The organism is Bradyrhizobium sp. AUGA SZCCT0105 (assembly GCF_018129565.1).
Taxonomy (GTDB): domain Bacteria; phylum Pseudomonadota; class Alphaproteobacteria; order Rhizobiales; family Xanthobacteraceae; genus Bradyrhizobium.
This window is the reverse complement of record NZ_JAFCMK010000003.1, coordinates 504664-612948: the sequence shown is the minus strand read 5'-3', so window position 1 is coordinate 612948 and position 108285 is coordinate 504664. Positions and strand designations below refer to the sequence as shown.

The following is a 108285-nucleotide window of genomic DNA, read 5'->3' as shown; positions in this document are numbered from 1 at the left end:
GGCGAGCCGCTGAAGATCCCGAGCGGAGGCGTCGTCTGTGCCGACGACCTGCCGCCCTCGCGCTTCCTGGAGATCGACTGGTCCGGCGGCGGCGGCCTGGCGTTGCTGCATGGCAGTCCGACCAGCCACGTCGCGATGCTGGCGCGTGCGCGCGGCATCCCGATGGTCGTGCAACTCGGTGCTATTCCGAATGCCGGCGTCACGGCGCTGCTCGACGGCGAAGGCGCGACGCTGGAGCTCGATCCCAGCGCCGAGCAGGTGCGGATCTTCGAGAAGCGGCGCGAGAGCCATCGCAAGAGCAGGGCATCCGCGCGCGCGATCCTGCGGCGGCCGACGGCCTCGTGGCGCGGCGAACACATCAAGCTCCTGATCAATATCCAGCGCGTCGACGACCTCGATGATGCGGATGCGCAATATGCCGACGGCATCGGCCTGATGCGGACCGAATTCCTGCTCGCCGGGCGGAGCGACCTGCCGGATGAGGAGACCCAATTCCAGGCCTATGACGCGGTATTGCGCTGGGCCGGAGCGCGGCCGGTCACGATCCGCACGTTCGATGCCGGCGGCGACAAGCCGGTGCCCGGCTTTACATTCGACGGCGAAGCCAACCCGTTCCTCGGCGTGCGCGGCTTGCGGCTTTGCCTGGCCCGGCCCGAGATTTTTGCCGTCCAGCTCCGTGCGCTGGCACGCGCCGCGGTGCGCGGAAATCTCAAGGTCATGTTCCCGATGGTGACGTCGGCGGACGAGCTCGAGGCGGGACGGAAGCTGTTCGCCGACATCGTGCAGCGCTTGCAGGCGGACGGCATTGCCGCGATGCTCCCGGAGCTTGGAATCATGGTCGAGGTTCCGGCGGCGGCCCTGGCGGTCTCGAGCTTCAAGGCGTCGTTCTTCTCGATCGGCTCGAACGATCTCGCGCAATATGTGCTGGCCTGCGATCGTTCCAACGGAGCTCTCGCCCCCCTGATGGACCCCTTGCATCCCGCAGTGCTCGAACTGATCGCGCGGACCGCCGAGCACGGCCGCCGCGCCGGCATCGGCGTCAGCCTGTGCGGCGACATGGCGGGTGATCCGCGCTGTGTTCCCGCGCTTCTGAACTGCGGCCTGCGCGAATTGTCCGTGAACGCATCGGCGCTGGCGCAGATCAAGCAGACCATCGACCGGCTGAGCAGCGGAGGCAGCGTTGGCTGACACGGCGGCCGATGAAGCGCCCGAAGCCGGCGCGGTCGCGGCCTACAAGCGCATCTTCAAGGAGGTGCTGGAGAGCCGCCCGTCCGGCATGCGGCTGCGCCTCGCCCATGCCATGGGCAAGAACCGCAGCTTCGTCAGCCAGATCAGTAACCCGGCCTATCCGGTGCCGATCCCGGTGCAGCATCTTAACACGATCTTCGATGTCTGCCACTTTCCGCCGCAGGCGAAGACCGCCTTCTTGCGCGCCTATGCGCGTGCGCATCCGCGCCGCGTCGGCCGGCTGAGCGAAGGCTCGCACGAGCGGACGCTGACATTGCATCTGCCGGATCTCGGCAGCGCCAAGCGCAATGCCGAGCTCGACGCGCTGCTGCAGGAATTCACGCGGCGCCTGATCGGTATCATGCGGGAAAAATAGGCGAAAACGCCAACCAAAGCGTTTTCGAGCGAAGTGGCTACCGGTTCGCGTGAAGAAAACGCGTCAAAACAACAACCTGGAGCTTCGTTCCGATTGATCGGAACGAAGCTTTGGACGAAGCGGGGAGGAGACCATGAAGAAGTTCATCAATGCCGTCGACAATGTGCTCGGCGAAAGCCTCGACGGCTTTGCCGCTGCGCATGCCGATCTGGTCGTGCTGGGCGCCGAGCGCAAATTCGTGCGTCGCCGCGAGTTGAACGGCAAGAAGGTCGCGCTGGTCTCGGGCGGCGGCAGCGGGCATGAGCCGCTGCATGCCGGTTTCGTCGGCTACGGCATGCTCGATGCGGCCTGTCCCGGACAGGTGTTCACCTCGCCAACGCCGGACCAGATCGTCGAAGCCGCGCATGCAGTCGCGGGCGATGCCGGCGTGCTGTTCATCGTCAAGAACTATGCGGGCGACCGCATGAACTTCGAGATGGCGGCCGAGATCGCCGAAGGCCGCACCGCCACCATCGTGACCGACGACGATGTCGCGGTGGAGAAATCGACCTACAGCATCGGCCGCCGCGGCGTCGCCGGCACATTGATCGTCGAGAAGATCGTCGGCGCCGCCGCCGAGAAGGGCGCCGATCTCAAGACCTGCGTGGCGCTCGGCGAGCGTGTCAACGCGCGGACGCGTTCGATGGGCGTGGCGCTGACCAGCTGCACGGTCCCGGCCGCGGGCACGCCGACCTTCACGCTCGGCGAGGACGAGATGGAGATGGGCGTCGGCATCCACGGCGAGCCGGGCCGTCGCCGCGTCAAGCTCGCGGAGGCCGACGCGATCGCATCGGAAATGACGACCGCCATTGCGGACGATCTCGCAGCGCCCGCCGGCTCCGAGGCGCTGCTGCTGGTCAACGGCTTCGGCGGCACACCAACGATCGAGCTCTATCTGATGTACAACGCCGCGCGCCGCATGCTCGAGCAGCGCGGCTTGCGCATCGCGCGCTCGCTGGTGGGCAGCTACGTCACCTCGCTGGATATGGCCGGCTGCTCGCTGACCGTGAGCCTGCTCGATGCCGAGACGTCGGCGCTGTGGGACGCCCCGGTGCGCACGGCCGCATTGAAATGGTGATCGCCGCTGCTGTCGGCCGCAGGTATGTCGGCGCAGCTCAAAAGGACTGATATTGGAATCCGCGGGCCCATACCCGAAATGAGGCCGTCCGTCTTCGCTCTCGCGTCGCTCGAGCTTCGCCGGACACGCTTCGCCCTTGCAGTCTTGGCGCGGCTGCGCCACGCGAAGCCCGCAAGGGCGAAGCGTGGTGCCCCTGGCCGGAATCGAACCAGCACTCCTTGCGGAACTCGATTTTGAGTCGAGCGCGTCTACCAGTTCCGCCACAGGGGCATTCGCGGTGGTCCAGACCGAGACGGGCCCAGGGTCGCGAAGCGCGGCGGACTATAGCGGGCGGCCCGTCACGGTCAACCCGCGCGGATGTGATTGTCCCGCGCCTCGACAGCGGTATTTTCACGCGATACGACCCGGGCTGAGCATGGAGCAGGGGCCATGACCCTGCCGAACGATGCTCGCAGGAGGACTGCCGTGACGCTCGCCACCGCCCATCCGTCGGATGCTTCCGCCAGCGGCAATCCGGCGCTGACCTCGGCCCTGGCGATTGCCGTGATCGCGGCGGCGACGCTGGCCGGCGCCTGGTTCTTCCAGCTGGTGCTGGAGATCATGCCCTGTCCGCTCTGCCTCGAGCAGCGCTATGCCTATTACCTCGCGGTCCCGCTCGGCGCCGTGGTGGCGCTCGCGGCCGCCCGTCGCGCGGCGCGTCCGGTGCTGATCGCGGGCCTTGTGATCCTCGGCCTCGCCGCGCTCGCCAATGCCGGGCTCGGCGCCTATCACGCCGGGGTCGAATGGGGGTTTTGGCAGGGACCGACCGACTGCACCGGCCCGATGGTGGATTTCGGCAAGGCCGGCTCGCTGCTGGATCAGCTCGACAAGGTGAAGGTGGTCCGCTGCGACGAGGTGCAGTGGCGCTTCCTCGGCATCTCGCTTGCCGGCTACAACGTGCTGATCTCGCTGCTGATGGCCGCGGTCGCCGGCTGGGGCGTGGCGAAGGCAGCCAAGGTCTGACTGAGTGGGCTGATTTACAGGCCTTGTCTCAATCGATCTATTTCTTCTTCCCCGGCGTGAAGCTCGGCTGTCCGCCCTTCAGGCTGGGAGCCGCGGCGATCACCTTGATCTTCTCCTTCTTGGGCTTCTTGACCTCGCGGTTGCCGTGTCGCTCGCCTTTGGACATGTCGGTCTCCCTCTGTTTATCGAGATCATCGACTCGGTCAGAGCCTGCTTCCGGAGCAGTCCCGAACGTCGACGTGGATTTGCTTTGCCGGAAGTGATGGTGATCGACCGTAGGCCGATCGCACCCGAATAGCGAGCGCCAAAGCGGTTTGCGGCGCCCTGCGGCAACAACGCGCAGCATGCTGTGAGGAGCGGTCTTTGCCCCTCGTTCGGCGAGAAAGCCAGGAACACCAGGAAAACCAACAAGAAAGCATTGGCTATTGCCGCCGAAGCGGCGCATGCTGCCAACGGGGCCACGCACCGGCGCAAGGCGTTTCGCAAAAGGCTGGCCCATGACCATGCGCTCCCGACGTGAAGTCGTCACCTTCCAGCATCCATTCCGGATCAGAGGCATCGATCGTGAATTGCCCGCAGGCGCCTATGAGGTCATTACCGACGAAGAGGCGATCGAAGGGCTCTCGTTCGCGGTGTTCCGCCGTGTCGCCACGATGATCATCGTCCCGGCACAAGGCTCGCGCGGATTGACGACGGAGATGGTGTCGATCGGCTCGGTCGATCTGGCGGACGCCCAGCGTATCGACGCGAGCGCATCCAATGGCTGACGAACCGCTCGACCTCGATCGCCGTCGCGGTATGGCAGCCCAGAAAGCCACCGATATCCGCCGTGCGCTGGCGGAAATCGAGACCCATGCGAGGGATCTGCGCGAACGGCAGGTCTCGCTCGAAACCGGACTGCTGGCGGTACCCGCGACGTCGTGGCCGGAGGTGGCCGCCAAGGCGCGCTACGTTCTGAACCTGTACGCCGCGAGCCTGCCGCCGGAGGATACAAGGCATCGCGATCTGGTCACGGCAATTCTCGAGGACTTTGTCCGGCTCACCGAGCCGCGATGAACCAGAACCACTTCGCGGCTTTGAAGGAGCTGGTCACATGACGCTTACCCAGGGTCGCTTCATCAGCTACGAATACGACCGGATGGTCGTGCTGTTTTCGATGCATGACGACGAGAAGGAGATCCATTGCGCGATCTCGACCTCCGCCATGGATGAATTGGAAGGCGGGGCGCTCGGGCGCGCGGGCCACCGCGAGACTCAATTCATGCGGCTGCGCGAGCGCATCGAGGCCTGCGCCGATGGCAAGTACCAGGCGAAGGAGTTCGAGGGGGCGCCGCCCCGGATCATCCTGCGCAGCATCGATTTCCGGAAGCCAAGGTAGAGGATTCCCTGTGCGAAGGTCCTGACGCGCGTGTCAGGTGTTACAAGGTGGAGGCTATCCCGCCGTCACCGTTCCGATCATGCGCGACAGACGAGCTCATGCTGATCATCGTGCACCGCGTCCCCGTCGAGTTGTTGCTGTTGGCCAATGAGACGTTGTTGCGCCTCAAGAGCCGACGCAATCTCGTCGCCACGCTGATGAGCGAGCAGCGCCCGAGATATACCATCTCCGAAATCCATGGTGCGAGCAGCCGGCTGACCGCGCTATGGCGCGCAGTGGCCAGAGAGCGGCTCGAGGAATGGAGCGAAGCACAGCCCGATTCGGTCTATGCCCGGATCACCGGGCCGTTGTGGCACGCTGCAGCCGTCGCGAAACTGCAAATGGACCGGGACGAGGAGCTATGGTTCGATCCCGGCGAACTGACAGCGTTGGCGCGATCGTTTCGCGATCAGCCGGAGCAGTCGACGGCCGAGGCATGATCGGGATTGGAACTGCAGGGTAGGTAGAGCCAACGGGTCCGCGCAAAGCGCGGCCCGATGACAGGCTCAGCGAAACCCACCACGCTGCCACGGTTAAGGTCCGTCCGCCTCTCAATCCGTCATGCTGAGGAGGCCGCGCTTGCGGCCGTCTCGAAGCATGCACGGCCCACCAGCCGGGCCGTTCATCCTTCGAGGCTCGCCCCGCTCGCACCTCCAGCGAAAAAGGCGAAGCCTTTGCGCGGGGGTGACGGAATTAGCAGGTGAGCCTTGGCCTAATCGTCGACGTCGTCCTGCGGCCGTCCGAACAGATGGATGATGCCCGGCGTCGAGATGGTGACGAACAGGAAGCGCGACAGATGATGCGCGCCGACGAAGATCGGGTCGATGTGCAGCGTCAGCGCCAGCGCCAGCATCGCGTCCATCGCGCCGGGCGCGAAGGCGACCACGACGTCGGCAAGCCGCACATGGGTGGTGAAGCCGATCACCGCGACGAACACGGCGGAGATTGCGATCGCGATCGCGAATGAGCCGAGCCCGGCATTGACGTGGCTCAGCAGGGTCGAGGTCTTCATCCGCGCAAACCGGGTGCCGATCAGCGCGCCGATGCCAACCAGCGCGATGTTGCGCAGCCAGGGCGGCAGGCCGCCATCGACCAGGCCTGAGCCGTGCAGCAGGCTGGAGGCGAGCATCGCGCCGAACATCCAGCTGGCGGGGAATTTGATCCAGCGCAGCAGCAGCGAGACGCCGATCGATCCGGCGACCAGGGCGAGGAGGCCGAACGGCGAGGCGACCGTCGTCGGCAATGGCGGCGGCGCCGCGTGAGTCACGCCGGTCAGCGCCAGCACCAGCGGCAGGGCCGCGGTCAGGATGATGACGCGCATGGTCTGCACCACGGCGATCGCCGCGACGTCGGCGCCTTTTTCCGCGGCGAGGATCGTGATCTGCGAGAGCGCGCCCGGGCTGCCGGCGAGGAAGGCCGAGGTCTGGTCCCAACCATGGATGCGCTGCAGATAGACGCTCGAGCCGAAGGTCGAGCAGAACGTCGCCAGCGCCAGCAGGGCGATGGTGAGCGGATAGGAGCTCATATGCTGCAGCAATTGCTGCGACATCAGCGAGCCCAGCGAGATGCCGAGCAGCAGCAGCACCGATTGCGTCAGCACCGGCGGCACCGCGAGCGGCCGTCCAGCCAATGCTGCGATCGCGACCGCGCACATCGCACCCGAGATCAGACCGCCCGGCAATCCCGCCCATAAAAACAGCAGGCCGCCGCCGGCGCCGATGACGAGAGTCTCGAGCCCGTTCAGAACTATGCTGCGGTCGGGAATGGCGGTCGCCATCGAAGCGCGGATCAGGGTCACGCCGCCTTATGGCAAATTCGCAACCACGGGACAATTGCATCTCGTGATTGCAGCATTGCGCCCCGGCTCGCCCGACGCACAGGTTTTCACCCTCCCCGGCGGGGAGGGTGAAGGATGTCAGATACGTCTACGCGTTACTTCGCGGCCGGCGCGGCGGCGGCACCGCCCGCCTTCTTGCACTCGGAGCGGAATTTCTTGCGCTCCTTGCCGTGCAGGCCCTTGGCGTCGGCCTCCTTCGAGCATTCCAGCGACTCGGCGGTGCGCGGCTTGGCTTCCTTGGCCATCTTGCCGTCGGCCTTCGGAGCGGCCTCCTTGGCGGCGGGGGCGGCGGTTTGCGCGAAAGCTCCGCCCATCAGCAGCAGGGAGGCAAGGGCGGTTGCGGTCGCGAGCGCGGAAATCTTCTTCATGGGGCACCTCGTGAGGGAAGGAGCCGAAACGTTGCGCGGCGATCATGAACCGTGGATGAATATGCGGTGGTCCAGCCGCCACAATATTTTAACGGCCAAGGGCGTCCGCACGTTGTCGCAAGTCGGGGTTGCGCTAGGATAATGGTCTTACGCCAATGCCCCCCAGGGGAAACCCCACGGGAAACCAGGGATGACGGGAGACCAGGGATGACCATTCAGACCAGATTGTTGTGTGTGATTGCGGTGTCGGGCTTTGCAGCCTTTGCGGCGAGCGCGCCGGCGCAGGCCCTGACCGCGCAGGAATGCAGCGCCAAGTACCAGGCGGCCAAGACGGCCGGCACCCTCAGCGGCCAGAAGTGGAATGATTTCCGCAAGGCGCAATGCGGCGCCGACGCGACCCCGGCCGCGACGCCCGCCGCTCCACCGCCCGCTGCCGCCGCGCCTGCTCCGGCCGCGCCGAAGGAAGCCAAGCGGGAAGCCGCTCCCGCCGCGGCACCGGCCGCACCGGCAGGGCCCGCCGTGTTTCCGAACGCGGTCGATCCCAAATACGCCAAGGAGTCCGAAGGCAAGCAGCGCATGCACACCTGCGTTGACCAGTACAATGCCAACAAGACCACGGGCGGCAATGGCGGCCTGAAGTGGATCCAGAAGGGCGGCGGCTATTACAGCGAGTGCAACAAGCGCCTGAAGGGCGCCTGAGCCGGCTGAAGCGAGTTTGACGGGCGGCCGGCGTAAGTCGGCCGCTTTTCTTTCGGCTGAAGCGCTACGGGCTTTCCGTGAGCAGCTTGTCCGCCGATTGCACCAGCAGTTGCGCGCGCTTGCGCGGGCCGTGTTCGAGAAACAAGAGGCTCTGGCCGAAGATGAAGCAGTAGAACAGGAAGGCCTGCGCATCGGCTTCGTCGGCCGGGAGCCCGGTGGCGCGATAGAGCTGGCCGACATTCTTCAGCCGCGCGGCATCGACGCTCGCGGCGGCGGTGGCCGCGGCTTCGTCGGTGCGCGCCCATTGCCGGATCGCGAGCTCCACCGCCATCGCCTCGGTGTTCATGCGCTCCGAATAGAGCGTGATGATCGCCTTCAGCCGCTCACGCGCGCTGGCGCCGTCGAGCGCGGTCTGCTTCTCGATCGCGGCGATGCGGCCGTCGCGCCAGCGCGTCAGCATCGCCTCGAGCAGCGCGGCGCGATCCCTGAAGCGGCGGTAGAAGCCGCCCTTGGTGACGCCCAGATTCTTCGCCAGCACCTCGACCCGCACGCCGTCGACGCCGGTATGCGCGAGTTCGGCAAAGCCGGCCGCGACCCAGACGTCGCCCTTGCTTTCAGTCATGTGATCTCCGCGGAGCGGTCACGATACGGTGCCGTATTGCTAGCCCGCTTCGTGCCTGATACGCTACCGTATCGGAACGCAAAGGAGGGAAGCATGGAGGGCGAGGCGACCTATCGCGGCACGGTCTATCCCTGGCATTGCGACCACATCGGCCACATGAACGTCATGTGGTATGTCGGCAAGTTCGACGAAGCGAGCTGGAATATGTTCGCGCGGCTCGGGCTGACGCCGAGCTATCTGCGCGAGTCCGGCCGCGGCATGGCCGCCGTGCAGCAGAACATCTCCTACCAGCGCGAACTGCTTGCCGGCGACCTCGTCGAGGTCAAGAGCCGGCTGGTCGAGTTCCGCGACAGGTCGGTCCGCATCCTGCATGAGATGCGCAACGCGGAGACCGGCGACATCGCCGCGACCTGCGAGATCGCGGCCGTGCATATCGATCGCGCCGCGCGCAAATCGGCGCCGTTCGCGCCGGCGATCCGCTACGCCGCGATGCCGCACCTCGTGCCGTCAGAACCCGTGACTGCGTGACCGCCATGCCCCGCTTTGAGCCGAAGAATCCCGACTTCCGCGCGGTTGCCACCGCCACATTCGCGCGCCAGCGCGCAATGCAGACGCTTGGTATCTCGATCGCGCGCATGGAGCCGGGCGAGGTCGATCTCGCGATGCCCTATGCGCCGGAGTTCTGCCAGCAGAACGGATTCGTGCATGCCGGAATCATCACCGCGGGGCTCGACAATGCCTGCGGGATCGCCGCCTTCACGCTGATGCCCGAAGGCTCCGACATCCTCACGGTGGAGTTCAAGACTAACCTGCTGGCGCCGGCCCGCGGCGAGCGGTTCGTGTTCCGCGGCGTCGTGGTCAAGCCAGGCCGCACGCTGACGGTCTGCGATGGCCGCGCCTATGCGGTGCAGGACGGCATCGAGACGCTGGTCGCGACCATGAGCGGCACGCTGATGGCGCTGGCGCGGTGGGCGTCGCCAACGACGAGCGGAGCTTTATCCCCGTCACCCTGAGGTGCGAGCGGAGCGAGCCTCGAAGGGTCGACGGCCCCCGCTCTCGCCAGCGGAGAAGCAATGCGCGGAAACATCTGGGCCGTGCATCCTTCGAGGCGCGCAAGCGCGCGCACCTCAGGATGACGGGCCTGTGAAGTCGGCGTGCCTAGTATCTGCGCATCCTCCTGAGATCGCCGCATTGACAACCTTTCCCCACACCGACCTGATACGCGGATGCTTCGCGTGAGCGCCTTGTCATGATCGCCAGCCTCAGCCTGATCCTGCTCTGTCAGTTGGTCGGCGAGGTTGCCGTGCGGGCGCTGGCCGTGCCGGTGCCGGGACCGGTGGTCGGGCTGGTGCTGCTGCTGTTGCTGCTTCTGGCGCGCGACCGCTTTCCGGTGCTCGCGCGCGGGCCGCTCGGCAATGACGGGGTCGAGAGCGCGAGCCGCGGCATGCTTGCCAATCTTTCGCTGCTGTTCATTCCGGCCGGCGTCGGCGTGGTGCAGAAGCTCGACCTGCTCGCCGAGCACGGCATCGCGATCCTGGTGATCCTCGCGGTCTCGGTCATCGTCACGCTGCTGGCGACGGTCGCGACCTTCGTCGCGGCGACCAGTATGTTTGCGCGCGAGGAGGAGAACCCGTGAGCGACAATCCGTTTTCGCTCTGGGTCTATCTCTCGCAGTCGCCGCTGCTCTGGCTGACGGTGACGCTATTGACCTATGCCGCGACCGATGCGGTGTCGTTGAAGACAAGGCGTCATCCGCTCGCCAATCCCGTGCTGCATTCGCTGTGGATCATCGGCGCGTTCCTGCTGCTGACCGGGACCTCCTACACCACCTATTTTGCCGGGGCGCAGTTCGTGCACTTCCTGCTCGGGCCGGCGACGGTGGCACTCGCGGTGCCGCTCTACGAGAACCGCAGGCGGGTCGCGGCCGCGGTCCTGCCGATGCTGGTCGCGCTCGCGGTCGGCTCGCTCACCGCGATCGTCTCGGTGGTGCTGCTGGCGCGGGCCTTCGGCCTGCCGCGTGACATCATCCTGTCGCTGGCGCCCAAATCAGTCACGGCCGGGGTCGCGATGGGCATCAGCGAGTCCCTGCATGCCGATCCCTCGCTGACGGCGGTCTCCGTGATCCTCACCGGCATCATGGGGGCGATCATCGTCACGCCCTTGATGAACTTCACCGGCATCACCGACTTCCGTGGCCGCGGCTTTGCCGCGGGCATCGCCGCCCATGGCATCGGCACCGCGCGCGCCTTCCAGGTCGACGAGGTCGCAGGCGTCTTCGCCGGGATCGCGATGAGCCTGAATGCGCTGGTCACCTCGCTGCTGGTGCCGCTGGCCGTGACTTATCTGCTGCGCTGACATTCGGCTGCAGGGCAGTTTTGTGCTATTGCTATGGCGCCACGCAGCAAATCCTTCTAGGGTTGCGGCCTCAAACGCGAGTCTGTTCCCCTTGATCTTCTCCGCAACTCAGAGCGTGCTTGGGCTGGCATCCGGCATGCTGGTCGGTTTTTCGCTGGGCCTGGTCGGCGGCGGCGGGTCGATCCTTGCCGTGCCGCTGATGGTCTATGTGGTCGGGGTGCCCCAGCCGCATGTCGCGATCGGCACCTCGGCGATTGCGGTCGCCGCCAACGCCGCGATCAACCTCTCCAACCACGCCCGCGGCGGCACCGTGATCTGGTCCTGCGCACTGGTGTTCGCGCTGTCAGGCATGTTCGGCGCTTTCGGCGGCTCGATCCTCGGCAAGATGCTGGACGGGCAGAAGCTGCTGGCGCTGTTCTCGATCGTGATGCTGGTGATCGCGGGCCTGATGCTGAAGACCCGCGCGCGGGTCGGGCTGACCGACGTCAAGATCTCGATGGCCAACACGCCCGCGATCGTAGGTCTCGGGCTTGTGACGGGAACCATGTCCGGCTTCTTCGGCATCGGCGGCGGCTTCCTGATCGTGCCGGCCTTGATGCTGGCGACCGGGATGCCGATCATGAACGCGGTCAGTTCGTCGCTGGTGGCGGTTACCGCCTTCGGCGTGACCACGGCCTTGAGCTATGCGTGGTCCGGGCTGGTGTCGTGGGGCCTGGCGGGGCTATTCGTCGCCGGCGGCATCGCGGGCGGCCTGCTGGGCACACGGAGCGCCCGGCACCTGTCGGAACGGCGCGGCGCCCTCAATATCGTGTTTGCGACTGTGATTATCGTCGTGGCGATCTATATGCTGCTGCGTAACATCAATGTGTCCTGAACGTAGAAGGGCGAGGAGCCCTTCCGGAAACGAGCTATGAACCATCTGACGAAATCACCCCTCGACAACGCAGGCGCCACCCGCCGCGGCGCGCTCGGCTTCATCAGTGCCGGCATTGCGCTGCTGGCCGCCAGAGGCGCGCGCGCCGAGGACGACAATGTCCTGACCGAGGAACAGGTGCTGCGCGATCCGGATATTCCGGTGATTGGCAATCCCAAGGGCGACATCACGATCGTCGAATGGTTCGACTACAACTGCCCGTATTGCCGCAAGCTCGCGCCGGAGCTCCGCCAGGTGGTGCAGGACGACGGCAAGGTTCGCCTGGTGCTGAAGGATTGGCCGATCCTCGGGCCGGTGTCGAAGGTCGCGGCGCGGATGGCGCTGGCGGCGAAGTACCAGGACAAGTTCGAAGCCGCGCATGAGGCGATGATTTCGGTCAATTCGCGCATTACCGAGCCACGCATTGCCGAGCTGCTGTCGGGCGCCGGCCTCGACATGGACCGCTTGAAGAAGGATCTCGACGCCAACGCCAAGGCGATCGACGCAGTTTTGGCGCGCAACAACGAGCAGGCGCAGGCATTCGGCTTCAACGGCACGCCGTCATTCATCGTCGGCAAGTATCGCGTGCCGGGCGTGCTCAGCATCGATCAGTTCGAGCAGGTGATCGCGGACGCCCGCAAGGCCAACATGGGCCGGAAGACCGAGCAGAACTAAACCCCCTGGCGTTCACTCACGCGGAGCCCTTGCGCTTGGCATAGGCGCGCCGCGCGCGCTCGCGATTGCCGCACACTTCGCTCGAGCACCATCTGCGAGTCCGGTTCGGGCTCTCGTCGACAAAGAACCAGCCGCAGCCGTCAGCCTCGCAGCATCCGATGCGGCTCGCGTCGTCGGACGCCAGCAGGGCCGTCAGCGACCACAGCACCGGCCACAACGGCTCCGTCACGTCGGTCCCCGCCAGCGCATGGCGATAGCCTCGATCCTGCCGCACAAGGTCGGGCTGCCGGGGAGCCGCCGACAGCATCCGATTGACGAGACGGAGGTCCACGCTGCGGCCACCGCGGAGCGCGTCGGAAATCGCCCAGATGTCGCGACGCAAATCATGCGCCTTCTGCATCGCGGCCACGGCAGCGCTGCTCGCCGAATGCGCTTTCAGCTTCCTGATTGCCGCGAGCGGCAAGGTCCCGCGGCGTTCGCTCCAGGACAATAGCGCAGGGTAATCCGGGATCAGCTCCTGTGGATCGTTCGACGTCCGCCAGTCGAGCGTGTTCGCGAAGTCGAGGCAGACCCGTCCGCCGAAGAACTGTGTCGCTGCCCGCGCGGGATCCCTTGACATCACGGCCTCTCACCAAGTTTAATCTAACGGTCATGACCATTACAAGCGCCCAGCCGTCTCGACGCCTCCCAACGATGACGGCCGCCGGATTCAGGCGGGGCCTGGTTGCGGCCTTGCCGTTCCTGCTCAGCAACTGCGCCGCCGGCCTCGTGATGGGACTGACCTACAAGGGGCTTGGGCTGGGGGCGCCGCACGCGATTCTGTTCAGCCTGCTCGTCTACTCCGCCACCGCCCAGGCGATCACGCTGAGCATGTGGGCAAGCCCACTGCCGGTTGCCGCCATGGTCGTTGCCTGCATCGCCACCAATTCTCGGTACTTACTGATGGGCGCCCACCTGCGCCAGCTGTTTGGCGCATTCGCCCCCCGGAAGATCCTGCTGAGCCTGTTTCTGCTCGCGGATGCGTCGTGGCTGATGACGAGTTCGGATGCAGACCGCAACGGACCCGATGCCGGCTATCTGTTCGGATCGAGCATCCCGATGGCGATCGGCTGGGTCGGCGGCACCGCACTTGCCTATGCCGCCCCGCTCGCAACCAACGGACCGCTGAGGCTCGCCGCCGCACTGCTGCCGACGATGTTCATTGCGACCCTGCTTCCCAGCCAGTGGAAGAACGCGACGTCTCCGCGGCCGTGGCTGACCTCAGCGGTCGTCGCGCTCCTGGTCAGCCGATTCGTGGATCCGAGCTGGTCCATGCTGATCGGGGGCGGATGCGGCACCGTCGTCAGCATGATGGAGCGGACCGATGCGTGACCTGATGAAGAACCTGGACGTTCTCGGCGTGATCTTGATCCTCGGGCTGACATGCTATGCCATGCGCGCCGGTGGATACGTCCTCGCCGCGTCGATGCGCGACGACGGCATCGCCGCCCGGTTTCTCCGGCTCGCGCCCGGCAATCTGTTCATCGCATTCATCGTTGGCGGCTGCCTGTCCGGCGGGCTGGCAGGTCTCGTCGGAACGATGGTCGCGCTCGTGACGATGGCCGTCACGGCGAGGGAATGGGCCGCGTTAGGTGCCGGCTTCGGTGCGGCCTTGGCGGCGTCTACGATCGGGCTGTGACGTCAGCGGTTACTTCGACGCGATCTTGTCCCACTGCTCGCGGGTGCGCGTTTTCAGCAGGTTCCAGTCATGGGCTGCAACATCCCAATTCACGATGGTGCGGGTATCCTGCGCCACTTCGCCATTGGCGACGCTCGACGTCCGCATCGAATCGTAGACGTAGACGCCGCAAACCAGCAGCAGCGCGCCCAAAATCATGCCGAAAAACGTCCGCATCGCTCAATCCCTCCAGTGTCGGTGGAATAACGTCGCGAGGTTCGCTGTGGTTCCGGCGATCGATCAACTGCGCGCGAACACCCGCATCACATAGTCGATGAACACGCGCACGCGTGGCGACAGTTGGCGGTTGCGCGGATAGAGCAGCGATACCGGCACCGACGGCGGCGGGCATTGCTGCAGCACCGGGATCAGCGTGCCGTTGGCGAGGTCGGTTTCGGCATGGAAACGTGGCACCTGCACGAGGCCGAGGCCGAGCCTGGCGCTTGCGAGATAACTTTCGGGGCCGGTCACCGACATCGGCGCGGGCAACGGAAATTGTTTGAGCGCGCCGTCGATCACGAACTCCATCGGGCGCAAGCGGCCGGTCGTCAGCGAGCGAATCCCGATCATGCGATGGCCGTCGAGCGCGAGCGGATCGGTCGGCATGCCGAAGTGCGCAAAATAGTCCGGCGTGGCGCAGGTCAATCGCTCCAGCATCGTGACCTGCCGCGCGATCATGTCGCTGTCGGGCAATCGGCCGAAGCGCAGCACGCAGTCGACGCCTTCGCGGATCAGATCGACCCAGCGATCGCTTTCGCTCATATTGATTTCGATATCGGGATATTGGGCGAGGAAGCCCGGCAGGTTCGGCAGCAGGAAGTGCCGCGCCAGGGTGCCCTGCACTTCGAGCCGCAGCAGGCCCTTCGGCCGCGCTCCGCCGAACGCGCCCTCGGCGTCTTCGAGGTCGGCGATCAGCGATAGACAACGGCGGTAATGCGCCTCGCCGTCGAGTGTCGGGCGCACCGTGCGCGTCGTGCGCTCGAGCAGCCGCACGCCGAGCCGCGCCTCCAGCCCCTTCACCGCGTCCGTCACTGTCGAACGGGGCAAAGCGAGATCGTCGGCGGCCAGCGAAAAACTGCGCCGCTCGACCACCCGGGTGAACACGCGCATCGCGTCGAAGCGGTCCATTTATTATCCGAAAATTGCGAATAGCGATGCCGTAAGATGCATGATTATCCGGTTGATGCCAAGGCCTAGTGTCCTCCCATCGAACGCGGCCTTTGCCGCCAACCTGATGGGAGACTGAAAATGACCAACCAAACCAACAAGGTAGCTCTGGTGACGGGTGCCTCGCGCGGGATCGGTGCGGCGGTTGCCGAGCGCCTCGCCAAGGACGGCTTCACCGTCGTCATCAACTACTCCGGCGACGCCAAGCCGGGCCAGGCGGTGGCCGACCGGATCGAGGCCGCCGGCGGCCGGGCGCTGACGGCGAAGGCCGATGTCAGCGACGCCAATGCGGTGCGCGGCCTGTTCGACGCGGCGGAAGCGGCGTTCGGCGGCGTCGATGTGCTGGTCAACAATGCCGGCATCATGAAGCTCGGCAAGATTGCCGACAGCGACGATGCGGCCTTCGACCAGCAGGTCGCGGTCAACCTGAAGGGCAGCTTCAACACCATGCGCGAGGCGGCACGCCGGCTGCGCAACGGCGGACGCATCGTCAATTTCTCGACCAGCGTCGTCGGCACCAAGCTGGAGACCTACGGCATCTATGTCGCGACCAAGGCCGCGATCGAGTCATTGACCGCGATCCTGTCCAAGGAATTGCGCGGCCGCGGCATCACCGTGAATGCGGTCGCGCCCGGCCCGACCGCGACCGATCTGTTCCTCAACGGCAAGTCGGACGAACTGATCGATCGCTTCGCCAAGATGGTCCCGCTGGAGCGGCTCGGCACGCCTGACGACATCGCGAACGCCGTGTCGTTCCTCGTCGGTCCCGACGGCTCCTGGATCAACGGCCAGACCCTGCGCGCCAATGGCGGCCTGGTCTGACGTCCCAACACTTCAACCCAGCTCTCATTCAACCCGCCATCACAAGGATACGTGTCATGAAACAGGTCATCGTCATCACCGGCGCTTCCAGCGGCTTCGGCCGCCTCACCGCCAACGCGCTCGCCAGGGCCGGCCACACCGTCTACGCCTCGATGCGCCACACCACCGGCCGCAACGCCGCCGCGGTCGCCGACATCGAGGAGTTCGCCCGCGACAACAAGGTCGATCTGCGCTCGCTCGAACTCGACGTCGGCTCGCAGGCGTCGGTCGATAAAGCCATCGCCCAGATCGTCGCCGAGGAGGGCCGCCTCGACGTCGTCATCCACAATGCCGGCCACATGGTGTTCGGGCCGGCGGAGGCTTTCACGCCCGAGCAGCTTGCCGAGCTCTACGACGTCAACGTGCTCTCGACCCAGCGCGTCAATCGCGTAGCGCTGCCGCAGCTGCGCAAGCAGGGCAGGGGACTCGTGGTCTGGGTATCGAGCTCTAGCTCGGCCGGCGGCACGCCGCCCTATCTCGCGCCGTATTTCGCGGCGAAGGCCGGCATGGATGCGATGGCCGTGATCTATGCCCGCGAGCTCACGCGCTGGGGCATCGAGACCTCGATCATCGTGCCCGGCGCCTTCACCGGCGGCACCAACCACTTCGCGCATTCCGGCCGCCCCGCCGACCAGGCGCGCGTCGCAGAATATGAAGCCGGTCCCTATGCTGGCTTCGGCGAAGAGATCATGAAGGCGTTTTCGGCGATCGTGCCCGAGGATGCCGACGCCGGCTCGGTTGCCGACGCGATCGTCAACGTCGTCGACACGCCGTTCGGCAAGCGGCCGTTCCGCGTCCATATCGATCCGACCCAGGATGGTGCCGAGGTCGCCTTCGGCGTGATCGACCGCGTCCGCAACGAGATGCTGCACCGGGTCGGCCTCTCCGACCTCCTCAAGCCGCGGGTGAATGAGTAGTTCGGCACGCGCTCTGTCCACGTCAACGATAAGGATAGTGCCACGCGCATCATCCGTCCCCGTCATCCTGAGGTGCGAGCCTTGCGGCGCACTTGCGCCGCTGGGCGAGCCTCGAAGGGTGCACGGCCTCGATGCAGCCGCGGGGCCGTCGACCCTTCGAGACGCGCTTCGCGCTCCTCAGGGTGACGGGGAGAGAAGTCCCTGTGACGGGGGCATACTTCAAGTGCCGTCAGTTCGTTCACCGTTCAGCCACCGAAAAATCTCCGCATTGATCTCGCGCGGATAGGTGTGGCTGAGATCGTCGATCTCGCGATAGATCACCCTGGCGCCGGCAGCCGACAGCAAGCCTTGCGTCTGCCGCGCGGTCTGCACCGGGAACATCCAGTCGAGCCGGCCATGGGTGATGAAGATCGGCAAACCGCGCAGCCGCTCGGCATCGGCCATCTCGGCCATCAGCGGATGGAAAGTCGCGGCCACCGGCGCCAGATGCGTGAAGCGCGAGGCGCCGTCGAGCCCGCTCACATAGCTGAACGTGCCGCCGTCGCTCATGCCGGTCAGCAGCATGCGGGTTTCGTCGATGCGCCAGCGCGCGCGCACCTGGTCGATGATGCGGTTGAGGTTCGGCGTATCGGTGTCGTCGCCCATCAGCGCCCAGGTCTGGCCGGTTGCAGTCGGCGCCACCAGGATGGCGCCGCGGCTGCGCGCATCGCGCAACCAGCTCCACAGGAAACCGCGGCCGTTGCCGCTGCCGCCATGCAGCGCCATCACCAGCGGCCAGGTGCGATCAGGCGTGTAATACTCAGGCACATACATCGAGAAGCCGCCGCGGCTGCCCGGTTCGTTGCGCTCGTGGAAGATGCCGGTGTCGGAGTTGGGCGCCGCCGCGAGCTTCGCCTGCAGGTCGGCGTCCTCGCGCAAGTCGGGCGCGATAAAGAAGCCGCTGACCGGGGGCAGCTCGGTCAGCGGATAGAGCGCCTCCTGTGCGCGCGGCAGATAGCGCAGCGCGCGGAACACGCTGACCAGATCGCCTTCGCCATTCTGCACCGCGCGCAGGCCCGCATAGCCGGCCAGTGCCGGTTCGATCGCAGCTTCCAGTGCGGTCTGGATGTGCGCGAATTTCTCCGGCCAATCGGCAAGCCGCGGCCGCACCGCCTGCAGGGCCTTCTCGGGCTCGCCCGCGATCTGCATCACGCGATCGAAGTCCGGTGGGTTGAGGTTGCGCGCGACAAAGGACAGCGATTCCAGCGTCTGCAACAGCGGCGGCAGCACGGCCACGATGTCGTCAACCACGGCCTCGCTCATCGTGCTGCCTCTTTTCTGTCTCTTAATGCAGCCGCGGCGCCTTCAACAGCTTCATGCGGTCGATCGAGGTCAGCGTCACGTCGAAGGTGACGCCCTCGTGGTAGATGGTCAACGGCACGTCGACGCCGGCCGCGCCGAGCGACCAGAGCTTGCGGTAGAAGCCGGTCTGGCTCGTCACCTTGTCGCCGTCGACCGCGAGGACCACGTCCCCGGTCTTCAATTCGGCGCGCGCCGCCGGTCCCTTGCTGGCGACGCCGACCACCACGAGGCGGTTGTCGATCTCGGTCGTGTACATGCCGAGCCACGGCCGCGCCGGCCTGTCGACGCGGCCGAATTTGCGCAGGTCGCCGAGCACCGGATTGAGCAGATCGATCGGCACGATCATGTTGACATGCTCGGCGCGGCCCGAGCGTTCGCGTTCGAGCTGCAGCGAGCCGATGCCGATCAGCTCGCCGGCATTGTTGATCAGTCCGGTGCCGCCCCAGTTCGGATGCGACGGATAGGTGAAGATCGCCTCGTCGAGCAGATATTCCCAGTAGCCGGCGAACTCCTGCTTCGCCGCGATCTGGCTCGCGACCGAGCGCGTGCGGCCGCCGGCGCCGCCGAGTACGACATTGTCGCCGACCTGCGTCGCCGCCGACGAGCCGATCGGCAGCGGCTTGATGTCGAGCTGTCCCAGCGCCTGCACCAGGCCGAAGCCGGATTCGAAATCGAAGCCGAGTGCGTGGCCCTCGACCGCGCGGCCGTCGCCGAGATGCAGCCACACCGTGGCGGCTTCGGTGATCAGATAACCGATCGTCAGCACCAGCCCGTCGTCGATCAAGACGCCGTTGCCGGCGCGCTCGGTGCCGAGCGTCTCGGCGCTGAAGGCGTCAGGCGGAATGATCGAATGCAGCCCGATCACGCTCGTCAGCGCACGATCGAGGTCGTAGCGGTAATCTTCGGGGCGGGGCTGAAAGGCCGCCGGCACTTTCCATTCGGTGGTGGAGGGCATCAAGGATCTCCTGGCGTGCAGGGCGCTGGAACCTCATGGTAGTCCGAGGTTCTGCCGGCAGGGAAGATGGAATGATATACCTTGCGCGGCGGCCTGCACAGCTCATCTGGCATGCAGAGCTGCCCCTCGCAAGATGAACTGAACCTAGTCGCTTTTTGCTGCCGCGCGCGCCGGCATGATGCGGAAGGCGCGATCCTCCTTGATCCACGCGGCGCGCTCGTCGCGCAGCATGGTGCGGCGAACCTTTCCGGAATCATCGCGCGGCGCGGTGCCGACCCGCTCGAAACTTTCCGGATGTTTGTAGCGGCTGAGCCGGTCCTTCAGGAAGTCGCCCATGCCGTCGGCGATCTTCTGCGCATCGGCGCTGTCGGCGAGTTCGAGGATCGCATGCACGCGCTGGCCGAATTCCGGATCGGGCAATCCGACCACGACGCAGGAGCGCACCTCGGGATGTTCGCTGACCGCGGCCTCGACCTCGGCCGGATAGATGTTGGCGCCGCCGCGCAGCACCATGTCGGCGAGCCGGTCGCCGAGATAGAGATAGCCTTCCTCGTCGAGCCGGCCGATATCGCCGAGCGATTCCCAACCATCAGGTCGGCGCTTCGGCGATGCGCCGAGATAGTGATAGGTGGAGCCGGCGCCGTCATTGGGCAGGAAGTAGATCTCACCGGTCTCGCCCGGCGCGACGTCGTTGCCGTCCTCACCGATGATGCGCAAGCGCGCGGTCTCGCCGATCTTGCCGACCGAGCCCTTGTGCGCCATCCATTCGACGCCCGAGATCACGCAGGCGCCCTGCCGCTCCGTGCCGCCATAGAGCTCCCAGACCCGCTCCGGCCCGAGCCATTCGATCCACTTCTCCTTCAGCCAGGGCGGCATCGGCGCCGCCATATGAAACACGATTTGCAGGCTGGAGACGTCGTAGCGGTTGCGCACCTCCTCGGGCAGCGCCCAGATCCGGTGCATCATGGTCGGCACGAAGTTGACCCATTGCACGCGCTCGCGCGCGATCAGCCGCAGCGTCTCCTCGGCGTCGAACTTCACCATGCCGGTCAGCCGTCCGCCGCCGAACAGCGCCGCGTGCGACAAGATGAACGGCGCGTTGTGATAGAGCGGGCCCGGGTTGAGCACCGACGCATCATGTGGCATGCCGAGCAGCAGCGGTGTCGTGATTTCGATCACTGCGGGGTTGTGATCGAGGATCACCTTCGGCCGCCCGGTCGAGCCGCCGCTCGTCATCGCCTTCCAGTAGCGCGCGACCGGTGCATCGAGCGGCTCCTCGGAAAATCCTTCCGGCACGAATTCCACCGGCAGCGAATTCGGCGCATTCCAGTCGGCCTCGCCGCCGACCACCAGTGACGGTTTCAGGATCGCGAGCACCGCGGCGGCCTCGCCGCGCGGCAGCCGCCATGACAGCGAGGTCGGCGTCGCGCCGCATTTCCACACCGCGAAAGTGGTCTCGAAGAACGCGTTGCTGTTGGGCAGCCCGATCGCGACGAAGTCGCCGGGCTTGACGCCCTTGGCGGCAAACGCGCGCGCCCGCGCATTGGCGCGGCGCTCGAGCTCGAGCCAGGTCAGCGTATCGGCGCCGTGACTGACGGCGATCGCGTCGGCGCGCTTGCGTTCGGCATACCAGCGCGGCACGTCGGCGAGGGGGATCAGCATGGGGCGTTTCCGGAAGACAGAGGCGGCTTGAAGCGCTCTTGTTGCAGGGATGTGGCCAGCGCCACGGCCGCTACTTCACCAACTATGCGGTCCCCGTGTCAAGCCAACGACTGCCCATGCGGCCGGTATCCCGCTGATGGAGTTGCGGAATCCTCGTTCGATAAAAGCCGGGGCAAGATTCCGGTAAAGTTCAAGCGATCGCGCTAAGCCGGACTTTACGGGGCGACGGCATTGTGGCCCCTGCGATTGTGTGCCGGGCGCGTCGATCGACGTGCGCGGCCTCCAATGTTTTTCAAGGACCAATGTCTTCAAGGACGACGACGATGGCGAGCAATGGAGCACGGATCAAAATCAGTCGCGAGCCGCGGCGCCAGCTCAACAATCGTGCGGCGTGGATCACGGTGGATGACGGCGTAACCGAGAATGCCTGTGCTGTGGTCGACATCTCGCCCGGCGGCGCCAAGATCACGACCGAGGTCGAGTTCGACGTGAAGGATCGCCTTGCGCTGACGCTGCTCGCCGATCACGCCAAGCGCTACCCTTGCGAAGTGGTCTGGCGTCGCGGCAAGACCTACGGGCTCAAATTCGTCACCGCCGATGCCGAGCCGGACGAACCGGCCGCCGAGCCGGCCGGCGCGATCTAGCGCTGCGCCTCAGCGCCCCTGCGCGCTGTTGGCATTGCCGGTCGTGTTCGCCGAACCGCCGGGAGCGGCCGGCGCCGCACTGAAATTGCCGCCGGAGGACGGTGCATAGCGCTGACCGCTCTGGGCTGGAAGCGCAGTGCCGCCGACGCCGCCCGACGAAGCGGCGCGATCTCCGGGCCTCGGCGGGGGTGGGGAGCCCCCCGTGCTTTGCGCGAGAAGCTGGGCCGGGGCGAGGGTGAGGCCGGCGGCGAGGATGATGGCGAATTTGTTTCTGAACATGGGGTTAGTCCGGATGGTGCGGTGAGGCTCGCGCGGTGGCGAGGTCCGCCAAGCCGCTCGATTGCGTCTGCAATAACGTAAGCGGTGCTGGTCCCGTTCCCAGAGGCTTCCGCCAAATCGCGAAGCAAATATCCGTGTGGTGGATGCGGGCGCCGCGTCGGCTCCGCTAGCCCCGATAGCGCAGTGCATCGACCAACAGCGCGAACGCCGGCGAGGATTGCCGACGGCTCGGGTAATAGAGGTGATAGCCGGGAAACGGCGCGCACCAGTCGTCGAGCACCTGGACCAGTTGGCCCTTGTCCAATTGCGCCTGCACCTGATCCTCGGCGACATAGGCAAGCCCGAGCCCGGCCAGCGCCGCCTTGATCCGCAGCGCGGTGCTGTTGAACACCAATTGTCCGTCGACGCGGACCTTGATCGGGCGTCCGCGCTTCTCGAATTCCCAGGCATAGATGCCGCCAAAGGTCGGCAAGCGGATGTTGATGCAGGCGTGCTGGGTCAGGTCCTGCGGCCGCTTCGGACGGTCGCGCCGCTTGAAGTAGGACGGCGCCCCGACCACCACCATGCGGAAATCCGGCGCGATCCGCACCGCGATCATGTCCTTCGCCAGCTGCTCGCCGAGGCGAACGCCGGCGTCAAAGCGTTCCGCGACGATGTTGGCAAGCCCGTTGTCGACGGTCAGCTCCACCTTGATGTCGGGATAGCGCGGCAGGAACTTTTCCAGCGCCGGCCACAGGATGGTCTCGGCCGCGTGCTCGCCGGCGTTGATGCGGATGGTGCCGGCCGGCTTCTCGCGCAGTGCGTTGAGCGCGGCAAGTTCGGCCTCGATCTCCTCGAAGCGCGGTCCGACACCTTGCAGCAGCCGCTCGCCGGCCTCGGTCGGCGCGACGCTGCGGGTGGTGCGGGTCAGGAGCCGCACGCCCAGCCGTTCCTCCAGCGCGCGCATGGTGTGGCTGAGCGCCGATTGCGACACGCCGAGCTGCGCCGCCGCGCGGGTGAAGCTGCGCTCGCGCGCCACCGCGAGGAAGGCGATCAGGTCATTGACGTCATGCCGCGGCATTGATGAATCCTGCTCATAAGTCCATCCCGATTTTTACGTCTAATGGGACGCCTGTGCACGTCCTAAATCCCGCAGCGGCAGGTTCCAGTCCTTTGATGCGGAGAGACATCATGCAGAAGCGTAAACTCGGTAACAGCAATCTGGAGGTATCGGCGATCGGCCTGGGCTGCATGGGCCTGAGCTTCGCCTATGGCCCGGCGGTCGAGAAGGCCGCAGGCATCGCGCTGCTGCGCGGCGCCGTCGAGCGCGGCGTCACCTTCTTCGATACCGCGGAGGTCTACGGTCCCTTCGTCAACGAGGAGCTGGTCGGCGAGGCGCTGGCGCCGGTCCGCAACGACGTGGTGATCGCCACTAAGTTCGGCTTCGATATCGGCTCCATGGCCGAGCGCCACCGCTCGCTGAACAGCCGGCCCGAGCACATCAAGGCGGTCGCGGACGCTTCGCTGAAGCGGCTGAACATCGATGTGATTGATCTGTTCTATCAGCATCGGGTCGATCCCGCGGTGCCGATCGAGGATGTCGCCGGTGCCGTGAAGGACCTGATCGCCGCCGGCAAGGTCCGCCATTTCGGCCTGTCGGAGGCCGGCGTGCAGACCATCCGCCGTGCCCACGCGGTGCAGAAGGTCACGGCATTGCAGAGCGAATATTCGCTGTGGGAGCGCGGGCCGGAAGCGGAGATCCTGCCGGTGCTGCAAGAGCTCGGCATCGGCTTCGTGCCGTACAGTCCGCTCGGCCGCGGTTTTCTCACGGGGGCGATCAGCGCGTCGACGACGTTCGCCAGCGACGACTTCCGCAACCTCGTGCCGCGTTTTTCGCCGGAAGCCCGCCGCGCCAATCAGGCGCTGGTCGATCAGCTCGGCCGCATCGCGGCCGGCAAGGGCGCAACGCCGGCCCAGATCGCACTGGCCTGGCTGTTGGCGCAAAAGCCGTGGATCGTGCCGATCCCGGGCACCACGAAGCTCAATCGGCTCGAGGAAAACATCGGCGCCGCGCGGATCGAATTGAGCTCCGCTGATCTCGCCGACATCGGCAAGGCCGTCGCCGCCGTCGAGGTGCAGGGCGCGCGCTATCCGGAGCAATTGCTCGGGATGGTTGGACGCTGAGTCGAGCCACACATTCAGTGTCGTCCCAGGCTTGACCCGGGACCCATAACCACAAATGGCAATTGTTGTGCGACGCTGGGGCCACAGCCCTCTTCAACACCACAACCCTGTGGTTATGGGTCCCTGCTTTCGCAGGGACGACGATTGTGGAAGCAGGCCCCGCCACACACTCGATGTCGTCCTGGCGAAAGCGGAGCGCGAAGGCGTGTGCCACCTAGCGTTCCGTCAGCTTCAGCTCGATGCGGCGGTTGCGCTTGTAGGCGTCTTCGGTCTGCGCGGTGTCGAGCGGCTGGAATTCGGCGAAGCCGGCGGCGACCAGGCGCTGCGCCGGCACGCCGAGCGACACCAGATATTGCACCACCGAGATCGCGCGCGCGGAGGACAACTCCCAGTTCGACTTGAACAGCGGGCTGTTGATCGGCCGCACGTCGGTGTGGCCGTCGACCCGCAGCACCCAGGCGATTTCGGGGGGGATCTGCTTGTCGAGATCGATCAGCGCATTCGCCACGGTGTCGAGCTCGGTCTTGCCTTCAGGCAGCAGCGTTGCCTGGCCGGTATCGAAGAACACTTCGGACTGGAACACGAAGCGGTCGCCGACGATGCGGATATCGGGACGGTTGCCGAGGATGGCGCGTAGCCGGCCGAAGAATTCCGAGCGGTATTTCGACAATTCCTGCACCCGCTGCGCCAGCGCGACGTTGAGGCGCGAGCCGAGATCGGCGATCCGGCTCTGCGATTCCTTGTCGCGCTTCTCGGAGGCGTCGAGCGCCTCCTCGAGCGCCGCGAGCTGGCGGCGCAGCGCGCTGATCTGTTGGTTCAGCACCTCGATCTGCGCCAGCGCGCGCGACGACACGCTCTTCTCGGACTCCAGCGCCTTGTTGAGTTCGTTGGCGCGACCCTGCGCGTCATTGCCGGAATTGGCGAGCCCCTCATAGAGCCCCTTCATGCGGTCGCGCTCGCCCTCGGCAGAGGCGAGGCCGGCGCGCAGCTGCGACACCTGGTCGTCGAGCGTCAGCTTGGAGAGCTTCTCCAGCGACAACAGGTCGTTGAGCTGGGCGATCTTGGCGTTGAGCTGCTCCAGCGCCTTGTCCTTGCCGGTGACCTCCTGCGACAGGAAGAACTGCACGACGAGGAACACCGACAACAGGAACACGATCGACAGCACCAGCGTCGACAGTGCGTCGACAAAGCCTGGCCAGTAGTTGAAGCCGGATTCGCTGCGGCGCGAGCGGGCGAGGGCCATTCGGTTTCCCTTTATCTGTTGCCGTCAGTCCTGCGGCGCGTGGCAGACGGCTTCGATATTGTGACCGTCGGGATCGAGGACGAACGCGCCGTAGTAGTTTGCATGATAGTGCGGTCGAATTCCGGGGCGCCCGTTGTCCCGGCCGCCGGCCTTGATCGCGTCGTCATAGAAGCGATCGACGGTGGCACGATCGTTTGCCGTGAAGGCAATGTGGGCGCCGGTCTGCGGTGTAGCGCGCCGACCGATCCAGAAGAAAGCTTTTGGACGCACGCCATAGCCTGCAAACTCTGCACCCTCGGCATACAGGCGGGTGATGCCGAGAGGACGCAAGGCCGCATCGTAGAAGGTCTTGGACCGCTCGATATCGCTGATGCCGATGGTCACGTGGTCCAGCACGTTGGCCTCCGTGGCTCAGCTCTTTTCGGGCTGGCGGGCGAGGCGCTCGAGCAGCCGCTTGATCTCGCGGTTCTGCTCGCCCTGGCCGTCGGCCCATTCGCGGATCATCTGCTGCTCGGTGCGCATATGTGCAACCAGCCCCTGGATCGCCTCGGCAAGATTGGCCATCGCGGCCGTGGTGCTGCGGCCGCCGCCGCCGGCACCACCTTCCTCGAAGGTCGCACGCAGCCGGTCGATCGCGCCCTGCAGGTCGGCACCGCCGGCGCCGACACCGTCGCCGGAAATGCCGCGCACGGTGGTGGCGAGCCAGTCCTCGAGGTCGGTGTAGAAGCGGTTCTGGGCCTGGCTCGATTGCAGGTCGAGGAAGCCGAGGATCAGCGAGCCGGCGAGGCCGAACAGCGAGGACGAAAACGAGATGCCCATGCCGCCGAGCGGCGCGGCGAGGCCCTCCTTCAGCGTATCGAACAGCGCGCCGGCGTCGCCGCCGACCTTGAGCCCGTCGATCACCTTGCCGACCGAGCCGACCGTCTCGATCAGGCCCCAAAAGGTGCCGAGCAGGCCGAGGAACACCAGCAGGCCGGTCATGTAGCGCGAGATGTCGCGGGCTTCATCCAGGCGGGTTGCGATCGAATCGAGCAGATGCCGCATGGTCTGCTGCGAGATCGACATCCGGCCGGTGCGCTCGCCGCCGAGGATCGCGGCCATTGGGGCAAGCAGGGTCGGGCGGCGCTCGATCGCAAGGCCGGGATCGGCGATGCGGAAATTATTGACCCAGGCAACTTCGGGATAGAGCCGGATCACCTGGCGGAACGCCAGGATGACGCCGATCAGCAGCACGGCGCCGATCAGGGCGTTCAGCCCGGGATTGGCGAAGAAGGCGGTGACGATCTGCTTGTAGAGCACCACTCCGACCAGGCCGCAGAGCACCAGGAACACCAGCATCCGCACCAGGAAGATCCTGGGCGAGGACAGCTTGCTCAGTTCGATCTCCATCTCGGAGCGGGAAGGGGGCATTGCCGGGTCATCCGTTCGCGAAGGCCGCATCTGCCAGCAATATGGCACAGCGGCGGAGTGAGGAAAGCCGAATCCAAGGGCGGATGGCAGAACCTTGGGTTGAGACCGGGCGGAGTGTTGCCGCTTTGCGCAGCATTCCGGCGCTTCGGCGCATCAGCCTGTTCGGGAGGTGCCAATCCCGCGCGCGGGTCGCGAGACGAACTCGGGTTGCACGCATCGCTGGGCGAGGCGCGCCACGATCGGCGATTCGCGCGCCGCGCATTACGACTTTGCAATCTGCGGCATTCCCGCACAGGGAAAAGGCGCGTTCCCGCTCACGCAGTCCTTAACGCATTCCCACAGCCTGCGATGGAACCCGCTCACAATGCAGTGACCTGATAAAACTTGCCGCGAAATCAGAGCGATAGCGTTCTGTGACAATGAGCCGCCAAGAAACGCATTGCGTCGCAGCAACGAGATTTTATTTTCATTGCAGCAACGCGAGCGCTGTCGCCGTGACACCGCCGTTCGTTTGTTCAAACCTCTCAGGGGCAATCATCTCAATGTCTGGACTTCGCGCGCAATCGGCATGCATTGCTCTGATGCTGGCCGTGACGGCGCCACTGCTTGCTGGCTGCGACGAACCGAATTCGGCAACCGCCGCCGTACAAGCACCCGAGCCGGACGTCAGTGTCGTCACTGTGAAGCAGCAGGCGCGCGCGATGGTGCGCGAGCTGCCGGGCCGCATCGCGCCGACCCGCGTCTCCGAGGTGCGCCCGCGCGTCTCGGGCATCGTCGTCAACCGCATGTTCCATCAGGGCAGCGAGGTGAAGGTCGGCGATCCGCTGTACCAGATCGATCCGCGCCCGTTCGAGGTCGAATTGCAGTCGACCGAGGCGGCGCTGGCGCGCGCCAAGGCGGTGCTGGAGCAGACCTCGCTGCAGGCCCGCCGTATCGCCACTCTCACCAACCAGCGCGCGACCTCGGAGGCCGAGAACGAGAAGGCGATCGCCAACCTGAAGCAGGCCGAAGCCGACGTGCAGGGCCGCGAGGCCGACGTCGCGCGTGCCAAGCTCAATCTGGATTACGCCACCATTCGCGCGCCGATCGACGGCATCATCGGTGCTGCGGTCATCAGCGAAGGCGCGCTCGTCGTGCAGAACGACGCCGCGAGCCTTGCGACCATCCAGCAGCTCGATCCGATCTATGCCGACTTCCAGCAGTCGGTCACCGAGATGAACCAGCTGCGTCGCGCCTTCGAGAGCGGCGATCTCGACCGCATCGAGGCCGACGCGATGAAGGTGCGTCTCGTGCTCGACGACGGCTCGATCTATCCGCTGCCGGGCAAGCTGCTGTTCTCCGACGCCAAGGTCGACGCCCATACCGGGCAGGTCACCCTGCGCGGTGAGTTCCCGAATCCGAATCGAGTCCTGCTGCCGGGCATGTATGTCCGCGTGCAGATCGAGCAGGGCATCGACACCGATGCGATCGCCGTGCCGCAGCAGGCGATCCAGCGCAATGGCGGCGGCGGCAGCGAGGTGTTCGTCGTCAAGGACGACAATCATGTCGCGGTGCAGCCGGTGCGCACCGGCTCGCTGCAGGGCGGTTCCTGGTTCGTGACCGAAGGCCTCAAGGCCGGCGACAAGGTCGTCGTCGAGGGTTTCCAGAAATTCGCCGCCGGCGACAAGGTTCGGCCGCTGGCCTGGCGTGACATCGACGCTGCTGCGGCACCGGATTCGCAGCAGACCGCGCACGCGGTGAAGTGATCCGATATGCCCAACTTCTTCATCGACAGGCCGATCTTCGCCTGGGTCGTCGCGCTATTCATCTGTCTGGTCGGCGCGATCTCGATTCCGCTCCTCGCGGTCGCGCAGTACCCGATCATCGCGCCGCCCTCGATCTCGATCTCGACGAGCTATCCCGGCGCGTCGCCTGAAAACCTCTACAACAGCGTCACGCGGCTGATCGAGGAGGAGCTCAACGGCGCCGCCAACATCCTGAACTTCGAATCGACGTCCGACTCGCTCGGCCAGGTCGAGATTATCGCCAATTTCAAGCCGGGCACCGACACCAGCCAGGCCTCGGTCGAGGTGCAGAACCGCCTCAAGCGCGTCGAGGCGCGGTTGCCGCGCGCCGTGATCCAGCAGGGCATCCTGGTCGAGGAGGCCTCGTCCGCCGTGCTGCAGATCATCACGCTGAACTCGACTGACGGCTCGCTGGATGAAGTCGGCCTCGGCGACTTCATGATCCGCAACGTGCTGGGCGAGGTGCGCCGCATTCCGGGCGTCGGCCGCGCTACGCTGTATTCGACCGAGCGGTCCTTGCGCATCTGGATCGATCCGGCCAAGCTGGTCGGCTACGGCCTGTCCGCCGACGACGTCAACAAGGCGATCACGGCGCAGAACGCCCAGGTCGCCTCCGGCAGCATCGGCGCCGAGCCGAGCACCGACACGCAGAAGATCTCCGCGCAGGTCCTGGTGAAGGGCCAGCTCTCCTCGCCCGACGAGTTCGGCGCGATCATCCTGCGCGCCAATCCCGACGGCTCGACGGTCCGCCTGCGCGACGTCGCGCGGATCGAGATCGGCGGCCTCAGCTACCAGTTCAACACCCGCCTCGACGGCAAGCCGACCGCCGGCCTCTCGGTGCTGCTGTCGCCGAAGGGCAATGCGCTGGCGACCGCGAGCGCGGTCGAAGCCAAGATGAAGGAGCTGTCGCGCTTCTTCCCGGCCAATATCTCCTACGAGATTCCCTACAACATCACGCCCGTCGTGAAGGCCTCGATCGAGAAGGTCCTGATGACGCTGGTCGAGGCGGTGGTGCTGGTGTTCATCGTGATGTTCCTGTTCCTGCAGAACATCCGCTACACCATCATTCCGACCATCGTGGTTCCGGTGGCGCTGCTGGGCGCCTGCGCCACGCTGATGATCGCGGGCTTCTCGATCAACATGCTGACCATGTTCGGCATGGTGCTGGCGGTCGGCATCCTGGTCGACGACGCCATCGTCGTGGTCGAGAACGTCGAGCGCATCATGGCCGAAGAGGGCCTGCCGCCGAAGGAAGCCACCAAGAAGGCGATGTCGCAAATCACCGGCGCCATCATCGGCATCACGCTGGTGCTGATGGCGGTGTTCGTGCCGATGGCGTTCTTCCCGGGCTCGGTCGGCATCATCTATCGCCAGTTCTCGGTCACCATGGTGGCGGCGATCGCGTTCTCGGCGCTGCTCGCGCTGTCGCTGACGCCGGCGCTGTGCGCGACCTTGCTCAAGCCGGTCGAGAAAGGTCACGGCCATGCCCGCAAGGGCGTGTTCGGCGCCTTCAATCGCGTGCTCGACCGAAGCCGAGCCGGCTATGTCACCACCGTGCAGGCCGGGCTGAAGCGCACCGGTCGCCTGATGCTGATCTATCTCGTGCTGTTTGCCGGCGTCGCCTATGGCTTCGTGCGGCTGCCCGGTGGCTTCCTGCCGGTCGACGATCAGGGCTTCATCACGACCGACGTGCAGACGCCGTCGGAGTCGTCTTATGCGCGGACCGAAGCTGCGGTCGAGCAGGTCGAGAAGTACCTGAAGAATCGCGCCGGCATCGAGAACGTCACGTTCCTCACCGGCTTCAGCTTCCTCGGCCAGGGCATGAACACTGCACAGGCCTTCATCACGCTGAAGGACTGGTCGGAGCGCGGCGCGAAGGATTCCGCCGCCGCCATCGTTGCCGATATCAACCGCGACCTGTCGTCGACGATCCGCGATGCCAGGATCTCGGCGCTGCAGCCGCCGCCGATCGACAACCTCGGCAATTCCTCGGGCTTCTCGTTCCGCCTGCAGGACCGCGGCCAGAAGGGCTATGCTGCGTTGATCGCGGCGTCCGACCGCCTGATCGCGGAGGCCAATGCCAGTCCTGTGCTGCAGAAGGTCTATGTCGAAGGCCTGCCGCCGGCGCCGCAGGTCAATCTGATGATCGACCGCGAGAAGGCCGGCGCGTTCGGCCTCACCTTCGAGGACATCAACAACACGATCTCGACCAACCTCGGCTCGAACTACATCAACGACTTCCCGAACCGCGGGCGCATGCAGCGCGTCATCGTGCAGGCCGACAAGACCAGCCGCATGAACGCGGACGACATCCTCAATTACAATGTGAAGAACAGCCGCGGCCAGCTGGTGCCGTTCTCGGCCTTCGCCACCATCGAATGGTCGAAGGGGCCCACTCAAATCGCGGGCTTCAACTATTATCCGGCGGTGCGTATCTCCGGCGAGGCGAAGCCCGGCTTCACTTCGGGTGATGCGATCGCGGAGATGGAGCGGCTTGCCGACAAGTTGCCGCGCGGCTTCGGCTATGAGTGGACCGGCCAGTCGTTGCAGGAGAAGCTGTCGGGCTCGCAGGCGCCGTTCCTGCTCGCGCTGTCGGTGCTGGTGGTGTTCCTGCTGCTGGCCGCGCTCTATGAGAGCTGGACTATTCCGCTCGCGGTGCTGCTCACGATCCCGCTCGGCATTCTCGGCGCCGTGGTGGCCGCGACGATGCGCGGGCTGTCGAACGATGTCTACTTCACCGTCGGCCTGATCACCATCATCGGTCTCGCCGCCAAGGACGCGATCCTGATCATCGAGTTCGCCAAGGACCTGCGCGCGCAGGGCAAGCCGCTGGTCGAGGCGACCATCGAGGCGTGCAGCTTGCGCTTCCGCCCGATCCTGATGACCGGTCTCGCCTTCGTTTGCGGCGTGCTGCCGATGTCGATCGCCACCGGCGCCGGCGGCGCCAGCCAGCAGGCGCTCGGCACCTCGGTGATGGGCGGCATGATCGCCGTCGTGATCCTGGCACTGCTCTTGGTGCCGGTGTTCTTCGTCAGCGTGCAGCGCGTGCTGGCGGGAGATCGCGAGAAGGCCCCCGCGAACGCCGAGGTCTATGGCCCGCCCGCGCCGGCCAGGATTGGTCATTGATGTCCGAGATCGGGGGCGCCTTGCTTTCGCAGGCCGGCCAATCCAGATTGCATCTCTGGATTGAACGGGGGGCGTGGAGGCAACCCGGGAATTGAGGGCATGTGATGCGGCCGACCGATATTGCGATCTCGAATTATCGCTCCATTCGGCGGCTCACCATGCCCATTCAGCCGCTGTCGGTCTTCGTCGGCGAGAACGGCGTCGGCAAATCCAATCTCTACAAGTCCCTGTCGCTGCTGCGCGACGCGGCGACCGGCCGGATCACGCGCACCATCGCCGATGAAGGTGGATTGAACTCGGTCGGCTGGTCCGGCATCCGCAGGCGGGGCGAGGATGGACGGCTGCGCCTGGAGGTCAAATTCGATCACGTCAAATACGCGATCGAGCTCGGACATCCCGGCCCGCTCGAGGCGGCATTTCCCGGCGAGCCGATGATCAAGTCCGAACGCATCGAGGCGATCCACGGCAAGCGAAAAGTCCTGATGATGGAGCGGACCAATTCGCACGTGAGTGTCCGCGGCGAGAGCGGCGCCTGGAGCGAGCACAAGGATGCGGTGCTGCCGTCGGAAACCGCGCTCGCGGATTTCCTCGACGGCAGGGCGTGCCCCGAGATCGACCTGATCCGAAGCGCGCTGCAGAGCTGGCGCTTCTACCACGATTTTCGCACCGATCCGGCATCGCCGATCCGAAAGCCGTGTCTGGCGATCACGACGCCGTCGCTGAGCGCCGATGGCAGCGATCTGCCTGCCGCTTTGGCAACGCTCAGCGCGATCAGGCAGGATGCGGTCGACTTGCAGGATGCGATCGAGGATGCGTTCCCGGGCGCCGAGCTCCGGGCATGGGCGGAAAACGGGCGGTGCGAGTTCGAGCTGCAGCAGGCGGACGTGCCACGTCCGTTCAAGGCGCACGAGCTATCCGACGGCACGCTGAAATATATTTGCCTGCTCGCCGTGTTCATGGGCTATCGGCTGCCGCCGTTCATCGCGCTGAACGAACCCGAAACCAGCCTGCATCCATCGCTGCTGGCGCCGTTGGCGAGGCTGATCGCCAAGGCGTCGCGCCGCGCCGACATCTGGATCGTCACCCATTCGGAACATCTGATGGAGGCGCTGCGAACCGAGAGCGCGGTCCCGCTTCGCCGGGTGATCAAGGCAAAGGGCGCCACCACCATCGAGGGCCTGACCCTCGGCGGTGAATTTCGTGACGGCGAAGACGACGAAGATGACGACGACGACGACTAGATTGCGCTGTCGCGTTACTGCCCGAGCGGCTTGAGGATCTTGATCAGCTCGCCGTGCACGAACTCGTTGCCGCAGACGACGTGGCCGGTTTGCAGCGGGTCGTCACTGCCCTGGATGCCGGAGACGGTGCCGCCGGCTTCGCGGACCATCAGCAGGCCCGCTGCGACGTCCCAGGATTGCAGATTGCGTTCCCAATAGCCGTCGAGGCGGCCGGCGGCGACGAAGGCGAGGTCGAGCGAGGCGGCGCCGAAGCGGCGGAAGCCTGCGACCTTGCTCTGCAACGCTGCCATCTCCTGCAGCGCCAGCTGGTGATTGCCGCGGCCGATATGCGGCAGGCCGCAGGCGACCACGCATTCGTTGAGCTGGCGGCGGCCGGCGACGCGCAGCCGCTGGTCGTTGAGGAACGCGCCCTTGCCGCGCTCGGCGATGTAGAGCTCGTCATTGGCGGGATTGTAGATCACGCCGGCGATGATCGTGTCTTCGCGCTGAAGCCCGATCGAGATCGCGAATTGCGGGATGCCGTGCAGGAAGTTGGTGGTGCCGTCCAAGGGATCGACGATCCAGGTGTGGCTCTTGTCGCCACCTTCGCGCTTGCCGCCTTCCTCGCCGAGGAACCCGTAACCGGGCCGGGCCTTTTCGAGGTCGGTGTAGAGCATCTCCTCGGCGCGCTTGTCGGCGAGCGAGACGAAGTTCGCCGGCCCCTTCAGCGACACCTGGAGGTGTTCGATCTCGCCGAGGTCGCGCTTGAGGCTGCGGCCGGCGCGGCGCGCGGCCTTGACCATGACATTGATGAGGGCGGAGTAGAGCATGATGAACGGTTTCTTTGCGATTGTGCTGGAGGGCCGGCCCAAACGTGGTCCCGTCATCCTGAGGAGCGGGGAACGCGCGTCTCGAAGGATGAACGGCCACCAGCCGGGCCGTTCATCCTTCGAGGCTCGCTCCGCTCGCACCTCAGGATGACGGGGCGGGAGGGGAACTGCCTTGGATTGCCGGACTGGGTGCCCTCTGGAGGCCGCCCCGTCAAGGCGTCATTTGACGTTGTTTCCGATCCATTTTCGCGCGGCTGCTTCGCCCTTGGCGCGGTCTTCCTGGCTCATATCGGCGAGGATGTCGTCGAGATCGGGGTCGCCCTTGCCGGCCGTCTTGGCGACCGTGTGCCATTTCAGCGCCTCGACCTTGTCCACCGGGGCGCCGGCGCCGGTCGCCAGCACGTGGGCGAGGCGGTTTTGCGCGATCGCGCTGTTCTGCCGGGCCGCCTTGCGCAGCATCGCCACTGCCGCCGGCACGTTCCGCGGCGTGCCGGCCCCGTTGTAGAGCGCGATGGCATATTCGACCTCGGCATCGACATTGTCGGCCAGCGACGCGGCCTGCAGCAGCCGGGCCGCCTTTTCGAGGTCCTTCGGCACGCCGGTGCCTTCCTTGTAGAAGGTCGCGAGCGCGTATTGCGCCTCGGGGCTGCCGGCGTCCGCGGCCATCCGCAACAGTTCGGCGGAGCGCTTGAGGTCCTGCGGCAGGGTCTGGCCGTCGAGATAGAGCAGCGCGAGGTTATAGGCCGCCTTCGGCTCGCCGAGCTTGGCCGACGAGGCCAGCAGCTTGACCGCGGAATCCTTGTCCACCGTGCCGCCACGGCCCGCGATCCGCATCATCGCGAGCGCGAACATCGCCTCACGATCGCCGGCATCGGATGCGCGCTTGTACCAATCGTCCGCCTTGACGTAGTCGCGCTTGACGCCGAGCCCGTTGGCATAGAGCTCGCCCAGCATCGTCATTGCCTTGGCATCGTTGCTGTTCTGCGCGCGCACCATCGCCAGATCGAATGCGGTCTTGTACATGCCGCGCTGATAGGCGCCGTAGACGAGATCGACATTGGGATCATCAGGCGTCGGGGTCGGCGAGGGCGTCGGGGTGGCCGTTGGTGTGGCGGCGGGCTTCGGCGCGGGCTTCTTCGCGGCGGGCGCATGCACCTTCGGCTTCTCTTTCGGCGCCTCCTTCTTCGCGGGCGGCGGCGTCTGTGCCGGCGGCGTGATCGAGAGCTGCGCCATCGCACCGCTCGCCAGCATCATGCAGCCGAGCGCAACACCTATCGGACGCAGGCGGTTCATTCCGGCGTCATCCCTCGGCCTTGGCCTGGCCCAACGTGCCGGCATGCGCCTCTGCAATCGCTGCGCCGATCTCGGCGAGTGCCGCCTTGGCGCCGCGCGGATCGGACCAGAGGAGGTCTCCGACCAGCACGAAATCCGCGCCGGCCGCGGCGAATGCCTCGGCTTCCTCGCGCGAGGTCGCAAAGCCGACGCAGGGCGGCTCGAACAATTCGTCCCACCATTCCAGCCGCTCGGCGATCGCCTCAAGCGAGGGCCGCTGTCCGTTGGCGTCGGGCTCGCCGAACAGCACATAATCGGCACCGGCTTCGCCCGCGGCCATGGAATCGTGGCGCGTCGCGAGCCCGCCGACGCCTGCGATGCGGTCGGGTTTCAGCGAGGGCATCGCCTCTTCCATCGCGGCGACGCCGGTCAGATGCGCGCCGTCGGCGCCGGCGCGGGCCACGATGTCGGGATGGCCGTCGATCAGCAGTGCCGCGCCCGCGTTCTGGATCGCAGGCGCCAGCGCCTTGATGGTGGAGATCATGCTGCGCGGATCGGTCTCGCGTAGCCGCACCAAGACGGCCGCGACGTCGGCCGCTGCGAGCAGGTCGGCAAGCTCGGCCGCTAGCCGCGCGGGCTCGTCGACCGGCGGGGTTGCCAGGTAGAGGCGCGGCGCCGGCCGCGGCGGAACGGGCTTGGTCGCCAACTATGCCGCCTGTTTCTCGAGGCCGGCTTCCCAATTGCCGGTGCTCGCGAGCCCGTTCATCCGGGCGCGATGCGAGAACGCGCGCTGGCCCGCCGGGACGTTGTCGGGCTTGCCGGACCACGCCTTTTGCGGCGCCGCCTGCAGCGCACGGCCATAGGAGAAGGTCAGCCGCCAGGGCAGGTGGCCGATCTTGTTCATGGCGTCGAGATGCGCGGTCGCCTCCTCGTCGCTCTGTCCGCCGGAGAGGAAAGCGATGCCCGGCACCGCGGCCGGCACGCAACTCTTGAGCAGGCGGATGGTCTTCTCGGCGACTTCCTGCACCGACGCCTGCTTCGGGCATTTCTTGCCCGAGATCGCCATGTTGGGCTTCAGGATCATGCCTTCCAGCGCGACGCGCTGCACCCGCAATTCCTGGAAGGTGCGGTTCAGCACGCGCTGCGTCACCTCATAGCAGCGGTCGATGTCGTGATCGCCGTCCATCAGCACCTCAGGCTCGACGATCGGGACGATCTGCGCGGCCTGGCACAGCGCCGCGTAGCGCGCCAGCGCGTGCGCATTGACGCGGACTGCGGTCTGGGTCGGGATTCGCGGCCCGATATCGATCACGGCGCGCCATTTCGCAAAGCGCGCACCGCGCTCGTAATATTTCTTCAAGCGCTCGGCGAGCTTGTCGAGACCGACGGTGACGAGTTCGCCCGGGCAGTTCGGCAGCGCCTGGGTGCCTTCATCGACCTTGATGCCAGGGATTGCGCCGGCCTGTTCGATCAGCTTGACCAGCGGCGTACCATCCTTGGCATTCTGCCAGATCGTCTCGTCGTAGAGGATGACGCCGGAGATGTACTTGCTCATCGCATCCTGCGAGCGGAACAGCATCTCGCGGTAGTCGCGGCGACTGTCTTCGGTCGAATCGACCTTGATGGCGTCGAAACGCTTCTTGATGGTGCCGGAGGATTCGTCGGCGGCGAGGATGCCCTTGCCCGGGGTGACCATGGCGAGTGCAATTTTGTTGAGGTCAGCGAGGTTCATCGGGGGCGTCCTCCGGAGCCATTGCCTTTGCAAACCAAAATAGGCGGTTCTCGGGCAAATGCCTAGAAAACGTTCGTCGCGGCCGATGTTTGTCGCAGCCGGCGATCAAGCTCCGGGACACCGTTTCCAACTGCGTCAGAGCCGGTGTCCCGCCTTAATGATTCAGGCGAGAAGTTGTCAGGCGATCTCTCAGGCGACCTTGTCAGGCGACTTTGGGATCGAGCGCGCCCGAAGCGTAGCGCTTGGCCATTTCCGCCGTGGTCAGCACCTTCTTGATCTTGCTGGCCTGGCCCGCGGTATTGAACTCCTGCAGGCGCTGCTTGCACAGCTTGGTCATCGCCTCCATCGCGGGCTTCAGGTACTTGCGCGGATCGAACTCTTCCGGATTGTCCTTCAGCACCTTGCGGATCTGGCCGGTCATCGCCATCCGGTTGTCGGTGTCGATGTTGATCTTGCGCACGCCGTTCTTGATGCCGCGCTGAATCTCGGCGACCGGCACGCCCCAGGTCGGCTTCATCTCGCCGCCATTGGCGTTGATGATCTCCTGCAGCTCCTGCGGCACCGACGAGGAGCCGTGCATCACGAGATGCGTGTTCGGCAGCTTGCGATGGATTTCCTCGATCACGTTCATGGCGAGGATGTCGCCGTCGGGCTTGCGGGTGAACTTGTAGGCGCCGTGCGAGGTGCCCATCGCGATCGCCAGCGCGTCGACCTTGGTTTCCTTGACGAACTTCACGGCCTCGTCGGGATTGGTCAGCAGCTGGTCATGCGACAGCTTGCCCTCGGCGCCGTGGCCGTCTTCCTTGTCGCCCATGCCGGTCTCGAGTGAGCCGAGCACGCCGAGCTCGCCCTCCACCGAGATGCCGCCGAGATGGGCCATGCCGGTCACGGTCCTCGTGACGCCGACATTGTAGTCCCAGTCGCCGGGGGTCTTGCCGTCGGCCTTCAGCGAGCCGTCCATCATGACGGAGGTGAAGCCGGCCTGGATCGCGGTCATGCAGGTGGCGGGCTCGTTGCCGTGGTCGAGATGCACGCAGACCGGGATCTGCGGGTAGATCTCGGTGACGGCGTCCATCATGTGCTTGAGCATGACGTCGTTGGCGTAGGACCGCGCGCCGCGCGAGGCCTGGATGATGACGGGTGCGTCGACCTCGGAGGCCGCGGCCATGATCGCCAGCGCCTGCTCCATGTTGTTGATGTTGAAGGCAGGTACGCCGTAATCATGCTCGGCCGCGTGATCGAGCAGTTGCCGCAATGTTATGCGAGCCATTCCATTTCTCCCTGTAATGCGCGTTCGCGGATTGACCTAAATCAACGGTTTTTCAAAACTTCGACGCCCGGCAGCGGCTTGCCTTCCATCCATTCAAGAAACGCGCCGCCCGCGGTCGAGACGTAGGAAAAATCACCGGCGACGCCCGCCTGGTTGAGCGCCGCGACGGTATCGCCGCCGCCGGCGACCGAGACCAGCTTTTTGGCCCGGGTGCGCTCGGCGGCATGCTTGGCCGACACCACGGTGCCGCGGTCGAACGGCGTCAATTCGAAGGCGCCGAGCGGTCCGTTCCAGACCAGCGTCGCGGCGTCGTCGATCGCGGCATGGATGCGCGCGATCGATTGCGGGCCGACGTCCAGGATCATGCCGTCGGCCGGGATCGCGTCGAGGCCATAGGCATGCGACGGCGCGTTGGCGGCGAACTGGTTGGCGACGACCGCGTCAACGGGCAGGATGATCGCGCAATTGGCCGCATTGGCCTTCTCCATGATCCGCAGCGCGGTCGCGGCGAGGTCCTTTTCGGCGAGCGACTTGCCGACGGCGATGCCCTGCGCGTGCAGGAAGGTGTTGGCCATGCCGCCGCCGATCACCAGCGCATCGACCTTGCTCACGAGGTTTTCCAATAGATCGATCTTGGTCGAGACCTTGGCGCCGCCGATGATCGCGATCACGGGCTTGGTCGGGGCTTCCAGCGCCTTGCCGAGTGCGTCGAGCTCGGCCTGCATGGTGCGGCCGGCATAGGCTGGCAGCTTGTGGCCGAGGCCTTCGGTCGAGGCGTGGGCGCGGTGTGCGGCGGAAAAGGCGTCGTTGACCCAGATGTCGCCGAGCTTGGCGAGTTCAGCGACGAAGCCCGCGTCGTTCTTTTCCTCTTCCTTGTGGAAGCGGGTGTTCTCCAGGCAGAGGATGTCGCCGTCGTTGAGGGCCGCAACCGCCTTGGCCGCGGGCTCGCCGATGCAATCCTCGGCGAAGGCGACCGGGCGCTTGATTACCTTCGACAGCGCCTCGGCGACCGGCTTCAGCGACTCCTTGGGATCGCGGCCCTTGGGCCGGCCGAAATGGGCGAGCAGGATCACCTTGCCGCCCTTGTCGGAGATCTCGGTGATGGTGGGAGCAACGCGCTCGAGCCGGGTGGCGTCGGTGACGCGGCCGCCTTCCATGGGAACGTTGAGGTCGACGCGCAGCAGCACGCGCTTGCCCTTCACGTTGACGTCGTCGAGGGTGCGGAACGATTTGGTCATGGGCGTTTCCTGTGCGGCCGGACACAGCCGTCCAGTGGACGGCGTCGCTTTCGCTTGCCGATGTCGCGGCCGTTGAGGTCGCGAATGCGGGGGCAAACACGCAGATGCCCGGCGCTCGGCCGGGCATCACGAACAGTCGAATTTAGATCAGCTTGCCGATCGCAACGGCGGTGTCCGCCATGCGGTTCGAGAAGCCCCACTCATTGTCGTACCAGGCCATCACGCGCACCAGCGTGCCGTTCTGCACCTTGGTCTGGTCCATGTGGAAGGTGGCCGAGTGCGGATCGTGGTTGAAGTCGATCGAGACGTTCGGCGCGGTGGTGAAGCCGAGGATGCCCTTGAGTTGCTGCTCGGAGGCGCGCTTCATCGCCTCGTTGATTTCCTTGGCGTCGGTGGCACGCTTGGCGACGATCTTCAGATCGATCACCGAGACGTTCGGGGTCGGCACGCGGATCGAGACGCCGTCGAGCTTGCCCTTCAGTTCCGGCAGCACCAGGCCGATAGCTTTCGCGGCACCGGTCGAGGTCGGGATCATCGACATCGCCGCGGCGCGACCGCGATAGAGATCCTTGTGCAGGGTGTCGAGCGTCGGCTGGTCGCCGGTATAGGCGTGGATCGTGGTCATGAAGCCGGTCTCGATGCCGACCGTCTCGTTCAACACCTTGGCAACCGGCGCGAGGCAGTTGGTGGTGCAGGAGCCGTTGGAGACGACGAGCTGATCCTTGTTCAGCGTGTCGTGGTTGACGCCGTAGACGATGGTGGCGTCAGCGCCATCGGCCGGGGCCGAGACCAGCACGCGCTTGGCGCCGGCGGTGAGGTGCGCAGAGGCCTTGTCCTTGGCGGTGAAGATGCCGGTGCATTCCAGCGCGATGTCGACGCCGAGGGCCTTCCACGGCAGCTTGGAGGGATCGCGCTCGGCCGAGACCTTGATCTTGTTGTCGCCGACGCTGATCGAGTCGCCGTCGACGGTCACGGTGCCCGGGAAGCGGCCGTGCACGGAATCGAAGCGCAGCAGGTGCGCGTTGGTCTCGACCGGGCCGAGGTCGTTGATACCGACCACCTCGATGTCCTTGCGGCCGGACTCGGCGATGGCGCGCAACACATTGCGGCCGATACGCCCAAACCCGTTGATCGCGACGCGGATTGCCATGCTGTGTCTCCTCTAAAAGCTGCTGCCGGCCCCGCGGGAGGTGTCCCACGAGGGTTTTACGGCGGAACGCCCGGTTCAGCCGGACGCGAGCGGAAAAGATGGAGCTTTGGTAATCCTTTTTCGCGGCAAGCTCAACCTTTGACCGGCGGTCTCAGGCCAGCGTCAGACGCGCTTCAGGGCAGCGTTAACGACGGCCTCCGCAGTAATGCCGAAATGCGGGAAAAGGTCCTTCGCCGGGGCACTGGCGCCGAAACCGTGCATGCCGACGAATTCGCCGTCGCGGCCGATCACGGCATCCCAGCCCCAGCGCACCGCGGCCTCGATCGCGATCTTGACCGGGGCGTTGCCGATCACGGCATTTTGCCGCTCGGCGGGCTGCGCCAGCAGCAATTCCAGCGACGGGACCGAGACCACCCGCGTCGCGATGCCGCGCCCGGCGAGCTGCTTCTGCGCCTCGACCGCGATCTGGACCTCGGAACCGGAGGCGAACAATGACACTTTTGCGTCACCCTGCGCCGAGACCAGCTCGTAGGCGCCGTGGCTGCACGGATTGTCGTTCGGCGCCGTGGTGCGGAGCTGCGGCAGGTTCTGGCGGGTCAGCGCCAGCACGGTCGGCCCGTCGATCCGGTTGAGCGCCAGTTCCCAGCACTCGGCGGTCTCGACCGCGTCGCAGGGACGGAACACGCGCATGTTGGGCATCGCGCGCAGCGCGGAGAGATGCTCGACCGGCTGGTGCGTCGGGCCGTCCTCGCCGAGGCCGATCGAATCGTGGGTCATCACATAGACCACGCCAGTGCCCATCAGCGCCGACAGCCGCATCGCACCGCGCGCATAGTCGGTGAACACCAGGAAGGTGGCGCCGTTCGGCGCGAAGCCGCCATGCAGGAAGATGCCGTTGAGGCACGCCGCCATGCCGTGCTCGCGGATGCCGTAATGGATGAAGCGGCCCTTCGGGGTCTTGGCGGCGAACCCCACTGCCGACTTCGCCTTGTTGTTGTTGGAGCCGGTGAGGTCGGCGGAGCCGGCCACGAATTCCATCGGCATCGCGGCGGCGATCACTTCGATCGCGGCTTCCGACGACTTGCGGGTCGCGACGTTGAGCGGATTTTCCAGCAGGCCCTTCTTGAAGGCGCGCAGCCCCTTGGCGAGCGATTGCGGCCGTTCGTGACGCAGGCGGCGCTCGAACTCGGCGCGCTTGCGGTTGCCGAGCTGCGCGAACTGCTCGTCCCACGCCTTGTGCTCGGCGGCGCCGCGGGCGCCCGCCTCACGCCAGGCCTTCAGCACGTCGTCGGGCACCGAGAACGGCTCGAGCGAGATGCCGAGCTTCTCCTTGGCGCCCTTGAGCTCGGCGGCGCCGAGCGCCTCGCCATGCGCCTTGGCGGTGCCGGCCCTGGTCGGTGCGCCGAAGCCGATCGTGGTCTTGCAGGCGATCATCGAAGGCTTGCTGGATTTCTGCGCACGGGTGATCGCAGCGGCGATCGCCTGCGGATCATGGCCATCGATCAATTCGGCGGCCCAGCCGGCGGACTTGAAGCGCTTCACCTGGTCGACGGAATCGGAGATCGAGGTCGGGCCGTCGATCGAGATGCCGTTGTCGTCGTACAGCACGATCATCTTGTTGAGGCGCCAGTGGCCGGCCAGCGCGATCGCCTCCTGCGAGATGCCTTCCATCAGGTCGCCGTCGGAGGCGAGCACATAGGTGTGGTGGTTGACGATCTTCTTGCCGAACTCTGCGGCGAGCATCTTCTCGGCGAGCGCCATGCCGACTGCGGTGGCAATGCCCTGGCCGAGCGGGCCGGTGGTGGTCTCGATGCCTTTGGTGTGGAAGTTCTCCGGGTGTCCCGGCGTCAGCGATCCGAGCTGGCGGAAATGCTTGAGCTGGTCGAGCGTCATGTCCTTGTTGCCGGTCAGGTACAGCAACGCATAGAGCAGCATCGAGCCGTGGCCGGCCGACAGCACGAAGCGGTCGCGATCGGGCCACGCCGTGTCGCCGGCATCGAATTTCAGGAATTTGGTGAACAGGACGGTCGCGATGTCGGCGGCGCCCATCGGCAGGCCGGGATGGCCGGAATTCGCCTTCTCGACGGCGTCCATGGCAAGGCCACGGATCGCATTGGCCATACGGGTGTGATCGACCTGCGTCATGATGAAAAGTCCGCCTGGAATGAGGAGCTGAATGCTGGACGCATCGGGGCGGGCAGCCGCGATACGCGCGTGGATGGCCTTACGGGTTGGAGGGTGGATTAGCACCTCAATTCCGCAAGTCCAAGGCGATGAAACGCCCCAAAACGGGGAAAAGTTGCTCAAAATGGCCCAATTTCATTGAACGGTGCATAGTTTGGCGCCGCCGTTGCACTCGGCTCGCTTGCCACGTAAATTTCGTCCGCTAACCGCTTGCCGAACCGCCAGTTTTGCCGTGCGGCAGGCTTGTTTCCGGCAGGCTACTCCAGCCGACCAATTTGAAGGGTCCACACCGCGTGTCATGAGTGATCGTCTCGCCAACGGCTCTGGCAATACCGAGGCACCGCTCGCCGATATCGATGCTGCGACAAAGCGGCTGATGGCAGCGCTCGATGCGCTGGAGAGCTCGGTGGAGCGGCGCCGCGAGGCCGACCGCGACGAAAACGAATTGGCGAGCCGGATCCAGGCGCTCGGCGCCGATCGCTCCAGGCTTGCCGACGAACTCGACGGATCGCTGGTGAAGACGCGCAAGCTCGAGCGCGTCAATCGCGACATCGCAGAAAAGCTCGATGCAGCGATCGGCACCATTCGCGCCGTGCTCGAGGGCGGAGAAGGCAGATGAGCCACATCAACGTCACCATCAACGGCCGGCAATACCGGATGGCCTGCGAGGAGGGCCAGGAGGTGCGGCTCCTGAAGCTCGCAGAAAACCTCCAGCAGCGCGTCGAGTCGCTGCGCGGCAAGTTCGGCGAGATCGGCGATGCGCGGCTCACCGTGATGGCGGCGCTCACCGCCTGCGACGAACTGGTCGATGCGGGTGCACGCATCCGCAGCCTCGAGGAAGAGGTCGAGCAGCTACGCAATGCCCGCACAGCCGCCACCGACCGCGCCCGCGCGACCCAGACCGCGGTCTCCAACGCGCTCAACGCCGCCGCCGAGCGGATCGAGCGCACCACGCAGGTGCTCAACCGCACCATCGGCGGCGGCATCGCGATCGGCTGAAGTTCGCGGCAGCTTCACCTGCGGGCCGGACTGAAATGATCGGACGCCACCGGATGCGATCTATTTGCCCGCATCGGCCAACGATCGTTTGCCGGACCGAATGATTGGCACATGGCGCGTTAGCGCTCCGGCCGCACCGCGACCCGATATGTCGACGTGATATGGGCGCAAGGGTCTGGTTCGCCGTCGCAAGTCAGCCAGCATTCGAGATAATGCAGGCGGCGGCCGCGGCGCACGATGCGCGCCTCCGCGATCAGATCCGAAGCCCTGGCTGGCCGCAGGAAGGTGATGTTGAAGCCTGCCATCACCGGGATAACGTTGGCTCCGAGGGCCGCCAGGACGCAGCCGTACATCGTGGTGTCGGCAAGGCCCATCACCGTCGGTCCCGAAAACACGCCGCCGCTGCCGTCTTGCCACAACTCGGCTCCCATGAACGCCTGCCGATACGGAAGCCGGACGCGGATCGCGTTCGGTCCGACGTTCTCGACGATCTCGCCGTGGTGGTCGATGCTCGGCAGGTTTCGGATGATCGCCCGCCGCACTTGCTCGGCATCCAGCAGAGGCTCAATGGAGCGTGCCGTCTCGTGTTCACGCATGGTGCTCTCCGGGAGAGATTCTGAACTGCGTCTGGGGTCGGAAGTCCCTGGGGCCGCCGCGCCAACCTGCGCTTGTCCAAGCCGAATAACAATGTTATTCATTAGGAACGATGTTACAAAACCGGCAAGGAGTCAATGTCTGCCGCTGCGCAAACCTATCAGGCGACCCTCGACCTTCATCGTCGTCGCGTGATCGTTGACGCCGCGCGTCGTGTATTTGAGGCCAGCGGCCTCGAAGGCGCGTCGATCAGGGCGATCGCGCAAATGGCCGGGTGCACGACCGGCGCGATCTACCCGCTGTTTCGATCGAAGGAGGAAGTATTCGCGGCGGTGCTGGGTGAATCGTTGTTGGCAGTCACTGAAGAAGTCAGGGCAGCGATGGACGGCATCGCTGTTCCCGCGAAATCCCTTCGACGCGGCACCCTTGCAATATACAAATATTACGACGCGCATCCGTCCGAGCTGACGCTGTCGCTCGTGCTGTTCAATGGGGAGCGCAAGAAGAAGCTCGGGTCCGGATTGGACGAGGCCCTCAAGCGGCAACTGGACGCTCTGCTCGCTCTGCTCGCGGAGCAGGTCCGCAAGGCCACCGCGAAGCCGTTTCTGCCGATGGTCCGGATCGAGGCCACCGCGCTCATCACGCATCTGGTCGGGCTGCTCGTGCTCAAGCACGGGGGAAGGATCGATGTGCTCGGCAACAACGCGCCGGTTCTGCTGGCGCACTACACCAAGAACATGGTTGCGCGGCTGAGCGGCAGAGGCTGATTGAGGGGCCAGCTCGGTCGGCGATCGGGCGGCGGGGCCGGCTTTGGCTCGCCCGCTTCCCCTGGCGCCGCGACGGAGCGCACGCCAGGCACCGGATGTTTTGCACTCCGGCGGAAGCCGAGCACGGCGCCGGCGCCTGATTTGCGGAAGTCCGCCCCTTGTTTGCGGAAGTCCGCCCCTTGCCGCTGGCGGAACCGCGACTTCGTCGCTACATTGGCCCTGCGAAGCTGCGTCGTGCGTCAGGAGCCATATATCCCCGGGGCCTTATCGATCCTTTAGGGAACTGTCCCTGGCCGGGTCCGTGGACCCGGACATATGGTGCCCACCTACTTTCGTAGGGAACTCCGGGATCGAGCGCTCCAACGGCCTCTGCGGCTTCGCACTGATTTTTGCTGTTGCCTTGTCGTCGCGCTGCGGCGGTTTGATTAGCAGTTTCCCCGCAATGGGTCTCGTCATCGGCTCGCCCGCTGGCAGGCTCCTCGCGGGGTGTCCAGTACGCCGCGGCCTGGTCAAACGAATGCTAGCGTTTCTGAGTGCCGGCTCGTTCGCGTTTTGCGGACGATGACAGCGGAAGATGGATCATGCACGCAGCTCCATCGAAGGCCGAGCTTCGGGCGCTTGCCCTCGCCAAGCGCGACGCGCTGAGCGATGAGCAGCGCGCGGCGGCCGCCGAAGCCCTCGCCAAGCGCGGCGCGCCGTTCGAGATCACGCAAGGCATGATCGTCTCGGGCTATGCGCCGATCCGCAGCGAGCTCGATCCGGCGCCGCTGATGAAGAAGCTTGCCGAAAAGGGTGCGCGGCTTGCGCTGCCCTGCATCAATGCGCGCGGCCAGTCGCTGACCTTCCGCAGCTGGTCGCCGCAAGACCGGCTGATGCTCGGGCCGCTCGGCATTCCCGAGCCGTCGCCGGCCGCCGCCGAGGTGCATCCCGACGTGATGCTGGTGCCACTCGCGGCATTCGACCGGCTCGGCCACCGCATCGGCTATGGCGCCGGCTATTACGACTATACCTTTGCACATCTGCGCAAGGCCAAGCATGTGATCGGGGTCGGGATCGCCTTTGCTGCACAGGAAACCAAGGCCATTCCGGCGCTGTCGCACGACGTCCCGCTCGATTATGTGCTAACGGAGCGCAAGACGTTCGATTTCCGGAGTAGCTAGCCTTGCGTATTCTGTTCGTTGGTGACGTCGTAGGCAGGACCGGCCGCACCGCCATATCAGACCACCTTCCCGGCATGATCAAGGACTGGTCGCTCGATCTCGTCGTCGTCAACGGCGAGAACGCCGCCGGCGGCTTCGGGATCACCGAGGCGATCTATCAGGAGCTGCTGGATGCCGGCGCCGATGCGATCACGCTCGGCAACCACGCCTGGAATCAGAAAGAGGCGCTGGTCTTCATCGAGCGCGCGCCGCGCCTGATCCGGCCGCTGAATTTCCCGCGCCATTCGCCGGGACGCGGCGCCACGCTGGTCGACACCAAGAGCGGCAAGCGCGCGTTGATCCTCAACGCGATCGGCCGCGTCTTCATGGAGCCGTCCTCGAACGATCCGTTCAGCGCGATCGAGCGCGAACTCGAGGCCTGCCCGTTGCGCGAGGGCTGTGACGCCATCGTGCTCGATTTCCATGCCGAGGCGACCTCCGAGAAGCAGGGCGTCGGCTTCTTCTGCGACGGCCGCATCAGCCTCGTGGTCGGGACCCATACCCATGTGCCGACCGCCGATCATCAGGTGCTGCCCGGCGGCACCGCCTATATGAGCGATGCAGGGATGACCGGCGACTATGATTCGGTGATCGGCATGCAGAAGGAGGAGCCGCTGCAGCGCTTCCTCACCGGCATTCCCTCCGGTCGTTTCGAGCCGGCCGGAGGCGTTGCGACGCTGAGCGGCGTCGCGGTCGAGACCGACGATGCGACCGGGCTTGCGGTGAGGGTCGCGCCGGTGCGCGCCGGCGGGCGGCTCGAGCCCGCGGTGCCGAGCTTCTGGACGTAGCGTGTAGCCCGGATGAAGCGAAGCGAAATCCGGGGGCCCTCGCAAGTTGAGAGACTGCTCCCGGATTGCGCTTCGCTCCATCCGGGCTACGCGTATCCGTATCCGTCATTGCGAGCGAAGCGAAGCAATCCACAGTTTCGGCATGCGCAGAGCGATGGATTGCTTCGTCGCTATCGCTCCTCGCAATGACGACTTGCCGTCAGCCCTGCCGAAAACCCATCCGGAACGCGCCCCAGTGGCGGCCGTTCACGAAGATCGGCGACGACACGTCCTTCATCAGCACGAAATTACCGCCGCCCATGTCGCGGCGATAGGTCTGTAGCAGGAACGGCTTGGTATTGGCCGCGACCTTGCTCACCGCGCGGTCGTTGAACAGCCGGCGGTTGCGGCAATTGGCGTTGTTCCACACCGGGTCCGGTCCCTGCGGCAGCCGGTAGTTCGGATTGTGGGTCGGCAGATAGCCGCTCCGCGCCCAGGCGACGCAGAACACGATGCGCGGATCGCTCTTCTGGATCGGGTCCTGGATCGCAGGCAGCACGCGGTCGGTGAAGCTGACATAGTCGGTCAGATATTGCTTCGGATTGGTGCCCGCGATCTCGCGATAATTCTCGTCCATCAATTGCGCAAGCGTGATCTCGCCGCCTGCGACGGCCTTCTCGAACAGCTCCGAGACCTGTTTCGCGGTGTCGATCACGACGCGGATCAGCGGCGCATCGCTGGTCTCGACGCCGCTGTCGGCGATGGTCACGATCAGGCTCTCGGACAGCTCGAGCAGCTTCGCGACGCGGCCGTCGGCGTGCTTGAGGTCGCGCGAGGAGAGATCGACGCCCTTGGCGAGTTCGTTCAGCTCCGCGATCACGGTGTCGCAGTGACCGAGATTGGAGGTCGCGGCGCGCGCCACGCTGCCGATCTCGGCGCCGACGGATGAGAAGCCCTCCTGCACGCGCATGATGATGCCGGAGATTTGCCGGGCGCCTTCGCCGGCGCTCTTGGCGCGCAGCGAGGCGTCGCTGCTCTCGCCGATCAGGCTGCCGATCTGGCCGTCGAGATCGCGCACGGTGTCGGAAATCTGATGCGTCGCCTGGCGGGTCGCCTCGGCAAGGTTCTTCACCTCGCTCGCGACCACGGCAAAGCCGCGGCCGGCATTGCCGGCACGCGCGGCCTCGATCGTGGCGTTGAGCGCCAGCAGATTGGTCTGCTTGGCGATCGCCTCGATCGAACCGGAGACCTTGGCGACCTGGCTCAGCGCGGAGCCGACCGCGGCGAGCCGCGCCTCGATCCGTCCGACCGCCGCGACGAGCTCCGCGATATGGCTGACCGCCGTCTCAACCGCGTTGCGCGATTCCGCGATCTGGCCGACCGCGGCGGATGCGGTCGTCTGCACCGCCTGCGATGCATTGGCGATGTCGTGATTGGCCGAGACCATGATCTCGGCGGTCTCCTGCAAATGATGGAACCGCTCCGACTGGTTGGTAACGCGGTTCGCGACCTCCTGGACGTTGCCGGCGATGTCGGCAAGCTCGACCCCGAGGCCGCCGATGCGGTCGGCAAGCTGGTCGACCAGCCGTTCGGCCAGCGTCCGGTTCGATGACGTATCCAGCACTGCAAGCTGCGCCGCCGACATGTGTTTCCTCCGTTACAGCAGCCCGTCGCGCCGCCGCAGCATTCCCCATTCCAGTCTAAAGCTTGATTCGGTCCGCCGGTCTTGCCTGAGCGTGCACTGCGTAGCCCGGATGCGGCGCAGTGCGTGTCGCCGCGTAGCCCGGATGCAGCGAAGCGCAATCCGGGGTTCTCGTCCGACGGTACATTGGTCCCGGATTACGCTTCGCTGCATCCGGGCTACCTGAGCGTTCAAAGCTTGTACGCGGTGCGGAACGCGCCCCAGTGCCGGCCCCGCACGCGGATCGGCACGTCGATCTCGCGCATCATCACGGTGGTGCCGTTGCCCATGTCACGCGCGTAGCTTTGAACCAGATAGGCGCGCTCATTATGCGCGGCGGCGAGGCCCGCGGGATCGTTGAAGATACGGCGATTGCGGCAATTGGCGGTGTTGTAGGCCACGTCGCCCGGCCGCTGCGGCTGCGAGTAGATCTTGTTATGGACCGGCAGGTAGCCGTTCCGGTCGACCGTCGCGCAGAACGCCAGGCGCTTGTCCTTGGCGAGGAACGCCTCGAGCAGAGCGGGCAGCGCGCGATCCGCCCAATCCAGCATCCTGGTGCGATACTGCACCGGGTTGGTGCCTGCGATCTCGACATAGTCGGTGTCGAACATGTCAGCGATCGTGATCGCGCCGCTTGCCAGTCCGTCCTCGAAGAGCTTGCTCAGCGTGCGACCCGCTTCCATCGCCCGGGTGACGAGTTCGGCGTTCTCCTCGTGGATCGCCCACATCCGGTCTTCGATCTTCTCGCGCAGCGCGGCGGACGCCGCCTCGAAGCGCGCCTGGCTGCCTGCCTTGGAGCGGTCGCCGATCCTGATCCGGCAGCCGCCGACGTCCTGCAAGGTAGCGGTCAGCGTCTCATGGGTCGGCAGCTTCTCGGCATCGGGCCCGCCGATCAGGATGCCGTCCATCGCGATCTCGTAGACCGGCGCGGTGATCATGCCGCGCGCGGTCGTGATCTCGATTGTGAGACTGCAGGGCAGGCGCTCGTTCTTGCGCGGATCGCCGCGCTCGTCCTGGCGCAGCAGCACCGCGCAGCGCGCCTTCAGCTTCTGGGCGAAGCCGGTCACCGCCTTGCCGGCCTTGGCGACATTGTCGCCATGCGCGGCAGCTTCGCGCGTTGCCGAGTCGATCTCGCCGGCGCTGGTGCCGACCGAGACGATGAAGTGGGAGGCGGAGGCCGCGTTCTGGCCCATCTCGCCGGTGATCTGGTTCTGCTCGGCGACCGCGCCGTTGACGTTCTCGAACACCGGCCGGATTTTTTCGATCGCCTGCGAGATGCGGTGGACGGCGTCCGCCGATCCGGTGGCGTCCTTCTGCAACGCCTCGATCTTGCGCGTGATCTCTTCGGTTGCGCTCTGGGTCTGCACTGCGAGCGCCTTGACCTCGGTGGCGACCACCGCGAAGCCCTTGCCGGCCGCGCCGGCGCGCGCCGCCTCGATGGTCGAGTTGAGCGCCAGCAGCGTGGTCTGCCGCGCGATCTGCGCGATCAGGTTGACGACATTGCCGATCGCGGCCGAGGATTCGCGCAGGCGATCGACATTGGCGGTGGCCTCGCGCGCCGCGGCCGCGGCATCGTCGGCGAGCTGGCTCGCGCTGCGCACCTGCGCGCCGATGCCTTGGGCGGAATGGGTGAACCGGTCGGCGGCCTCCGAGAACGTCGTCGCGGTGCTCTGCGCATCGCTGCTGCGGCCGGTCAGCGCGTCGGTGCGGGCGCGGATGGTCGCGAGCTTGGCGGCCGTCGCCTCGGCGCCGTCGGCCACCGAGCCTGCGGCGCGCTCAAGCTGGCGGATCATCGCGCCGAGCTCGAGTTCCAGCAATTCCAGGATCTCCCTGGACGAATCCTTGGCCGAATCAGTCTCGGTCGAGGCTTCAGCCGCGGCAGCCGCGGTTGGAACCTGCTGCGCGGCCGGCTCCGGCACTTGCTTTCGAAACAAACCGAACGCCATGGGGGCTCTGTGGGGCTGTTGGAAGTTGCCTTGGAAAGTTGCGGCGGGACGGGGCGATCCTCGCATCCGGGCATGAAATCATGGTTAACAAGTGCCTCATATTCCGGCTTGCGGTAGTATTCCCGGACCAGATGGCCCCCGCCGACCTTTGATTTTGACCGCCAGGGGCCTATAAGGCCGCGTTTTCCACCCCTGTTCAGACCCTACGCTCGAAGAGACGTCGCATGGCCGGCCATTCCCAATTCAAGAACATCATGCACCGCAAGGGCCGGCAGGATGCCCAGAGGTCGAAGCTTTTCGGCAAACTGGCCCGCGAAATCACCGTGGCGGCCAAGCTCGGCACCCCGGACCCGGCGATGAACCCGCGGCTGCGCGCCGCCGTGGTCGCCGCCCGCGCCGAGAACATGCCCAAGGACAATATCGACCGCGCCATCAAGAAGGCCCTTGGCAATGAGGGCGAGAACTATGACGAGATCCGCTACGAGGGCTATGGCCCCGGCGGCGTCGCCGTGATCGTCGAGGCACTGACCGACAACCGCAACCGCGCCGCCTCCGACATCCGCTCCTTCTTTACCAAGTCGGGCGGCAATCTCGGCGAAACCGGTTCGGTCGCCTTCATGTTCGATCACACCGGCATCATCGAATACGACGCCAAGGTCGCCTCCGACGACGCCATGCTGGACGCCGCGATCGAGGCCGGCGCCGACGACGTGGTCTCCAGCGAAGCCGGTCACGAGGTCTACGCCTCGCAGGAAACCTTCCGCGAGGTCGCAAAGGCGCTGGAAACGAAGTTCGGCGAGCCGCGCAAGGCGGCGCTGACCTGGAAGCCGCAGAACACCGTCGCGGTCGACGACGAGACCGGCGAAAAGCTGTTGAAGCTGATGGACCTGCTCAACGAGCACGACGACGTGCAGAACGTGTACGCCAATTTCGAGGTGTCCGACGCGCTGCTCGCGAAGATGGGCGGTTAAGAGCCTCGCTCATCGCCCCAAACTCCGCTGTCATCGCCCGACTTGATCGGGCGATCCAGTATTCCAGAGACCGTCGTTTGATCCGAGAGGCCGCAGCGCACTGGATCCCCGCTTTCGCGGGGATGACGAGCCAGGGCTGGATGACAAGCACGTTGCGATGCCACGCCGAGCAGGGGACGAACCTCCGTTTGTGTTTCGTTCTCCCGGCTCAGGCGGTATCACTACCCCATGACATCGCAGCCGATTCGCTCTCCCGTCCGCATCATCGGTATCGATCCGGGTCTCCGCCGCACCGGCTGGGGCGTGATCGAGACCGAGGGCAACCGTCTGGTCTATGTCGCCTGCGGTTCGGTCGAGCCGCCGGACGATCTGCCGCTGGCGAGCCGGCTGCTTGCGATCCATGAGGGACTCGCCGCGGTGCTCGGCGACTACCGACCGGCGGAGGCCGCGGTCGAGCAGACCTTCGTCAACAAGGACGGCGTTGCCACGCTGAAACTCGGCCAGGCCCGCGGCGTCGCCATGCTGGCGCCCGCAATGTTCGGTATCTCGGTCGCCGAGTACGCGCCGAACCAGGTCAAGAAGACCGTGGTCGGCGCCGGACATGCCGAGAAGAACCAGATCCAGGTGATGCTGAAGATCCTGCTGCCGAAAGCCGAGCCGCCGTCCGCCGACGCCGCCGACGCGCTCGCGGTCGCGATCACCCACGCCCATCACCGCCAGAGCACCGCGCTGCGCCTCAGGGTGGCGAACCTATGATCGGCAAGCTGAAGGGCCTGATCGATTCCTATGGCGAGGATTACGTGATCCTCGATGTCGGCGGCGTCGGTTATCAGGTGCATTGCGCGAGCCGCACGCTGCAGGCGCTGCCACAGCCGGGCGGCGCCGCCGTGCTCTCGATCGAGACCTATGTCCGCGAGGATCAAATAAAACTGTTCGGTTTCCGCTCGGATATCGAGCGCGAGTGGTTTCGCCTGTTGCAGACAGTGCAGGGCGTCGGCGCCAAGGTTGCGCTCGCGGTGCTCAGCACGTTGCCGCCGACCGATCTCGCCAATGCCATCGCGCTGCGCGACAAGGCGGCGGTGGCGCGCACGCCGGGCGTCGGACCCAAAGTGGCCGAGCGCATCGTCAGCGAATTGAAGGACAAGGCGCCGGGCTTTGCCGATGTCGATCCCGCGGTGGTGCAGCTCTCGGGCGCGATCGACAACAACCGTGCGCCGCGCCCGGTCACCGACGCGATCTCCGCGCTGGTCAATCTCGGCTACGGCCAGCCGCAGGCCGCCGCCGCGATCGCGGCCGCCTCGCGCAGCGCCGGTGAGAAGGCCGAGACCGCGCAACTGATCCGGCTGGGGCTTAAGGAATTGTCGAAGTGAGCGTTGCGCAAGGCTCCGCCGGATTCAACGTTGCACGGCTCGGTTATGTCACGGTCGCGATTTTTATAGGAACCTTCATCACCGGGACTGCTGCCATGCTTGGTCTGTCAGTTTCGGCATGCTTCCTAAGTCATGTCATTCGATGTTTTTCGTTTTCTCGGGACTTTGCTGGGTTCTTTATCAATATGATCCAACTATGGTCCTTTCCCGCGCTCATCGTCGGCCTTTTGGTAGCGGTCATCGCCGAGATTCGTGGTTTGGTCACCTGGTGGAATATTCTTCCGGTCGTGGTGCTGGTTTGCACTGCTGAGTTTGTTCTGTCGAAGTTCAGCGATGCTGCTTTGCTCTTTCTGGCCCACGGTCTGGTGCTATTTGTCGGAGTTCAACTGTCTCGTGTGACCAGCAGGTTGGTTGGAAAATATCGTATATGAACACGCCCTCGCGCATCGTCACGCCCGAACGCCGCTCCGACGATGTCGGCGACACCGCGCTGCGTCCGCAGTCGCTGACGGAGTTCGTCGGCCAAGCCCAGGCGCGCAAGAATCTCTCGATCTTCATCGAGGCGGCGAAGAAGCGCGGCGAGGCGCTCGATCACGTGCTGTTCGTCGGTCCCCCGGGCCTCGGTAAGACCACGCTGGCGCAGATCGTCGCGCGCGAGCTCGGTGTCGGCTTCCGTGCCACCTCCGGCCCGGTCATCGCCAAGGCCGGCGACCTTGCGGCGCTGCTCACCAATCTGGAAGAGCGTGACGTGCTGTTCATCGACGAGATCCATCGCCTGAGCCCGGCGGTCGAGGAAGTGCTCTATCCCGCGATGGAGGATTTCCAGCTCGATCTGATCATCGGCGAAGGCCCCGCGGCGCGCTCGGTGAAGATCGAGCTGTCGAAATTCACTCTCGTCGGCGCGACGACGCGCGCGGGCCTGCTCACCAATCCGCTGCGCGATCGCTTCGGCATTCCGATCCGGCTCAATTTCTACACCGTGGAAGAGCTCGAGAAGATCGTCACCCGCGGCGCCCGCGTGCTGAACATCGGCATGAGCCCTGATGGCGCCAACGAGATCGCGCGCCGCGCCCGCGGCACGCCGCGCATCGCCGGCCGCCTCTTGCGCCGCGTGCGCGACTTTGCCTCCGCAGCGGATGCCGACGCCATCGATCGCGGCATCGCCGACCGTGCGCTGAGCGCGCTCGAGGTCGACAGCGCAGGCCTCGATGCGATGGACCGGCGCTATCTCACCACCATCGCCTTGAACTATGGCGGCGGTCCGGTCGGTGTCGAGACCATGGCGGCCGCGCTATCCGAGCCACGCGATGCGATCGAGGACATCATCGAGCCCTATCTGATCCAGTGCGGCTATTTGCAGCGCACCCCGCGCGGAAGACTGCTCACCTCACATGCCTTTCGCCATCTCGGTCTTGCCGAGCCGAACCGCGATCCCTCGCAGTTCGGCCTGTTCGGCGGCAATGGCGATGAAGACTGAGCCTCCTCGCTCTCGAAGACGTGAACAGACGTGTTGACGCAGCGCATCGCGCTGCACGGTAACCTTGCCCGCTAACCATTGCGACGTCTCTGCAGGCCGTCTGCACAAACGCGGCCCAATTTCGCTCCAATCAAAGGGCCTATCATGGACCAGGCATCACCGATCAAGCGTCCATGATTTCACGTCGACATTTTCTGCGCACCGCCGGCGGATTGACCGCTGCCACCGCTTCGACCGCGGCCTATGGCTTGAGCGAGCCGGTCGTCCGCCTCACGCTGACGCGCTACGATCTGTCGCCGCGGCAATGGCCTTCGGACTTTCCGCTCAAGATCGCCGCGATCGCCGACATTCACGCCTGCGATCCATGGATGTCGCTCGATCGCATCGCTGAGATCGTCGAGCGGACCAACGCGCTGAACCCCGACATCATCGTGCTGCTCGGCGACTATGTCGCGGGGCTGCGCCACGTCACCCGCTTCATTCCGGCCTCGGAGTGGGCCGCGGTGCTGAAAGACCTGAAGGCGCCGCTCGGCGTCCATGCCGTGCTCGGCAACCACGATTACTGGGAAGACAAGACGGTGCAGCGCCTGGGGCAGGGCACGCCCGTCGCGCGCCGTGCGCTGGAGCGCGCCGGCATCCCGGTCTACGAGAACGATGCGGTGCGGCTCACCAAGGATAACCGCCCGTTCTGGCTCGCCGGTCTCGGCGACCAGCTCGCCTATCTGCCGGCGCGGCGCTATCGCGAGGTCCGGCGCATCGGCGTCGACGATCTCAACGCGACGCTCGAAAAAGTCACCGACGACGCGCCGGTGATCCTGCTCGCGCACGAGCCTGACGTGGCGCTCCGCATGCCCTCGCGCGTCGCGCTGCAGCTGTCCGGCCACACCCATGGCGGCCAGATCCGGCTGCTCGGCTGGTCGCCGGCGGTGCCGGTGAAGCGCGGCATGCGGCTCGCCTATGGTCATTTCAAGCTGAAATGCGACGTCGTCGTCTCCGGCGGTCTTGGCTGCAGCATCATGCCGTTCCGCCTCGGCGTGCCACCCGAGATCGTGCAGGTCACGCTCGGTGCAAAGGGGCCGGTGGTGTCCTGATCGCGCTTGCGTGATCGGGCAATTTGCGCAAAACGATTGTTCTCACGAGGGCAATCGAGGGGCTGCAATTGACCTTACCCCATATCGACGGTGCGATCCGCGATGGCCGACACCATATGCAGGTCCGTGTCTACTACGAAGACACCGATTTTTCCGGCATCGTTTACCACGCCAATTACCTGCGCTTCATGGAGCGCGGCCGCACCAATCATCTCCGATTGATGGGCGCCGAGCAGAACGCGCTGTTCGAGGAGGCGCAGGAGGAGACCGGCGGCTTCGCGTTCGTGGTGCGCTCGATGACGCTGGACTTCCTCAAGCCCGCGCGGATGGACGACATGCTCGACGTCGTGACCTGGCCGATCGCGGTGAAGGGCGCCTCCATCATGCTCGCGCAGGAGGTCAGGCGCGGCGATGACGTGCTTGTGAAGGCGCAGGTGCGCGTCGCCTTCGTCAGTCAGGGCCGGGCACAGCCGATTCCGAAGTCCATCCGTGCGTTGATGAAGGCCGATCTGGCCTAGCTATCGGGCGATAGGAAACGCCCCATCGACTCTGCGCGGCGTGGCGATAGATTTGTGTGCGACCAACCAACCGCGAGGGATCGCCGATGTCACGCCCGCCGCTGCCGCCCTTTACCCGCGAGACCGCCGCGCAGAAGGCGCGCATGGCGGAAGATGCCTGGAATTCGCGCGACCCGGTTCGGGTTGCCGGCGCCTATACCGAGGACAGCCGTTGGCGCAATCGCGCAGAGGTGTTTGCCGGCCGCGAGGCGATCGTGGCCTTCCTGACCCGCAAATGGGAAAAGGAGCGGGAGTATCGCCTGATCAAGGATCTCTGGGCGTTCGACGGCAACCGCATCGCGGTGCGCTTCCAGTATGAATGGCACGATGCCGGCGGCAACTGGTTTCGCTCCTACGGCAACGAGCAGTGGGAGTTCGACGAGCATGGCCTGATGCGCCGCCGTGAGGCCTCGATCAACGACATCGCGATTGCGGAGAAGGACCGCCGCTTCCACTGGCCCGCGCCGGGCCCGCGTCCGGCCGATGTGCCCGGGTTGGGGCAGGAGCCGTTCTAGTCTGGCGGCAACAGTTGGGCCGTCGTGCTTCGAGGCTCGCTGCGCTCGCACCTCAGCATGACGGTGACAGACTCTCGCGCCTGGCTCGAGTTACCTCCGTCATCCTGAGGTGCGAGCGTAGCGAGCCTCGAAGGATGAACGGCCCCCGTTCGGGAGCCGCCACCTTGCGCGCTAATCCTTACGCCGCCGCCTTGTGCCGGGCGATCTCGGCCTTGTAGAGCTCGAACTCTTCCGCGACCGCCTTGGCAACCGACGGCCTCGTGCGCAGGCGCTCGTAGTAGGCCTTCAGCGCGGGCCATTTCGCGAGCTCGATCGGAGGCGTCGCCATGGTCCAGTTGATGACCGTGACGAGATAGGCGTCGGCGACGCTGAAATGATCCAGCAAATACTCGCGGCCCTTCAGGTGGTCCTCGACATAGTCGAGCCGCGAGACGTATTTCTCCAGCGCGTAGGACTTGGCGTCCGGCGGCGCCTTCTTGTCGAGCAGCGGCAGGAACAGGCCCTTGTGCAACTCGGTGCCGATGAAGCACAGCCATTGATGCAGCTTTGAGCGCTCGGCGTTCGACGCGGGGCCGAGGCCGGCGCGCGGGAACTGGTCAGCGACATATTGCAGGATCGCGGCGTTCTCGGTCAGCACCACGCCGTCGTCGGTGCGCAGCGTCGGCACGAGGCCGAGCGGGTTGACCTTGTTGAAGTCGGAGCCGTCGTTGCGTACCTGCTTGGTCTTCGGATCGACCTCGAGATAGTTGGCCGGCTGGCCCGCTTCATAGAGCGCGACGCGGGTCGCCATCGAGCAGGCGAGCGGCGAGAAATAAAGGTCCATAGGTGCCTCCTTGGGGCGTCTGGCGCGGATGTCCCGGCCGTTGTTGATTTTTGTACTGTCTTGGATAATATTGAAGGCGTCAAGGAATTAAATGCGAAATGGTACAAAAAAGTAAGAGGCCGCCATCTGCTGCCAAAATCGAGGGGCCCGTCGCACCGAAGCGGCGGGGGCGGCCGCGCGCCTATGAGCCCGAGGTCGCGCTCGGCAAGGCGCTCGATCTGTTCCGCCGCGACGGCTTCGCCGCGACCTCGCTCGATGATCTGAGTGCTGCGACCGGCATGAACCGGCCGAGCCTCTATGGCGCGTTCGGCGACAAGCGCGAGCTCTATATCAAGAGCTACCAGCGCTACCGCGACGACGCGCGCGCGGCGATGGTCGACATCTTCCGTGCCGAAGCGCCGCTGCGCGAGCGGCTGGAGCGCATCTATCGCATTGCGCTCGACATCTATCTCTCCGGCGAGTCCGGCCCGCGCGGCTGCTTCACGGTGATGACCGCAGCATCCGAGGCGGTGTCGGATCCTGGTATCCGCACTATGGTGGTGGAGGGACTGACCGAGCTCGACAAGGCGTTCGGCATCTGCTTCCGCGATGCCAAGGAGCGCGGCGAACTGCCTGAAGGCGCCGATCCGGCGGCACTGGCGCATCTTGCCTCCGCCACCATCCACACCATTGCGATCCGTGCCCGCGCCCGCGTGCCGCGCAAGGAGCTCGAGGCGATCGTGAAGGGCGCCCTCGACGTGCTGTGCGCGGCCAAATAGAGGCGGCGAAGTTTCTTCGGCAGCAAATGTCGGGCGCTGTTTTTCCCGCCCGTCTTCCGTAAGATCTCTCAACCTACGGAAGTGGAATATCATGGGAAAAGTCAGGACTTCGGCATTCTCGGTCTCGATCGACGGATTTGGCGCGGCACCGCGTCAGAGCCTCGAAAATCCATTCGGCGAAGGCGGCATGGTGTTGCCCGGCTGGTTCCTCCAGACGCGAACATTTCGCCAGACCTTCGGCCAGGACGGCGGCAGCACCGGGCTCGATGACGAGATCGCGCGCAAAGCGATGGAAAATATCGGTGCCTGGATTCTGGGCCGCAACATGTTCGGCCCGATCCGCGGGCCGTGGCCGGATCATGCCTGGAAGGGCTGGTGGGGCGCCAATCCGCCGTATCACACGCCGGTGTTCGTGCTGACCCATCACGCGCGGCCTGACATCGAGATGGAAGGCGGCACCACGTTTCATTTCGTGACCGACGGCATTCACGCCGCGCTCGAGCGGGCGCGCGCCGTTGCGGGGGACAAGGACATCCGGGTCGGCGGCGGCGTGTCGCTGGTGCGCCAATTCCTTCAGGCACGCCTGCTCGACGAGGTGCAACTGGCGCTGTCGCCGGTGCTGCTCGGGGCCGGCGAGAATCTGTTCGCTGGCATTGATCTGCCCGCGCTCGGCTATGCCGTCGTCTCGCATGTCGCGAGCACGAACGCCACCCACGTCACCTTCGCGCGCAAGACATCCTGAACGGTTCACACCTGCGTCAACGGCCAAAAATTGGCCGTTGACGCGACCGCCGTTCGGTCGTATTTAACCCATAGGTTATTTAACCGATGAGCTAAGTGCATGCCGATCGATCCCCTCAGTTCGACCTTCGCGGCGCTGGCCGATCCGACCCGGCGCGCGATCCTGGCGCGGCTCGCGCTGGGTGAGACCTCGGTGATGGAGCTGGCAAAGCCGTTCGACATGAGCCTGCCGGCGATCTCCAAGCACCTGAAGGTGCTGGAGCATGCCGGGTTGATCTCGCGCGGGCGCGAGGCGCAGTGGCGCCCGTGCCGCATCGCCCCCGACTCGTTCAAGCAGGTCGATGGCTGGCTCGGGAATTTCCGCCGCTTCTGGGACGAGAGCTTCAACCGCCTCGACGGCCTGCTCGAGGAGATGAAGGCGGAGGAGGCCGCGAAGGCCCCACCGCGCAGCAACCGTAAAGTCAGAGTAAAGAAGGAGAAGCAACGTGGACGCACGCGTGGATAAGACGCTGAGGATCACCACCCCGTCGGATTTCGAGTTCGCCATGACGCGCCAGTTCGACGCGCCGCGGCGCTTCGTGTTCGACGCCATGACGAAGCCCGAATACGTCGTGCGTTGGCTCGGCTACGAGCAGCTCGCAATGCCGGTGTGCGAGATCGACCTGCGCGTCGGCGGCGCCTATCGGTTCGTGTTCCGGTCGTCCGACGGCATCGAGCACATCCTCACCGGCACCTATCGCGAAGTGGTGCGCCCGGAGCGGCTGGCATTCGGCGAGATCTTTGCGATGCCGGGCTTCACCAGCGACGAATATCTGGTCACCTCGACCTTCGTCGAGGAAGCCGGAACGACCACGCTGACGACCACCATTCGCCATCCCACCAAGGAGGCGCGTGACGGTCATCTCAATTCCGGCATCGACAAGGGCGTCGAGCCCGCCTACGACCGGCTCGCGGAGATTGTTGCCGAGATGGGCTGAGGCTGCGGCCTCTCCACTTGTCGTCCCGGCCGAGTGCGCGCTTGCGCACGGAGCCGGGACCCATAACCACAGGACATCGTTGTTGTGCAGGATGGTTCCCCGCGCGTGCCCTGGTGAGGGGCCGCGGAGTATGGGTCCCGGCCTTCGCCGGGACGACACCGAATTTAGTACCCCCGCTTGCGATCGACGAGATTTTCGAGCGCGCCGCCTTGCTCGAAGCGCGCGATCTGCTGCGCGACGTATTTCGAGATCTCGTCGGCGTCGGTGTCGGCGGCGTTGTGTGGGGTCAGCACCACCTTCGGGTGGCTCCAGAACGGGCTGTCTTGCGGCAGCGGCTCGGTCTCGAAGACGTCGAGCGAGGCCGCGCCCAGCGTGCCGTCGTCGAGCGCGCGCAGGATGTCTTCCTCGTTCTGCAAGCCGCCGCGGCCGGCATTGATGATGACGGGCGCGCCGAGCGGGCTGCTACGATTGAGCTTCGCGAACACGTCGCGGTTCAGCACGTGGCGGGTATCCGGCGTCAGCGGAAGCAGGCAGACCAGGATGTTGGTTTCGCGCAGGAACGCTTCCAGCCCTTCGGTGCCATGGTGGCAGGCGACACCGTCGATCCGCTTCTCGCTGCGGCTCCAGCCGACGACGCGGAAGCCGAGTGCGCGGAGCGCTTGCGCCGAGGCCGCGCCGAGCGTGCCGAGCCCCATCACGCCGACGGTGATCGCGCTTGCGGCCCATTGATAGTCCGGGGCCCAGCGCTTCGCTCGCTGCGACTCCCGCAGGTAAAGCTCCTGGCGGTGATGCATCAGCACATGCAGCACGACATATTCGGTCATGCGGTCGGTGAGGTCGCCGACCGCGACCCGCACCAGTGGCACATCGGGCAGCGAACGGTCGGCCATCAGCGCGTCGACGCCGGCGCCGAGATTGAAGATGACGCGGAGGTTCTTGAACGCCGCGAGCTCGCCCGGCTTCGGCTTCCACACCGCGGCATAGTGCACCTCGGCGGGATCGAGCGCGCCGTCCGGCAGCAGCACCACGGGGCGGTCCGGGCAGACCGTGTCGAACCGCGCCTTCCAGCGCGCCGACGACCAGTTTTCCGAGCCGCCATTGATCAGCAGCGCCAGTGCGCCCTTACCCATCTGGATACCTCCAATTTCAATGTGATATGTATCACAGAGCGAGCCTGGCCCGCTCCCTAGTCTCCTGCCATCAACCGGGGAGAACTTCCATGCGCAAGCTGATCCTGATCGCGGCTTTCATCGCAGCCACCGCCGCCACCGCTCACGCCGGCCAGAGCCGCGGCCTCGTGCTCGCAAACGCCGATGCACCCGCGCAGGCGCAACCGGCCGTTGCGCCGGCGCAGGCCGAGACCCAGCCGGCGCCGTCGCAGGCGCAGCCGGCGGAGCCTTCGAGGCAGCAAGCCTCCCGGCCAACGAACAGGAGCCACGCCAACCGCCGGGAGAGCGAAGAAGCCAAGGCGCGCCGGATCGCCGCCCGCTACGGCGTCTACTGGTAGTCGCACCATGAACGTCGTGGTGACGGCATGACGCGCCATCGCCGTGGCCCAAGACGTAGTCAGTCGCGGCGCGCCATGAACGTCGGCCAAATCCATCGCCGATATCCGGAACTTAAATTTCTTTCGCTCCGCCTGTCGGCAGCGGGCATAATCGTTCGTTCTTGCAATGAACGGAGATGCCTTTTCGATGCTGTACGCCATCCTCTGCTATCATGACGAAGACATGGTCGGTTCCTGGAGCAAGGAACACGACGCCTCGGTCATGCAGAAATTGTCGGTCGTGCAGGACAAGCTCGCCAAGCAGGGCCGGCTCGGTCCGGTGGCGCGGCTGCTGCCGACCACCGCGGCAACCACGCTGCGCAAGGAAAACCCGCCGCTGGTGCTCGACGGCCCGTTTGCCGAAACCAAGGAGCAACTGCTGGGCTTCTATCTGGTCGAGGGCAAGAACCTCGACGAGGTGCTCGACATCGCGCGCGACCTCGGCGAGGCCAATCCCGGCGGCACCTATGAGATCCGCCCGGTCGGCTATTTCACTCCGGGGAGCGCAAAGGCGTGAGCATGACCGACACCGCCTGGATCGATGCCGCGCTGACGTCGGCGCGTCCCCAGGCGGTTGGCGCACTGCTGCGCTACTTCCGCAATCTCGATACCGCCGAGGAGGCCTTCCAGAACGCCTGCCTGCGGGCGCTGAAGAGCTGGCCGCAGAACGGCCCGCCGCGCGATCCGGCGGCGTGGCTGATCATGGTCGGCCGCAATGTCGCGATCGACGACATCCGGCGCGGCAAGAAGCAGGAGCCGTTGCCCGACGATGACCAGGCGATCTCCGACCTCGGCGATGCCGAGGAAGAGCTCGCCGAGCGCCTCGACGGTTCGCATTACCGCGACGATATCCTGCGGCTCTTGTTCATCTGCTGCCACAAGGACCTGCCGGCGACGCAGCAGATCGCGCTCGCGCTGCGCATCGTCTCCGGCCTGTCGGTGAAGCAGATCGCGCGCGCCTTCCTGGTCTCGGAGGCGGCGATGGAGCAGCGCATCACGCGGGCCAAGACGCGCGTCGCCGACGCCAATGTGCCGTTCGAGACACCGGGCGCGGTCGAGCGCAGCGAGCGGCTCGTCTCGGTCGCCGCGATGATCTATTTGATCTTCAACGAGGGCTATTCGGCGAGCGGCGATACCGCTCAAATCCGCTCGCCGCTGTGCGAGGAGGCGATCCGGCTGGCCCGCCTGCTGCTGCGGCTGTTCCAGAGCGAGCCGGAGATCATGGGGTTGACCGCGCTGTTGCTGTTGCAGCACGCCCGCGCCGCCGCGAGGTTCGACGCCGACGGCCAGGTCATCCTGCTCGACGACCAGGACCGCAGCCTGTGGAACCAGAAGCTGATCGCCGAAGGCCTCGCGCTGATCGACAAGGCGATGCGCCATCGCCGCAGCGGGCCCTATCAGGTGCAGGCCGCGATCGCCGCACTCCACGCCCGCGCGGAAAAGCCCGAGGATACCGACTGGACCCAGATCGACCTGCTCTATGGCGCGCTCGAGATCATGCAGCCATCGCCGGTGATCACGCTCAACCGGGCTGTTGCGGTCTCCAAGGTGAAGGGGCCTGAAGCCGCGCTCGAGATGATCGAGCCCTTAGCGCCGCGGCTCTCCAATTACTTCCATTATTTCGGCGTGCGCGGCGCCTTCCTGATGCAGCTCGGCCGCAACGAGGAGGCCCGCGTCACCTTCGACCGCGCCATCGCGCTCGCCAACACCACCGCCGAAGCCGCCCATATCCGTATGCATATCGACCGCCTGATGCGCGACAGCCAGCCGCGCAATGTGAAGGCGAAGTAGTCCCCCAACATTGTGCTCGTCATGCCCGGCCTTGTGCCGGGCATCCGCGTCTTTGGATGCCGCGAAGAAGGAAGACGTGGATGGCCGGGACGAGCCTGGCCATGACGAATCTCAAAAATCTTCACCGTCCTTGTCGGCCCCGTTCCCCGTCGTTCGTCATGAAGGCAGAGCATCACCAAGCGTTACGGAGCCCGCCATGCCGACGATCGTCGACACCGAAGTCTCAAAGCCCGCCCGCATCACCGGCCGCGTCGTGAGCGGCGTGGTTATCCTTTTCCTGCTGTTCGATGGCGCGATCAAGCTGTTGCCATTGCCTGTCGTCACCGAGACCATGGACAAGATGGGCTTTGGTGCGAGCGACACGCTGGCGCGCAGCCTCGGCATCATCACCATCGTCTGCACGCTGCTGTACTCGGTGCCGCCGACCTCGATCCTCGGCGCCATCCTGCTCACCGGCTATCTCGGCGGCGCGATCGCGTCCCATGTGCGGATCGGCAGCCCGCTGTTCAGCCACACGCTGTTCGGGCTCTATCTCGGCCTGATGGTGTGGGGCGGGCTCTATCTGCGCGACGGCAATCTGCGCGCGCTGCTTCCGTTCCGCCGCTGAGCTATCCTCTTCATTCATCTACCTGGAGACCATCATGTTCGAGACCATTGCCATCATCGCTGTCATCCTCGCGGTCGCGATCGCCGTCATCCTCGTCCTCGCGGCGACCAAGCCGAGCACATTCCGCGTCACGCGTGCGACCAGCATCAATGCGCCGGCGGAACGGATCTTTCCATTGATCGACGATTTCCGGCAGTGGACGGTCTGGTCACCCTACGAGAACCGGGATCCGGCCATGAAGCGCACCTATGACGGCGCCGGGCGCGGGCAGGGGGCGGTCTATGCCTGGGACGGCAACAAGAATGTCGGCACCGGCCGCATGGAGATCCTGCAATCGTCCGCGCCGTCGAAGATCGTCATCAAGCTCGACTTCCTCAAGCCGTTCGAGGGCCACAACACCGCCGAGTTCACAATGCTGCCGCAGGGAGATGCGACCAGCGTCACATGGACCATGTATGGTCCGGCCGTCTTCATGTCGAAAGTGATGCAGGTGTTCATGAACCTGGATCACATGATCGGCAAGGATTTCGAGGCCGGTCTCGCCAATCTGAAGAAGCTGACTGAAAAATAGCGAGCGTTTTCGAGCGAAGTGGTTTCCGGTTCGCGTGAAGAAAACGCGTCAAAACGAGAATCTAGCCCAGGGAGCATGTGATGCAGGTCAACCCCTATCTCTCCTACGACGGCAATTGCGGCGCCGCGCTGAACTTCTACCAGAAGGTTCTCGGTGCGCGGATCGAGGAAACCTATCCTTACGGCGAGGGCAATCCGGAGATGCAGACGCCGCCCGGCTGGAAGGACAAGATCATGCACGCCAGGGTCTCGATCGACGGCGAGATCATCATGGCCTCCGACGCCCCGCCCGGCCACTTCCAGAAGCCGCAGGGGTTTCACGTCTCGCTGCAGGTCGAGGATCCCAGGGAGGCCGAGAGCCGCTTCAAGGCGCTGTCCGAAGGCGGCACGGTCACCATGCCGTTCGGCAAGACCTTCTTCTCCAACGGCTTCGGCATGTGCGTCGATCAGTTCGGCATCCCCTGGATGGTGAACTGCCCGCAGCAGATGTAGGCCGCACGCCCGGTCGGGACCGTCATCCTGAGGTGGCCGCTTTTTCAGCGGTCCTCGAAGGATCGACGGCCCGGCTGTTGCGACTGCGGGCTGAGCCATCCGGGCCGTGCATCGTTCGAGGCTCGCCCAGCGGCGCAATTGCGCCGCAAGGCTCGCACCTCAGCGATGACGGGTTTGGGATCGCAGCGTGGGCATGGCGTCGACGTGCCTTTGCCCACATTACAAGCTGCAATTCTCACCTGCACCGCGGATAGATCGCCGCGAGCTCGCGGCCGCGCAGCAGCAGCAGGCGTGAGGTCAGGCCGCCGCGGCGCACGATCCAGCCGCGCACCGGCGCCGGATAGGCCTCCAGCACCGCCTCGGATGCTTCCGGCTCCGCATAGGTTCGGCCGCGCCGGTCGATCGAACGCGCGGCGTGGAAGCCGAGCACGGCGCGCCGCGTCACGCAGATGCGGTCGCCCGGCACCATCGAGAGCACCAGCGTGCAGGCCGACAGGCACGGCCCGTCGATCACCACGCGCTCACCTGACTCGCGCACCTTGTCGAACAGTTCGATAAACGGGCCGACCTGCCCGCCGGGGCTGGCGAGGATGCGGACGTCGGCCTGCGCGCAGCCAATCGTTGCGCAGAGGGCTGCCGCCGCGACAAACATTTTCATCAGCGCAATCCCTGCCGACGATGCGGTCGAGGTCCCGCCGCATCCGAAGCCGCAAGGCTCGCGCCCGAATGGGGCATCGTCAAGACCGATGCCCCATTCGCGATGACAGGCGGGCTCAGGCTGCCCGGTTCTTGAGCGCGCCCACGATCGCCGTGAGCACTGCGCCGGCGACGCCGCCGCCGGCGACCTGTCCGATGATGCTGCCGATGTCAGGCGTCGCGCCGGAATTGGCGAGCAGCGGAATCAGCATACCCAGAAGCTGTCCGCCCGCGCCGCCGCCGATGGCGCCCGCGATGGTGTTTCCGAGCGTGCCGAGATCGATGTTCTTGGCCGCTCCGGCGGCGACATTGCCGCCGACGGCTCCGCTGATGACTTGAATGATCAGATTGATGAGGACTCCCGACATGACGCGATTTCTCCCCGGTATCTGGTTCAGCATGGCTGAGGCGCCGAATGGCGTCCCACCGGCGCAGACGTTAGGCCTGCGGCGCGCAGAGGTCATGCTGCGCACGCGAAGATTGCGGCCCATGCGGGCGGTATGCACCGGCTTTTTGGGGATTGGTTCGGCTAACCTGCAGCTTTAGCCCGCGCCGGAGACGCCGGCCTCGGCAAAGGTCGCCATGCCGCCATGACAGGCGAGCGCCGCGCGCAGCAGCAGGATCGCAACCCCTGCGCCGGAGGCTTCGCCGAGCCGCATCTCGAGATCGAGCAGGGGCGCGAGCTGCAGTTCGCGCAGCAGCTGGCGATGGCCGAGCTCGGCCGAGACATGCCCGGCGCGGCAATGCGCGAGGCTATCAGGCGCAAGCCGCGCCAGCGGCAGCACCGCCGATGTCGCGACGAAGCCGTCGAGCAGCACCGGGATCGATCTTGCCCGCGCTGCCAGCACGGCGCCCGCGATGGCCGCGAGCTCGCGGCCGCCGAGCGCGACTGCGACTGCGAGCGGATCGTCGAGCAGGCTGCGATGCAGCTTCAGCGCGGTATCGATCACGGTGCGCTTGCGCAGCAGGCCGGCATCATCGACGCCGGTGCCGCGGCCGGCCCAGCGCGCGCCGCGCCCGCCCATCAATGCCGCGCACAGCGTGGCGGCGACCGTGGTGTTGGCGATGCCCATCTCGCCGACGACGAGCAAATCGCATCGCTCCGGCACCGTGCGCCAGCCGGTGTCGAAGGCGACGAGGAAATCGGCGCCGTCCATCGCCGTCGCCATCGTGAAATCGCGGGTCGGACGTGCGAGCTCGAGCGGCTCGACGCGCAGCTCGGCCCCGGCAAGCCTGGCGATCTGGTTGATCGCGGCACCCCCCGCGGCGAAATTCGCCACCATCTGCGCGGTGACTTCAGAGGGAAAGGCAGAGACGCCGCGCTCGGCGATGCCGTGATTGCCGGCGAACACGGCGATCGTGACCTGGTCGAGCCGGGGGATCTCGCGCCGCTGCCAGCGCGCGAGCCAGATCGCGACCTCTTCCAGCCGGCCGAGGCTGCCCGGCGGCTTGGTCAGGTTCTGCTGGCGCAGGGTAGCCGCCGCGGCGCTCGCCGCGTCGCCTTCGGGCAGGTCGCGACAAAAGCTGCGGATGTCGTCTAGAGTACTGAACTGCATGCGATTCCCTCGTCGAGCGGGCCGCAAACTAAAGCATGATCCGGAAAAGTGTGAAGCGGTTTTCCGACAAGATCATGCTCAAACAAGAAGCTAAAGCGCGATGAGATTCAGCCCGATCTCATCGCGCTTTAGTTCAATTTTCAGGCCTCCACCATGAATCAATGGCTCGACGATCTCAGGACCGCCATCGCCTTTCTGACCCGGCTGCCGATGCCGCATCCGGACGGGGCGCGGCCGGAGGGCTTTGCCCGGGCGCAGCGGCTGTTCCCCCTGGTCGGGGCCGGCATCGGGGCCGCGATCGGCCTGTTCTGTCTGCTGCTGCGGACGATCGGCGTGCCGGACCTCGCCGCGGCGGCGCTGGCGCTCGGCGCCGGCGCGCTGTTGACCGGCGCACTGCATGAGGACGGGCTCGCCGATCTCGCCGACGGGTTCGGCGGCGGCCGCGATCCAGCGGCCAAGCTCGAGATCATGCGCGACAGCCGGCTCGGCACCTATGGCGCGCTGGCGCTGGTGGTGAGCTTTGCCACCAGGCTTGCGGCGCTGGCGGCACTTCCCAACGGCATGGTGGTGCAGTGCCTGATCGCCGCGCATGCGCTCGGCCGCGGCGTGTTGCCGTGGATCGCGATCAGCCTGCCCTACGCGCGCAAGGATGGGCTCGCTGCCAATGCCGGCCGGCCCGATGGCACGATTGCAGTGGTCGCAGCCGGCATCGCGCTGGTGATCGCACTCCTCGCTCTGCCCTTCGGCAGCGCGCTGCTGGCGGCGATCGCGGCCGGCGCGAGCGCGTTGATCATGGCGCTGCTGGCAACGCGGCAGATCGGCGGCCAGACCGGCGACGTGCTTGGCGGGGCAGAGCAGGTTGCGGAGACCGCGATCCTGGTGTTGCTCGCAGCGCGCCTCAGTTAGAACTTTTCGAGCGAAGCGGATACCGGTTCGCGTGAAGATGATGCGACCCCACGCAACAGCCGGCGCGAAATTCAGCTATGGGCCAGAACTGGAAGCCGCGCAGATCGAGGCGTTGTTGCGGGACAAGACATCGATGAGCATTGCATCGACCATCACCATTCGTCGTAGAGCCACTCCCTGGGGATTGGAGGCCGCGCTCTTGCATACGGGGGCTGAGACGTCCGCTCGGGCTTGCGCACGCCAGGAGTCGGCGGCGTCGGAAGCGGTAACGGCTTCGGTTCGGAGACCTTCGCTAGCGTCCGTTTCATTTCTTCCTGGCTCGCCTTGAGTTCCTCAATGGCTTTGGAGCTCGCGCGGGCCATCTGTTGCTGGTCCGCCTTGAGCTGCTCGATACTTCGCTCCACATTTTCGAGGTTGCGGGCGATCGTTTGCAGCAGCTGCGCCTGGTCGGGAAGAGCTGTATTGGCTGCCGGCGCGGCGTCCTGCGGCGGTGCGGTCTGAACCGGGGGCGTCGCTTGGGGTGGAGCAGCGTCTGCCGCTGCGACCTGAACGGTGGGTGCAGCGGGCTGCGCCGCAAGCGGCGGATTATCCGGGGGCAATGATGGAGTTGAAGCGAGCTGAGGCACCCAACGGGCGACAACCTGCTTGGCTCCTCTACCATACGACGATTGCAAAGCCAGTGCAGCAACAAAGATACATGCTGCCAGCGACAAGCCGGCGAGAGCACGGAACCCCGGCATTCGGCGCGGCGATAGCGAGCGAGGTCCGGAAGAGGTAGGGCCAGGCTCGGAAGCGGCAGGGTTGGGTCCGACCGAAGGCGGGGCAGGTTGCGCCGGAGCTGGGGACGCGGCATCGCGCTCCATTCTTGCAAGCTGTTCACTCAAGCGCGCGAGCTCTTCATTGGCGCGCGTGATCTGCTTGTGGGTTTCTGCGAGTCTTTCGTCGGCGCGCGTGGCCAAGCCATCGTTCGATTCGACTGGGTTCGGGGTGGGGGTGGAGTTCACTGGCGCTTCCCTTTCCATCCAATGTCACCCAAGCGTGCCGACTCGGTTATCCGTTAGGGTCGATCAGCCCCCAGCACTCCCGTCAGTCTTGTCCAAAAAATGGCCGGATGATAGCGGGCTTGAGGTCTCGTGATAATGGAGGGGGACCAGCTCGTGCCGAGCACGCTAACGCATTTCCGCCTTGCCCGATAAATCAGGTATCAACTGGTCAGAATGGAAGGGCTCCTGCAGCGATGAACCGCGAAACGCATCTCTGGCTGATCCGCCACGCGCCGGTCGACGGTCCGCACGGCGTGATCCATGCGCCGGATGCGCCCGCGGACCTCGGCGATGTCGCGGCCTTTGCAGCGTTGCAGGCGATGCTGCCGGTTGACGCTGTCGCGGTCTGCAGTCCGGCGCGGCGCACAAGTGAGACCGCAGCAAAACTGGGCCTTGCGGCAACGGAAGACGACGCCTTTCGCGAGCAGGATTTTGGCGACTGGACCGGCCGGCGCCACAGCGAGATCGAGGCCGAACTCGGTGCGGCGGCCTATCGCGCATTCTGGCAATCGCCGGGGACCAACCGGCCGCCGCGCGGTGAAAGCTTCGCCGATCAGATCGCGCGGGCGCGGGCAGGGCTGGCGCGCCTGCCGGCCGGCGACGTCGTGCTGGTCGTGCACTCCGGCACCATCCGCGCGATCCTCGCAATCGCGCTCGAGCTGGCGCCGGAATTGGCGCTGCGCTTCGTCATCGATCCGCTGTCGCTGACCCGGATCGACCGGCTTGAGAATGCCTGGCGTGTTGTTGCAGTGAACCTGCCGCCGCTACCAACCCCGTCATCCTGAGGTGCGAGCTCTTGCGAGCCTCGAAGGATGCACGGCCACCAGCCGGGCCGTCGACCCTTCGAGGGCCGCTGAAGAAGCGGCCACCTCAGGGTGACGGTGAAAGAGCGAGGCTGCTTCTACAAAAGTGCCTCACCCATTCCGCCGCTGGCCGCGCAGGGTCGGCAGGCCGATGCCGGCGGCATCGAAGCCGCCGTCGACGGCGAGGATCTGGCCGGTGATGTAGCTGGCGCGATCCGAGCACAGGAAGAAGATCGCTTCCGCCAGCTCCTCTTCCAGCCCATAGCGGTTGAGCGGGATCGCGTCGTGGTAGTCGGCGCGGATCTCCGGCGTGTGCACGGCCTTGGCCATCGCGGTCTCGACCGGCCCGGGCGCGACGCCGTTGACGCGGATGCCGAGCGAGGCGAGCTCGACCGCGAGCTGCTTGGTGAGATGCGCGAGGCCGGCCTTGCTGGTGCCGTAGGCCGAGCGCAGCGTCGAGGCGCGCACCGCCGAGATCGAGGTGATGTTGACGATCGCGCCGCCGCCATGCTCGCGCATCACAGGCGCGGCCGCCTTGGTGCACAGGAACGGGCCGGTGAGGTTGACCGCCATGATCCGGTTCCAGTCGGCGTCGGAAGTCTCCAGTACCGGCGTGAACACGGCGATGCCGGCGTTGTTGACGAGCGCATCGAGCCGGCCGAAGCGGTCCGTGATCGCCGCGATCGCTTTGGTTACACCGGCGGCATCCGATACGTCGCAGGTCAGCGCCAGCGTGGTGTCGGGCTGCTTCAATGCCGCGACCGCGGCGCGCAGCAATTCACCCTCGATGTCGAGCAGCGCGACGCGCCAGCCGTTGGCGAGAAAGCGTTTCGCTGCGGCGAGCCCGATGCCGCGCGCGGCGCCGGTCACGAGTGCGACTTTGGGGGAAGCGGAATTCATCGGATGGTCCATCGGTTCGGGCAGCAAGTCCCGACCGTCTGCGACCTTTGTCCGGTGATGTCAACCGGACCTGTTTCCCGTCACCCTGAGGTGCGAGCGCAGCGAGCCTCGAAGGGTGCACGGCCACCGGCCGGGCCGTGCATCCTTCGAGCCTCGCCCAGCGCCGTAAGCGCGCCGCTGAGCTCGCACCTCATCAGGATGACGGGGACAAGTTTGAGTGGATCATGAGAGAACGGCTATTCCATTCTGCTCTTGACCACGATGTAGGTTGCTTCATCCTGCAGATGTGACAATGACGAGATCATCGCGATGGGCATCTACGTCTACATGCTTCGCTGTGCTGACAACTCGTTCTATGTCGGCAGTGCCACCGGCGATGATCTTGCGCCTCGGATCGATCAGCACAACGCCGGCGCTTATCCCGGCTACACATTCACCCGGCGACCAGTTGTGCTCGTCTGGTCGGAGCATTTCGATCGCATCACACGGACGGCATCGCGGCGGAGCGCCAGATCAAGGGTTGGGGCCGCGGGAAGAAGGAAGCTTTGCTGCGATCGGACTGGACGACCATCAGCCAGTTGTCGCGCCGACGTGGCGGCGCCGCGCGCGGTGATTCTCTCCCCGTCATCCTGAGGAGCCGCGAAGCGGCGTCTCGAAGGATGCACGGCCCCCAGCCCGGGCCGCGCACCCTTCGAGGCTCGCTCCGCTCGCACCTCAGGGTGACGGGGAGAAAGTCATCGCACCGCAACCTAAGCCGCGAGCTCGGCGGAGGCGCGCTGCATATTGGTCGACATGTCCTGCGTCACGATGCTCTGCTCCTCGACCGCGGCGGCGGTGGAGGTGATGTATTCGTTGACGCCGGCGATCGCTGCCTTGATCTCGGACAGCGAGGTGACCACTTCGGCGGCGATCGAGTTCAGCGCATCGATCTCAGAGGAGATCGTGTCGGTCGCCTGCTTGGCCTGGTTGGCGAGGCTCTTCACCTCGGAGGCCACCACCGCGAAGCCGCGTCCGGCTTCGCCCGCTCGGGCCGATTCGATCGTGGCGTTGAGCGCGAGCAGGTTGATCTGCCCGGTGATGCTCGAGATCATCTCGACGATGCCGCTCATCGCCTGAGCTGCGGCATTGAGCTTCTGAGCCTGTCCGTCGGCGGCCTCGACGCGGCCGGTGGCGACCGCGGCGTTCTGCTTCGACTTGGTCATGGTCTCCGAGATCTCGCGGATCGAGGCGCTCATCTCCTCGCTGCCGGCGGCGACCGCCTCGATCAGGCCGCGGGCGCTGTCGGCCTTCTTGCGGCCGATCGCCTGCGCGGTGATGTCGGTGGCGTATTTCACCACCTTGTAGGGCTTGCCGTTGAGATCGAGGATCGGGTTGTAGGAAGCCTGGATCCAGATCTCGCGGCCGCCCTTGGCGATGCGCTTGTATTCGGCGGCCTGGAACTCGCCGCGGTTCAGCGCTCCCCAGAACTCGCGGTAGCCCGCCGAGTTCGCCTCGACCGGCTCGACGAACATGCTGTGATGCTTGCCCTGAATCTCGGCGAGCAGATAACCCATCGCTGCAAGGAAGTTCGGGTTCGCGGTACGGATGGTGCCGTCCATGTTGAACTCGATCACGGCTTGCGACTTGCCGATCGCGTCGATCTGGCCGTCATTATCGGCGGCCTTCAGCTTCTGCTGCGTGACGTCGGTCGCGAACTTGACGACCTTGAACGGTTTGCCGCGGTCGTCGAGGATCGGATTGTAGCTGGCGAGGATCCAGATCTCCTTGGCGCCCTTGGCGAGGCGCTTGAACTCGCCGGTCTCGAGCTCGCCGCGGTTCAGCCGCGCCCAGAACTCGCGATAGGCCGGGCTGTCGCGGTCGGCCGGCGGCATGAACATGCTGTGATGCTTGCCCTGGATCTCGGCGAGCGAGTAACCCATCGCGCCGAGGAAGTTCTCGTTGGCATTGACGATGGTGCCGTCCATGTTGAACTCGATCACCGCCTGCGCGCGGCCGATCGCGGCGATCTTGCCGGCGTCTTCCATGCTGTGGATCTTCTGCGCGGTGATGTCGGTGGCGAACTTGATGACGCCGACCGGCTTGCCGTTCTTGTCCAGGATCGGATTGTAGGAGGCCTGGATCCAGACCTCGCGGCCGCCCTTGGCAATGCGCTTGTACTGCGCGCCCTGGAATTCGCCGCGGTTCAGGCTCGCCCAGAACGCGCGATAGTCGTGGCTGTCGCGATACGCCGGCTCGACGAACATGCTGTGGTGCTTGCCCCTGATCTCGTCGAGCGAGTAGCCCATCGCGTTCAGGAAGTTTTCGTTGGCGGTGACGATGGTGCCGTCGAGCTTGAACTCGATCACCGCCTGCGATTTGCCGATCGCTGCGGCTTGCGCCAGCGCACTGTCGATGTTTGCCTTGTTGCTGAAACTGAACATCAGGGCTCCGTGAAGTTTCAAATGAAACGGGATGGGAAATTGGATCGACGCAACTCACGGAAAGGTTGCAGCGAGCCGTTTAGCATCGGTAAAGCCTGCGGCCTGGCACGGACTGCATAACGCAGCGCGGCGCGCGCGCATCTATCTCAGTTTGCGAAGCAATTTTTTGATCTGCACGCTATCATTCATAGTCGGGATGCGATGTTCACCGTAATCTTACGGATGAAAATTGGTGACAACTTTTGTCTGATGCAGATGATCGCAACGCGTCCACTTCAGCAACGCTGATAGACCTATTACGAGCGTTGATATTGCCGACTGCTTCACGGATCGATTCAGCACCGCGATTCGCGTGCTCAACGAATGCGAGTCGCGTCGATGCCCGCTCGCGGCGCCGGGCGACGGGCAAAATAATTTCCGCACGAGATGTCGGCAGAGCGGTTTCCGGTTCGTCCTCCGGGTACTGGTTCCACGATGGAGTTCTAATGTCGCTCACACTGCATTACCACCCGCTGTCGTCGTTCTGCTGGAAGGCGCTGGTCGCACTTTACGAGAACGGCGCGCCGTTCACGCCGAACATGGTCAATCTCGGCGATCCCACCGAGCGCGCGGCGCTGCTCGCGCTGTCGCCGATCGGCCGCTTTCCTGTCCTTCACGACGAGGCGCGCGGCGAGGCGGTGCCTGAATCGAGCATCGTTATCGAATATCTCGACCGGCACTATCCCGGCACCGTCAAGTTGATTCCTGACGACCCGGAGCTTGCGTTGCAGACCCGGCTGCGCGACCGCTTCCTCGATCTCTACGTCCATCTGCCGTTGCAGAAGATCGTCGGCGACCGGCTGCGTCCGGCGGACAGCAAGGATCCGCGTGGCGTCGCCGAAGCGCGGGCGCAGCTCCGCACCTCCTATGCGATCCTCGACCAGCAGCTCGCGCAAGGCGGCTGGATGATGGGTGAGCAGGTTTCGCTGGCCGACTGCGCCGCCGCGCCGGCGCTGTTCTACGGCAACAAGGTCGAGCCGATCGGGGAGGGCCACCCGCATCTGGCGGCCTATCTCGAGCGGCTGATGGCGCGGCCGTCCTTCGCGCGCGTCCTCAAGGAAGCCGAGCCCTATTTCGGCATGTTCCCCAAGGAAGACTGAAAAGGAAACCTGAAAAAGGGAACCTGAGGTCCGATCAGGACCCCGAAAATAAATGCGGCGCGATGTCGTTTTCGCGCCGCCCCGTTCGTCTTCTCCCTGAAGCCCGGGTTCTGGAGCGCCGGTCGCGCCGAGGGGCCCGGGCGACATCTGTGTGGAGACGACATGGCTGCAGCTGGCAACAGGGCCGAGATCATCCGCGGGATCTTCGCCGCCTATCTCGCCAATGACCGCGCGAGCGTCGAGGCCGCGTTCGCGGAGGATTTCCGCTTCTCGACGCCCTATGGCGAGAACATCGACAAGCCGCGCTATTTCGCCGAGTGCTGGCGCGACTCTGGCTGGATCGGCCGTCACGAGATCGAGCGCATCATGGTCGATGGCGTTGAGGCCTACGTCACCTATCGCTGCGTCGCCCGCGACGGCAAGAGCTTCCGCAACACCGAGTTCTTCGTGTTCGACGGCGACAAGGTGTCGCGCATTGACGTCTATTTCGGTCCGTCGCATCAGGACGGCGAACTGGTCAGGCAGGATCGATAAGGCAGCGCCGGTGATATCGCTCGCGCGATCGTCGCAGGCGAGCCCGAATTCTGCGAAGGAAACCTGGAAAATGTCCATTGCGAGTGAAAGCAGCGGCCTGTCGCAGGCACGGCTTGGACGCATGCGCGAAGTGCTGGCACGCCATGTCGATGGTGGCGACGTTCCAGGCCTCGTGGCGCTGGTCAGCCGCCGCGGCGAGATCCATGCAGATGTGCTTGGCCGCATGGCGATGGACGGGCCGCCGATGCAGCGCGACACCATCTTCCGCATCGCCTCGATGACCAAGCCGGTGACGGCGGTCGCCGCAATGATCCTGGTCGAGGAATGCCGGCTCAAGCTCGATGATCCCATCGATCGCTGGCTGCCCGAGCTCGCCGATCGCCGTGTGTTGCGCACTATCGAATCCGAGATCCACGACACGGTGCCGGCCAAGCGCGCGATCACGCTGCGCGACCTTCTCACCTTCCGTCTCGGGCTCGGCATGATCCCGGTGTTTCCGGCGCGCTATCCGATCCAGATGGCGATCGCGGATGCCGGCTTTGCGCCCGGGCCGGTGTTTCCGTCGTTTCCGCCGGACGAATTGCTGCGCCGCTACGGCACGCTGCCGCTGGCCTATCAGCCCGGTGAACGCTGGCTCTACGACGCGGGGAGCCAGATCCTCGGCGTCCTGATCGCGCGTGTCGCAGGAACCTCGTTCGCCGGCTTCCTGGAAGAGCGGATCTTCGGGCCGCTCGGCATGAACGATACGGCTTTCCATGTGCCGCAACATAAGTTGTCGCGATTTGCGACGTGCTATGGCGGCGATCCTGCGACCGGCACGCTGAAAGTGTTCGACCAACCTGCGACCGGCAAATTCGCGGCGCCGCCGGTGTTCGAGAACGGCAGCGCCGGGCTGGTGTCGACCGCGGATGATTTCAACGCCTTCGCGCAGATGTTGCTCAATGGCGGACGGCTCGGTACCGAGCGCATTCTGTCGCGTCCCTCAGTGGAGCTGATGACTTCGAACCAGATCACGCCGGAACAGAAACTTGGCTCCGAGTTCTTGCTCGGTCCGTGCGGCTGGGGCTTCGGGCTGTCGGTGTTCACCGCGCGCGACGATCTCTGCCATGTGCCGGGCCGCTACGGCTGGGACGGCGGCTATGGCACCTCCTGGTATTCCGACCCGCGCGAAACGATGACCGGAATCCTGCTGACCCAGCGCATGATGGATTCGCCGCAGCCGCCCGCGGTGTTCGCCGATTTCTGGACGCTCGCCTATCAGGCGATCGATGACTAGCCTGGAGTGCGCGTCAATGACCTCGAGAATAATTTCAAACGCCGTGTCGGAATCGCAGACTCAGCATCGTCGTTCAATCGAGCGCCGGTGCTGAGATCGGCTCAGAGACAACGGAGCAGGACGATGAAGTTCATGGTGATAGTGAAGGCGAACAAGGATACCGAGGCCGGCGTGATGCCGAGCACCGAGCTGCTCGCCGCGATGGGCAAGTTCAACGAGGAGATGGTCAAGGCCGGCGTGATGCAGGCCGGCGAGGGCCTGCATCCGACCAACAAGGGCGCGCGCGTCAAATATGCCGGCGGGCAGAGCACCGTGAGCCACGGACCGTTCAGCCCGACCGGCGATCTTGTCTGCGGCTTCTGGCTGATCGAGACCAGGTCGCTCGATGAAGCGATCGACTGGATGAAGCGCGCGCCGTTCGGCGGCGGCTCCGAGATCGAGATCCGCCAGGTGTTTGCCGCGGAGGATTTCGGCGAGGCGCTGACGCCCGAGTTGCGCGAGCAGGGAGAGCGCCTGCGTGCGCAGGCCGGAAGGAAGTAATGACTTCGTCATGCCGGGCTTGCGCGTCCAAATCGGCTGTTGCCGACTTGGACAAATACCAAGCGCCGAATTCGGGTAAACTCGAATTCGGACGGCGCATTCCTGAAATGACGGGGATGAGAACTCCACGTGATTCAACTAGCAAGAAAGTCCGACCAATGCGTTTCATGATGCTGATGATCCCGCTCGGCTACGAGTCCGCGCCGGCCAAGCTCGAGCTCGACCCGGAACGGGTCGCCGCGATGATGCGATACAATCAGGCGCTGAAGGACGCCGGCGTGCTGATCACGCTGGAAGGCCTGCATCCGCCGGCCTCAGGCGCGCGCGTCAAGTTCGACACCGGCCTGCCGGTGGTGATCGACGGTCCGTTCACCGAGGCCAAGGAAGTGATCGGCGGCTTCTGGATGATCGAGGTCGCCTCGCGCGCCGAAGCGATCGCATGGGCGAAGCAGTGCCCGGCCTCCGCCAACGAGATGATCGAGATCCGCCAGGTGCAGGAGATGGCGGATTTCTCCGAGGAAGTGCAGCAGGCGGCCGCGACCTTCGAACATCCGCAGGGCGGCTGGGGCAAGGCGCTGCGCTGAATTTCAAACGAAACGCGATGCCGCCGCAAAAGCGGCATCGCGTCCCCAACTGATTGTCAAACCACAACGGAGAAGCACGATGAGCAATGACACCTTCCTCGCGGTCTATCTCGGCGGCGGCAAATCCGGTTCGCGCATGGCAGCCTGGAACGCGCTGCCGGAGGCCGAACGGCGTGCCAAGGAGCAGCAGGGCATGGCCGCCTGGGGCGCCTGGGTCGAGAAGCACCACGACGTGATCGTCGAGATGGGCGGGCCGCTCGGCAAGACCAAGCATGTCGGCGCCGGGGGCACCGCCGACATCGCCAATCTGATGACCGGCTTCACCGTGGTGCGCGCGCCCACCCATGAGGCGGCGGCAAAGCTGTTCGAGAACCACCCGCACTTTTCGATCTTCCCCGGCGAGGCCGTGGAGATCATGCCGGTGCTGCCGATCCCGGGGCGATAGTCCCCGGGGCGCTGGAGCGCCAAGCTCACCGTACCTCTCCCGCTTCCCGCGGGAGAGGGCTCCGTTCCGGAGAACGAGCGTCGGCTTGTTCGATCTACCGACAAGCTGCGTGCATTGATCCGCCCGACATCGCCCTCAAATCATGCCGGCCCAAGCAAATCTGAAAAACCGGGTGGAGGTCTCGCGCCATGGCGAAGCTCGTCTTCGGATTGAACCAGTCGCTCGACGGCTATGTCGATCATCAGGTCATGCTGCCGGACACCGGGCTGTTTCGTCACTTCATCGAGCAGGTGCGCGGCGTGACCGGCATGATGTACGGCCGCCGCATGTACGAGGTCATGCGCTATTGGGACGAAGACCTCCCTGACTGGGATGCGGAGGAGCGCGACTATGCGGCAGCGTGGCGGAGCCGGCCAAAGTGGGTCGTGTCGCGCTCGCTGAAGTCGGTCGGACCCAACGCGACGCTCGTCGAGGGGGACCTCGCGGCGGCGGTGCGCGGGCTGAAGGCCCGGCTCGACGGCGAGATCGAAGTCGCCGGACCGGAGCTGGCGGGGAACCTGACCGAGCTCGGCCTGATTGACGAGTATCGAATCTACCTCCGGCCCATCGTGCTTGGTCGCGGCAAGCCGTTCTTTGCCGGCCCACGCGCGCCGCTCCGCCTCGTGGCAAGCGATCGGCTGGGCGAGAACACGCTCAGGTTGATCTACGTCCCCGCCTAGACCCGCAATGCGCCTGACGGCTTGGCGAGGCAGTCCTCGACGCCGTTCGGCCAGCCGGTCCGTTAATCTTGATGAACCGCCGGCCTGGCCGCTAGTGACCTTTACCACCGGCTCATGTAAAAGCCGTTCACATGAGCTGGCGCAAGGACCAAGGCCGCGCCGAGCGCGGCTATCATCACGGCAATCTCAAAGAGGCGTTGCTGCAGGCAGCCCTCGACCTGATCTCGAAGAAGGGGCCGGCCGGCTTCACCTTCGCCGATGCCGCGCGCATGGCCGGCGTCAGCCCCGCCGCGCCCTACCGCCACTTCCGCGACCGTGACGAGCTGATCGCCAGCATTGCGCAGCGCGGCTTCGAGCAGTTCGAGGCGCTCTTGACGCAGGCCTGGGACGACGGTCGCCCCGACACCGTCTCGGCGTTCGAGCGGGTCGGCAAGGCCTATCTCGCCTTCGCGCGCGAGGAGCCCGCGTTCTACTCCGCGATGTTCGAATCCGGCCTGCCGGTCGATTCCAATCCGACCTTGATGGCGGCAAGCGAACGCGCGTTCGCGATCATCCGCGCCGCCGCCGAGCGGCTCGCGGCGCTGGCGCCGCCCGGCACACCGCGCCCGCCGGCGATGATGATGGCGCTGCATATCTGGTCGATGTCGCACGGCGTCGCCTCGCTGTTCGGCCGCGGCGATGCCGCGCGGCGCAAGCTGCCGATGTCGCCGGAGGATCTGCTCGAGGCCGAAGTGCTGATCTATCTGCGCGGCCTTGGCTTCCTCACCGATCGCAGGCCGGGAACCGCGGCAGCCGACGAAGAGCCGGCCGGCGACAGATCCGGCCCGTGGGGCAAACCGAAATAAGGTTCAACGACCAAGCCAAAAATAATCCGAGGGGTGCGTCATCTGCTCTGCTTGACTTTCCCAAGGGCTCGGCTATCTATGTAAATGTTATTTACATTCACAACGGCGTGATTGCCGTGATGGAGAAGGAAATGGCCTACACCGCAGATGTCAATCGCTGGCGCGGCCCCGTCGAAGAGCCCTACCGTCCACACTTCTACGCGACGCCGTGGCATCCCCTGAAGATCGCCGGGATCATCCTCGGCTTCATGATCTGGTGGCCGATCGGCCTCGCCCTTCTCTTTTTCACACTCGGGAGCAGAAAAATGGCCTGTTGGAGTCACTACGATCAGGATCGCTGGGCGAACAAGATGGAGCGCATGCAGGACAAGATGGAGCGGATGAAGAGCCGCATGGAGCGCCGCGGCTTCCCGTTCGGCGGCTTCGGCCCGCCCACCAGCGGCAACCGCGCCTTCGACGAGTACCGCCAGGACACGCTGCGCCGGCTCGAGGAAGAGCAGGTCGAGTTCAAGAACTTCCTCGATCGCCTGCGCCACGCCAAGGACAAGGAAGAGTTCGACGCCTTCATGGCGCAGCACAAGACCCGTCCGACCCCGCCGAACGATCAGCCGCCCCAAGGCTAACTTTGAAGGCTGGCTGATCCCGCGAGGCAAGCACTGAGCCTTCAGGCGATGTGCCCCCATAACACCTGATGGCCCCGAGCCGCCCGTTTGCGACAAGCAAGCGGGCGGTTTGCATTGTGCGGCTGCTGTGCCCACTCTATCGTCCTGAAGCGGGGCGATGAGGTGAAGTAATGGCGGCTTTTGCTACGGCGAGTCCTGGCGATCTCTGGCTTGCGATCCGGCGCGAAGCGGAAGCTGCCGTTGTCGCCGATCGCTTTCTCGAGGCGTCGGCTGCCTTCATCCTTGATCAGGGCGATCTCGGCGGTGCGCTCGCCTTCCTGATCGGCCGGGCTATCTGCCGCGCGGAAGCCGATCGCGTGCAGTTCATGCGGACCGCCCGCGAAGCGTTCGCGGCCGAGCCTGCGCTGGTCGATGCCGCGGCCACCGATCTGGTGTCGATCGTGCGCCGCGACCCGGCGATCACGGGCTTGTTGCCGCCGTTCTTGAACTTCAAGGGCTACGTCGCGCTGCAAGCCTGGCGGGTGTCGAACTGGCTGTGGCGCCACGATCGCCCCGACCTTTCGCTGTTGATGCAGAGTGCGGCGGCGGACCAGTTGCAGATCAGCATTCACCCGTCGGCCCGGATCGGAACGGCGGTTTTCCTCGATCACGGCACCGGCATCATCATCGGCGCGTTGGCTTCCGTCGGCGACGAGGTCACGATCCTGCAGAACGTCACCATCGCGCGGCATCAGGATGACCCGCGCCACGCACCGACGATCGGCCGCGGCGTGCTGCTCAGCGCCGGCGCAACGGTGATCGGAAACCTTTCTGTCGGCGACTTCGCCAAGGTCGGCGCCGGTGCGCTGGTGACGTCGGATGTGCCGGCCGGCTGCACCGCCGTCGGCGTCCCCGCGCGGCTGACCAATTGCGCCGAGGCGGGTGCGCCTGGAGCATGATCCGGAAAAGTGGCCCCTCGCGTCGTCACGCCGGCACGAGCATATCGGCGAGTTGCGTAAAACTGTCCGCGTGGAGGTCGATCCAGGATTCCGGCGCGACGTCGACCTTCGCCGCCGGCCCGAACTCCAGCGGACGGGCGACGAACGCAGTGCGCATGCCGAAGGCGCCGGCCGCCTTCAGGTCGTATTTGTGGCAGGCGACCATCAGGATCTTGTCGGCGGGATAACCGAGGTAGTCGACGGCGAGCTGATACACCGCGGGTGATGGCTTGTAGCTGCGTGCAAGCTCCGCGGTCAGCACGGCGTCGAATGGCAGCTTGGCATGCTTGACCACCGCCACCACGGCGGCCATGCCGGCATTTGACAAGGTCGAGGTCACGAACCGGCTGCGCAGGCGTGCAAGGCCTTCGACACTGTCGGGCCACGCGTCGAGCTTGCTCCACACCGTGTTCAGTTCGTCGCGCTCGTCGCTGGAGAAGGCCTCCGAGAGGCCGTGGCGATCGAGCAGCACATCCAGCGCCTCGCGATAGATGCGGTCGACCCGAATCCAAGGGCGCTTGCCGGCGATCACGTCGTCGAGCGCGGCACGATAAAGATCGCGCCATTCGCTCGAGAGTTTGGCCCAGTCGAGCGCAAGCCCCTTCGCGGTATTGACGGCCTGCCCCGCACGCAGGATCGGCTGATAGAAGTCGACGCATGTGCCCTGGACGTCGAAGGCGATGGCGCGGATCTCATCGCGCCATGGCGCGGCGCCCGCCGGCTGTATCCCCGTCATCGCGGCCATGATCGATAGTCCTCCAGCGGTCATGAAGTGTCGTCTGGTCAGATCAGGTAGCACGGTTCGTTCCCCGGTTGCGGTATCAGATAGAGGCGCACCTTCGTGAGGTGAGCACCCTGATCAGACTCCCTCTCCCCCTGTGGGAGAGGGTGGGGTGAGGGGTGGCCCCGGGAGCGATCCGAGAAGTAAGCGAAGTTCAGTCAACTTGCTCGCCGGATCGTATGCAGTCCTCGTCACTAATTATCAGCGGAGCAAGCGGTACCCCTCCCCCGCAAGGGGGAGGGAGCCCCACCAGCGTGCTCGCCTCACTGTGTGATGCGGCTCGCTAACGCCCCCTCACACATTCGATCCATGGATCGCGTCGATCACGGCGTCGGTCACTTCCTTGGTCGTCGCCTTGCCGCCGACATCGGGCGTCAGCACGCCGGCCGCGCACACCCTCTCGACCGCGGCCATCAGGCGCGCGGCCGCGTCCTTTTCGCCGAGATGCTCCAGCATCTGCGCGCCGGTCCAGAAGGTCGCGACCGGGTTGGCGATACCCTTGCCAGTGATGTCGAAGGCCGAGCCGTGGATCGGCTCGAACATCGAGGGGAAGCGGCGCTGCGGATCGATATTGCCGGTCGGCGCGACGCCGAGGCTGCCGGCCAGGGCACCGGCGAGATCCGACAGAATGTCGGCGTGCAGGTTGGTCGCCACGATGGTGTCGAGGCTCTTCGGATGCAGCGTCATCCGCACCGTCATGGCGTCGACCAGCATCTTGTCCCAGGCCACGTCGGGGAACTCCTTCGCCACCTCGGCCGCGATCTCGTCCCACATCACCATGCCGTGGCGCTGCGCGTTCGACTTGGTCACCACGGTGAGGAATTTGCGCGGCCGCGACTGCGCGAGCTGGAACGCGTAGCGCATGATCCGCGTCACGCCGACGCGGGTAAAGACAGCGACCTCGGTGCCGACCTCTTCCGGCAGCCCCTTGTGCGCACGTCCGCCCATCCCGGCATATTCGCCTTCGGAGTTCTCGCGCACGATCACCCAGTCGAGATCGCCGACGCCGACATTGCGCAGCGGCGAAGCGACACCGGGCAGGATTTTTGTCGGCCGCACATTGGCGTACTGGTCAAAGCCCTGGCAGATCGGCAACCGAAGGCCCCACAGCGTGATGTGATCGGGCACGTCGGGCGCGCCGACCGCGCCGAAATAGATCGCGTCGAAATTCCTGAGATCGGCCAGCCCGTCGGCCGGCATCATCACGCCGTGCTTCTTGTAATAGTCCGAGCCCCAGTCGAAGGTCTTGACGTTGAAGCTGATGTCGCCGCTGCGCTTGGCCAGTGCCTGAAGCACGCGGACACCCGCCGAGATCACTTCGGGGCCGATGCCGTCGGCGGGAATGGCGGCGATGGAATGGGTACGCATGGGTTGTCTCCGGATGAATGGTTAGCGGGTTCGCACGGGATTGGGTTGTGGTTCGGCCGGCGCGGGCGCGCTCTGCGCGCGCGACAGCAGCAGCGTGAGCACGGCTGACAGCACCAGCAGGCCAGCGACGAAATAGAGACCGCCCTCGAAACTGCCGGTGCGCTCCTTGATCCAGCCGATCATCGCGGGGCCGACGAAGCCGCCGAGATTGCCGATCGAGTTGATGGTGGCGATGCCGGCCGCGGCGGCCGAGCCCGACAGGAACATGGTCGGCATGCTCCACAGCGGCGGCTTCGACGAAGAGATGCCGATATTGACCAAGGTCAGCGCCGCGATCACGGCGGCGAGGCCGGTCCATAGCCCGGCAAGCGCGAGGCCCGCCGCCGCGATCAGGCAGGCGATCACGACGTGCCAGCTGCGTTCGCCGGTGCGGTCGGAATGCCGCGCCCACAGGATCATCGCGATCACGGCGATGGTTGCCGGCACCGCGTTGAGGAAGCCGACCTGCAGAGACGACAGGCCGAACGCCTTGATGATCTGCGGCGCCCAAACGCCAAGTGTGTAGAGCCCGGCCGAAGTGCCGAAATAGACCAGCGCCAGCGCCAGCACGCGCGGATCGGCGAGCCCGCGCCAGATGCTGTGGCTCGCGGTCGAAGCCTTGCCGTCGTTCTCCGCCTTCATGGTCTTGACCAGCCAGGCGCGTTCGTCGTCGGCAAGCCATCTGGCCTGCTCCGGCCGGTCGGTCAGGAAGCCGAGCACGACGAAGCCGAGCAGCACGGCAGGCACCGCCTCCAGCACGAACAGCCATTGCCAGCCCTTGAAGCCGAACAGGCCGTCCATCTCCAGCAACGCGCCCGACACCGGCGAGCCGAGCACGGTCGAGAGCGGCGCGGCGGCCATGAACAGCGCGGTGACGGCGGCGCGCTGCCGCGCCGGGAACCAGTAGGAGAGGTAGAGGATGATGCCGGGGAAGAAGCCGGCCTCCGCGGCGCCGAGCAGGAAGCGCAGCACGTAGAAGCTGGTCGCGCCCTGCACCAGCGCCATCGCCGCCGAGACCAGGCCCCAGGTGATCATCACCCGCGCGATCCAGATCCGCGCGCCGATCTTGTGCAGGATGATGTTGGAGGGCACCTCGAACAGGAAGTAGCCCCAGAAGAAGATACCGGCGCCGAAGCCATAGACCGTCGGCGACAGGCCGATGTCCTTGTTCATCGTGAGCGACGCGAAGCCGATATTGACGCGGTCGATGAAGGCCACGAAGTACAGCAGCATGATGAACGGCACGATGCGCAGTGAGATCTTGCGCAACACGCGCGTGCCAAGCTCGCTTTCCATGGGCTTCCTCAGAGTTCGTGTTGTTGGTTGGGACGGCGCATTTCGCCGCGCCATTGGGAAGCCTAGAGGCGCGCGCCCTTCCGATTCAATCCGCGCCGGTTTATACAAAAAAATGATATAATCGCTGCCGTCGCCCGTCATTGCGAGGAGCGAAGCGACGAAGCAATCCATCCTTCCACGCGTGCGGAGAGATGGATTGCTTCGCTTGCGCTCGCAATGACGGCGGGTGAGAAGGAAACCCATCTTGGAACTGCACCAGCTTCGCTGCTTCGTGGCGGCTGCCGAGGAACTGCATTTCGGCCGCGCCGCGCAGCGCCTGCAGATGATGCCGTCGGCGCTCGGCCGCCACATCAAGCTGCTGGAGGAGGATCTCGGGGTGCGGCTGTTCGCGCGCACCACGCGCGCGGTGTCGTTGACCGAGGACGGCTCTGTGCTGCTGCGCGAGGGACGCGCGCTGCTCGGCCGCGCCGAGGCGATCGAGGACGGCTTTCGCCGCCGGCTGCGCAAGCCGCAGGCGCGGCGCTTCCGGATCGGCGCGATCGACAGCGCCGCGGCCGGCCTGCTGCCGCCGCTGCTGCGCGACCTCCGTGCCGCCCATCCGGAGGTTGCCGTGCAACTGCTTGAGGAGAAGACCATCCGGCTGCTGCCGAAGCTGTTGTCGGGCGCGCTCGATCTCGCTTTCGTGCGCCCGCCGGAGCGGCCCGACCGGCGCATCGAGTTTGTTCCGCTACTGCAGGAGACCGCCGTGGTGGCGCTGTCGCACAAGCATAAGCTGGCGCGGCGCAAGCAGATCGTACTGCCTGATATCGCCGATCAGCCCTTGATCGTGCCGGAGCGCCGCTCGCGGCCGCACAGCCACGATCTCACGACAAAACTGTTCGACGAGGCCGGGCTGACGCCGCGCATCCAGGAGATCGCCGACGAGAAGCAGACCATCGTCAACATGGTTGCAGCAAGGCTCGGCGTCGCCATCGTGCCGCGCTGGACCGCGCGGATGGCGATCCCGGGCGTGCGCTTTGTGCCGCTGCGCCTAAAACGCGGCAGCAGCACCGGCCGCCTGCCGCTCGCTGCCGCCTGGCTGAAAGGCTCCCGCGATCCGGTCCGCGACCAGGTGCTCGCGGTGCTGGAGGCGAGGTTGAAGAGTTACGCGCGGGAGGCTTGACGACGCTTGGTAGCCGTGGCCCGCTTCGCTGCAACAACCATCACTTCTACGCAGGCGCAGCAGATGATACGATGGGCCAACGCGATCTCGGCTCAAGCCGAGAGCGTGTCTGTCCTTCGGAGAATTTGCAAAGCAACTGTCGTACTAGCCTGCTAGCGATTCCGTCGCGGCTGCCAGTGCGCTTCCCGCGCCGGAAGTCGCCCGACGCTTCGCCGGCATTCCTTGACCGGAGGGATCATGCTCCGCATCGTCACGTGTCTGACGCTATTGATTTCCCTTCATGCGGCCGCGGCGCAAGACAGGGCGCCGGGCGGTTCATCGCAGCCCTATTTTGGGGGCTCCACAGCGCCGCCGACCGATCTGCCATCCGGGATCGGCAACTATTGCATCTACGAAAACCTCATCTTCTCGATCGGCTCGCCCATGTGCATTGGCAAGACGAGCTACGTATGTGCTCCCGCGATAAACGAAGCGGAGCTCAGTCAGCGGGCGTATTGGTCAGCAAGACCAGCTGACCCAAAACTGACCGCGCCGGTGTGCCAGTAGATTAGTTTCCCGTCTCCCTTGAATCGAGAACCATCCTCATCGTCGTCCCGGCCTAGTGCGCAATTGCGTACGGGGGCCGGGACGACAGCGGAATTTGAGACGTGCAGATGTGCCTCGCAACTTGCGCCACGCACTCGGTGTCGTCCTGGCGAAGGCCAGGACCCATTACCCCAGGTCTCGATTGTTGTGCGACGTTGGGGCCGCGAGCGTATTCATCACCGAATGCGGTGGTAATGGGTCCTGGCTTTCGCCAGGACGACGAACGGAGAGGCTCCCGCCGAGACGACGAACTTGAGACAGATCGCGCCGCGATGGCTCTTCGCCTAGCTCACATAGACGAGGCTATAAACATACGACTTCGTCCGCTTCCGGCTCACCCAGTCGCCTTCCGGTGGGTGATCGCCCTGATCGGCCGGCAACACGTTCCAGGGGCGGCCGGTGCAGGTTTGGCTCTGAGGGGCCCGGGCCAACCTGCTCCAGCCCGGCCGGTGCTCGATCCAGAAATCCCGATCCTGGTGCTGGTAGCCGACGGTTCCATCGGGGCGGGTGTTCCGGACAACGCTGTAGACGAGGGCGTCATCCTGCCGGCGCAGCTCGAATCTCTCCCGGTTTTGCGGAGCGGCCATGAGTTCCTCGTTGGTAGACTCGCGTTATGTTATAATATAACAGTTTGGCCATGGCGCATACGCACTCCCACGACGACCACCACCATCACGGCCACAGCCATCCCCACGGGCACAGCCATGGCCCCTCGGCGCATCCGGCCCAGGCCGCGCCCTGGTCGATCCTGCGCATGCCCGTGCCGGCCCGGCTGGGCGCGGCGCTCGCGGTCTCGGCCTGCCTGTGGGCCGTCGTCTGGCTGGCGATGAGGTGACCATGAGTGCGCTTGTCACCTTCCGCGACGTCACGCTCGGCTATGACCGCCACCCGGCGGTGCATCATCTCAATGGCGCGGTCGAGGCGGGCGCGCTGCTCGCGGTGATCGGCCCGAACGGCGCCGGCAAGTCGACGCTGCTGCGCGGCATCGCCGGCGTGCTGAAGCCGCTGTCGGGCGTGATCGATCTCGACGGCCTCGACCACCGCGACATCGCCTATCTGCCGCAGTCCGCCGACATCGACCGTACGTTTCCGATCTCGGTGTTCGATTTCGTCGGCACCGGGCTGTGGCGCTCGACCGGCTTCTTCGGCGGCATCGGCAAGGGCGCGCGCGACAAGATTTTGGCGGCGCTCGCCGCCGTCGGCCTCAACGGCTTCGAGAACCGCCCGATCGGCACGCTGTCCGGCGGCCAGATGCAGCGCATGCTGTTCGCGCGTGTGCTGCTGCAGGACGCCCGCCTGATCGTGCTCGACGAACCGTTCAATGCCATCGATGCCAAGACCACCGCCGATCTCCTGACGCTGGTGAAACGCTGGAACGGCGAGGGGCGCACGGTGCTGGCGGCGCTGCACGACCTCGACATGGTGCGCAACAATTTCCCGGAAACGCTGCTGTTGGCGCGCGGCCCGGTGGAATGGGGCCCGACCGCGGAGACGCTGACCGCGGACAATCTGACGGTCGCGATGCGGATGTGCGAGGCGTTCGACGACAGTGCCGCGGCGTGCGCCGCCGATCCGCGCTCACGGGCCGCCTGACGCCGATGCTGACTGACGCGCTGATCACGCCCTTCACCGAATTCGAGTTCATGCGCCGCGCGCTCGCCGCGGTGATCGCGCTGTCGCTCGGCGGTGCGCCGATCGGCGTATTCCTGATGCTGCGGCGGATGAGCCTGGTCGGCGACGCCATGGCGCATGCGATCCTGCCGGGCGCTGCGATCGGTTTCCTGCTGTCCGGGCTCAATCTGTTCGCGATGACGACCGGCGGCCTGATTGCCGGCTTTGCGGTGGCGCTGCTCGCCGGCCTCGTCGCCCGCACCACGGAGCTGAAGGAAGACGCCTCACTTGCGACCTTCTATCTGGTCTCGCTCGCGCTCGGTGTCACCATCGTCTCCATCAAGGGCACCAATATCGACCTGCTGCACGTGCTGTTCGGCAATATCCTGGCGATGGACGACCAGACCCTGCTGGTGATCGCGTTCAACGCCACCATCACGCTGCTGGTGCTCGCGGTGATCTATCGTCCGCTGGTGATCGAATGCGTCGATCCGGTATTCCTGCGCACCGTGAGCCGGGCCGGCGCGCCGGCGCATCTCGCCTTCCTGGCGCTGGTCGTGGTCAACCTCGTCAACGGCTTCCACGCGCTCGGCACGCTGCTCGGCGTCGGGCTGATGATCCTGCCTGCCGGCATCGCGCGGTTCTGGTCGCGCGACATCACCACCATGATCTGCATCGCGGTCGCGAGCGCGATTGTTTCGGGCTATGCCGGGCTGGTGCTGTCGTACCAGACCCGGATTCCCTCCGGCCCCGCGATCATCCTGGTTGCGGCCGGGCTCTATATCGTGTCGCTGCTGTTCGGCAATGTCAGCGGCCTGGTGCGGCAGCTGTTCCCCGGCCGCCATCTCGAGGCGTGAGGACGATGCGGCGATTGTTCGGGTTGATCGGTCTGGCGCTGCTGCTGGCGAGCGGCGCGGCGCGCGCCGAAGAGCGCATCAACGTCGTTGCGAGCTTCTCGATCCTCGCCGACATGGTGCGCAATGTCGGCGGCAACAGCGTCGATGTGGTGGCGCTGGTCGGGCCCGACGGCGACGCGCATGTTTATGCACCGACGCCGGCGGATGCCAAGAAGGTTGCCGACGCCAGGCTGCTGGTCATCAACGGCCTCGGCTTCGAGGGCTGGCTGCCGCGGCTGCTGCAAGCTTCCGGCAGCAAGGCGCCGGTTGTGGTGGCAACCAAGGGGATCATGCCGCGCAAGATGGGCGGCCATGACGATCCGCATGCCTGGCAATCGGTGGCCAATGCGAAGATCTACGTCGTCAATATTCGCGACGGGCTGATCGCCGCGGCGCCTGACCAGGCAGCCGCCATCAAGGCCAATGCCGACGCCTATCTGGCCAAGCTCGAGGCGCTCGACCGCGAGGTGCACGAGGCGGTGGCGAGAATACCGGACGCGCGGCGCAAGGTGATCTCGACCCACGACGCCTTCGGTTATTTCGCTGATGCCTACGGAATCACGTTTTTCTCGCCGCTCAGCGTCTCGACCGATTCCGAGCCCAGCGCACGCGATATCGCCGCCATCATCGCCCAGATCAAGGTCGCGAAAATTCCGGCAGTTTTTCTCGAAAACATCAGCGATCCCCGCCTGATCGAGCGGATCGCGGCCGAGACCGGGGCCAAGGTCGGCGGGACCCTGTATTCGGACAGTTTGACGGCCGAAAAGGGCCAAGCACCCACTTACATTGATATGGTCAGGCACAATATAAAGGCCCTGACCAGCGCGCTCGCCAACTAGGGGCAGGGGCCTCCCTGCCTGGATTGAGCGCGGCCCCAATTCGGAGTTGTTATGGCTGAAGCTTCGCAGAAAATTCCAGTGACCGTGCTGACGGGCTATCTCGGCGCCGGCAAGACCACGCTGCTGAACCGCATCCTGTCGGAAAACCACGGCAAGAAGTACGCCGTCATCGTCAACGAATTCGGCGAGATCGGCATCGACAACGACCTCATCATCGGCGCCGATGAGGAAGTGTTCGAGATGAACAATGGCTGCGTCTGCTGCACGGTGCGCGGCGACCTCGTCCGCATCATGGACGGGTTGATGAAGCGCAAGGGCAAGTTCGACGCCATCATCGTCGAGACCACCGGCCTTGCCGATCCGGCGCCGGTCGCGCAGACCTTCTTCGTCGACGAGGACGTGCAGAAGAACGCCCGGCTCGATGCGGTGGTGACCGTCGCTGATGCCAAGTGGCTGAGCGATCGCCTCAAGGACGCGCCGGAAGCCAAGAACCAGATCGCGTTCGCCGACGTCATCGTGCTGAACAAGACCGACCTGGTCTCGAAGGCGGAGCTCGCCGAAGTCGAGGCCCGCATCCGCGGCATCAATCCGTACGCAAAGCTGCATCGCACCGAGCGTTGCCAGGTCGGGATCGCCGACGTGCTGGAGCGCGGCGCGTTCGACCTCGACCGCATCCTTGAGATCGAGCCCGATTTCCTCGAGGCCGGCGACGGTCACGACCATGATCATCACCATCACGACCACGGTCATGACCATGATCACCATCACCACGATCACGGCCATGGCGGGCTGAAGCACTATCACGACGAGGACATGCAATCGCTGTCGCTGCGCTCGGAGAAGCCGCTCGATCCGACCAAGTTCATGCCCTGGCTGCAGAACCTCGTCGCCACCGAAGGCCAGAAGATCCTGCGCTCGAAGGGCATCCTCGCCTTCACCGGCGATGACGACCGCTACGTGTTCCAGGGCGTCCACATGATGCTGGAGGGCGATCATCAGCGGAAGTGGAAGGACGGCGAGAAGCGTGAAAGCCGCGTCGTGTTCATCGGTCGCGAATTGCCGGAGCAGGCGATCCGCGACGGCTTCGAGCAGTGCATCACCACGTGATGAAAGAGTTCGATCCGGGCGAGGCCCCTTCTTCCATCGTTTCGATCACCGACCGCGTCAAGCCGCTTCCGCTCGGCGCGGCGGTCGGCTCAGTGCATTTTCTCGGCGACCGCGCGTTCTTCGTCGGCGCCGAGGAGAGCGTCGCGATCGCGACCGCCGACGGCGAGATCACGCGGACCGAGACTCATTTCGGCGCCATCCTGTGCGCGGCCTCCGACGGCAAGCGGCTCGTCACCGGCGGTGACGACGGCAAGCTGATCGCGATCGACGCCAAGGGTGAGACCTCGACCATTGCGACCGACGCCAAGCGGCGCTGGATCGATAATGTCGCGCTGCACAGCGACGGCACCGTGGCGTGGTCGGCGGGCAAGACCGCCTTCGTGCGCAATCCCAAGGGCGAAGAGAAAACCTTCGAGGTGCCGTCGACCGTCGGCGGGCTGGCGTTCGCGCCGAAGGGCCTGCGGCTTGCGATCGCGCACTACAACGGCGTGACCTTGTGGTTTCCCAACATGGCCGCCAATCCGGAATTCCTGGAATGGGCCGGCTCGCATCTCGCGGTCTCTTTCAGCCCGGACAACAAGTTTCTTGTCACGGCGATGCACGAGGCCGCGATGCATGGCTGGCGGCTCGCCGATAACCGGCACATGCGGATGAGCGGCTATCCCGGCCGCGTGCGCTCGATGTCGTGGAGCGCCGGCGGCAAGGGGCTCGCGACCTCGGGCGCCGATACCGTGATCGTCTGGCCGTTCACGAGCAAGGACGGGCCGATGGGCAAGGAGCCGGCGATGCTGACGCCGATGCCGGCGCGGGTCGCGGTGGTCGCCTGTCATCCGAAGAACGACATCATGGCGGTCGGCTATGCCGATGGCACCGTGCTGATGGTCCGGCTCGAGGACGGTGCCGAGATCCTGGTGCGTCGGAATGCCGGTGCCGCGGTGTCCGCGCTGGGGTGGAATGCCAAGGGCACGCTGCTCGCCTACGGCACGGAAGATGGTGACGCGGGCATCCTGGAAATGTAAGAGATCGCTGCATCGTTTTCGGGCGAGGAAGAATCGGCAGCGTCATGCGATTTCTCACCACATTCCAGCTCGCCGACTTCATCGACACGCTGGTCAGCCTGACGACAGCTTTCGTGCTCGGTACACTGATCGGGGCCGAACGGCAGTACCGGCAGCGCACCGCGGGGTTGCGCACCAATGTGCTCGTCGCGGTCGGTGCGGCCGCCTTCGTCGACCTCGCGATGCATCTGGCCGGCGCTGATGGCGCGGTGCGGGTGATCGCTTATGTGGTGTCGGGGATCGGCTTCCTCGGCGCCGGCGTCATCATGAAGCAGGGCATGGACGTGCGCGGGCTCAACACCGCGGCGACGCTGTGGGCCTCGGCCGCGGTCGGCTCCTGCGCCGGCGCGGACCTGGTGGCGCAGGCGGCGGCGTTGACCGTGTTCGTGATCGCCGGCAACACGCTGCTGCGTCCGCTGGTCAATGCCATCAACCGCATCCCGCTGAACGAGAAGGCCTCGGAGGCAACCTACTACTTCAAGCTCGTGGTGACCCCCGAGGCGCTGCCCGCCATGCGCGACCGCCTGGTGGAGAAGCTCGAGGCCGCGAACTATCCGGTCGCCGATGTCAACGTGGTCGAGGCCGGCGACGACTTCCTCGAGATCGTGGCGGAGCTGGTCTCGACCGCGGTCGACCCCAACGAGCTGAATGCCGTTGTGGTCGACTTGCAGCATCAGCCCGGCGTGCGGCACGTAACCTGGGAAATCAGCACCACGGATTGAGGCGAGGTTCCCGCAGGCGCTGCTCGGGAACCATGCGGTGGCCGGATCGTTGACCTCGCTGACAATCGCGGGTGAACGACATGGCTGCGGATCGGACCAGGCTGCGGAACGACGTGCTGATCGCCGCCACACTGGTGGTGGCGGGCGTTGCGATCGCGGTGCTGTCGCTGCACGCGATCAACGCTGCCCCGCAAGAGATGGCGCAGGCGACCCAGCCGCTACAGACGACGCCGCCCGCCGAGTCAAAACCCGGCGGCGAGCGGCCGACCACGCCGGCACCGGAGCCTGCGCGTCCCGACGCTGAGGCGCAGAAGGCCGGCGCCAGGCCGGCGCTGCCGCCGGCGCCCGCCGAGAAAATCGCGCCGCCGATCGAGAAGAAATAGCCGCGTTCGGCCGGCGCATTGTGACGCGCATTTGACTGATGCTGCCGATTATACGGTCTCGCCTCCGCCCTCCGCGCCCGCCATAATCTGCCGGCACACCAACGACAGATGGGGCACTTCATGAAGATCGAGGACGTCCGGCGCACCGCCTATTCGATGCCGCTCACCAACCCGTCGTTTCCGCCGGGGCCATATCGGTTCTTCGACCGCGAATATTTCATCATCACCTACAAGACCGACCCCGAAGCGCTGGCGGCCGTGGTGCCGGAGCCGCTCGAGGTCGCCGAGCCTGTCGTGAAGTACGAATTCATCCGCATGCCGGACTCGACCGGCTTCGGCGACTACACCGAGACCGGGCAGGTGATCCCGGTCCGGTTCAAGGGCGAGCTCGGAGCCTATACCCACGCGATGTATCTCGACGACGAGGCCCCGATCGCCGGCGGCCGTGAGCTGTGGGGATTTCCGAAGAAGCTGGCGCGGCCCAAGATCGCGGTCGAGAGCGACGTGCTGGTCGGCTCGCTGCATTACGGCTCGGTGCTCTGCGCCTCCGCCACGATGGGCTACAAGTACCACAAGGTCGATCACGACACGGTCTTGAACGCGATGAAGGCGCCGAACTTCATCCTGAAGATCATTCCGCATGTCGACGGCACGCCGCGGATCTGCGAGCTGGTGCGCTTCCATCTCGACGACATCACCTTGAAGGAGGCCTGGACCGGCCCCGCCGCGCTCGGCCTGTTTCCGCACGCGCTGTGCGACGTCGCCCGCCTACCGGTGCGCGAAGTGGTCTCGGCGCTGCACTACAAGGCGGATTTGACGCTGGGCCTCGGCTCGGTCGCGTTCGACTACATGGCGAAGTGAGCCGCTGTCATTCCCGGTGCGCAATTGCGCACCGGTGGGCTTGGCCCTTCGGGCCAGCCCGGAATGACGAGAGCCAGCCGATCTCGCCGGCTACTGTGCATGGGGTTGTTTTCGAGATTTGGCCGGAAGGCCTCTCAGCGCACCAGGACGTTCTTGAACTGCCAGGGATCGCTGGTGTCGATGTCTTCCGGGAACAGTCCCGGACGATCCGTCAGCGGGGTCCAGTCGGTGTAGAAACCCTTCACCGGGCCGAGATACGGCAGCTGGATTTCCAGCAGGCGGTCGAAGTCCATCTCGTCGGCTTCGACGATGCCCTCGTTCGGGTTCTCCAGCGCCCACACCATGCCGCCGAGCACGGCCGACGTCACCTGCAGGCCGGTCGCGTTCTGGTAGGGCGCGAGCTTGCGGGTCTCTTCGATCGAGAGCTGCGAGCCGTACCAGTAGGCATTGTTGTCGTGGCCGAACAGCAGCACGCCGAGTTCGTCGATGCCGTCGACGATTTCGTTCTCGTCGAGGATGTGGTGCTTCTCCTGCATCTTCGCGGCGCGGCCGAACATTTCATGCAGCGACAGCACGGCATCGTCGGCCGGATGATAGGCATAGTGGCAGGTCGGCCGATAGATCGCCTTGCCCGATGCGTCATGCACCGTGAAGTAATCGGCGATCGAGATCGACTCGTTGTGGGTGACGAGGAAGCCATACTGTGCGCCGCGGGTCGGGCACCAGGTCCGCACGCGCGTGTTGGCGCCGGGCTGCATCAGATAGATCGCGGCGCCGCAGCCGGCTTCGTGGGTATGCGCATTCTCGGGCATCCATTTTTCATGGGTGCCCCAACCGAGTTCGGACGGCTGCACGCCTTCGGACAGGAAACCTTCCACCGACCAGGTGTTGACGAAGACATCCGGCTCCTTCGGCGACTTGGAGCGCTGGGTGTCGCGTTCGGCGATGTGGATACCCTTGATGCCGGCCTGCCGCATCAAGTCCGCCCATTCAGCCTTGGTCTTCGGCTTGGGGGCATTGAGCTTCAGATCAGCGGCGACGTTGAGCAGCGCCTGCTTGACGAAGAAGGAGACCATGCCGGGATTGGCGCCACAGCAGGAGACCGCCGTCGTCGAGCCCGCCGGGCGCGCCTTCTTGGCGGCCAGCGTCACTTCACGAAGCGCGTAGTTGGAGCGCGCTTCCGGGCCCTTCGAAGCATCGAAATAGAAGCCGAGCCAGGGCTCGTTGACGGTGTCGATATAGAGAGCACCGAGCTCGTTGCAGAGCTCCATGATGTCGGTCGAGCCGGTATCGACCGAGAGATTGACGCAGAAGCCCTGGCCGCCGCCTTCAGTGAGCAGCGGGGTCAGCAAGTCGCGATAATTGTCTTTGGTCACGGCCTGCTGGATGAATTTGACATTCTGCTTCTCGCAATGGGCCTTGCGGCCTTCATCCTTGGGATCGATCACCGTGATGCGCGACTTGTCGTAATCGAGATGCCGCTCGATCATCGGCAGCGTGCCTTTGCCGATCGAGCCGAAGCCGATCATGACAATGGGGCCGGTGATTTTCGCGTAGATCTGCGAGGAGGGGCTCATCATTTTCTCCAGGAGAGCGCCGAGCGGCGGGTAGGGTGGATCAGGGGTTGCGTCGCTTTGCGGTGACTTCGATCTCGACCTTCATCTCGGGCCTGTAGAGCCCCGCGACGATCAGCAGCGTCGCGGCAGGTCGGATCTCGCCGAGCACCTCGCCGCAGACCGCGAAATGGGTATCCGCGTCACTGACGTCAGTGAGGTAGTAGGTCGCGCGGACGATGTCGGCCATCGCGAAGCCACCCTCCTTGAGGGCAGCCTCGATGGTCTTGAAGCAGTTCCGTGACTGGCTCGTGACATCATCAGGCATGGTCATGGTGGTGTAGTCGTAGCCGGTGGTTCCGGCGACGAAGGCGAAATCGCCGTCGATCACGGCACGGCTGTAACCCGCGGTCTTCTCGAACGGCGAGCCGGTGGAAATCAAGCGGCGGGACATGTCGGACCTCGGCTGAGAATGGCTTTGCGCGGGGTTTACGGGCATTTTTGGCGCCCGCGCAACCCCTTCTATTCTGGGCCTTGCGGCCGGCGCTAGTGGGACTGCTGCGTGGTGTCCGGCGGCGACGGCGGCGCGCCGGTCCAGCGCCGGATCAGGATGTCCCGGACGATCATGACCGAGATCAGGACCAGCATGACCGTGGTGACGAGGCCGCGCCAACGCGGGCGTGCGCCATCGATTGCGGGAAGGTTCTCTGCCATGGCGCCCGCCTTACGCCGCGTGCGGCACGGCGAGCGGTGCCTTCCGGTTGCGGGTTGCCTTGCTCTTGGGCAGCGGTGCGCCGGTCGGCGTGATCATGCCCCAGGCGCCGTCCAGCGCGCCCTCGACCAGCTCGAGGCCGAGCAGCCGCTCGCGCTCGAATGCGCCGGGCAAGGACAATTCGCCGGTCCTGGCAGCGGTGAAGCCATAGCGGGCGTAATAGGGCGCATCGCCAAGCAGGATGACGGCGCCGTGGCCACGGGCCTTCGCCACGGCCAGCGCGCGCTGCATCAGCGCGGCGCCGACGCCGAGGCCGCGGCAGTCGTCGTCGACAGCCAGCGGCCCCAGCATCAGCGCGCTGCGGCCCCCCGCGCTGACGTGCCACAGCCGCACGGTTCCAACCAGCCGGCCGTCCTGGCGCACGGCCGCAAGGCTCAGGCCTTGGGCGGGCGCGCGTCCGTCGCGCAGGCGCTGGCAGGTGCGGGCATGGCGGTTCTCGCCAAAGCAGGCATCCAGCAGCGCTTCGCGCGCGACGACGTCCGAAGCCCGCTCCGCACGGATCGCGAACGGAGCGGCATTTCGGATGAGGGCAACGGGGGTGTTCCGTTTCGCAGTCATGGCACGTCAGTCCCCGCTTGCAACGGCATGTCGCACGCCGCGCAAGCGTCGTTCAGAAAAATCAAAAATGATCGGGAAGGAGCCGGCGGGGCCGGCTCCCGGTTTATCAGGCCTCGAAAAGGAGGCGGCTTAGATGTGGTAGGTCTTCAGCGGCGGAATGCCGTTGAACGCCACCGACGAGTAGGTCGACGTATAGGCGCCGGTGCCTTCGATCAGCAGCTTGTCGCCGATCTCGAGCGTTACCGGGAGCGGATATGGCAGCTTCTCGTACAGCACGTCGGCGCTATCGCAGGTCGGGCCCGCGAGCACGCACGGCGTCATGTCCGCGCCGTCATGCGGGGTGCGGATTGCGTAGCGGATCGACTCGTCCATCGTCTCGGCGAGACCGCCGAACTTGCCGATGTCGAGATAGACCCAGCGCACCTCGTCCTCGTCGCTCTTCTTCGAGATCAGAACGACTTCGGTCTCGATGATGCCCGCATTGCCGACCATGCCGCGGCCCGGCTCGATGATCGTCTCCGGGATCTGGTTGCCGAAATGCTTGCGCAGCGCGCGGAAGATCGACCGACCATACTGCAGGACCGGCGGAACGTCCTTGAGGTACTTGGTCGGGAAGCCACCGCCCATGTTGACCATGGTGAGGTTGATGCCGCGCTCGGCGCAGTCACGGAACACGGTCGAGGCCATCGCGAGCGCGCGGTCCCACGCCTTTACCTTGCGCTGCTGCGAGCCGACATGGAACGAGATGCCGCACGGCTCCAGCCCGAGGCGCTTGGCGTGGTCGAGCACGTCGACCGCCATCTCCGGATCGCAGCCGAACTTGCGCGACAGCGGCCACTCGGCGCCGGCGCAATCATAGAGGATGCGGCAGAACACCTTCGCGCCGGGAGCGGCGCGGGAGATCTTCTCGACCTCGGCGGCGCAGTCGACGGCGAACAGGCGAATGCCGAGCGCGAAGGCACGCGCGATGTCGCGCTCCTTCTTGATCGTGTTGCCATAGGAGATGCGGTCCGGCGTCGCACCGGCAGCCAGCGCCATCTCGATTTCCGCAACGGTCGCGGTGTCGAAGCAGGAGCCGAGCGAGGCGAGCAGCGACAGCACTTCGGGCGCCGGGTTGGCCTTGACAGCGTAGAACACGCGGCTGTCCGGCAGCACCTTCGCGAAGGTCTGGTAATTGTCGCGCACGACCTCGAGGTCGACGACGAGGCACGGCTCGGTGTCGAGACCTTCGCTGCGGCGGTGACGCAGGAATTCCTGGATACGTTCGGTCATGGCACTCTCCAACGGCCCCAGCGACGGGATCCGCATCAACGTGACGTCGGATAAGAGTGCTCTGGCTGCATTGCGCGATGGAGGCGCAACGAAAGCCAAAAGACTCAAACCAGACTGTGCTGCCGTGGATTGGTTGGGAGAGTTTCCCGCCCGCACACCTGGCAATGAAGGACAAGCCTTTTCAGTAGCCCGCGCCGGCGTTGGACTGCCGGTAGAGACCAAAAAAGCCCGATCCGTCGTTGCTTTAAGTCGCGTCCCCCGTTGAGAGCGGGGTGCGCCGGTTCGCCTCCGGCTGCCAGTCACGGTTGCAAAGAGTGGTGAGACCTTCAACGGCATCCCTGGAGAGGGAGGCTGGCCGCCTCGTGTCCTGACGGACGTAAGCGACCCTCGGTTCTTCCACCCCTTGGCGGCTGTCCGGCCTCTTGTCCGGATACCTACCGACTGACACACGACCACAGGCACGTGCGAAATTGGGCAAGGCAGGAAATAAGTCTTTTGAATTCGCTTCGCAAGAATTTTTTTGCGATAGCGACAAATTTCCCTAACGCGTGCTTGCGATCTCGCGCGCAGCAGGCGTTGAAGATGAACGGCTGTTAAGAATGACTAACGAAGCGTGTGTGCGTTTAAGCCCTGTGCCGCAGCGCTTTCTCGAATCGCTTCAGCTCACGCGCGACGCGTGAACGGCTCGACGCGTTGAGCTGCGCGGATGAAGGCGATCATGATCAGGACGCCGATGCCGAACAGCACGGCCTGCAGGATGTGCGCGCCGAAATCACCGAGCCCGAGCGCGATCGCGAGCGCCCAGCCGCCGGCGAAGGCCGCGCCGAACACTTCCGCGCCGATCAGGATCGCCGCCGAAATCACGGTGATGACGCTCGGCCAGAGGATCCGGCTGGTGCCTGCGGTGGAGGGCTGCATGGTCATGGAATAGGTCCTGTTCAGGGGGCGCAATCTCTCCGAAAAGTGCCCATCTATCAAGCGCAAAAGGCCCAAAAATGCCGTATCGCGTGATATAGATTGGGCCGCATTTTCAAGGCGGAAAACGGGATATTCGATGTCAGAAACCAGCGCAGACGCTCACGCCAACCCCCTCTTGAAGGCATGGCAGACGCCGCTCGAGACGCCGCCCTTCGCCGAGATCAAGCCGGAGCATTTCCTCCCTGCCTTCGAGCAGGCCTTCGCCGACCATTCGGCCGAAGTGGCTGCGATTACCCATGATCCGGCGCTGCCCGACTTCGACAACACCATCACGGCGCTGGAGCGCTCCGGCAAGCTGCTGTCGAAGGTCTCGGCGGTGTTCTACGACCTGGTCTCGGCCCATTCGAGCCCTGCGATCCTGGAGATCGACAAGGAGGTGTCGCCCCGAATGGCGCGGCACTGGAATCCGATCATGATGAACGCTGTGCTGTTTGGCCGCATCGCCATGCTGCACGAGAAGCGCGCCTCGCTCGGCCTGACCGGCGAGCAGATGCGGCTCCTGGAGCGCACCTACACCCGCTTCCACCGCTCGGGCGCCGGGCTCGACGACGCCGCCAAGGCCCGCATGGCCGAGATCAACGAGCGCCTCGCCCAGCTCGGCACCTCGTTCAGCCATCATCTGCTCGGCGACGAGCAGGAGTGGTTCATGGAGCTCGGCGAGGGTGACCGCGCCGGCCTCTCCGACACATATGTGGCGGCCGCCAAGGCTGCGGCGGAAGAGCGCGGCAAGCCCGGCAAGGCGATTGTGACGCTGTCGCGCTCCTCGGTCGAACCGTTCCTGCAGAGCTCGTCGCGGCGCGACCTGCGCGAGAAGGTCTACAAGGCCTTCACCGCCCGCGGCGACAATGGCAACGCCAACGACAACAACGCGACCATCGTGGAGATCCTCAGCCTCCGTGAGGAGACGGCGAAGATCCTGGGCTTCCCGACCTACGCCGCCTACCGCCTCGAGGATTCCATGGCGAAGACGCCGGAGGCGGTGCGCGGCCTGCTGGAGCGGGTCTGGAAGCCGGCGCGGGCGCGGGCACTCGCCGACCGCGATGCGCTGCAGGCGCTGATCACTGAAGAGGGCGGCAATTTCACCCTGGCGGCCTGGGACTGGCGCTACTACGCCGAGAAGCTGCGCCAGGCCAAAGCCAATTTCGACGATTCCGCGATCAAGCCTTATCTGGTGCTCGACCACATGATCGAGGCCGCCTTCGACTGCGCCACCCGCCTGTTCGGCGTCACCTTCGCCGAGCGCAAGGACGTGCCGGTCTGGCACCCGGACGTCCGGGTGTGGGAGGTCAAGGGCCGCGACGGTCAGCACAAGGCGCTGTTCTATGGCGACTACTTCGCGCGGCCTTCGAAGCGCTCCGGCGCCTGGATGACCTCGCTGCGCGACCAGCAGAAGCTCGACGGCGACGTCGCGCCGCTGGTCATCAACGTCTGCAACTTCGCCAAGGGCGCCGACGGCGCGCCGTCGCTGCTGTCGCCGGACGACGCGCGGACCCTGTTCCACGAGTTCGGCCATGGCCTGCACGGCATGCTCTCGGACGTGACCTATCCGTCGCTGTCGGGGACGTCCGTTTTCACCGACTTCGTCGAGCTGCCCTCGCAGCTCTACGAGCACTGGCAGGAGCGGCCGGAGGTGCTGCAGCGCTTCGCCCGCCACTACCAGACCGGGGAGGCGCTGCCGGACGACCTGCTCAAGCGCTTCCTCGCCGCGCGCAAGTTCAACCAGGGCTTTGCCACCGTGGAGTTCGTCTCCTCGGCGCTGGTCGATCTCGAATTCCACACCCAGCCGGCGGCGGCGAGCCGCGACGTCCGCGCCTTCGAGCAGAAGGAGTTGGAGAAGATCGGCATGCCCGCCGAAATCTCGCTGCGGCACCGGCCGACCCAGTTCGGCCACATCTTCTCCGGCGATCACTATGCGTCCGGCTACTACAGCTACATGTGGTCGGAGGTGATGGACGCCGACGCGTTCGGCGCCTTCGAGGAGGCCGGCGACATCTTCGATCCGGCGACCGCCAAGCGGCTGCATGACGACATCTATTCCTCGGGCGGCTCGCGCGATCCGGAGGAGGCCTATGTCGCCTTCCGCGGCCGCGAGCCCGAGCCGGACGCGCTGCTGCGCCGTCGCGGCCTGCTCGAGACGCCTGAGGCGGCCTGAAGGTGCCGTCTCTGAACCGCCTGATCGCCGGGCTCGCGGTTGCGGTGTCCGTCGTGCTCGGCACGGCGGCCGCCGAGGCTCATCCGCATGTCTGGATCGTGGCCAAAAGCGAGCTGATCTACGCGCCCGACGGCACCATCACGGGGGTCCGCCACGCCTGGACCTTCGACGACATGTTCTCGACCTATGCGCTACAGGGCATCGAGACCAAGGTGAAGGGCGCCTACAGCCGCGAGGAACTGGCACCGCTGGCGCAGACCAATGTCGAGTCGCTGAAGGAATACGCCTACTTCACCTTCGCCAAGGGTGACGGCAAGAAGCAGAAGTTCACCGAGCCGGTCGACTACTTCCTCGAATACAAGGATTCGGCGCTGACCCTGCACTTCACCCTGCCGGTGAAGACGCCGTTCAAGGCCAGGCAGCTGTCGCTCGAAGTGTTCGACCCAACCTACTTCATCGACTTCCAGTTCGCTGAGAAGGAGCCGGTCAAGCTGGTCGGCGCCGCTGTAGACTGCAAGATGCAGTTCGAGCGGCCGAACGACGGCACCGCCGCCGCGCAGAAGCTCGGCGAGCAGAACTTTCTCGACGGGAGTGCCGGCAATTTCGCGATGATGTTCGCCAACAAAATCTCGGTGGATTGCCCATGACGCCAATCGCCTCCCGCGTGATGCGTGGCTTGGCCGTGTCCGCTGCCGTGCTGGCGACGTTCGCGGTGCTGGATGGCGCGGTTCATGCGCTGCTGGCGCAAAATCCGTTCGGCGCGCCGCGCGCGGCGGAGCCGCAGGGCGGGATCGTGGGCTGGCTCTTGGCAAAACAGTCGGAGTTCTACCGCGAGATCTCGGCGACGATCCGCGCCGCGAAATCCGATGGCTCGGCGGTCTGGACGCTGCTTGCGATCTCCTTTGCCTACGGGATCTTCCATGCCGCCGGCCCCGGCCACGGCAAGGCGGTGATCTCGTCCTACATGGTCGCCAATCGCGAGACCGCGCGGCGCGGCATCGTGCTGTCGTTCGCCTCGGCGCTGATGCAGTCGCTGGTCGCGGTCGCCATCGTCGGAATTTGCGCCTGGCTGCTCAACGCGACGGCGAAGACCATGTGCGGGGCGGAGAAGGCGATCGAGATCGCGAGCTACGCGCTGATCGCGGCGTTCGGCGCCCGGCTCGTCTGGGTCAAGGGCGGCGGCTTCCTCCGCGCGCTCAAGCTGCCGCGCCCGGCGCTGGCGCTGGCCGGCGCGCATCGGCACGATCACGACCACCATGAACACGATCACCACGACCATGGCCATGAGCATCATCATCGTCACGCGCATGACGATCATGGCCATCATCATGATCACGGCCACGATCACGGGCATGACGCGCAGCACGTCCATGACGAGCATTGCGGCCATTCGCACGGGCCGACGCCGGCCGAACTCGCCGGTCCCGGCGGCTGGCGGCGCGGTTTAGGTGCGATCCTCACGGTCGGGATCCGGCCGTGCTCGGGCGCGATCCTGGTGCTGGTGTTCGCGCTGGCGCAGGGCCTGTTCTGGGCCGGCATTGCCGCGACCTTCGTGATGGGGCTCGGCACCGCCATCACGGTGGCGGCGATCGCGCTGGTCGCGGTATCGGCGCGCGGCGTGGCCGAGCGGCTGAGCGGCACGCGCGACGGCGGCGGCATGGTGATCATGCGCGGCCTGGAATTTGCTGCCGCTGCGCTCGTGCTGCTGTTCGGGCTCGGGCTGCTGTTCGGCTATGTCGCGGCCGAGCGGGCGACGTGTTTGTGAGGTGACTTGTCTTACCCTCCCCTGGAGGGGGAGGGTCGCTACGCATGAAGCGCAGCGAAATGCGTAGCGGGGTGGGGTGACGGTCTTCCCGCGCCCGACAGCGTCCGAGTGGAGAGATCACCCCACCCCGGTTCGCCCCTCGCTTCGCTCGATGCGAACCGACCCTCCCCCTCCAGGGGAGGGTGAGCGAGCTCAACTCGTCAGGTACCCCCTGATCGCCGGCAGGAGGAAGATCGCGATGTTGATCGCAAAGCCGATGCTCCAGAGGATCGAGCGCAGCGTCGGGCGGTTGCCGATATAGGTGAAGACGTAGGCGATCCGTACGATCAGGAACAGCACCGCGAGCTCGTCGATCAGCCGCAGCGGCCCGACGCGGAATTCGGCGAGCAGCACGGCGAAGGCGAAGAACGGGAAGGCCTCGATGCCGTTCTGGTGGGCGCCGAGCGCGCGCGAGCGGATCGGGTCGTCGTAGAAATCCGGATCGCGCGGTTTCGAATTGTCGAAGCCGCGGATGCCGGCCCATTTCACCGATACGATCGTCAGCAGCGAGAGCAGCAGCGTCCCGAAGACACACCATTCGGCGATCGTCATGGTTCCTCCCCATTCACGGGACGGGAACGTAACCAACCGGCACTCGGCTTGACAAGGTCGGAGCAACGCGCGAAGCCCAAAGCCCCCAAGCGAAGGACTTGAGACGCAACGCCATCATGAGCACGGTCATCCCCTTCGAGAGCGCGAAGCCTGCCGCGGTGCCGAAGCCGGAGCGCGTCGGCGTGCTCCTGGTCAATCTCGGCACGCCGGATACGGCCGATGCCGCGGGCGTGCGGGTCTATCTGAGGGAATTCCTGTCCGATCCGCGGGTGATCGAGAACCAGGGCCTGCTCTGGAAGCTGATCCTCAACGGCATCATCCTGCGCGTCCGCCCGGCCCGCAAGGCGCGCGACTATCTGAAGATCTGGAACACCGCGAAGAACGAGTCGCCGCTGAAGACCATCACGCGCTCGCAGGCCGAAAAGCTCGCGGAGGCGATCGCCGATCACGATCACGTCGTGGTCGACTGGGCGATGCGCTATGGCAATCCGTCGATCAAGGAGCGCATCGAGGCGCTGGCGGCGCAAGGCTGCAACCGGCTGCTGCTGGTGCCGCTCTATCCGCAATATTCCGCGGCGACGTCGGCGACGGTCTGCGACGAGGCGTTTCGCGTGCTGGCCGGCATGCGCGCGCAGCCGATCCTGCGGGTGACGCCGCCCTATTACGATGATCCTGACTACATCGAGGCGCTCGCGGTCTCGATCATTGACCATCTCGCGACGCTGTCGTTCCAGCCCGAGATCATCCTCGCGTCGTTCCACGGCATGCCGAAGGCATATGTCGACAAGGGCGATCCCTATCAGGCGCAGTGCATCGCCACGACCAATGCGCTGCGCAAGCGGCTCGGGCTCGATGCCAACAGGCTGATCCTCACCTTCCAGTCGCGCTTCGGCAATGCCGAGTGGCTGCAGCCCTATACCGACAAGACGGTCGAGAAGCTGGCCAGGGACGGCGTGCGGCGAATTGCCGTGGTGACGCCCGGCTTCTCCGCCGACTGCCTGGAGACGCTGGAGGAGATCGCGCAGGAGAATGCCGAGATCTTCCGGCACAATGGCGGCGAGCAGTTCGCGGCCATCCCCTGCCTCAACGACAGCGACGGCGGCATGGACGTGATCCGCCAGCTCGTGCTGCGCGAGCTCCAGGGCTGGATCTAGCAAGGCTTGATCCGAGCACGCTGGATCTGATTGTTAACGATCCGTGACAGCGGACACAGTGGTTCGTTCAGCCTTGCTGCATCTGGCGTTCAGCTTGCGTGCATCTGGCAGTCCGACAGCCGCTTCCTATGTGCTAGAGAGAACAACAGCCGGCTGAACCGGCGGAGCGGTCCTGCCGACCAATGCACGACCGTGCCTGGCGACGGTCTCGCGGGACACGCGGTGCCTTGGAGGACTTTATGACTGGCTTCGACATTTTCGCGATCGCGCTTGTTCTTCTCGTCATCGTCACGCTGTTCGCCGGGATCAAGACCGTCCCGCAGGGCTATGACTGGACCATCGAGCGGTTCGGCAAATACACCCGCACGCTGTCGCCCGGCCTCAATCTGATTGTGCCGTATTTCGATCGCATCGGGCGCAAGATGAACATGATGGAGCAGGTGATCAACATCCCCGAGCAGGAGGTGATCACCAAGGACAACGCCACCGTGACGGTGGACGGCGTCGCGTTCTTCCAGGTGTTCGATGCAGCGAAGGCGAGCTACGAGGTCGCCAATCTCAACCAGGCGATTATCGTGCTGACCATGACCAACATCCGCTCGGTGATGGGCTCGATGGATCTCGACCAGGTGCTTTCGCATCGCGACGAGATCAACGAGCGGCTGCTGCGTGTGGTCGACGCCGCGGTGTCGCCCTGGGGCCTCAAGGTCAATCGAATCGAGATCAAGGACATCGTGCCGCCGGCCGACCTCGTCGAGGCGATGGGCCGGCAGATGAAGGCCGAGCGCGTCAAGCGCGCCGACATTTTGCAGGCGGAAGGCCAGCGGCAGTCCGAGATCCTGCGCGCCGAGGGCGCCAAGCAGGGCCAGATCCTGCAGGCCGAAGGCCGCAAGGAGGCTGCGTTCCGCGACGCCGAGGCGCGCGAGCGCTCCGCCGAAGCCGAGGCGAGAGCCACCCAGATGGTCAGCGATGCCATCGCCAAGGGCGACGTCGCCGCGCTGAACTATTTCATCGCCGATAAATACATCAAGGCGTTCGGGCAATTGGCCGATTCGCCGAACCAGAAAGTGCTGATGCTGCCGATCGAGGCGACCAGCATCCTGGGCTCGCTCGCCGGCATCGGCGAGATCGCCAAGGCCACCTTCGGCGAGAGTGCCGCATCCGCCGCGGCCGCCGCACGGCGCGGCTCGGTGCCGTCGGCCGGTCCGACGCCGCCCCCGCCGGTGCCGCCGCAGCGGTAAGGGCGTGACAATGATTGCTTCGGCGCATTCCGTTCACCTCTCCCCTTGTGGGAGAGGCAAAGGCCGCCTTTGGCGGCCGTACTTGAGAACGCCGAAGCGAAACTTCGGCTACGTTGCATCGCTAGATGCAATCCGGGTGAGGGGTCTCTCTCCGCGGAGAGATTGTCACCCCTCACCCCAACCCCTCTCCCACAAGGGGAGAGGGGCTTCAGACCGTTGAGAGGTCACGTCATGGCCGAGATGTTTTCGTCATTGGGTACCTGGAACTGGCTGATCTTCGGCTTCATCCTTATGGCGCTGGAGCTCGCGGCGCCCGGCGTCTTCCTGTTCTGGCTCGGGCTCGCGGCGCTGCTGGTCGGGCTGCTGTCGTTCGTCTTCACGCCGTCCTGGCAGACGCAGCTCCTGATGTTCGCGGTGTTCGCCGCGCTGGCAGTGCCGGCGTGGCGGCATTTTGCCAAAGGCGCGACCGAGGCGAGCAAGACCAATCCGTTCCTCAACCGCCGCAACGAAGCCTTGGTCGGCCGCGAATTCACCCTGGAGAAGCCGATCATCGATGGCGCTGGCACTGTGCGGATCGACGACACGGTCTGGCGCGTCGCCGGCCCCGATGCGCCGGCCGGCAGCCGGGTGAAGGTGGTCCGCGCCGACGGCGCGAGCCTGACGGTGGCGGCGGTCTAGCTTTGTCGGGTGACGCTCTTGTTTGTCACCTCTCCCCGCTTGCGGGGAGAGGTCGACGCGCTCTTGCGCGGCGGGTGAGGGGGTACAGGTCTCAACTATCGGCTCGCTCGCGGAGGGAGCCGCTCACCCCAACCCTCTCCCCGTAAGAACGGGGAGAGGGAGAGAATTAGCGCTTGCTCCAGCGCTCGGCGAAGCGACTGAGCGGCGTGAAGGTTTGGAACAGCTCCCGGCCGAGCGCTGTGAGGCCGTAACCATCATCCGTCAGCTCGACGAACCCGGCCTCGCGCAGCTCGGTCAACCGCGTCTGCAGGATCGTCGGTGACGCCTCGTCGCAGGCGGTACGCAGCGCGCGCGAGGTCAGTGCGCCTTCCCGCAGCTCCCAGACGATGCGCAAGGTCCAGCGCCGCCCCAACAGATCGAGCAGCGCCATGATCGGGCGGCCGGTCCGTGAACCGCGGACGCCGGATTTCGTGGCTGGAACCTGCTTCGCCATGTCGCGAACCTCTCCTGAATCTCGCTTGCGTTGTTCGCTACAGATATTGTAGCGTGATGCTACAGTAAATGTAGCAATGAGATCGGCCCATGTCACGCATCGCACCGCTCGATCCGCCCTATGCGGCGGATGTTCAACAGCAATTCGATCGCATCATGCGCGGCAAGCCGCCGCTGGTGCTGTTCCGCATGATGGCGGGGCACCCGCGCGCCTGGGAGAAGTTTCGCGGCGGCAGCCTGCTCGACCGCGGGCCGCTGCCGTTGCGGGAGCGCGAGATCGTGATCGACCGCACCTGCGCGCTCAATGCCTGCGAATATGAATGGGGCGTGCATGTCACCGCGTTCGGCGCCGCCGCCGGGCTGTCGGAGCAGCAGGTCCACGCCACCGTGCACGGTGCGGCCGATGCCGGCTGCTGGTCCCCGGCCGAACAGGCGTTGATCGCCGCGGTCGACGCGCTGCATGCGCGGGCAACGTTGAGCGACGCGGAATTCGCCGCGCTGTCGGCGCATTATGATGACGATCAGGTGCTGGAGATCATCCTGCTGTGCGGCTTCTACCGCACGGTCTCCTATCTCGCCAACGCGCTGGCGCTGCCGCTGGAGCCGACCGCGGCGCGGTTTCCAAAGTGAGATGCGTAGGGTGGGTTAGCGAAGCGTAACCCATCATTTGCGCGGCGGTGGGAGAAGAGGTGGGTTACGCCTTCGGCTAACCCACCCTACGGACCGTGACTCTTACGCCACGCCGGCGCGCAGCAGATCGTGCAGATGGATGATGCCGACCGGCTTCTTCGCGTCGGTCACGATCAGCGTCGTGATCTTCGAGGCGTTGAGCAGTTCCAGCGCTTCGCCGGCCAGCGTGTCGCGGCTGATCGTCTTCGGGGTCTTGGTCATGACCTCGTCGACCGACAGCGTCAAAAGCTCGGGGCGCGTCAGCTGCCGGCGCAGATCGCCGTCGGTGACGATGCCGGCGAGATGGCCGTGGCGGTCGACGATGCCGACGCAGCCAAAGCCCTTCGAGGTCATCTCGACCAGCGCGTCCGACATCCTGGTGCCGAGCGGCTTCAGCGGCAGCGCGTCGCCGCTATGCATCAGGTCGCGGGCATATTTCAGCAGCGCGCCGAGCTTGCCGCCCGGATGCAGCACGCTGAAATCGGTCGAGGTGAAGCCGCGGCCTTCGAGCAGCGCGATCGCCAGCGCATCGCCGAGCGCCAGCATCATCAGCGAGGACGTGGTCGGCGCGAGATTGTGCGGACAGGCCTCGCGGGCCTTCGGCATGGTGAGCTGCACGTCGGCCGCCTTGCTCAGCGTCGAATCCTTGTCGGCGGTCATCGCAATCAGCGGAATGCCGAAGCG

124 protein-coding genes, 1 tRNA gene, 1 other RNA gene and 1 pseudogene (2 of these 127 cut by a window edge) are annotated in these 108285 nt (G+C 65.5%); 79 read left to right on the top strand and 48 right to left on the bottom strand.

Going from position 1 to position 108285, the window contains the following annotated elements; genetic code table 11:
• From ptsP to dhaK, 3 genes are all read left to right on the top strand, one after another.
• Window positions 1-1188, top strand: the 3' portion of a protein-coding gene (ptsP, locus tag JQ573_RS18840) for a phosphoenolpyruvate--protein phosphotransferase (protein WP_212314075.1). 432 nt of this gene lie to the left of the window's left edge; the window shows 1188 of its 1620 coding nt (coding positions 433-1620); its start codon lies beyond the left edge, outside the window; its stop codon occupies window positions 1186-1188.
• Entirely contained in the window at window positions 1181-1603 is a 423-nt protein-coding gene (locus JQ573_RS18835; protein ID WP_050405512.1) for a hypothetical protein, read from the top strand. Before ptsP ends, JQ573_RS18835 begins: the two co-directional genes overlap by 8 nt.
• Before the next feature lie 133 nt (window positions 1604-1736).
• On the top strand, window positions 1737-2720 hold the full coding sequence (gene dhaK / locus JQ573_RS18830) for a dihydroxyacetone kinase subunit DhaK (RefSeq protein WP_212314074.1): 984 nt from the start codon (window positions 1737-1739) through the stop codon (window positions 2718-2720).
• Between the two features lie 185 nt (window positions 2721-2905).
• Here dhaK and JQ573_RS18825 read toward each other — a convergent pair.
• A tRNA-Leu gene (locus JQ573_RS18825) sits at window positions 2906-2990 on the bottom strand.
• 159 nt (window positions 2991-3149) lie between these two features.
• On the opposite strand from JQ573_RS18825, the gene JQ573_RS18820 reads away from it, so the two are divergent.
• Window positions 3150-3722 carry a disulfide bond formation protein B gene (locus tag JQ573_RS18820; RefSeq protein ID WP_249131923.1) on the top strand — a complete coding sequence of 191 codons (573 nt, stop codon included), beginning with the start codon at window positions 3150-3152 and terminating at the stop codon, window positions 3720-3722.
• A 37-nt stretch (window positions 3723-3759) separates the two neighbouring features.
• Here JQ573_RS18820 and JQ573_RS18815 read toward each other — a convergent pair whose 3' ends face one another.
• Complete coding sequence (locus JQ573_RS18815; RefSeq protein ID WP_212314377.1) at window positions 3760-4221, bottom strand: hypothetical protein; 462 nt, start codon at window positions 4219-4221, stop codon at window positions 3760-3762.
• Here JQ573_RS18815 and JQ573_RS18810 point away from each other — a divergent pair.
• From JQ573_RS18810 to JQ573_RS18795, 4 genes are all read left to right on the top strand, one after another.
• Window positions 4220-4489, top strand: a complete 270-nt coding sequence (locus tag JQ573_RS18810) for a hypothetical protein (RefSeq protein ID WP_212314072.1) — start codon at window positions 4220-4222, stop codon at window positions 4487-4489. The two genes, JQ573_RS18815 and JQ573_RS18810, sit on opposite strands and share 2 nt — an antisense overlap.
• Window positions 4482-4778, top strand: a complete 297-nt coding sequence (locus JQ573_RS18805; protein WP_212314071.1) for a hypothetical protein — start codon at window positions 4482-4484, stop codon at window positions 4776-4778. Before JQ573_RS18810 ends, JQ573_RS18805 begins: the two co-directional genes overlap by 8 nt.
• A 37-nt stretch (window positions 4779-4815) precedes the next feature.
• Window positions 4816-5100, top strand: coding sequence for a DUF1488 family protein (locus tag JQ573_RS18800; protein WP_092123564.1), 285 nt, complete (start codon window positions 4816-4818; stop codon window positions 5098-5100).
• A gap of 98 nt (window positions 5101-5198) precedes the next feature.
• Window positions 5199-5579, top strand: a complete 381-nt coding sequence (locus JQ573_RS18795) for a hypothetical protein (RefSeq protein ID WP_212314070.1) — start codon at window positions 5199-5201, stop codon at window positions 5577-5579.
• A gap of 272 nt (window positions 5580-5851) precedes the next feature.
• On the opposite strand, the gene JQ573_RS18790 is transcribed toward JQ573_RS18795, so the two are convergent.
• Both JQ573_RS18790 and JQ573_RS18785 read right to left on the bottom strand, forming a co-directional pair.
• Window positions 5852-6937: an AbrB family transcriptional regulator gene (locus tag JQ573_RS18790; RefSeq protein ID WP_409334653.1), complete on the bottom strand. Its 1086-nt coding sequence runs from the start codon at window positions 6935-6937 to the stop codon at window positions 5852-5854.
• Window positions 6938-7071: 134 nt separating this feature from the next.
• Window positions 7072-7344 carry a PsiF family protein gene (locus JQ573_RS18785; RefSeq protein WP_212314068.1) on the bottom strand — a complete coding sequence of 91 codons (273 nt, stop codon included), beginning with the start codon at window positions 7342-7344 and terminating at the stop codon, window positions 7072-7074.
• A gap of 207 nt (window positions 7345-7551) precedes the next feature.
• Between JQ573_RS18785 and JQ573_RS18780 the strand changes: the two genes are divergently transcribed.
• A complete protein-coding gene (locus JQ573_RS18780) occupies window positions 7552-8043 on the top strand; it encodes a hypothetical protein (protein ID WP_212314066.1) in 492 nt (163 codons plus the stop codon).
• 64 nt (window positions 8044-8107) lie between these two features.
• Here JQ573_RS18780 and JQ573_RS18775 read toward each other — a convergent pair whose 3' ends face one another.
• The gene (locus JQ573_RS18775) at window positions 8108-8665 is read right to left on the bottom strand and encodes a TetR/AcrR family transcriptional regulator (protein WP_212314064.1); all 558 of its coding nucleotides are present in this window, start codon (window positions 8663-8665) and stop codon (window positions 8108-8110) included.
• 93 nt (window positions 8666-8758) lie between these two features.
• Here JQ573_RS18775 and JQ573_RS18770 point away from each other — a divergent pair, with 93 nt between their 5' ends.
• From JQ573_RS18770 to JQ573_RS18745, 6 genes are all read left to right on the top strand, one after another.
• Window positions 8759-9193 carry a thioesterase family protein gene (locus JQ573_RS18770; RefSeq protein ID WP_212314063.1) on the top strand — a complete coding sequence of 145 codons (435 nt, stop codon included), beginning with the start codon at window positions 8759-8761 and terminating at the stop codon, window positions 9191-9193.
• Between the two features lie 5 nt (window positions 9194-9198).
• Window positions 9199-9678: a PaaI family thioesterase gene (locus JQ573_RS18765; protein WP_212314061.1), complete on the top strand. Its 480-nt coding sequence runs from the start codon at window positions 9199-9201 to the stop codon at window positions 9676-9678.
• Window positions 9679-9914: 236 nt separating this feature from the next.
• Window positions 9915-10301, top strand: a complete 387-nt coding sequence (locus JQ573_RS18760; RefSeq protein ID WP_212314060.1) for a CidA/LrgA family protein — start codon at window positions 9915-9917, stop codon at window positions 10299-10301.
• Window positions 10298-11020 carry an LrgB family protein gene (locus JQ573_RS18755; protein WP_212314057.1) on the top strand — a complete coding sequence of 241 codons (723 nt, stop codon included), beginning with the start codon at window positions 10298-10300 and terminating at the stop codon, window positions 11018-11020. Before JQ573_RS18760 ends, JQ573_RS18755 begins: the two co-directional genes overlap by 4 nt.
• 94 nt (window positions 11021-11114) lie before the next feature.
• Complete coding sequence (locus JQ573_RS18750; RefSeq protein WP_212314352.1) at window positions 11115-11894, top strand: sulfite exporter TauE/SafE family protein; 780 nt, start codon at window positions 11115-11117, stop codon at window positions 11892-11894.
• Between the two features lie 36 nt (window positions 11895-11930).
• Window positions 11931-12608 (top strand): DsbA family protein, encoded by a 678-nt coding sequence (locus JQ573_RS18745; RefSeq protein ID WP_212314055.1) that lies wholly within the window; start codon window positions 11931-11933, stop codon window positions 12606-12608.
• A 16-nt stretch (window positions 12609-12624) separates the two neighbouring features.
• Here the strand turns inward: JQ573_RS18745 and JQ573_RS18740 are convergent, their stop codons facing one another.
• Entirely contained in the window at window positions 12625-13227 is a 603-nt protein-coding gene (locus JQ573_RS18740; protein WP_212314053.1) for an ABATE domain-containing protein, read from the bottom strand.
• Between the two features lie 113 nt (window positions 13228-13340).
• Between JQ573_RS18740 and JQ573_RS18735 the strand changes: the two genes are divergently transcribed.
• Window positions 13341-13979, top strand: a complete 639-nt coding sequence (locus JQ573_RS18735; protein WP_212314051.1) for an AzlC family ABC transporter permease — start codon at window positions 13341-13343, stop codon at window positions 13977-13979.
• Window positions 13972-14286, top strand: a complete 315-nt coding sequence (locus JQ573_RS18730) for an AzlD domain-containing protein (protein ID WP_212314050.1) — start codon at window positions 13972-13974, stop codon at window positions 14284-14286. The genes JQ573_RS18735 and JQ573_RS18730 overlap by 8 nt, the downstream gene beginning before the upstream one ends.
• Before the next feature lie 9 nt (window positions 14287-14295).
• On the opposite strand, the gene JQ573_RS18725 is transcribed toward JQ573_RS18730, so the two are convergent.
• Together JQ573_RS18725 and JQ573_RS18720 are read right to left on the bottom strand one after the other, a co-directional pair.
• The gene (locus JQ573_RS18725; RefSeq protein WP_176533628.1) at window positions 14296-14502 is read right to left on the bottom strand and encodes a hypothetical protein; all 207 of its coding nucleotides are present in this window, start codon (window positions 14500-14502) and stop codon (window positions 14296-14298) included.
• Between the two features lie 63 nt (window positions 14503-14565).
• Window positions 14566-15453 (bottom strand): LysR family transcriptional regulator, encoded by an 888-nt coding sequence (locus JQ573_RS18720; RefSeq protein WP_212314048.1) that lies wholly within the window; start codon window positions 15451-15453, stop codon window positions 14566-14568.
• 120 nt (window positions 15454-15573) lie between these two features.
• On the opposite strand from JQ573_RS18720, the gene JQ573_RS18715 reads away from it, so the two are divergent.
• Window positions 15574-16314 carry an SDR family oxidoreductase gene (locus JQ573_RS18715; RefSeq protein WP_212314046.1) on the top strand — a complete coding sequence of 247 codons (741 nt, stop codon included), beginning with the start codon at window positions 15574-15576 and terminating at the stop codon, window positions 16312-16314.
• A gap of 56 nt (window positions 16315-16370) precedes the next feature.
• Window positions 16371-17270, top strand: coding sequence for an SDR family oxidoreductase (locus JQ573_RS18710; protein ID WP_212314043.1), 900 nt, complete (start codon window positions 16371-16373; stop codon window positions 17268-17270).
• Window positions 17271-17489: 219 nt separating this feature from the next.
• Here the strand turns inward: JQ573_RS18710 and JQ573_RS18705 are convergent, their stop codons facing one another.
• From JQ573_RS18705 to JQ573_RS18695, 3 genes are all read right to left on the bottom strand, one after another.
• Window positions 17490-18572 (bottom strand): phospholipase, encoded by a 1083-nt coding sequence (locus tag JQ573_RS18705; protein WP_212314041.1) that lies wholly within the window; start codon window positions 18570-18572, stop codon window positions 17490-17492.
• Window positions 18573-18594: 22 nt separating this feature from the next.
• On the bottom strand, window positions 18595-19566 hold the full coding sequence (locus JQ573_RS18700) for a S1C family serine protease (RefSeq protein WP_212314039.1): 972 nt from the start codon (window positions 19564-19566) through the stop codon (window positions 18595-18597).
• Window positions 19567-19710: 144 nt separating this feature from the next.
• Entirely contained in the window at window positions 19711-21228 is a 1518-nt protein-coding gene (locus JQ573_RS18695) for an AMP-binding protein (RefSeq protein ID WP_212314037.1), read from the bottom strand.
• Between the two features lie 323 nt (window positions 21229-21551).
• On the opposite strand from JQ573_RS18695, the gene JQ573_RS18690 reads away from it, so the two are divergent.
• The gene (locus tag JQ573_RS18690) at window positions 21552-21872 is read left to right on the top strand and encodes a PilZ domain-containing protein (RefSeq protein WP_212314035.1); all 321 of its coding nucleotides are present in this window, start codon (window positions 21552-21554) and stop codon (window positions 21870-21872) included.
• A gap of 9 nt (window positions 21873-21881) precedes the next feature.
• Here JQ573_RS18690 and JQ573_RS18685 read toward each other — a convergent pair whose 3' ends face one another.
• Together JQ573_RS18685 and JQ573_RS18680 are read right to left on the bottom strand one after the other, a co-directional pair.
• Window positions 21882-22151, bottom strand: coding sequence for a hypothetical protein (locus tag JQ573_RS18685; protein WP_212314032.1), 270 nt, complete (start codon window positions 22149-22151; stop codon window positions 21882-21884).
• A 166-nt stretch (window positions 22152-22317) separates the two neighbouring features.
• Complete coding sequence (locus JQ573_RS18680) at window positions 22318-23211, bottom strand: LysR family transcriptional regulator (protein ID WP_212314030.1); 894 nt, start codon at window positions 23209-23211, stop codon at window positions 22318-22320.
• 110 nt (window positions 23212-23321) lie between these two features.
• On the opposite strand from JQ573_RS18680, the gene JQ573_RS18675 reads away from it, so the two are divergent.
• Window positions 23322-24314: an aldo/keto reductase gene (locus tag JQ573_RS18675; protein WP_212314028.1), complete on the top strand. Its 993-nt coding sequence runs from the start codon at window positions 23322-23324 to the stop codon at window positions 24312-24314.
• A 214-nt stretch (window positions 24315-24528) separates the two neighbouring features.
• On the opposite strand, the gene JQ573_RS18670 is transcribed toward JQ573_RS18675, so the two are convergent.
• The 3 genes from JQ573_RS18670 to JQ573_RS18660 are packed head-to-tail and all read right to left on the bottom strand — an operon-like array spanning window position 24529 to window position 26967.
• Window positions 24529-25557, bottom strand: coding sequence for a peptidoglycan -binding protein (locus JQ573_RS18670; RefSeq protein WP_212314026.1), 1029 nt, complete (start codon window positions 25555-25557; stop codon window positions 24529-24531).
• Between the two features lie 24 nt (window positions 25558-25581).
• Window positions 25582-25953: a VOC family protein gene (locus JQ573_RS18665; RefSeq protein WP_092123618.1), complete on the bottom strand. Its 372-nt coding sequence runs from the start codon at window positions 25951-25953 to the stop codon at window positions 25582-25584.
• Between the two features lie 15 nt (window positions 25954-25968).
• Complete coding sequence (locus JQ573_RS18660; RefSeq protein ID WP_212314024.1) at window positions 25969-26967, bottom strand: flagellar motor protein MotA; 999 nt, start codon at window positions 26965-26967, stop codon at window positions 25969-25971.
• Window positions 26968-27509: 542 nt separating this feature from the next.
• Here JQ573_RS18660 and JQ573_RS18655 point away from each other — a divergent pair.
• From JQ573_RS18655 to JQ573_RS18645, 3 genes are all read left to right on the top strand, one after another.
• Window positions 27510-28712: an efflux RND transporter periplasmic adaptor subunit gene (locus JQ573_RS18655; RefSeq protein ID WP_212314022.1), complete on the top strand. Its 1203-nt coding sequence runs from the start codon at window positions 27510-27512 to the stop codon at window positions 28710-28712.
• Between the two features lie 6 nt (window positions 28713-28718).
• Window positions 28719-31877, top strand: a complete 3159-nt coding sequence (locus tag JQ573_RS18650) for a multidrug efflux RND transporter permease subunit (RefSeq protein ID WP_212314020.1) — start codon at window positions 28719-28721, stop codon at window positions 31875-31877.
• Window positions 31878-31981: 104 nt separating this feature from the next.
• Complete coding sequence (locus JQ573_RS18645; RefSeq protein WP_212314018.1) at window positions 31982-33118, top strand: AAA family ATPase; 1137 nt, start codon at window positions 31982-31984, stop codon at window positions 33116-33118.
• 14 nt (window positions 33119-33132) lie between these two features.
• Here the strand turns inward: JQ573_RS18645 and JQ573_RS18640 are convergent, their stop codons facing one another.
• The 8 genes from JQ573_RS18640 to tkt all read right to left on the bottom strand — a co-directional run bounded on the left by JQ573_RS18640 (window position 33133) and on the right by tkt (window position 42734).
• A complete protein-coding gene (locus tag JQ573_RS18640) occupies window positions 33133-33927 on the bottom strand; it encodes an inositol monophosphatase family protein (protein WP_212314016.1) in 795 nt (264 codons plus the stop codon).
• 219 nt (window positions 33928-34146) lie between these two features.
• Window positions 34147-35220 carry a tetratricopeptide repeat protein gene (locus JQ573_RS18635; protein ID WP_212314014.1) on the bottom strand — a complete coding sequence of 358 codons (1074 nt, stop codon included), beginning with the start codon at window positions 35218-35220 and terminating at the stop codon, window positions 34147-34149.
• 7 nt (window positions 35221-35227) lie between these two features.
• Complete coding sequence (locus JQ573_RS18630) at window positions 35228-35905, bottom strand: thiamine phosphate synthase (RefSeq protein WP_212314012.1); 678 nt, start codon at window positions 35903-35905, stop codon at window positions 35228-35230.
• Window positions 35906-36931: a class I fructose-bisphosphate aldolase gene (locus tag JQ573_RS18625; RefSeq protein ID WP_212314003.1), complete on the bottom strand. Its 1026-nt coding sequence runs from the start codon at window positions 36929-36931 to the stop codon at window positions 35906-35908.
• Between the two features lie 202 nt (window positions 36932-37133).
• Window positions 37134-38201: a class II fructose-bisphosphate aldolase gene (fba, locus tag JQ573_RS18620; protein WP_212314001.1), complete on the bottom strand. Its 1068-nt coding sequence runs from the start codon at window positions 38199-38201 to the stop codon at window positions 37134-37136.
• A 41-nt stretch (window positions 38202-38242) separates the two neighbouring features.
• Window positions 38243-39439, bottom strand: a complete 1197-nt coding sequence (locus JQ573_RS18615) for a phosphoglycerate kinase (protein ID WP_212313999.1) — start codon at window positions 39437-39439, stop codon at window positions 38243-38245.
• Between the two features lie 142 nt (window positions 39440-39581).
• The gene (gap, locus tag JQ573_RS18610) at window positions 39582-40589 is read right to left on the bottom strand and encodes a type I glyceraldehyde-3-phosphate dehydrogenase (protein ID WP_173638784.1); all 1008 of its coding nucleotides are present in this window, start codon (window positions 40587-40589) and stop codon (window positions 39582-39584) included.
• Window positions 40590-40751: 162 nt separating this feature from the next.
• Window positions 40752-42734 carry a transketolase gene (tkt, locus tag JQ573_RS18605; RefSeq protein ID WP_212313997.1) on the bottom strand — a complete coding sequence of 661 codons (1983 nt, stop codon included), beginning with the start codon at window positions 42732-42734 and terminating at the stop codon, window positions 40752-40754.
• A gap of 337 nt (window positions 42735-43071) precedes the next feature.
• Here tkt and JQ573_RS18600 point away from each other — a divergent pair, with 337 nt between their 5' ends.
• Both JQ573_RS18600 and JQ573_RS18595 read left to right on the top strand, forming a co-directional pair.
• Window positions 43072-43392 (top strand): DUF4164 domain-containing protein, encoded by a 321-nt coding sequence (locus JQ573_RS18600; RefSeq protein WP_050405740.1) that lies wholly within the window; start codon window positions 43072-43074, stop codon window positions 43390-43392.
• Window positions 43389-43772: a cell division protein ZapA gene (locus JQ573_RS18595; RefSeq protein WP_092123645.1), complete on the top strand. Its 384-nt coding sequence runs from the start codon at window positions 43389-43391 to the stop codon at window positions 43770-43772. Before JQ573_RS18600 ends, JQ573_RS18595 begins: the two co-directional genes overlap by 4 nt.
• A gap of 119 nt (window positions 43773-43891) precedes the next feature.
• On the opposite strand, the gene JQ573_RS18590 is transcribed toward JQ573_RS18595, so the two are convergent.
• The gene (locus JQ573_RS18590) at window positions 43892-44368 is read right to left on the bottom strand and encodes a PaaI family thioesterase (RefSeq protein WP_212313995.1); all 477 of its coding nucleotides are present in this window, start codon (window positions 44366-44368) and stop codon (window positions 43892-43894) included.
• Between the two features lie 135 nt (window positions 44369-44503).
• Here JQ573_RS18590 and JQ573_RS18585 point away from each other — a divergent pair, with 135 nt between their 5' ends.
• From JQ573_RS18585 to JQ573_RS18570, 4 genes are all read left to right on the top strand, one after another.
• Window positions 44504-45133: a TetR/AcrR family transcriptional regulator gene (locus JQ573_RS18585; RefSeq protein ID WP_212313993.1), complete on the top strand. Its 630-nt coding sequence runs from the start codon at window positions 44504-44506 to the stop codon at window positions 45131-45133.
• A gap of 221 nt (window positions 45134-45354) precedes the next feature.
• A non-coding RNA gene (gene ssrS / locus JQ573_RS18580) (6S RNA) lies at window positions 45355-45515 on the top strand.
• 199 nt (window positions 45516-45714) lie between these two features.
• Complete coding sequence (locus JQ573_RS18575) at window positions 45715-46293, top strand: 5-formyltetrahydrofolate cyclo-ligase (protein WP_212313992.1); 579 nt, start codon at window positions 45715-45717, stop codon at window positions 46291-46293.
• 2 nt (window positions 46294-46295) lie between these two features.
• Complete coding sequence (locus tag JQ573_RS18570; RefSeq protein WP_212313991.1) at window positions 46296-47120, top strand: TIGR00282 family metallophosphoesterase; 825 nt, start codon at window positions 46296-46298, stop codon at window positions 47118-47120.
• Between the two features lie 199 nt (window positions 47121-47319).
• Here the strand turns inward: JQ573_RS18570 and JQ573_RS18565 are convergent, their stop codons facing one another.
• Complete coding sequence (locus JQ573_RS18565; RefSeq protein ID WP_212313990.1) at window positions 47320-48744, bottom strand: methyl-accepting chemotaxis protein; 1425 nt, start codon at window positions 48742-48744, stop codon at window positions 47320-47322.
• 227 nt (window positions 48745-48971) lie between these two features.
• A complete protein-coding gene (locus JQ573_RS18560) occupies window positions 48972-50726 on the bottom strand; it encodes a methyl-accepting chemotaxis protein (RefSeq protein ID WP_212313989.1) in 1755 nt (584 codons plus the stop codon).
• Window positions 50727-50950: 224 nt separating this feature from the next.
• On the opposite strand from JQ573_RS18560, the gene JQ573_RS18555 reads away from it, so the two are divergent.
• The 8 genes from JQ573_RS18555 to JQ573_RS18520 all read left to right on the top strand — a co-directional run bounded on the left by JQ573_RS18555 (window position 50951) and on the right by JQ573_RS18520 (window position 56707).
• Window positions 50951-51697: a YebC/PmpR family DNA-binding transcriptional regulator gene (locus JQ573_RS18555; protein ID WP_212313988.1), complete on the top strand. Its 747-nt coding sequence runs from the start codon at window positions 50951-50953 to the stop codon at window positions 51695-51697.
• Window positions 51698-51925: 228 nt separating this feature from the next.
• Window positions 51926-52453 carry a crossover junction endodeoxyribonuclease RuvC gene (ruvC, locus tag JQ573_RS18550; RefSeq protein ID WP_212313987.1) on the top strand — a complete coding sequence of 176 codons (528 nt, stop codon included), beginning with the start codon at window positions 51926-51928 and terminating at the stop codon, window positions 52451-52453.
• Window positions 52450-53067, top strand: coding sequence for a Holliday junction branch migration protein RuvA (gene ruvA / locus JQ573_RS18545; RefSeq protein WP_212313986.1), 618 nt, complete (start codon window positions 52450-52452; stop codon window positions 53065-53067). The genes ruvC and ruvA overlap by 4 nt, the downstream gene beginning before the upstream one ends.
• Window positions 53064-53498: a hypothetical protein gene (locus JQ573_RS18540; protein WP_212313985.1), complete on the top strand. Its 435-nt coding sequence runs from the start codon at window positions 53064-53066 to the stop codon at window positions 53496-53498. The genes ruvA and JQ573_RS18540 overlap by 4 nt, the downstream gene beginning before the upstream one ends.
• Window positions 53495-54544 (top strand): Holliday junction branch migration DNA helicase RuvB, encoded by a 1050-nt coding sequence (gene ruvB / locus JQ573_RS18535; protein ID WP_212313983.1) that lies wholly within the window; start codon window positions 53495-53497, stop codon window positions 54542-54544. Before JQ573_RS18540 ends, ruvB begins: the two co-directional genes overlap by 4 nt.
• 173 nt (window positions 54545-54717) lie before the next feature.
• Complete coding sequence (locus JQ573_RS18530) at window positions 54718-55635, top strand: metallophosphoesterase (protein ID WP_212313981.1); 918 nt, start codon at window positions 54718-54720, stop codon at window positions 55633-55635.
• Window positions 55636-55703: 68 nt separating this feature from the next.
• Complete coding sequence (gene ybgC / locus JQ573_RS18525; RefSeq protein WP_021076499.1) at window positions 55704-56153, top strand: tol-pal system-associated acyl-CoA thioesterase; 450 nt, start codon at window positions 55704-55706, stop codon at window positions 56151-56153.
• 86 nt (window positions 56154-56239) lie between these two features.
• Window positions 56240-56707 carry a nuclear transport factor 2 family protein gene (locus JQ573_RS18520; RefSeq protein ID WP_212313979.1) on the top strand — a complete coding sequence of 156 codons (468 nt, stop codon included), beginning with the start codon at window positions 56240-56242 and terminating at the stop codon, window positions 56705-56707.
• A 178-nt stretch (window positions 56708-56885) separates the two neighbouring features.
• Here the strand turns inward: JQ573_RS18520 and JQ573_RS18515 are convergent, their stop codons facing one another.
• Window positions 56886-57530 carry a glutathione binding-like protein gene (locus JQ573_RS18515; RefSeq protein WP_212313977.1) on the bottom strand — a complete coding sequence of 215 codons (645 nt, stop codon included), beginning with the start codon at window positions 57528-57530 and terminating at the stop codon, window positions 56886-56888.
• Between the two features lie 98 nt (window positions 57531-57628).
• Here JQ573_RS18515 and JQ573_RS18510 point away from each other — a divergent pair, with 98 nt between their 5' ends.
• From JQ573_RS18510 to JQ573_RS18495, 4 genes are all read left to right on the top strand, one after another.
• Complete coding sequence (locus JQ573_RS18510; RefSeq protein WP_212313975.1) at window positions 57629-58288, top strand: TetR/AcrR family transcriptional regulator; 660 nt, start codon at window positions 57629-57631, stop codon at window positions 58286-58288.
• 91 nt (window positions 58289-58379) lie between these two features.
• Window positions 58380-59030 (top strand): dihydrofolate reductase family protein, encoded by a 651-nt coding sequence (locus tag JQ573_RS18505; protein ID WP_212313973.1) that lies wholly within the window; start codon window positions 58380-58382, stop codon window positions 59028-59030.
• Window positions 59031-59129: 99 nt separating this feature from the next.
• Complete coding sequence (locus JQ573_RS18500) at window positions 59130-59534, top strand: metalloregulator ArsR/SmtB family transcription factor (RefSeq protein ID WP_212313971.1); 405 nt, start codon at window positions 59130-59132, stop codon at window positions 59532-59534.
• Complete coding sequence (locus JQ573_RS18495; RefSeq protein ID WP_212313969.1) at window positions 59527-60006, top strand: SRPBCC domain-containing protein; 480 nt, start codon at window positions 59527-59529, stop codon at window positions 60004-60006. Before JQ573_RS18500 ends, JQ573_RS18495 begins: the two co-directional genes overlap by 8 nt.
• Before the next feature lie 164 nt (window positions 60007-60170).
• On the opposite strand, the gene JQ573_RS18490 is transcribed toward JQ573_RS18495, so the two are convergent.
• The gene (locus JQ573_RS18490; protein ID WP_212313967.1) at window positions 60171-61136 is read right to left on the bottom strand and encodes a glyoxylate/hydroxypyruvate reductase A; all 966 of its coding nucleotides are present in this window, start codon (window positions 61134-61136) and stop codon (window positions 60171-60173) included.
• 89 nt (window positions 61137-61225) lie between these two features.
• Here JQ573_RS18490 and JQ573_RS18485 point away from each other — a divergent pair, with 89 nt between their 5' ends.
• The 6 genes from JQ573_RS18485 to JQ573_RS18460 all read left to right on the top strand — a co-directional run bounded on the left by JQ573_RS18485 (window position 61226) and on the right by JQ573_RS18460 (window position 65012).
• A complete protein-coding gene (locus JQ573_RS18485) occupies window positions 61226-61513 on the top strand; it encodes a hypothetical protein (protein ID WP_212313965.1) in 288 nt (95 codons plus the stop codon).
• A gap of 187 nt (window positions 61514-61700) precedes the next feature.
• A complete protein-coding gene (locus tag JQ573_RS18480; protein ID WP_092126677.1) occupies window positions 61701-62069 on the top strand; it encodes a YciI family protein in 369 nt (122 codons plus the stop codon).
• Window positions 62066-63343, top strand: a complete 1278-nt coding sequence (locus JQ573_RS18475) for an RNA polymerase sigma factor (RefSeq protein ID WP_212313963.1) — start codon at window positions 62066-62068, stop codon at window positions 63341-63343. The genes JQ573_RS18480 and JQ573_RS18475 overlap by 4 nt, the downstream gene beginning before the upstream one ends.
• 196 nt (window positions 63344-63539) lie before the next feature.
• Window positions 63540-63950 carry a DoxX family protein gene (locus tag JQ573_RS18470; protein WP_212313961.1) on the top strand — a complete coding sequence of 137 codons (411 nt, stop codon included), beginning with the start codon at window positions 63540-63542 and terminating at the stop codon, window positions 63948-63950.
• 34 nt (window positions 63951-63984) lie between these two features.
• Window positions 63985-64521 (top strand): SRPBCC family protein, encoded by a 537-nt coding sequence (locus tag JQ573_RS18465; protein ID WP_212313959.1) that lies wholly within the window; start codon window positions 63985-63987, stop codon window positions 64519-64521.
• Window positions 64522-64601: 80 nt separating this feature from the next.
• Window positions 64602-65012: a VOC family protein gene (locus tag JQ573_RS18460; RefSeq protein ID WP_212313958.1), complete on the top strand. Its 411-nt coding sequence runs from the start codon at window positions 64602-64604 to the stop codon at window positions 65010-65012.
• Window positions 65013-65247: 235 nt separating this feature from the next.
• Here the strand turns inward: JQ573_RS18460 and JQ573_RS18455 are convergent, their stop codons facing one another.
• The 3 genes from JQ573_RS18455 to cobT all read right to left on the bottom strand — a co-directional run bounded on the left by JQ573_RS18455 (window position 65248) and on the right by cobT (window position 67264).
• A complete protein-coding gene (locus tag JQ573_RS18455; protein ID WP_212313956.1) occupies window positions 65248-65670 on the bottom strand; it encodes a hypothetical protein in 423 nt (140 codons plus the stop codon).
• Between the two features lie 115 nt (window positions 65671-65785).
• Window positions 65786-66076: a hypothetical protein gene (locus JQ573_RS18450; RefSeq protein WP_016842535.1), complete on the bottom strand. Its 291-nt coding sequence runs from the start codon at window positions 66074-66076 to the stop codon at window positions 65786-65788.
• A gap of 174 nt (window positions 66077-66250) precedes the next feature.
• A complete protein-coding gene (gene cobT / locus JQ573_RS18445; RefSeq protein WP_212313953.1) occupies window positions 66251-67264 on the bottom strand; it encodes a nicotinate-nucleotide--dimethylbenzimidazole phosphoribosyltransferase in 1014 nt (337 codons plus the stop codon).
• A 153-nt stretch (window positions 67265-67417) separates the two neighbouring features.
• On the opposite strand from cobT, the gene cobS reads away from it, so the two are divergent.
• Window positions 67418-68170 (top strand): adenosylcobinamide-GDP ribazoletransferase, encoded by a 753-nt coding sequence (gene cobS / locus JQ573_RS18440; RefSeq protein ID WP_212313951.1) that lies wholly within the window; start codon window positions 67418-67420, stop codon window positions 68168-68170.
• Window positions 68171-68322: 152 nt separating this feature from the next.
• On the opposite strand, the gene JQ573_RS18435 is transcribed toward cobS, so the two are convergent.
• On the bottom strand, window positions 68323-69174 hold the full coding sequence (locus JQ573_RS18435) for a hypothetical protein (protein ID WP_212313949.1): 852 nt from the start codon (window positions 69172-69174) through the stop codon (window positions 68323-68325).
• Between the two features lie 233 nt (window positions 69175-69407).
• On the opposite strand from JQ573_RS18435, the gene JQ573_RS18430 reads away from it, so the two are divergent.
• Window positions 69408-69998 (top strand): histidine phosphatase family protein, encoded by a 591-nt coding sequence (locus JQ573_RS18430; RefSeq protein ID WP_212313946.1) that lies wholly within the window; start codon window positions 69408-69410, stop codon window positions 69996-69998.
• Between the two features lie 129 nt (window positions 69999-70127).
• On the opposite strand, the gene JQ573_RS18425 is transcribed toward JQ573_RS18430, so the two are convergent.
• The gene (locus JQ573_RS18425; protein ID WP_212313944.1) at window positions 70128-70916 is read right to left on the bottom strand and encodes an SDR family NAD(P)-dependent oxidoreductase; all 789 of its coding nucleotides are present in this window, start codon (window positions 70914-70916) and stop codon (window positions 70128-70130) included.
• A 309-nt stretch (window positions 70917-71225) separates the two neighbouring features.
• Between JQ573_RS18425 and JQ573_RS18420 the strand changes: the two are divergent.
• Window positions 71226-71515, top strand: a pseudogene (locus tag JQ573_RS18420) (GIY-YIG nuclease family protein); the annotation flags it as partial.
• A 150-nt stretch (window positions 71516-71665) separates the two neighbouring features.
• Here the strand turns inward: JQ573_RS18420 and JQ573_RS18415 are convergent.
• Entirely contained in the window at window positions 71666-73336 is a 1671-nt protein-coding gene (locus JQ573_RS18415) for a PAS domain-containing methyl-accepting chemotaxis protein (RefSeq protein WP_212313942.1), read from the bottom strand.
• A gap of 485 nt (window positions 73337-73821) precedes the next feature.
• Between JQ573_RS18415 and JQ573_RS18410 the strand changes: the two genes are divergently transcribed.
• The 10 genes from JQ573_RS18410 to JQ573_RS18365 all read left to right on the top strand — a co-directional run bounded on the left by JQ573_RS18410 (window position 73822) and on the right by JQ573_RS18365 (window position 80979).
• Window positions 73822-74475: a glutathione S-transferase family protein gene (locus JQ573_RS18410; protein ID WP_212313941.1), complete on the top strand. Its 654-nt coding sequence runs from the start codon at window positions 73822-73824 to the stop codon at window positions 74473-74475.
• 162 nt (window positions 74476-74637) lie between these two features.
• Entirely contained in the window at window positions 74638-75009 is a 372-nt protein-coding gene (locus JQ573_RS18405) for a nuclear transport factor 2 family protein (protein ID WP_212313939.1), read from the top strand.
• Window positions 75010-75079: 70 nt separating this feature from the next.
• A complete protein-coding gene (locus JQ573_RS18400) occupies window positions 75080-76285 on the top strand; it encodes a serine hydrolase (protein ID WP_212313937.1) in 1206 nt (401 codons plus the stop codon).
• A 123-nt stretch (window positions 76286-76408) separates the two neighbouring features.
• Complete coding sequence (locus JQ573_RS18395; RefSeq protein WP_212313935.1) at window positions 76409-76825, top strand: YciI family protein; 417 nt, start codon at window positions 76409-76411, stop codon at window positions 76823-76825.
• Window positions 76826-76983: 158 nt separating this feature from the next.
• Complete coding sequence (locus JQ573_RS18390) at window positions 76984-77409, top strand: YciI family protein (protein ID WP_207833036.1); 426 nt, start codon at window positions 76984-76986, stop codon at window positions 77407-77409.
• A 79-nt stretch (window positions 77410-77488) separates the two neighbouring features.
• Window positions 77489-77854 (top strand): YciI family protein, encoded by a 366-nt coding sequence (locus JQ573_RS18385; RefSeq protein WP_212313933.1) that lies wholly within the window; start codon window positions 77489-77491, stop codon window positions 77852-77854.
• A 188-nt stretch (window positions 77855-78042) separates the two neighbouring features.
• A complete protein-coding gene (locus JQ573_RS18380; protein WP_212313931.1) occupies window positions 78043-78573 on the top strand; it encodes a dihydrofolate reductase family protein in 531 nt (176 codons plus the stop codon).
• A gap of 131 nt (window positions 78574-78704) precedes the next feature.
• The gene (locus JQ573_RS18375) at window positions 78705-79418 is read left to right on the top strand and encodes a TetR/AcrR family transcriptional regulator (protein ID WP_092123717.1); all 714 of its coding nucleotides are present in this window, start codon (window positions 78705-78707) and stop codon (window positions 79416-79418) included.
• A 131-nt stretch (window positions 79419-79549) separates the two neighbouring features.
• On the top strand, window positions 79550-80041 hold the full coding sequence (locus JQ573_RS18370) for a DUF2852 domain-containing protein (protein WP_212314351.1): 492 nt from the start codon (window positions 79550-79552) through the stop codon (window positions 80039-80041).
• A 170-nt stretch (window positions 80042-80211) separates the two neighbouring features.
• Window positions 80212-80979, top strand: a complete 768-nt coding sequence (locus JQ573_RS18365; protein ID WP_212313929.1) for a serine acetyltransferase — start codon at window positions 80212-80214, stop codon at window positions 80977-80979.
• Between the two features lie 25 nt (window positions 80980-81004).
• Here the strand turns inward: JQ573_RS18365 and JQ573_RS18360 are convergent, their stop codons facing one another.
• From JQ573_RS18360 to JQ573_RS18350, 3 genes are all read right to left on the bottom strand, one after another.
• A complete protein-coding gene (locus JQ573_RS18360) occupies window positions 81005-81763 on the bottom strand; it encodes a haloacid dehalogenase type II (RefSeq protein WP_249131922.1) in 759 nt (252 codons plus the stop codon).
• 330 nt (window positions 81764-82093) lie between these two features.
• On the bottom strand, window positions 82094-83167 hold the full coding sequence (locus tag JQ573_RS18355) for a tartrate dehydrogenase (protein WP_212313928.1): 1074 nt from the start codon (window positions 83165-83167) through the stop codon (window positions 82094-82096).
• Between the two features lie 21 nt (window positions 83168-83188).
• Complete coding sequence (locus JQ573_RS18350; RefSeq protein WP_212313927.1) at window positions 83189-84502, bottom strand: MFS transporter; 1314 nt, start codon at window positions 84500-84502, stop codon at window positions 83189-83191.
• A 244-nt stretch (window positions 84503-84746) separates the two neighbouring features.
• On the opposite strand from JQ573_RS18350, the gene JQ573_RS18345 reads away from it, so the two are divergent.
• Together JQ573_RS18345 and JQ573_RS18340 are read left to right on the top strand one after the other, a co-directional pair.
• Window positions 84747-85664 carry a LysR family transcriptional regulator gene (locus JQ573_RS18345; RefSeq protein WP_212313926.1) on the top strand — a complete coding sequence of 306 codons (918 nt, stop codon included), beginning with the start codon at window positions 84747-84749 and terminating at the stop codon, window positions 85662-85664.
• Between the two features lie 237 nt (window positions 85665-85901).
• Window positions 85902-86210, top strand: coding sequence for a hypothetical protein (locus JQ573_RS18340; RefSeq protein WP_212313925.1), 309 nt, complete (start codon window positions 85902-85904; stop codon window positions 86208-86210).
• 323 nt (window positions 86211-86533) lie between these two features.
• On the opposite strand, the gene JQ573_RS18335 is transcribed toward JQ573_RS18340, so the two are convergent.
• A complete protein-coding gene (locus JQ573_RS18335; protein WP_212313924.1) occupies window positions 86534-86836 on the bottom strand; it encodes a hypothetical protein in 303 nt (100 codons plus the stop codon).
• A gap of 50 nt (window positions 86837-86886) precedes the next feature.
• Here JQ573_RS18335 and JQ573_RS18330 point away from each other — a divergent pair, with 50 nt between their 5' ends.
• The 9 genes from JQ573_RS18330 to JQ573_RS18290 all read left to right on the top strand — a co-directional run bounded on the left by JQ573_RS18330 (window position 86887) and on the right by JQ573_RS18290 (window position 93726).
• Window positions 86887-87084 carry a hypothetical protein gene (locus JQ573_RS18330; protein ID WP_212313921.1) on the top strand — a complete coding sequence of 66 codons (198 nt, stop codon included), beginning with the start codon at window positions 86887-86889 and terminating at the stop codon, window positions 87082-87084.
• A 2-nt stretch (window positions 87085-87086) separates the two neighbouring features.
• Window positions 87087-87842: a metal ABC transporter ATP-binding protein gene (locus JQ573_RS18325; protein WP_212313920.1), complete on the top strand. Its 756-nt coding sequence runs from the start codon at window positions 87087-87089 to the stop codon at window positions 87840-87842.
• A 5-nt stretch (window positions 87843-87847) separates the two neighbouring features.
• A complete protein-coding gene (locus tag JQ573_RS18320) occupies window positions 87848-88717 on the top strand; it encodes a metal ABC transporter permease (protein ID WP_092123731.1) in 870 nt (289 codons plus the stop codon).
• A 5-nt stretch (window positions 88718-88722) separates the two neighbouring features.
• A complete protein-coding gene (locus JQ573_RS18315) occupies window positions 88723-89595 on the top strand; it encodes a metal ABC transporter solute-binding protein, Zn/Mn family (protein ID WP_212313918.1) in 873 nt (290 codons plus the stop codon).
• Window positions 89596-89646: 51 nt separating this feature from the next.
• Window positions 89647-90702 (top strand): GTP-binding protein, encoded by a 1056-nt coding sequence (locus JQ573_RS18310; RefSeq protein ID WP_212313917.1) that lies wholly within the window; start codon window positions 89647-89649, stop codon window positions 90700-90702.
• Complete coding sequence (locus JQ573_RS18305) at window positions 90702-91721, top strand: WD40 repeat domain-containing protein (protein ID WP_212313916.1); 1020 nt, start codon at window positions 90702-90704, stop codon at window positions 91719-91721. Before JQ573_RS18310 ends, JQ573_RS18305 begins: the two co-directional genes overlap by 1 nt.
• Window positions 91722-91765: 44 nt before the next feature.
• Window positions 91766-92482, top strand: a complete 717-nt coding sequence (locus tag JQ573_RS18300) for an MgtC/SapB family protein (RefSeq protein ID WP_212313915.1) — start codon at window positions 91766-91768, stop codon at window positions 92480-92482.
• 80 nt (window positions 92483-92562) lie between these two features.
• Window positions 92563-92865, top strand: a complete 303-nt coding sequence (locus JQ573_RS18295; protein WP_212313914.1) for a hypothetical protein — start codon at window positions 92563-92565, stop codon at window positions 92863-92865.
• Window positions 92866-92985: 120 nt separating this feature from the next.
• On the top strand, window positions 92986-93726 hold the full coding sequence (locus JQ573_RS18290; RefSeq protein WP_212313913.1) for an acetoacetate decarboxylase: 741 nt from the start codon (window positions 92986-92988) through the stop codon (window positions 93724-93726).
• A 134-nt stretch (window positions 93727-93860) separates the two neighbouring features.
• Here JQ573_RS18290 and JQ573_RS18285 read toward each other — a convergent pair whose 3' ends face one another.
• The 6 genes from JQ573_RS18285 to JQ573_RS18260 form a co-directional block, all read right to left on the bottom strand.
• Complete coding sequence (locus JQ573_RS18285; protein WP_212313912.1) at window positions 93861-95303, bottom strand: homospermidine synthase; 1443 nt, start codon at window positions 95301-95303, stop codon at window positions 93861-93863.
• 40 nt (window positions 95304-95343) lie between these two features.
• Window positions 95344-95733, bottom strand: coding sequence for a RidA family protein (locus tag JQ573_RS18280; protein WP_212313911.1), 390 nt, complete (start codon window positions 95731-95733; stop codon window positions 95344-95346).
• A gap of 92 nt (window positions 95734-95825) precedes the next feature.
• A complete protein-coding gene (locus JQ573_RS18275) occupies window positions 95826-95993 on the bottom strand; it encodes a hypothetical protein (protein WP_212313910.1) in 168 nt (55 codons plus the stop codon).
• 10 nt (window positions 95994-96003) lie between these two features.
• Window positions 96004-96609, bottom strand: coding sequence for a GNAT family N-acetyltransferase (locus JQ573_RS18270; protein WP_212313908.1), 606 nt, complete (start codon window positions 96607-96609; stop codon window positions 96004-96006).
• Between the two features lie 129 nt (window positions 96610-96738).
• Complete coding sequence (locus JQ573_RS18265; protein ID WP_212313906.1) at window positions 96739-97881, bottom strand: type III PLP-dependent enzyme; 1143 nt, start codon at window positions 97879-97881, stop codon at window positions 96739-96741.
• A gap of 663 nt (window positions 97882-98544) precedes the next feature.
• On the bottom strand, window positions 98545-98805 hold the full coding sequence (locus JQ573_RS18260) for a hypothetical protein (RefSeq protein WP_376711762.1): 261 nt from the start codon (window positions 98803-98805) through the stop codon (window positions 98545-98547).
• A gap of 130 nt (window positions 98806-98935) precedes the next feature.
• On the opposite strand from JQ573_RS18260, the gene JQ573_RS18255 reads away from it, so the two are divergent.
• Genes JQ573_RS18255 through JQ573_RS18245 form a run of 3 tightly spaced genes read left to right on the top strand, consistent with a single transcriptional unit; the run spans window position 98936 to window position 102776 of the window.
• A complete protein-coding gene (locus JQ573_RS18255) occupies window positions 98936-101011 on the top strand; it encodes a M3 family metallopeptidase (protein ID WP_212313904.1) in 2076 nt (691 codons plus the stop codon).
• Window positions 101012-101022: 11 nt separating this feature from the next.
• Window positions 101023-101658 carry a DUF1007 family protein gene (locus tag JQ573_RS18250; RefSeq protein ID WP_212314341.1) on the top strand — a complete coding sequence of 212 codons (636 nt, stop codon included), beginning with the start codon at window positions 101023-101025 and terminating at the stop codon, window positions 101656-101658.
• A complete protein-coding gene (locus JQ573_RS18245; protein ID WP_212313902.1) occupies window positions 101655-102776 on the top strand; it encodes a nickel/cobalt transporter in 1122 nt (373 codons plus the stop codon). Before JQ573_RS18250 ends, JQ573_RS18245 begins: the two co-directional genes overlap by 4 nt.
• Window positions 102777-102968: 192 nt before the next feature.
• Here the strand turns inward: JQ573_RS18245 and JQ573_RS18240 are convergent, their stop codons facing one another.
• Window positions 102969-103367, bottom strand: a complete 399-nt coding sequence (locus JQ573_RS18240; protein WP_097676667.1) for an MAPEG family protein — start codon at window positions 103365-103367, stop codon at window positions 102969-102971.
• Between the two features lie 116 nt (window positions 103368-103483).
• On the opposite strand from JQ573_RS18240, the gene hemH reads away from it, so the two are divergent.
• From hemH to JQ573_RS18225, 3 genes are all read left to right on the top strand, one after another.
• On the top strand, window positions 103484-104521 hold the full coding sequence (hemH, locus tag JQ573_RS18235) for a ferrochelatase (RefSeq protein WP_212313900.1): 1038 nt from the start codon (window positions 103484-103486) through the stop codon (window positions 104519-104521).
• 239 nt (window positions 104522-104760) lie between these two features.
• Window positions 104761-105762, top strand: coding sequence for an SPFH domain-containing protein (locus JQ573_RS18230; RefSeq protein ID WP_092123761.1), 1002 nt, complete (start codon window positions 104761-104763; stop codon window positions 105760-105762).
• A 231-nt stretch (window positions 105763-105993) separates the two neighbouring features.
• Entirely contained in the window at window positions 105994-106440 is a 447-nt protein-coding gene (locus JQ573_RS18225; RefSeq protein WP_212313898.1) for an NfeD family protein, read from the top strand.
• Window positions 106441-106606: 166 nt separating this feature from the next.
• Here JQ573_RS18225 and JQ573_RS18220 read toward each other — a convergent pair whose 3' ends face one another.
• A complete protein-coding gene (locus JQ573_RS18220; protein ID WP_212313897.1) occupies window positions 106607-106933 on the bottom strand; it encodes a helix-turn-helix domain-containing protein in 327 nt (108 codons plus the stop codon).
• Between the two features lie 89 nt (window positions 106934-107022).
• Here JQ573_RS18220 and JQ573_RS18215 point away from each other — a divergent pair, with 89 nt between their 5' ends.
• On the top strand, window positions 107023-107562 hold the full coding sequence (locus JQ573_RS18215; protein ID WP_212313896.1) for a carboxymuconolactone decarboxylase family protein: 540 nt from the start codon (window positions 107023-107025) through the stop codon (window positions 107560-107562).
• Window positions 107563-107664: 102 nt separating this feature from the next.
• On the opposite strand, the gene JQ573_RS18210 is transcribed toward JQ573_RS18215, so the two are convergent.
• Window positions 107665-108285 carry the 3' portion of an SIS domain-containing protein gene (locus JQ573_RS18210; RefSeq protein ID WP_212313895.1) on the bottom strand. The gene runs 390 nt beyond the window's last position, so the window shows 621 of its 1011 coding nt (coding positions 391-1011); the start codon falls outside the window, past its right edge; the stop codon is at window positions 107665-107667.

Coding starts and splice junctions, on each gene's coding strand:
- dhaK (WP_212314074.1), top strand. CDS start 1,737: ATGAAGAAGTTCATCAATGCCGTCGACAATGTGCTCGGCGAAAGCCTC.
- JQ573_RS18820 (WP_249131923.1), top strand. CDS start 3,150: ATGACCCTGCCGAACGATGCTCGCAGGAGGACTGCCGTGACGCTCGCC.
- JQ573_RS18810 (WP_212314072.1), top strand. CDS start 4,220: ATGACCATGCGCTCCCGACGTGAAGTCGTCACCTTCCAGCATCCATTC.
- JQ573_RS18815 (WP_212314377.1), bottom strand. CDS start 4,221: ATGGGCCAGCCTTTTGCGAAACGCCTTGCGCCGGTGCGTGGCCCCGTT.
- JQ573_RS18805 (WP_212314071.1), top strand. CDS start 4,482: ATGGCTGACGAACCGCTCGACCTCGATCGCCGTCGCGGTATGGCAGCC.
- JQ573_RS18800 (WP_092123564.1), top strand. CDS start 4,816: ATGACGCTTACCCAGGGTCGCTTCATCAGCTACGAATACGACCGGATG.
- JQ573_RS18795 (WP_212314070.1), top strand. CDS start 5,199: ATGCTGATCATCGTGCACCGCGTCCCCGTCGAGTTGTTGCTGTTGGCC.
- JQ573_RS18785 (WP_212314068.1), bottom strand. CDS start 7,344: ATGAAGAAGATTTCCGCGCTCGCGACCGCAACCGCCCTTGCCTCCCTG.
- JQ573_RS18780 (WP_212314066.1), top strand. CDS start 7,552: ATGACCATTCAGACCAGATTGTTGTGTGTGATTGCGGTGTCGGGCTTT.
- JQ573_RS18775 (WP_212314064.1), bottom strand. CDS start 8,665: ATGACTGAAAGCAAGGGCGACGTCTGGGTCGCGGCCGGCTTTGCCGAA.
- JQ573_RS18770 (WP_212314063.1), top strand. CDS start 8,759: ATGGAGGGCGAGGCGACCTATCGCGGCACGGTCTATCCCTGGCATTGC.
- JQ573_RS18765 (WP_212314061.1), top strand. CDS start 9,199: ATGCCCCGCTTTGAGCCGAAGAATCCCGACTTCCGCGCGGTTGCCACC.
- JQ573_RS18760 (WP_212314060.1), top strand. CDS start 9,915: ATGATCGCCAGCCTCAGCCTGATCCTGCTCTGTCAGTTGGTCGGCGAG.
- JQ573_RS18745 (WP_212314055.1), top strand. CDS start 11,931: ATGAACCATCTGACGAAATCACCCCTCGACAACGCAGGCGCCACCCGC.
- JQ573_RS18740 (WP_212314053.1), bottom strand. CDS start 13,227: ATGTCAAGGGATCCCGCGCGGGCAGCGACACAGTTCTTCGGCGGACGG.
- JQ573_RS18730 (WP_212314050.1), top strand. CDS start 13,972: ATGCGTGACCTGATGAAGAACCTGGACGTTCTCGGCGTGATCTTGATC.
- JQ573_RS18725 (WP_176533628.1), bottom strand. CDS start 14,502: ATGCGGACGTTTTTCGGCATGATTTTGGGCGCGCTGCTGCTGGTTTGC.
- JQ573_RS18720 (WP_212314048.1), bottom strand. CDS start 15,453: ATGGACCGCTTCGACGCGATGCGCGTGTTCACCCGGGTGGTCGAGCGG.
- JQ573_RS18715 (WP_212314046.1), top strand. CDS start 15,574: ATGACCAACCAAACCAACAAGGTAGCTCTGGTGACGGGTGCCTCGCGC.
- JQ573_RS18710 (WP_212314043.1), top strand. CDS start 16,371: ATGAAACAGGTCATCGTCATCACCGGCGCTTCCAGCGGCTTCGGCCGC.
- JQ573_RS18705 (WP_212314041.1), bottom strand. CDS start 18,572: ATGAGCGAGGCCGTGGTTGACGACATCGTGGCCGTGCTGCCGCCGCTG.
- JQ573_RS18700 (WP_212314039.1), bottom strand. CDS start 19,566: ATGCCCTCCACCACCGAATGGAAAGTGCCGGCGGCCTTTCAGCCCCGC.
- JQ573_RS18695 (WP_212314037.1), bottom strand. CDS start 21,228: ATGCTGATCCCCCTCGCCGACGTGCCGCGCTGGTATGCCGAACGCAAG.
- JQ573_RS18690 (WP_212314035.1), top strand. CDS start 21,552: ATGGCGAGCAATGGAGCACGGATCAAAATCAGTCGCGAGCCGCGGCGC.
- JQ573_RS18685 (WP_212314032.1), bottom strand. CDS start 22,151: ATGTTCAGAAACAAATTCGCCATCATCCTCGCCGCCGGCCTCACCCTC.
- JQ573_RS18680 (WP_212314030.1), bottom strand. CDS start 23,211: ATGCCGCGGCATGACGTCAATGACCTGATCGCCTTCCTCGCGGTGGCG.
- JQ573_RS18675 (WP_212314028.1), top strand. CDS start 23,322: ATGCAGAAGCGTAAACTCGGTAACAGCAATCTGGAGGTATCGGCGATC.
- JQ573_RS18670 (WP_212314026.1), bottom strand. CDS start 25,557: ATGGCCCTCGCCCGCTCGCGCCGCAGCGAATCCGGCTTCAACTACTGG.
- JQ573_RS18660 (WP_212314024.1), bottom strand. CDS start 26,967: ATGCCCCCTTCCCGCTCCGAGATGGAGATCGAACTGAGCAAGCTGTCC.
- JQ573_RS18655 (WP_212314022.1), top strand. CDS start 27,510: ATGTCTGGACTTCGCGCGCAATCGGCATGCATTGCTCTGATGCTGGCC.
- JQ573_RS18650 (WP_212314020.1), top strand. CDS start 28,719: ATGCCCAACTTCTTCATCGACAGGCCGATCTTCGCCTGGGTCGTCGCG.
- JQ573_RS18645 (WP_212314018.1), top strand. CDS start 31,982: ATGCGGCCGACCGATATTGCGATCTCGAATTATCGCTCCATTCGGCGG.
- JQ573_RS18640 (WP_212314016.1), bottom strand. CDS start 33,927: ATGCTCTACTCCGCCCTCATCAATGTCATGGTCAAGGCCGCGCGCCGC.
- JQ573_RS18635 (WP_212314014.1), bottom strand. CDS start 35,220: ATGAACCGCCTGCGTCCGATAGGTGTTGCGCTCGGCTGCATGATGCTG.
- JQ573_RS18625 (WP_212314003.1), bottom strand. CDS start 36,931: ATGAACCTCGCTGACCTCAACAAAATTGCACTCGCCATGGTCACCCCG.
- fba (WP_212314001.1), bottom strand. CDS start 38,201: ATGGCTCGCATAACATTGCGGCAACTGCTCGATCACGCGGCCGAGCAT.
- JQ573_RS18615 (WP_212313999.1), bottom strand. CDS start 39,439: ATGACCAAATCGTTCCGCACCCTCGACGACGTCAACGTGAAGGGCAAG.
- gap (WP_173638784.1), bottom strand. CDS start 40,589: ATGGCAATCCGCGTCGCGATCAACGGGTTTGGGCGTATCGGCCGCAAT.
- tkt (WP_212313997.1), bottom strand. CDS start 42,734: ATGACGCAGGTCGATCACACCCGTATGGCCAATGCGATCCGTGGCCTT.
- JQ573_RS18600 (WP_050405740.1), top strand. CDS start 43,072: ATGAGTGATCGTCTCGCCAACGGCTCTGGCAATACCGAGGCACCGCTC.
- JQ573_RS18595 (WP_092123645.1), top strand. CDS start 43,389: ATGAGCCACATCAACGTCACCATCAACGGCCGGCAATACCGGATGGCC.
- JQ573_RS18590 (WP_212313995.1), bottom strand. CDS start 44,368: ATGCGTGAACACGAGACGGCACGCTCCATTGAGCCTCTGCTGGATGCC.
- JQ573_RS18585 (WP_212313993.1), top strand. CDS start 44,504: ATGTCTGCCGCTGCGCAAACCTATCAGGCGACCCTCGACCTTCATCGT.
- JQ573_RS18575 (WP_212313992.1), top strand. CDS start 45,715: ATGCACGCAGCTCCATCGAAGGCCGAGCTTCGGGCGCTTGCCCTCGCC.
- JQ573_RS18565 (WP_212313990.1), bottom strand. CDS start 48,744: ATGTCGGCGGCGCAGCTTGCAGTGCTGGATACGTCATCGAACCGGACG.
- JQ573_RS18560 (WP_212313989.1), bottom strand. CDS start 50,726: ATGGCGTTCGGTTTGTTTCGAAAGCAAGTGCCGGAGCCGGCCGCGCAG.
- JQ573_RS18555 (WP_212313988.1), top strand. CDS start 50,951: ATGGCCGGCCATTCCCAATTCAAGAACATCATGCACCGCAAGGGCCGG.
- ruvC (WP_212313987.1), top strand. CDS start 51,926: ATGACATCGCAGCCGATTCGCTCTCCCGTCCGCATCATCGGTATCGAT.
- ruvA (WP_212313986.1), top strand. CDS start 52,450: ATGATCGGCAAGCTGAAGGGCCTGATCGATTCCTATGGCGAGGATTAC.
- ruvB (WP_212313983.1), top strand. CDS start 53,495: ATGAACACGCCCTCGCGCATCGTCACGCCCGAACGCCGCTCCGACGAT.
- JQ573_RS18530 (WP_212313981.1), top strand. CDS start 54,718: ATGATTTCACGTCGACATTTTCTGCGCACCGCCGGCGGATTGACCGCT.
- JQ573_RS18520 (WP_212313979.1), top strand. CDS start 56,240: ATGTCACGCCCGCCGCTGCCGCCCTTTACCCGCGAGACCGCCGCGCAG.
- JQ573_RS18515 (WP_212313977.1), bottom strand. CDS start 57,530: ATGGACCTTTATTTCTCGCCGCTCGCCTGCTCGATGGCGACCCGCGTC.
- JQ573_RS18510 (WP_212313975.1), top strand. CDS start 57,629: ATGGTACAAAAAAGTAAGAGGCCGCCATCTGCTGCCAAAATCGAGGGG.
- JQ573_RS18505 (WP_212313973.1), top strand. CDS start 58,380: ATGGGAAAAGTCAGGACTTCGGCATTCTCGGTCTCGATCGACGGATTT.
- JQ573_RS18500 (WP_212313971.1), top strand. CDS start 59,130: ATGCCGATCGATCCCCTCAGTTCGACCTTCGCGGCGCTGGCCGATCCG.
- JQ573_RS18490 (WP_212313967.1), bottom strand. CDS start 61,136: ATGGGTAAGGGCGCACTGGCGCTGCTGATCAATGGCGGCTCGGAAAAC.
- JQ573_RS18485 (WP_212313965.1), top strand. CDS start 61,226: ATGCGCAAGCTGATCCTGATCGCGGCTTTCATCGCAGCCACCGCCGCC.
- JQ573_RS18480 (WP_092126677.1), top strand. CDS start 61,701: ATGCTGTACGCCATCCTCTGCTATCATGACGAAGACATGGTCGGTTCC.
- JQ573_RS18470 (WP_212313961.1), top strand. CDS start 63,540: ATGCCGACGATCGTCGACACCGAAGTCTCAAAGCCCGCCCGCATCACC.
- JQ573_RS18465 (WP_212313959.1), top strand. CDS start 63,985: ATGTTCGAGACCATTGCCATCATCGCTGTCATCCTCGCGGTCGCGATC.
- JQ573_RS18460 (WP_212313958.1), top strand. CDS start 64,602: ATGCAGGTCAACCCCTATCTCTCCTACGACGGCAATTGCGGCGCCGCG.
- JQ573_RS18455 (WP_212313956.1), bottom strand. CDS start 65,670: ATGAAAATGTTTGTCGCGGCGGCAGCCCTCTGCGCAACGATTGGCTGC.
- JQ573_RS18450 (WP_016842535.1), bottom strand. CDS start 66,076: ATGTCGGGAGTCCTCATCAATCTGATCATTCAAGTCATCAGCGGAGCC.
- cobT (WP_212313953.1), bottom strand. CDS start 67,264: ATGCAGTTCAGTACTCTAGACGACATCCGCAGCTTTTGTCGCGACCTG.
- cobS (WP_212313951.1), top strand. CDS start 67,418: ATGAATCAATGGCTCGACGATCTCAGGACCGCCATCGCCTTTCTGACC.
- JQ573_RS18430 (WP_212313946.1), top strand. CDS start 69,408: ATGAACCGCGAAACGCATCTCTGGCTGATCCGCCACGCGCCGGTCGAC.
- JQ573_RS18425 (WP_212313944.1), bottom strand. CDS start 70,916: ATGAATTCCGCTTCCCCCAAAGTCGCACTCGTGACCGGCGCCGCGCGC.
- JQ573_RS18415 (WP_212313942.1), bottom strand. CDS start 73,336: ATGTTCAGTTTCAGCAACAAGGCAAACATCGACAGTGCGCTGGCGCAA.
- JQ573_RS18410 (WP_212313941.1), top strand. CDS start 73,822: ATGTCGCTCACACTGCATTACCACCCGCTGTCGTCGTTCTGCTGGAAG.
- JQ573_RS18405 (WP_212313939.1), top strand. CDS start 74,638: ATGGCTGCAGCTGGCAACAGGGCCGAGATCATCCGCGGGATCTTCGCC.
- JQ573_RS18400 (WP_212313937.1), top strand. CDS start 75,080: ATGTCCATTGCGAGTGAAAGCAGCGGCCTGTCGCAGGCACGGCTTGGA.
- JQ573_RS18395 (WP_212313935.1), top strand. CDS start 76,409: ATGAAGTTCATGGTGATAGTGAAGGCGAACAAGGATACCGAGGCCGGC.
- JQ573_RS18390 (WP_207833036.1), top strand. CDS start 76,984: ATGCGTTTCATGATGCTGATGATCCCGCTCGGCTACGAGTCCGCGCCG.
- JQ573_RS18385 (WP_212313933.1), top strand. CDS start 77,489: ATGAGCAATGACACCTTCCTCGCGGTCTATCTCGGCGGCGGCAAATCC.
- JQ573_RS18380 (WP_212313931.1), top strand. CDS start 78,043: ATGGCGAAGCTCGTCTTCGGATTGAACCAGTCGCTCGACGGCTATGTC.
- JQ573_RS18375 (WP_092123717.1), top strand. CDS start 78,705: ATGAGCTGGCGCAAGGACCAAGGCCGCGCCGAGCGCGGCTATCATCAC.
- JQ573_RS18370 (WP_212314351.1), top strand. CDS start 79,550: ATGGCCTACACCGCAGATGTCAATCGCTGGCGCGGCCCCGTCGAAGAG.
- JQ573_RS18365 (WP_212313929.1), top strand. CDS start 80,212: ATGGCGGCTTTTGCTACGGCGAGTCCTGGCGATCTCTGGCTTGCGATC.
- JQ573_RS18360 (WP_249131922.1), bottom strand. CDS start 81,763: ATGGCCGCGATGACGGGGATACAGCCGGCGGGCGCCGCGCCATGGCGC.
- JQ573_RS18355 (WP_212313928.1), bottom strand. CDS start 83,167: ATGCGTACCCATTCCATCGCCGCCATTCCCGCCGACGGCATCGGCCCC.
- JQ573_RS18350 (WP_212313927.1), bottom strand. CDS start 84,502: ATGGAAAGCGAGCTTGGCACGCGCGTGTTGCGCAAGATCTCACTGCGC.
- JQ573_RS18340 (WP_212313925.1), top strand. CDS start 85,902: ATGCTCCGCATCGTCACGTGTCTGACGCTATTGATTTCCCTTCATGCG.
- JQ573_RS18335 (WP_212313924.1), bottom strand. CDS start 86,836: ATGGCCGCTCCGCAAAACCGGGAGAGATTCGAGCTGCGCCGGCAGGAT.
- JQ573_RS18330 (WP_212313921.1), top strand. CDS start 86,887: ATGGCGCATACGCACTCCCACGACGACCACCACCATCACGGCCACAGC.
- JQ573_RS18325 (WP_212313920.1), top strand. CDS start 87,087: ATGAGTGCGCTTGTCACCTTCCGCGACGTCACGCTCGGCTATGACCGC.
- JQ573_RS18320 (WP_092123731.1), top strand. CDS start 87,848: ATGCTGACTGACGCGCTGATCACGCCCTTCACCGAATTCGAGTTCATG.
- JQ573_RS18315 (WP_212313918.1), top strand. CDS start 88,723: ATGCGGCGATTGTTCGGGTTGATCGGTCTGGCGCTGCTGCTGGCGAGC.
- JQ573_RS18310 (WP_212313917.1), top strand. CDS start 89,647: ATGGCTGAAGCTTCGCAGAAAATTCCAGTGACCGTGCTGACGGGCTAT.
- JQ573_RS18305 (WP_212313916.1), top strand. CDS start 90,702: ATGAAAGAGTTCGATCCGGGCGAGGCCCCTTCTTCCATCGTTTCGATC.
- JQ573_RS18300 (WP_212313915.1), top strand. CDS start 91,766: ATGCGATTTCTCACCACATTCCAGCTCGCCGACTTCATCGACACGCTG.
- JQ573_RS18295 (WP_212313914.1), top strand. CDS start 92,563: ATGGCTGCGGATCGGACCAGGCTGCGGAACGACGTGCTGATCGCCGCC.
- JQ573_RS18290 (WP_212313913.1), top strand. CDS start 92,986: ATGAAGATCGAGGACGTCCGGCGCACCGCCTATTCGATGCCGCTCACC.
- JQ573_RS18285 (WP_212313912.1), bottom strand. CDS start 95,303: ATGAGCCCCTCCTCGCAGATCTACGCGAAAATCACCGGCCCCATTGTC.
- JQ573_RS18280 (WP_212313911.1), bottom strand. CDS start 95,733: ATGTCCCGCCGCTTGATTTCCACCGGCTCGCCGTTCGAGAAGACCGCG.
- JQ573_RS18275 (WP_212313910.1), bottom strand. CDS start 95,993: ATGGCAGAGAACCTTCCCGCAATCGATGGCGCACGCCCGCGTTGGCGC.
- JQ573_RS18270 (WP_212313908.1), bottom strand. CDS start 96,609: ATGACTGCGAAACGGAACACCCCCGTTGCCCTCATCCGAAATGCCGCT.
- JQ573_RS18265 (WP_212313906.1), bottom strand. CDS start 97,881: ATGACCGAACGTATCCAGGAATTCCTGCGTCACCGCCGCAGCGAAGGT.
- JQ573_RS18260 (WP_376711762.1), bottom strand. CDS start 98,805: ATGACCATGCAGCCCTCCACCGCAGGCACCAGCCGGATCCTCTGGCCG.
- JQ573_RS18255 (WP_212313904.1), top strand. CDS start 98,936: ATGTCAGAAACCAGCGCAGACGCTCACGCCAACCCCCTCTTGAAGGCA.
- JQ573_RS18245 (WP_212313902.1), top strand. CDS start 101,655: ATGACGCCAATCGCCTCCCGCGTGATGCGTGGCTTGGCCGTGTCCGCT.
- JQ573_RS18240 (WP_097676667.1), bottom strand. CDS start 103,367: ATGACGATCGCCGAATGGTGTGTCTTCGGGACGCTGCTGCTCTCGCTG.
- hemH (WP_212313900.1), top strand. CDS start 103,484: ATGAGCACGGTCATCCCCTTCGAGAGCGCGAAGCCTGCCGCGGTGCCG.
- JQ573_RS18230 (WP_092123761.1), top strand. CDS start 104,761: ATGACTGGCTTCGACATTTTCGCGATCGCGCTTGTTCTTCTCGTCATC.
- JQ573_RS18225 (WP_212313898.1), top strand. CDS start 105,994: ATGGCCGAGATGTTTTCGTCATTGGGTACCTGGAACTGGCTGATCTTC.
- JQ573_RS18220 (WP_212313897.1), bottom strand. CDS start 106,933: ATGGCGAAGCAGGTTCCAGCCACGAAATCCGGCGTCCGCGGTTCACGG.
- JQ573_RS18215 (WP_212313896.1), top strand. CDS start 107,023: ATGTCACGCATCGCACCGCTCGATCCGCCCTATGCGGCGGATGTTCAA.